At 54.2% G+C, this 84,474-nt stretch carries 79 protein-coding genes, 1 pseudogene and 1 riboswitch; of the genes and pseudogenes, 32 read left to right on the top strand and 48 right to left on the bottom strand.

The genetic code is table 11. The annotated features are described in order from the left end of the window. Positions 1 to 126: 126 nt before the first annotated feature. The 4 genes from B2U47_RS03280 to B2U47_RS03265 all read left to right on the top strand — a co-directional run bounded on the left by B2U47_RS03280 (position 127) and on the right by B2U47_RS03265 (position 3,591). Positions 127 to 885, top strand: coding sequence for a hypothetical protein (locus B2U47_RS03280; protein WP_296683815.1), 759 nt, complete (start codon positions 127 to 129; stop codon positions 883 to 885). Between the two features lie 229 nt (positions 886 to 1,114). Beyond that, entirely contained in the window at positions 1,115 to 2,317 is a 1,203-nt protein-coding gene (locus B2U47_RS03275; protein ID WP_296678564.1) for an RtcB family protein, read from the top strand. Between the two features lie 157 nt (positions 2,318 to 2,474). Then, positions 2,475 to 3,413 carry a hypothetical protein gene (locus tag B2U47_RS03270; protein WP_296678557.1) on the top strand — a complete coding sequence of 313 codons (939 nt, stop codon included), beginning with the start codon at positions 2,475 to 2,477 and terminating at the stop codon, positions 3,411 to 3,413. Then, positions 3,403 to 3,591, top strand: coding sequence for a hypothetical protein (locus B2U47_RS03265; protein ID WP_296678554.1), 189 nt, complete (start codon positions 3,403 to 3,405; stop codon positions 3,589 to 3,591). Before B2U47_RS03270 ends, B2U47_RS03265 begins: the two co-directional genes overlap by 11 nt. Here the strand turns inward: B2U47_RS03265 and B2U47_RS03260 are convergent, their stop codons facing one another. Then, positions 3,592 to 5,499, bottom strand: a complete 1,908-nt coding sequence (locus B2U47_RS03260) for a fibronectin type III domain-containing protein (RefSeq protein WP_296678552.1) — start codon at positions 5,497 to 5,499, stop codon at positions 3,592 to 3,594. 167 nt (positions 5,500 to 5,666) lie between these two features. On the opposite strand from B2U47_RS03260, the gene B2U47_RS03255 reads away from it, so the two are divergent. Both B2U47_RS03255 and B2U47_RS03250 read left to right on the top strand, forming a co-directional pair. Beyond that, complete coding sequence (locus B2U47_RS03255; RefSeq protein ID WP_296678550.1) at positions 5,667 to 7,022, top strand: hypothetical protein; 1,356 nt, start codon at positions 5,667 to 5,669, stop codon at positions 7,020 to 7,022. A gap of 2 nt (positions 7,023 to 7,024) precedes the next feature. Further along, positions 7,025 to 8,287, top strand: coding sequence for an O-antigen ligase family protein (locus B2U47_RS03250; protein WP_296678547.1), 1,263 nt, complete (start codon positions 7,025 to 7,027; stop codon positions 8,285 to 8,287). Positions 8,288 to 8,324: 37 nt separating this feature from the next. On the opposite strand, the gene B2U47_RS03245 is transcribed toward B2U47_RS03250, so the two are convergent. The 13 genes from B2U47_RS03245 to B2U47_RS03185 form a co-directional block, all read right to left on the bottom strand. Then, positions 8,325 to 11,786 (bottom strand): polysaccharide biosynthesis tyrosine autokinase, encoded by a 3,462-nt coding sequence (locus tag B2U47_RS03245; protein ID WP_296678545.1) that lies wholly within the window; start codon positions 11,784 to 11,786, stop codon positions 8,325 to 8,327. A gap of 65 nt (positions 11,787 to 11,851) precedes the next feature. Further along, positions 11,852 to 13,336, bottom strand: a complete 1,485-nt coding sequence (locus B2U47_RS03240; RefSeq protein WP_296678543.1) for a lipopolysaccharide biosynthesis protein — start codon at positions 13,334 to 13,336, stop codon at positions 11,852 to 11,854. 2 nt (positions 13,337 to 13,338) lie between these two features. Next, positions 13,339 to 15,390 (bottom strand): glycosyltransferase, encoded by a 2,052-nt coding sequence (locus tag B2U47_RS03235; RefSeq protein WP_296678541.1) that lies wholly within the window; start codon positions 15,388 to 15,390, stop codon positions 13,339 to 13,341. 103 nt (positions 15,391 to 15,493) lie between these two features. Beyond that, positions 15,494 to 16,927: a hypothetical protein gene (locus tag B2U47_RS03230; protein WP_296678539.1), complete on the bottom strand. Its 1,434-nt coding sequence runs from the start codon at positions 16,925 to 16,927 to the stop codon at positions 15,494 to 15,496. A 93-nt stretch (positions 16,928 to 17,020) separates the two neighbouring features. Next, positions 17,021 to 17,896: a transglycosylase SLT domain-containing protein gene (locus B2U47_RS03225; protein WP_296678537.1), complete on the bottom strand. Its 876-nt coding sequence runs from the start codon at positions 17,894 to 17,896 to the stop codon at positions 17,021 to 17,023. Positions 17,897 to 18,046: 150 nt separating this feature from the next. Further along, entirely contained in the window at positions 18,047 to 19,621 is a 1,575-nt protein-coding gene (locus tag B2U47_RS03220) for a flotillin family protein (RefSeq protein WP_296678535.1), read from the bottom strand. 79 nt (positions 19,622 to 19,700) lie between these two features. After that, positions 19,701 to 20,345 (bottom strand): hypothetical protein, encoded by a 645-nt coding sequence (locus B2U47_RS03215; protein WP_296678534.1) that lies wholly within the window; start codon positions 20,343 to 20,345, stop codon positions 19,701 to 19,703. Then, the gene (locus B2U47_RS03210) at positions 20,342 to 21,163 is read right to left on the bottom strand and encodes a hypothetical protein (RefSeq protein ID WP_296678532.1); all 822 of its coding nucleotides are present in this window, start codon (positions 21,161 to 21,163) and stop codon (positions 20,342 to 20,344) included. Before B2U47_RS03210 ends, B2U47_RS03215 begins: the two co-directional genes overlap by 4 nt. Next, positions 21,160 to 21,651, bottom strand: a complete 492-nt coding sequence (locus B2U47_RS03205) for a hypothetical protein (protein ID WP_296683812.1) — start codon at positions 21,649 to 21,651, stop codon at positions 21,160 to 21,162. The genes B2U47_RS03210 and B2U47_RS03205 overlap by 4 nt, the downstream gene beginning before the upstream one ends. Before the next feature lie 14 nt (positions 21,652 to 21,665). Further along, positions 21,666 to 22,277, bottom strand: a complete 612-nt coding sequence (locus B2U47_RS03200) for a hypothetical protein (RefSeq protein WP_296678527.1) — start codon at positions 22,275 to 22,277, stop codon at positions 21,666 to 21,668. 46 nt (positions 22,278 to 22,323) lie between these two features. Next, positions 22,324 to 22,944: a hypothetical protein gene (locus tag B2U47_RS03195; protein ID WP_296678525.1), complete on the bottom strand. Its 621-nt coding sequence runs from the start codon at positions 22,942 to 22,944 to the stop codon at positions 22,324 to 22,326. Positions 22,945 to 23,038: 94 nt separating this feature from the next. Continuing rightward, complete coding sequence (locus B2U47_RS03190) at positions 23,039 to 25,216, bottom strand: hypothetical protein (RefSeq protein ID WP_296678523.1); 2,178 nt, start codon at positions 25,214 to 25,216, stop codon at positions 23,039 to 23,041. 166 nt (positions 25,217 to 25,382) lie between these two features. Continuing rightward, positions 25,383 to 25,721, bottom strand: coding sequence for a hypothetical protein (locus B2U47_RS03185; RefSeq protein ID WP_296678521.1), 339 nt, complete (start codon positions 25,719 to 25,721; stop codon positions 25,383 to 25,385). 145 nt (positions 25,722 to 25,866) lie between these two features. Here B2U47_RS03185 and lipA point away from each other — a divergent pair, with 145 nt between their 5' ends. After that, positions 25,867 to 26,808, top strand: a complete 942-nt coding sequence (gene lipA / locus B2U47_RS03180; RefSeq protein WP_296678519.1) for a lipoyl synthase — start codon at positions 25,867 to 25,869, stop codon at positions 26,806 to 26,808. Positions 26,809 to 26,830: 22 nt separating this feature from the next. Here lipA and ycaO read toward each other — a convergent pair whose 3' ends face one another. Continuing rightward, positions 26,831 to 28,564, bottom strand: a complete 1,734-nt coding sequence (gene ycaO, locus B2U47_RS03175) for a 30S ribosomal protein S12 methylthiotransferase accessory factor YcaO (protein ID WP_296678517.1) — start codon at positions 28,562 to 28,564, stop codon at positions 26,831 to 26,833. 146 nt (positions 28,565 to 28,710) lie between these two features. Between ycaO and B2U47_RS03170 the strand changes: the two genes are divergently transcribed. The 4 genes from B2U47_RS03170 (at position 28,711) to B2U47_RS03155 (ending at position 32,712) form a co-directional block, all read left to right on the top strand. Continuing rightward, complete coding sequence (locus B2U47_RS03170; RefSeq protein ID WP_296678514.1) at positions 28,711 to 29,217, top strand: anti-sigma factor; 507 nt, start codon at positions 28,711 to 28,713, stop codon at positions 29,215 to 29,217. Positions 29,218 to 29,287: 70 nt separating this feature from the next. Continuing rightward, complete coding sequence (locus B2U47_RS03165; protein WP_296678512.1) at positions 29,288 to 29,983, top strand: hypothetical protein; 696 nt, start codon at positions 29,288 to 29,290, stop codon at positions 29,981 to 29,983. A 159-nt stretch (positions 29,984 to 30,142) separates the two neighbouring features. Then, the gene (locus B2U47_RS03160; RefSeq protein ID WP_296678510.1) at positions 30,143 to 32,176 is read left to right on the top strand and encodes a TonB-dependent copper receptor; all 2,034 of its coding nucleotides are present in this window, start codon (positions 30,143 to 30,145) and stop codon (positions 32,174 to 32,176) included. A 17-nt stretch (positions 32,177 to 32,193) separates the two neighbouring features. Then, positions 32,194 to 32,712, top strand: coding sequence for a copper chaperone PCu(A)C (locus tag B2U47_RS03155; RefSeq protein ID WP_296678509.1), 519 nt, complete (start codon positions 32,194 to 32,196; stop codon positions 32,710 to 32,712). A gap of 53 nt (positions 32,713 to 32,765) precedes the next feature. Here the strand turns inward: B2U47_RS03155 and B2U47_RS03150 are convergent, their stop codons facing one another. Together B2U47_RS03150 and B2U47_RS03145 are read right to left on the bottom strand one after the other, a co-directional pair. Then, positions 32,766 to 33,404, bottom strand: a complete 639-nt coding sequence (locus B2U47_RS03150; protein WP_296678507.1) for a C40 family peptidase — start codon at positions 33,402 to 33,404, stop codon at positions 32,766 to 32,768. Positions 33,405 to 33,499: 95 nt separating this feature from the next. Continuing rightward, a complete protein-coding gene (locus tag B2U47_RS03145) occupies positions 33,500 to 33,778 on the bottom strand; it encodes a HypC/HybG/HupF family hydrogenase formation chaperone (RefSeq protein WP_296678506.1) in 279 nt (92 codons plus the stop codon). A gap of 141 nt (positions 33,779 to 33,919) precedes the next feature. Here B2U47_RS03145 and exbB point away from each other — a divergent pair, with 141 nt between their 5' ends. The 3 genes from exbB to B2U47_RS03130 are packed head-to-tail and all read left to right on the top strand — an operon-like array spanning position 33,920 to position 35,483. Further along, on the top strand, positions 33,920 to 34,354 hold the full coding sequence (gene exbB, locus B2U47_RS03140; RefSeq protein WP_296678504.1) for a TonB-system energizer ExbB: 435 nt from the start codon (positions 33,920 to 33,922) through the stop codon (positions 34,352 to 34,354). Beyond that, on the top strand, positions 34,351 to 34,740 hold the full coding sequence (exbD, locus tag B2U47_RS03135; RefSeq protein WP_296678502.1) for a TonB system transport protein ExbD: 390 nt from the start codon (positions 34,351 to 34,353) through the stop codon (positions 34,738 to 34,740). The genes exbB and exbD overlap by 4 nt, the downstream gene beginning before the upstream one ends. Further along, on the top strand, positions 34,737 to 35,483 hold the full coding sequence (locus B2U47_RS03130) for an energy transducer TonB (protein ID WP_296678499.1): 747 nt from the start codon (positions 34,737 to 34,739) through the stop codon (positions 35,481 to 35,483). The genes exbD and B2U47_RS03130 overlap by 4 nt, the downstream gene beginning before the upstream one ends. A gap of 16 nt (positions 35,484 to 35,499) precedes the next feature. Here the strand turns inward: B2U47_RS03130 and B2U47_RS03125 are convergent, their stop codons facing one another. Then, positions 35,500 to 36,450, bottom strand: a complete 951-nt coding sequence (locus B2U47_RS03125; RefSeq protein WP_296678497.1) for a sigma-54 interaction domain-containing protein — start codon at positions 36,448 to 36,450, stop codon at positions 35,500 to 35,502. 193 nt (positions 36,451 to 36,643) lie between these two features. On the opposite strand from B2U47_RS03125, the gene B2U47_RS03120 reads away from it, so the two are divergent. After that, the gene (locus B2U47_RS03120; RefSeq protein ID WP_296678495.1) at positions 36,644 to 37,588 is read left to right on the top strand and encodes a DNA cytosine methyltransferase; all 945 of its coding nucleotides are present in this window, start codon (positions 36,644 to 36,646) and stop codon (positions 37,586 to 37,588) included. On the opposite strand, the gene B2U47_RS03115 is transcribed toward B2U47_RS03120, so the two are convergent. Continuing rightward, positions 37,541 to 38,461 carry a hypothetical protein gene (locus B2U47_RS03115; protein ID WP_296678493.1) on the bottom strand — a complete coding sequence of 307 codons (921 nt, stop codon included), beginning with the start codon at positions 38,459 to 38,461 and terminating at the stop codon, positions 37,541 to 37,543. The two genes, B2U47_RS03120 and B2U47_RS03115, sit on opposite strands and share 48 nt — an antisense overlap. A gap of 95 nt (positions 38,462 to 38,556) precedes the next feature. Between B2U47_RS03115 and B2U47_RS03110 the strand changes: the two genes are divergently transcribed. Further along, positions 38,557 to 39,477, top strand: a complete 921-nt coding sequence (locus B2U47_RS03110) for an ROK family protein (protein ID WP_296678491.1) — start codon at positions 38,557 to 38,559, stop codon at positions 39,475 to 39,477. Here the strand turns inward: B2U47_RS03110 and B2U47_RS03105 are convergent. From B2U47_RS03105 to B2U47_RS03090, 4 genes are all read right to left on the bottom strand, one after another. After that, positions 39,446 to 39,955: a hypothetical protein gene (locus tag B2U47_RS03105; protein WP_296678489.1), complete on the bottom strand. Its 510-nt coding sequence runs from the start codon at positions 39,953 to 39,955 to the stop codon at positions 39,446 to 39,448. The two genes, B2U47_RS03110 and B2U47_RS03105, sit on opposite strands and share 32 nt — an antisense overlap. Next, entirely contained in the window at positions 39,903 to 40,706 is an 804-nt protein-coding gene (truC, locus tag B2U47_RS03100; protein ID WP_296678487.1) for a tRNA pseudouridine(65) synthase TruC, read from the bottom strand. The genes B2U47_RS03105 and truC overlap by 53 nt, the downstream gene beginning before the upstream one ends. Before the next feature lie 13 nt (positions 40,707 to 40,719). Next, the gene (locus B2U47_RS03095) at positions 40,720 to 41,274 is read right to left on the bottom strand and encodes a hypothetical protein (protein WP_296678485.1); all 555 of its coding nucleotides are present in this window, start codon (positions 41,272 to 41,274) and stop codon (positions 40,720 to 40,722) included. Between the two features lie 148 nt (positions 41,275 to 41,422). Beyond that, entirely contained in the window at positions 41,423 to 41,980 is a 558-nt protein-coding gene (locus tag B2U47_RS03090) for a hemerythrin domain-containing protein (protein ID WP_296678483.1), read from the bottom strand. 201 nt (positions 41,981 to 42,181) lie between these two features. Here B2U47_RS03090 and B2U47_RS03085 point away from each other — a divergent pair, with 201 nt between their 5' ends. The 7 genes from B2U47_RS03085 to B2U47_RS03055 all read left to right on the top strand — a co-directional run bounded on the left by B2U47_RS03085 (position 42,182) and on the right by B2U47_RS03055 (position 51,680). After that, a complete protein-coding gene (locus B2U47_RS03085; protein WP_296678481.1) occupies positions 42,182 to 43,945 on the top strand; it encodes an assimilatory sulfite reductase (NADPH) flavoprotein subunit in 1,764 nt (587 codons plus the stop codon). A gap of 79 nt (positions 43,946 to 44,024) precedes the next feature. Further along, on the top strand, positions 44,025 to 45,086 hold the full coding sequence (locus tag B2U47_RS03080) for an alkene reductase (protein WP_296678479.1): 1,062 nt from the start codon (positions 44,025 to 44,027) through the stop codon (positions 45,084 to 45,086). A 157-nt stretch (positions 45,087 to 45,243) separates the two neighbouring features. Then, on the top strand, positions 45,244 to 45,978 hold the full coding sequence (locus tag B2U47_RS03075; RefSeq protein WP_296678477.1) for a phosphoadenylyl-sulfate reductase: 735 nt from the start codon (positions 45,244 to 45,246) through the stop codon (positions 45,976 to 45,978). Beyond that, the gene (locus B2U47_RS03070) at positions 45,978 to 47,705 is read left to right on the top strand and encodes an NADPH-dependent assimilatory sulfite reductase hemoprotein subunit (RefSeq protein WP_296678475.1); all 1,728 of its coding nucleotides are present in this window, start codon (positions 45,978 to 45,980) and stop codon (positions 47,703 to 47,705) included. Before B2U47_RS03075 ends, B2U47_RS03070 begins: the two co-directional genes overlap by 1 nt. Before the next feature lie 2 nt (positions 47,706 to 47,707). Beyond that, the gene (gene cysD, locus B2U47_RS03065; protein ID WP_296678472.1) at positions 47,708 to 48,634 is read left to right on the top strand and encodes a sulfate adenylyltransferase subunit CysD; all 927 of its coding nucleotides are present in this window, start codon (positions 47,708 to 47,710) and stop codon (positions 48,632 to 48,634) included. After that, positions 48,634 to 49,902 (top strand): sulfate adenylyltransferase subunit CysN, encoded by a 1,269-nt coding sequence (cysN, locus tag B2U47_RS03060; protein ID WP_296678470.1) that lies wholly within the window; start codon positions 48,634 to 48,636, stop codon positions 49,900 to 49,902. Before cysD ends, cysN begins: the two co-directional genes overlap by 1 nt. An 11-nt stretch (positions 49,903 to 49,913) precedes the next feature. Beyond that, positions 49,914 to 51,680 carry an SLC13 family permease gene (locus tag B2U47_RS03055; protein WP_296678468.1) on the top strand — a complete coding sequence of 589 codons (1,767 nt, stop codon included), beginning with the start codon at positions 49,914 to 49,916 and terminating at the stop codon, positions 51,678 to 51,680. Here B2U47_RS03055 and B2U47_RS03050 read toward each other — a convergent pair. Genes B2U47_RS03050 through B2U47_RS03030 form a run of 5 tightly spaced genes read right to left on the bottom strand, consistent with a single transcriptional unit; the run spans position 51,660 to position 56,702 of the window. Continuing rightward, positions 51,660 to 52,115 carry a hydrogenase maturation protease gene (locus B2U47_RS03050; protein WP_296678466.1) on the bottom strand — a complete coding sequence of 152 codons (456 nt, stop codon included), beginning with the start codon at positions 52,113 to 52,115 and terminating at the stop codon, positions 51,660 to 51,662. The genes B2U47_RS03055 and B2U47_RS03050 overlap by 21 nt on opposite strands. Beyond that, complete coding sequence (locus B2U47_RS03045) at positions 52,112 to 53,668, bottom strand: Ni/Fe hydrogenase subunit alpha (RefSeq protein WP_296678464.1); 1,557 nt, start codon at positions 53,666 to 53,668, stop codon at positions 52,112 to 52,114. The genes B2U47_RS03050 and B2U47_RS03045 overlap by 4 nt, the downstream gene beginning before the upstream one ends. A 10-nt stretch (positions 53,669 to 53,678) precedes the next feature. After that, positions 53,679 to 54,215 (bottom strand): NADP oxidoreductase, encoded by a 537-nt coding sequence (locus B2U47_RS03040; protein ID WP_296678462.1) that lies wholly within the window; start codon positions 54,213 to 54,215, stop codon positions 53,679 to 53,681. After that, positions 54,208 to 54,948: a 2Fe-2S iron-sulfur cluster-binding protein gene (locus B2U47_RS03035; protein ID WP_296678461.1), complete on the bottom strand. Its 741-nt coding sequence runs from the start codon at positions 54,946 to 54,948 to the stop codon at positions 54,208 to 54,210. Before B2U47_RS03035 ends, B2U47_RS03040 begins: the two co-directional genes overlap by 8 nt. Further along, positions 54,945 to 56,702 carry an NAD(P)H-dependent oxidoreductase subunit E gene (locus tag B2U47_RS03030; protein WP_296678458.1) on the bottom strand — a complete coding sequence of 586 codons (1,758 nt, stop codon included), beginning with the start codon at positions 56,700 to 56,702 and terminating at the stop codon, positions 54,945 to 54,947. Before B2U47_RS03030 ends, B2U47_RS03035 begins: the two co-directional genes overlap by 4 nt. Positions 56,703 to 56,811: 109 nt before the next feature. On the opposite strand from B2U47_RS03030, the gene B2U47_RS03025 reads away from it, so the two are divergent. Then, complete coding sequence (locus B2U47_RS03025) at positions 56,812 to 57,330, top strand: hypothetical protein (protein ID WP_296678457.1); 519 nt, start codon at positions 56,812 to 56,814, stop codon at positions 57,328 to 57,330. 166 nt (positions 57,331 to 57,496) lie between these two features. On the opposite strand, the gene fba is transcribed toward B2U47_RS03025, so the two are convergent. The 5 genes from fba to tkt all read right to left on the bottom strand — a co-directional run bounded on the left by fba (position 57,497) and on the right by tkt (position 64,613). Further along, a complete protein-coding gene (gene fba, locus B2U47_RS03020; protein WP_296678455.1) occupies positions 57,497 to 58,561 on the bottom strand; it encodes a class II fructose-bisphosphate aldolase in 1,065 nt (354 codons plus the stop codon). 46 nt (positions 58,562 to 58,607) lie between these two features. Then, a complete protein-coding gene (pyk, locus tag B2U47_RS03015; protein ID WP_296678453.1) occupies positions 58,608 to 60,050 on the bottom strand; it encodes a pyruvate kinase in 1,443 nt (480 codons plus the stop codon). A 107-nt stretch (positions 60,051 to 60,157) separates the two neighbouring features. Next, entirely contained in the window at positions 60,158 to 61,339 is a 1,182-nt protein-coding gene (locus B2U47_RS03010) for a phosphoglycerate kinase (RefSeq protein ID WP_296678452.1), read from the bottom strand. 188 nt (positions 61,340 to 61,527) lie between these two features. After that, positions 61,528 to 62,532 carry a type I glyceraldehyde-3-phosphate dehydrogenase gene (gene gap, locus B2U47_RS03005; RefSeq protein ID WP_296678451.1) on the bottom strand — a complete coding sequence of 335 codons (1,005 nt, stop codon included), beginning with the start codon at positions 62,530 to 62,532 and terminating at the stop codon, positions 61,528 to 61,530. Positions 62,533 to 62,615: 83 nt separating this feature from the next. Further along, the gene (gene tkt, locus B2U47_RS03000) at positions 62,616 to 64,613 is read right to left on the bottom strand and encodes a transketolase (RefSeq protein WP_296678450.1); all 1,998 of its coding nucleotides are present in this window, start codon (positions 64,611 to 64,613) and stop codon (positions 62,616 to 62,618) included. 360 nt (positions 64,614 to 64,973) lie between these two features. Beyond that, positions 64,974 to 65,060, top strand: a riboswitch (S-adenosyl-L-homocysteine riboswitch). 23 nt (positions 65,061 to 65,083) lie between these two features. On the opposite strand from tkt, the gene metK reads away from it, so the two are divergent. The 3 genes from metK (at position 65,084) to metF (ending at position 68,737) form a co-directional block, all read left to right on the top strand. Then, positions 65,084 to 66,247 (top strand): methionine adenosyltransferase, encoded by a 1,164-nt coding sequence (metK, locus tag B2U47_RS02995; protein WP_296678449.1) that lies wholly within the window; start codon positions 65,084 to 65,086, stop codon positions 66,245 to 66,247. Between the two features lie 138 nt (positions 66,248 to 66,385). After that, the gene (gene ahcY / locus B2U47_RS02990; RefSeq protein WP_296683808.1) at positions 66,386 to 67,792 is read left to right on the top strand and encodes an adenosylhomocysteinase; all 1,407 of its coding nucleotides are present in this window, start codon (positions 66,386 to 66,388) and stop codon (positions 67,790 to 67,792) included. Positions 67,793 to 67,867: 75 nt separating this feature from the next. After that, positions 67,868 to 68,737 carry a methylenetetrahydrofolate reductase [NAD(P)H] gene (metF, locus tag B2U47_RS02985; protein WP_296678444.1) on the top strand — a complete coding sequence of 290 codons (870 nt, stop codon included), beginning with the start codon at positions 67,868 to 67,870 and terminating at the stop codon, positions 68,735 to 68,737. A 39-nt stretch (positions 68,738 to 68,776) separates the two neighbouring features. Here the strand turns inward: metF and B2U47_RS02980 are convergent, their stop codons facing one another. From B2U47_RS02980 to B2U47_RS02955, 6 genes are all read right to left on the bottom strand, one after another. Continuing rightward, complete coding sequence (locus B2U47_RS02980; protein WP_296678442.1) at positions 68,777 to 70,036, bottom strand: ABC transporter permease; 1,260 nt, start codon at positions 70,034 to 70,036, stop codon at positions 68,777 to 68,779. Continuing rightward, positions 70,033 to 70,707 carry an ABC transporter ATP-binding protein gene (locus B2U47_RS02975; protein ID WP_296678441.1) on the bottom strand — a complete coding sequence of 225 codons (675 nt, stop codon included), beginning with the start codon at positions 70,705 to 70,707 and terminating at the stop codon, positions 70,033 to 70,035. The genes B2U47_RS02980 and B2U47_RS02975 overlap by 4 nt, the downstream gene beginning before the upstream one ends. Then, positions 70,707 to 71,327 (bottom strand): DUF2796 domain-containing protein, encoded by a 621-nt coding sequence (locus tag B2U47_RS02970; protein ID WP_296678439.1) that lies wholly within the window; start codon positions 71,325 to 71,327, stop codon positions 70,707 to 70,709. Before B2U47_RS02970 ends, B2U47_RS02975 begins: the two co-directional genes overlap by 1 nt. 83 nt (positions 71,328 to 71,410) lie before the next feature. Continuing rightward, positions 71,411 to 71,992 (bottom strand): DUF3501 family protein, encoded by a 582-nt coding sequence (locus tag B2U47_RS02965; protein ID WP_296678437.1) that lies wholly within the window; start codon positions 71,990 to 71,992, stop codon positions 71,411 to 71,413. Positions 71,993 to 72,055: 63 nt separating this feature from the next. Then, a complete protein-coding gene (locus B2U47_RS02960) occupies positions 72,056 to 73,399 on the bottom strand; it encodes a (Fe-S)-binding protein (protein ID WP_296678435.1) in 1,344 nt (447 codons plus the stop codon). A gap of 132 nt (positions 73,400 to 73,531) precedes the next feature. Then, on the bottom strand, positions 73,532 to 73,951 hold the full coding sequence (locus B2U47_RS02955) for a rubrerythrin family protein (protein ID WP_296678434.1): 420 nt from the start codon (positions 73,949 to 73,951) through the stop codon (positions 73,532 to 73,534). 137 nt (positions 73,952 to 74,088) lie between these two features. Between B2U47_RS02955 and B2U47_RS02950 the strand changes: the two genes are divergently transcribed. Then, complete coding sequence (locus tag B2U47_RS02950; protein WP_296678431.1) at positions 74,089 to 74,475, top strand: hypothetical protein; 387 nt, start codon at positions 74,089 to 74,091, stop codon at positions 74,473 to 74,475. An 11-nt stretch (positions 74,476 to 74,486) separates the two neighbouring features. Then, positions 74,487 to 75,224, top strand: a pseudogene (locus tag B2U47_RS17235) (DUF3530 family protein); the annotation flags it as partial. A 58-nt stretch (positions 75,225 to 75,282) separates the two neighbouring features. On the opposite strand, the gene B2U47_RS02935 reads toward B2U47_RS17235, so the two are convergent. The 3 genes from B2U47_RS02935 to B2U47_RS02925 form a co-directional block, all read right to left on the bottom strand. Continuing rightward, positions 75,283 to 75,873 carry a C40 family peptidase gene (locus B2U47_RS02935; RefSeq protein ID WP_296678429.1) on the bottom strand — a complete coding sequence of 197 codons (591 nt, stop codon included), beginning with the start codon at positions 75,871 to 75,873 and terminating at the stop codon, positions 75,283 to 75,285. 286 nt (positions 75,874 to 76,159) lie between these two features. Continuing rightward, on the bottom strand, positions 76,160 to 76,972 hold the full coding sequence (gene speD / locus B2U47_RS02930; protein WP_296678427.1) for an adenosylmethionine decarboxylase: 813 nt from the start codon (positions 76,970 to 76,972) through the stop codon (positions 76,160 to 76,162). Between the two features lie 111 nt (positions 76,973 to 77,083). Next, positions 77,084 to 77,503 carry an OsmC family protein gene (locus B2U47_RS02925; RefSeq protein WP_296678425.1) on the bottom strand — a complete coding sequence of 140 codons (420 nt, stop codon included), beginning with the start codon at positions 77,501 to 77,503 and terminating at the stop codon, positions 77,084 to 77,086. Positions 77,504 to 77,625: 122 nt separating this feature from the next. On the opposite strand from B2U47_RS02925, the gene B2U47_RS02920 reads away from it, so the two are divergent. Further along, positions 77,626 to 77,871, top strand: a complete 246-nt coding sequence (locus B2U47_RS02920; protein ID WP_296678423.1) for a YdcH family protein — start codon at positions 77,626 to 77,628, stop codon at positions 77,869 to 77,871. A 2-nt stretch (positions 77,872 to 77,873) separates the two neighbouring features. Here the strand turns inward: B2U47_RS02920 and gshB are convergent, their stop codons facing one another. From gshB to B2U47_RS02890, 6 genes are all read right to left on the bottom strand, one after another. Continuing rightward, positions 77,874 to 78,845: a glutathione synthase gene (gene gshB / locus B2U47_RS02915; RefSeq protein WP_296678422.1), complete on the bottom strand. Its 972-nt coding sequence runs from the start codon at positions 78,843 to 78,845 to the stop codon at positions 77,874 to 77,876. Positions 78,846 to 78,869: 24 nt separating this feature from the next. Next, positions 78,870 to 79,880, bottom strand: a complete 1,011-nt coding sequence (locus B2U47_RS02910; RefSeq protein ID WP_296678420.1) for an NAD(P)H-dependent glycerol-3-phosphate dehydrogenase — start codon at positions 79,878 to 79,880, stop codon at positions 78,870 to 78,872. Then, complete coding sequence (secB, locus tag B2U47_RS02905; RefSeq protein ID WP_296678418.1) at positions 79,877 to 80,329, bottom strand: protein-export chaperone SecB; 453 nt, start codon at positions 80,327 to 80,329, stop codon at positions 79,877 to 79,879. Before secB ends, B2U47_RS02910 begins: the two co-directional genes overlap by 4 nt. A 4-nt stretch (positions 80,330 to 80,333) precedes the next feature. Continuing rightward, positions 80,334 to 80,648 (bottom strand): glutaredoxin 3, encoded by a 315-nt coding sequence (grxC, locus tag B2U47_RS02900; RefSeq protein ID WP_296678416.1) that lies wholly within the window; start codon positions 80,646 to 80,648, stop codon positions 80,334 to 80,336. Continuing rightward, entirely contained in the window at positions 80,612 to 81,037 is a 426-nt protein-coding gene (locus tag B2U47_RS02895; RefSeq protein WP_296678415.1) for a rhodanese-like domain-containing protein, read from the bottom strand. Before B2U47_RS02895 ends, grxC begins: the two co-directional genes overlap by 37 nt. 99 nt (positions 81,038 to 81,136) lie before the next feature. Next, positions 81,137 to 81,481 carry an ArsR/SmtB family transcription factor gene (locus B2U47_RS02890; protein WP_296678560.1) on the bottom strand — a complete coding sequence of 115 codons (345 nt, stop codon included), beginning with the start codon at positions 81,479 to 81,481 and terminating at the stop codon, positions 81,137 to 81,139. Positions 81,482 to 81,744: 263 nt separating this feature from the next. Here B2U47_RS02890 and B2U47_RS02885 point away from each other — a divergent pair, with 263 nt between their 5' ends. After that, complete coding sequence (locus B2U47_RS02885; RefSeq protein WP_296678414.1) at positions 81,745 to 82,971, top strand: murein hydrolase activator EnvC family protein; 1,227 nt, start codon at positions 81,745 to 81,747, stop codon at positions 82,969 to 82,971. 182 nt (positions 82,972 to 83,153) lie between these two features. Beyond that, on the top strand, positions 83,154 to 84,474 hold a 1,321-nt coding region (locus B2U47_RS02880; protein ID WP_296688231.1), incomplete at its 3' end, for a S41 family peptidase.

Here is an 84,474-nt window from a genome sequence, read left to right as displayed (position 1 = left end):
CTCTTCCTCCCTGCCCCCCTTGCGGGGGAAGGGTTGGGGAAGGGGGGAAAGCGGCGACAGCCGCCCAACCCTTGACCACCACACATCCCTCCCCTAATATCCAATCAGCCCATTTTATTTCCCACTTTGACGAGGCACTCCATGACTTCCAAACCCCTGCTCGCATTATGCATCGCCACCGCCTGCACCCCCGCCTTCGCAGGCGACGCCGTATCCTCCCTCAACGGCAAGCTGGAAGCCATGGGCGGCAAGGTCAACAGCAACGACGCATCCGCCATCATGGGCAGCCTCACCGCCCCACTCGGCAGCCGCTACGGCGTACAGCTCGACGCGCTCAGCGCCGACATCAATTCCACCAACGCCAGCGGCTATGGCCTGCACGCCTTCTGGCGCGACTCCGACCGGGGGATGGCGGGCTTAACCGGCTCACAGGTCAAAACCGGCGGCAACCAGATGAACCGGGTCGGGGTGGAAGGCGAAGTCTACCTGCCCAACCTCACCGTGGCGGGCGAGATCGGCCAGCAGCGCGGCGACGTGCCGAAGGCGGAATACGGCAGCCTCGACCTCACCTGGTACGCCAACGACAACCTCGCCCTGAATGTCGGCGCAAGCAAGGCCGACAGCTTCAACAAACAGCACCTCGGCGTGGAATACCAGACCCCGCTCAAGGGGCTGGCGCTGTTTGCGGATGCCGCCAGCGGCGACAATGGCTACGATCATGTCATGGGCGGGCTGACGTACTACTTCGGCGGCAACAAATCGCTCAAGCAGCGCCACCGGCAGGATGACCCGCAGAATCCGTTGTTTGATGCAGTGATGGGGTTGGAAGCGAATGTTCCTGCGCCTGTTACAACGGATAATGGCGGTAGTAATGGCATACGCTAAAATCCACTATTGACATCTGTTGTATTTTCACTACACTTTTACCCCATTATCAACCTCATTCCACGGAGACACACAACATGCCAAACATAAATTGGAGAAAACAAACCAACTAGTGTCTCCCGCACAACGCCGGGAGACTGCAAACCCAGTCATCCGGTGCAAAAACCAATCAGCAGCGCCCATGCGCCGCCTGAAAACCCCGGATGGCTCAAACCTTCGGGTTTTTTTTATGCCTATCAGTTTTATGCTCAACAAGGGCAAGGTTCCGGTGAAAATTTTTACCGCCGACGTCGACAGCGCCTCCCTCACGCAACTGGGGAACCTGTCGCAACTGCCCTTTATTCACAGCCACATTGCCGCGATGCCCGACGTGCACGCAGGCATAGGCGCAACCGTGGGGTCGGTGATCCCCACCCGTGGAGCCATCATCCCGGCTGCGGTCGGGGTGGATATTGGCTGCGGCATGAACGCCGTGCGCCTGTCGCTCACAGCCCGCGATTTGCCGGACAACCTGTACGCCATCCGCAGCGCGATCGAGCAGCGCGTGCCGGTGGGTTTCGACGAACACCAGAAGCCATCCACGCAGGGCGCGACCCTGAAAAACATGGAAAAGCATCTGGACGCGATCACCGACAAGCACCCCGGCCTGATCAAGATGGTGAAAAACTTCCACCGTACCTGGGGCAAGCAGCTCGGTACGCTGGGCAGCGGCAACCACTTCATCGAGCTGTGCATCGACGAAAGCGACGACGTGTGGGTAATGCTGCACTCCGGCAGTCGCGGCATCGGCAATGCCATCGGGCGCTATTTCATCGAAAAGGCCAAAAAGGATGTCGGGCGCGAACTCGGCCAGCTACCGGACAAGGATCTGGCCTGGTTCACCGAAGGCACGCAGCATTTCGATGACTACGTGCAAGCGGTCGGCTGGGCGCAGGATTACGCCATGACCAACCGCCGCGAAATGATGCGGCTGGTGCTGGCTGCGCTGCAAACCTGCAAGCACCTGCCGACCTTCACCACCACGCGCGAAGCGATCAACTGCCACCACAACTACGTGCAGCAGGAAACGCATTTCGGCGCGGAGGTGTACGTCACCCGCAAGGGCGCGATCAGTGCGCAGCAAGGTCAGCTCGGCATCATTCCCGGCAGCATGGGCGCGAAATCCTACATCGTGCGCGGGCTGGGGAATGCGCAATCGTTCTGCTCCTGCTCGCACGGCGCAGGCCGCCGCATGAGCCGCAGCGAGGCCAAACGGCGCTTCAACACCCGCGACCTGGAAGCCCAGACCGCAGGCATCGAATGCCGCAAGGACAAGGGTGTGGTGGATGAAATTCCCGGCGCGTACAAGGACATCGACGTGGTGATGCAGAACCAGACCGACCTTGTGGAGGTCGTACATACGTTGAGGCAGGTTGTTTGTGTGAAAGGGTAAACCCTTTCTACCCCCCATCCCCGGCCCTTCCCCCACAAGGGGGGCAGGGAGTAAGGAGATCGGAGGGAAGCACTTCTTGTCCCTTCCCCCCTTGCGGGGGAAGGTTAGGAAGGGGGGTAAAGTACGGAGGGAAGCAGGGAAACCCAAGGAGCCAACCATGGAAAAAACACAAGTTGAACTGATCCGTGCCTGTCTGGAGGGCAAGCGCAAGGTGTTCCGTTACGCCCCCGACAGCTACGCCATCCAGTTGCTCAAGGACTACATCGGCGATGGCATGGGGATCGGTGCGTTACGTCGCTCCCCTTTCGCCAAACTGCTGAACAAGCCGATGGTGATGCAGGCACTGGCGCTGGCAGGCAACGGTCAACTGGAACACTGGCATCTGGAAAGCGTGTTGGCGAAATACCGCGAGCACACCCCGCTCAATTTCATCCTCACACTGGATGAATGGGGCACGGATGACAAAGCGGAACGTCACTGGAAACAGACGGTGCGTACTGGCTACGAGTTGGTGCTGCAACTGAACTTTGCCAGCGACCACCAGAAACATTTCAAGGAATTGATCAGGACGGAACACAACGCGCCGTTTTCCTACCACGGTCATCCGGTGCGGCTGGACGGTGAGCTGGAAACGCTGGCGTGGGCGCGGATCGACCTCGATTTCACCTCCAATCAGGCGTTGATCGAAGAGCTTCAGTCCGACTGGGTGAAAAACGTGGCGGATCGCGAACAGGATTGGCAGTACGGTGCGGACAACATGCGCAAGTACCGCGAGCTGTTTCGCCCCTACGCGCAAGTATGGGATGAGGCTATCCTGACGGCAGCCTTGTGCCTGATCCGCCGCGATCTGGGTATCCGCGAGGTGTTCTATCACAGTTTCGATACCGGCAACCGGCTGAAGGGGATTGAGCGTTACTACCACTATGGCAAGCCGCCACGCTACCTGTACACCGAGCTGCCGAAACGCTTTTGCTTCGCCAAAACCAGCGAAGCACCGGACTTCCTCAAGCAAGTCCGCTACGTGCATTACCTGCAACAGCACGGTAAGGCACAATGGTTCAAACTGCCAACACAGGAGACACCTCATGGCAAATAAAAAGCAGCGGCCTGGCCGCAAACGCAATCCGGTCGCCCATCACCTGTTCATTCACCGGGGTGGGGTGCACGAGAAAAGCAACTCGGCCAAACGGCAGGAAGACAAGCGCCAGTTACGCAAGCTGGTCAACAAGACAGGAGCCTCCGGCTCCTGCCTTGAGCAGCGAGCCGCAGCCTGATCAGGCCAATGTTTTCACTGTCACGATGCTGGTATACGCTGAAACAACACCACCCGACCCATAAGCACGTATCCGGTAGCGATAGGTGGTATTCCTCGTCAAACTACCATTGGTAAAACTGACAACATTTGCCCCCGCCGTCTTGACCACCTGAAAATTCTCACACGTTGCGCCCTGGCAACGTTCAATCCTGAAACCTGACTCATTGTTGCTGTTGTCTGCCCAGTTCAAGCGTACCTGGGTGCGGGACAAAGCTGTTGCCACAAGGTTGCTGGGTGCTGCCAGTGATGTTGTTACGGTAAAGGTAAACGGTGCAGACGTGGACACCACATTACCATTCAAATAAAAATGCGCTACGTATTGCTGGTTTGCCACTGGCGCTGAAACTGTCACCCCGATCTTGCCAGATACCGCCCCGTTGGTATCACCCCCGTATAACCAGTTGGTTTGTCCTACCAGTGCTACCCCTACAAAGTTATGTGCAGGCATGTTGCTCCAGGTCAGGTGTACCCTGTTACCTTCCACCGCTGTAATAATTTGGCCTGAACCGCCACCACCGCCGCCACTGCCGGAAACTACCACGCTGGCAATCCCGGAGTACCCTGAAGCTGCACTGGTATTGTAAGCCTGCACCCGGTAGCGGTAAGTACCGGCACTGAGACCGCTATCCGCAAAGGACGTTGCATTGGTTGTGGCTGTACCAATCTGGGAAAAATTATCGCAAGTCTCACCCAGACAACGCTCAACCCGGAAGCCGGTTTCATTATTGCTGGCATCAACCCAGCCCAGATTGACCGTACCACTGGCGGAGCTGGTAGCCAGCAGATTGGTGGGTGTTGCCACCGTGGCAACACCCGTAAACACAAAAGGTGGAGAAGTTGCCACCACACTACCGCTAAGATAAAAATGTGCCACGTATTGTTGGTCGGCAACCGGTGCTGCAACCGTCACCCCGATCTTGCCCGACGCTGCCCCATTGGTATCCCCGCCGTATAACCAGTCGGTTTGCCCTGCGAACCCTACCCCCACAAAGTTGTGGGCGGGCATGTTGCTCCAGTTGAGATGCACCCGGTTGCCTTCTACCGATGGCGTAATTTGTGCGTTATTGCCGCCACCTCCACCGCCGCCTTGGTTGCCAACCTGATAGGCTTCAGCAAAGGTGTAAAATTTCAGCCCCAGTTGCTGCGCTTTAGCAATAACCGCATTCAGCTTGGCGGCGTACATGCCGTAATTATGGCCTTCCCCTCCATCCGGCAAGATGCGGTGGGCATACAGGGTAATGATTTCATTGTTATTCTTTGCCCGAGTCAATGCTGCTTCAATTTCAGGCAATTCGTTGTTATACAGGGTATCCATGCCATCACCTGACAGGAAACCATAGTTCTTGTCACTGTTGTGGTAGATGTCATCCATTTGCGCCAGTTGCTTGCTGCTATCCGCAAACGTGCTGCGCAAGTAAGGCAGGTAAGGTCTGATGGCGGCATCATAATTGGCATCGCGTTCACCGGATGGGTAGGAAAAACTCACCGGCGAAAAGCCGGATACATTCATGTTGGCAATGGCAGGAATCACCTGTTCCGTCACATACAGATTGGCCTTGTTCGGGTCAAAGTTGTAGCGCGTATCCCCGACTCCGGCATGATCATAACTATGGCAACCGATTTCATGCCCGGCTGTTTGCAAATCCCGCAGTTTCTGGATTTGTGCCGCCGACAAGGTATGCCAGTGACTGACGAAGAATGTGGCGCGGACATCAGTACGCCCTGCAAAAAACGTGTGCCACTGGTCGACAAAAGCATCATCGAAACTCAGCACCACACCCGGTTGATTGGTAGCCGCCTGCACATTGCCGGACCATAGAAATAGTAGCCCCAGAATGCACAGCCATCGGTAAACAAATTTTTTCATGAACAAGATTCCTTCCATTGTCGTTATAAAAGCGTCACCTAAAGCCAGGAGTAAATCCGCATAACGCAACAATCGAGGATAGCTGCCGTCTTGTCGTAAAAGCGTAGCGATAACCAGCAAAGCCACCGATACTTGCACAAAGTAAATTACTCCATACTCTGATACTAATGACTACCCAAGCAAACGTTGTTACTTTCCTCATGATCGGCCTGTTAATACTGACTGGTGGCATGGAACCTGCCTGTAGCGCCGAACACACTGTCACACCGATGACTGCCCCTGCTTTCGCTGCGTCCCGGCTCGACCCGGATACAGGTTTCAAGGTGTGGCGTTTGGGAGGCGATGCCGGGGAAATGGGACAGCAACTGCCCCACCCGGATGGCAATGAATCCATCACCTTGTTACATGCCCAGCATTTTTACAGCCGCACCCCACCTTCCAACCGCAGCGAAACCCATGCGCTAAGTGCCGGTGGGCAAGGCAAGCCTTATGCGGCCTTGTGGCGACTGGCAGACAAACGGCTGGTGGCATGGGTTCCCAGCGCCACGCCGGAAGCCCACATCCAGCAGCGCCAGTTGTTATGGGACAAACAAGCCGACAATGTTTATTGGTTTGCTCAGGGCAACAGCCTGATCCGTGCCAGCATCGACTTCAACACCTACCAGACCCACACGGAAGTCTGGGATACCTTTCCTGATTTCAGCTATGTGACCTTTGGCTTTGGCGAAGGCAATTTTGCCGATGACGGGCAACGGCTGGTACTGACAGGTGCAGCACGCGACAACAGCGGCATTTACCTCCAGCCCTATGAAACAATAGGCAAACGTGCCCTGCCACGCCGCAAGGTCGCCGAGCAGGAAGAGGATTTCGACTGGGCAAGTACAGACCCCAGTGGCAAGTACATTGTGCTGGCGCAATACCAACCAGCGGAACAAACCCTTGTCTTGCCCTTTGAGCAAGACGCCACTGCCAACCCACGCCTGTTGCTGGATGATGTGAAACACAGCGATTTTGTACTCGATCCGACAGGCGCAAGCTGGCTGGTTTATGGCAACTGGCGTGGCTTGTCCGCCATCCGGCTGGCAGATGCCGAGTCACGCCACATTTTCCCCCGCAACGCTACCCCGGATCGGGAACCACGGGCCGAAGACAATGCCTCCGGGCATGTTGCCCGCATCCCTGCCATGCCGGGTTGGGTACTGCTGTCACGCTCACGGGATGGCAGCCTCTTGCAGGTTGACATCAGCGGACAGGAAAAGCCGCGCTACATCGGCAATTCCCGGCATGGGCGCGGCCCCAAACAGGCTAGCAGCAAACAGGCAGCGCAACGCTGGGGCGTGACCCATGAGGGCGAAGTCACCATGTACAAACGGGAGGCACGCGCTGCCAGTTCCGCGTCCGGGCGCTATGCCTTTTTCGTGTCGGATTACCACGTATATGCCACACCACAGGGCGGTTATGACCCCGAGCCGGAACCTTCTCGCGCCTACCTCAACATGATTGAAACAACACCAAGGAACTAATCATGCGCATCCTTATTCTGGGGCTGTTTGCCCTGCATTTCATTTTTCTGGCCTATCTGAACAACGTCTATCTGGCAGGTTTGCCAATGCGTTCGTTCCTGATTTTGCTGCTGGGTGGGCTGATTTTCCTGCAAGACCATACCATTCTGGCACGCCTGCATCCGGTCAATCTGGTGTACGCGCTACTGGCGATTGTCGGGCTGGTGGTTTCGATCCTGCATGATGTTACGCTGGTGAACATTTTCAACGGTGAACTGAAACTGCTGCAATCCTACCTGCTGGTGCTGGCAGCCTATTTCATTCTGGAACAATACGGCATCCGTACCCTCATACTGGTAATCGTCGGTATTGCCTTGCCTTCCGCCATCATCGGCATCCTGCAAGCCCTTGATGTGGCGGCTGCCTGGCAATGGCACACCAACCTGCAAGCTATCCAGAACAAGGAACTGAGTGACGAAAGCCGTATCCAGATTGCGGAAGTGCTGCTGCGTGCGCCGGGGCTGGCACTGTATGCCATCCCGCAAACCTACATGCTGCTGAGCGCCATGATTCTCACCCTGTATGCCGTATTGCGCCGCCCGCAAGACCAGCCCACCCAGTTGCTAGGCGCAGGCATCCTGCTGATACTGGCTGCTGGCATTTTCGCATCGGAAACCCGTTCCGCGATGGGCGCTGCGCTGGTCATGCCCGCCATCATTTACCTGCGGCAATACCCGACCAAAGTCATCCCCGCCGGTATCCTGTTGCTGCTGGCTGGCATGATTGTCATGCTGTTTTCTGGTGATAATGGGGCAGATGTGGATTCGCGTCTGGTCAGTCTGGATGATGCCTCTGCCGTTGGTCGTTCCACCCTGTACAAATACGGTACAGAGCTGTTTCTGCAACAACCGTTTGGTTACGGCTTCAATTTCGATACGGTGGAATATGCTACAGAATATTTTGTCAACGACCGCAACCTGTTCGCTTACGAGCCGTATGAAAAGGCACAATACATTGTACCGGTACACAACTCCATCCTGAATCTGGTGCATACCTACGGCTTTATCGGCTTGATTCTGCTGGGCTACTACGTGTTCCGACTGGTGAATGGCAACTGGTATCGGGCAACCTTCATGCTGGGTTCGTTCATGAACTCCCTGTTCCACAATGCCGGAATCCTCAGTAACGACCTGTTTATGGATATTGTACTGGCTGTCATGGTGTACGAAGTCAACCAGCAAAACGCAACAACCCCCGTCGTTCAGGGGGCTGCGCAAACGGCATGAAACCGAAAAGAGGTAACGGAACGGCAGCTCCCGCCAATCAGGCTGGGCTGCTGATCATGGCACGCCCATCGGAGTAACTGGAGCTGTACTTGTCAGCCTTGGGAGCCATGCTCTGTACAATACCCAGAAGCTTGCCCTGACTTTTTTCCAGACATTCGATGGCCGCCCGCACATCCTGTCTGGAAGAACGGGAGCTGGCAACCATCAGCAAGGTGCCATCCGCGCGGTTAGACAAGACCAGTGAATCCGCCATCCCCAGTACGGGTGGTGCATCAATGATGATATGGTCAAAGGTACGGCGAGAACGAACCAGTAACTCCTGCATCCTCTGCCCAGATAACAGCTCCACCGGATCAGGCACGGCAGGCCCTGCGCAGATGACAAACATCCACCGATAGTTTCTGATCTTGTTCAACAAGTTGCCATCTTCCGAAGTAGCAAGGTAATGGGTCAACCCATATTGGTTATCCAGTTTGAGACGCTTGTGCACTGTCGGTTTGCGTAAATCGGCATCAATCAGCAACACCCGTTTACCCGAGTTTGCCAGCATCGCCGCCAAACTGACCGCCGTCGTACTCTTGCCTTCACCCGACAGGGGGCTGGTCACATGCAGCACTTGTGGCAATTTGCCACTGTTGCCCAAGGTCAGTGAAACCTTCATGTAGCGCAAGGCATCCAGCCAGCCAGAAACTGAACGCAACCCCAGTGCCTTGGTCATGTCGTTACCATCTGCCAGGGTTTTACTGTAGGGCAAAGCTGCCAGCACCGGATACTTGCCACTGATGCCCTGCAAATCTTCCAGCGAACGCACGGTGGGTATCATGATTTCTCGTGCCAGCACCGCCAAACCACCGAGGAACAGGCCAGACAACGCCCCTAGCAACAAATACTTCAGGTAGCTGGGACCATCCTTGCGGTGGGGAACAACCGCCTTATCCACCACGGTAACGTTGTCAATCTCGGCGGTTTCCACCACGTTGATTTCTTTCATGCGTTGCAACAAGCCGTCATACAGGCTGCGGGAAGTGTCCACATCACGCTTGAGGTTGGTATAGCCAACACTATTGTCACGAAACGTCAGCAGTTCCTTTTCCAGCGCCTTGATTTCGCCCGCCAGCTTGCGCTCTTCGGCAATCGCTGCTTCGTAGGAAGCCCGCATGTTCTCGGTGGTATTGGAACGGATACGTCGACCTTCCCGCTCAATCAGCGACTGGCGGCTGCTGATTTGCTCTTGCAGCGCCAGCATGGAAGGGTAATTGGGCTTGAACAACTCCAGATTAGCGAGGTAGGTACTTTGCAGTTTGCCCAGCTCTTTCTTGTGTTCCTGGATGATGGGGTCTTCATCCACGTTCAGTTCCCCCGCCAATGAACCCTTGCTGTTGAACTGTGCCTGGGTGCGGATACGGGCTTCCTTGGCTGCGTAATAGCCTTTGCTAAGCTCGGCCAGGTTTTTGGCAATAACCGGCTCATCCTGGTTGGTATCAAGGATATTTTTCTCACGGGCGTATTCGATCAGCTTGCCCTCACTGGCCTGAAGTTTGGCACGGGCATCATCCAGTTGCACATTCAGGAACTGCTTGGCCTTTTCGGCAGCTTCACGCCGCCCTTGGTACTGCTCGTCCACAAAGGCATCCGTGACGCTTTTCACCACATCCCGTGCCAGTACCGGGTCATTGGCAGTGAAATGGATGTCGATGATCCGCGAGTTCTTGACCGGGCGAATGGTGAGTTTTTCCAGAAAAATTTCCTCGGCAGTCACCGGAGGTGTGGAACCAGATGCCTCGTCACGCGGCAACAGGTTACGCAGGAAAGCCACTGCATCCTTGAACGGGTCAACCAACCAGTAAACCGGTGGTTTGAACTTCCTGTCTGCCAGCAAATCAGCGCGGATACCCAAGCCATCAATAACCTTTTCCGCCAGATCACGGCTGCGCAGCATCTTGTACTGCGTGTTATAGAAAACCGTTTCATCAATGTAAGACGGCGGGCGAGATGCATCCACATCATATTCCAGCGGTTTCGGTGCAGTCGTATCAATCTTGATGCTGCTTTTGGCGGTATAGGTAGGGTTGGTCAGCAAGGCCAACCCCACCATCAGCATGGACAACAAACCCATCAGCAGCAGGATGGAACCCACATGATGTCGCAAAGCCAGCCAGTATTGCTGGAAAGGAATTTGCCGGGCAGGCGGCGACGCATAGTACCCGCCTGCGGGGGGAGCCGCCGTAACCGGCACAAGTGGTCTGTCGGAAAGCACCGGAACGTTACTTGCCGGATAACTGGCAGCAGCGTCATTCTGGTTATGCATGGTCACGATTACACCTTCTTGTTCATCAGGTAATACGCCTTCCTGCGGGAAGGTCGCCAGTGGTACGGTGTCAGGTTGACTGACGGGTTTGCGGATAGCCTTGCGGTAAAAATCAATAAACTTTTCTGTCACCAGTGACCAGGTATAGTGCCCCATCACATGCTGGCAAAGGACACTGCCTATCTGCCGGGTCTTGTCAGGGGCGGCAATCACTTCCTGCAAACACAGGCTCAGCGCATCCGGGTTGCCGACCGGATACAGGATACCCTTGCCAGCCAGCGCTTCGGCATTGGCATCAATATCACTGGCAATGCAACAACAGCCAAGGCTCATGGCTTCCAGCAAGGTGATCGGCAAGCCTTCCATTTGTGAAGGCAGCACGTAAACGAACGCATTGCTGTACCACTCCACCAGTTCCTCGCCATACACAGCGCCGGTAAATACAATGCGCTCATCATCACCAGCCAGAGTACGCAACTCATCAGCATAAGGGTCTGCATTGCGTTCACTGCCGACAATGACCAGCGCGAGTTCTGCCCCGCGCAACTTCTGGTAAGCACGAATAAGGTCATGCACCCGTTTTTCACGCGATAAACGCCCGACATACAGGATATAGCTGCGAGCCTGTACCCCATAACGGGCAATCCCACCAAACGGAAGTGGCAAACGCGGAGTAATCCCGGTAGGAATATACGTAACCGCACGCTGATATTTCTGCTGGTAATAAGTTTGCAGTGCACGTGAAACTGCCGTCGAGTCATTCACGAACCAGAAGGTCAGTTTTTCTGACAAGTGAAAAAACCAGCGAGCCAGCACATTCCACGAATTGCGTTCCCACTCATGCCCGTGACTCTGAAAAACGGTATAACGGCCTGCCAGACGCGGAATAAAGGCGCAGATACTCGGGCCAACTGCGTGGTAATGGACTATATCCAATGACTTGATAGAAAACTGGTGAAGACTGGCGGACAAAACCAGCAGCATTTTCTCAAAATATTTATGCCCGATCGTCGGCAGCGGAATAACCTGCATTCCCTGATGATAAAACGGGCGTGGGTAATCACGGCTTTTCGCCATGTATACAATGACTTCATGCCCTTCCGCCACCAGCCGCTTGCCAAGTTCCAGCGTATAGGTCTCGATTCCACCGATCCGGTCAAACCCCTTGATGGCAATAAATGCTATTTTCACGTTACTGTTACTCACCTGATCCTACCCTTTCTGACAATAGGCAACTTGTAGAGGTGAGATAAACGCTACTTGGATAAATGGACGGAATGGAAAGATAATCCGCGAAGACCAGGATTTTTGATCCAGAAAAACAAACCCAATGCCTGCACTGCCAATACCAATGCCATGCTGGCAAATACGGGCAGGCCAGTTTCCCCCAGCGCCAGTGACACGCCCCCTGCACACAACAGTAACAGCAACACGGGGACAATCTTGCGGAAGACGATCGTCAACATGTTCCACAGGCTGCTTCCCACCAGCACAGCTACCAGCCGCAAGCGCAACAGCAGGAATAGCAGGGTTGCCAGCACCCCTGCATACACCACACCTTTAAAGCCGTAAACATGTGCCAGCGGCACGACCAGCAACAATTTCAGCAGGATTTCACCGCTTGCCAGCCAGGCATTGGCACGTTGCTGGTGCAAGGCATTGAAATAAGGGGTAGTGGCTGCCTGACAGGCATAACCAACCATTACCAGACTAAAGATGACCAACGCAGGTGTCAGGTAAGCGTATTGTTCACCCACCCACAAGGTCAGAAACCAGTCACCCAGCAGGCTGAGGTTGAAAGCTGCCAGCAGTGCCAGTGCCATACCGATTTGCAGTGAAGTCAGCATGGTATCCAGAGCCGCAGCCGGACGACCCTGCCCTGCATGGCGGATGATGATGGTATCCCAGTAGCCCTGAAACCGGGTCAGGATTTGCGCCACCATATCCACCACCACAATCATGATGGCATAAGGTGCTACCGCCCCCACCCCCAGCAACAACCCCACCAGCAGGTTATCGGTCCGGTACTTGAAAAACTCGGCAACCTGGGTCACAGCCATGTACTTGCTGAAACTGAACAGCTCTTGCAGGTGTTGCAGGTCGATACTGATCCGCTGGAAATGGCTGGTCTGGTCACGCCAGTACACACTGAGAAACATCATCAGGAAAAACAGCAAGTTAACCAGAGAACCATACAACACGATTGCCATCAGCCCCCCGCCCAACCACAGAATCAGTGGAATACCCAGCAGCCGCAGGACAATGCGGATGATTTCAAACCAACCCATTTGCAGATAGCGGACTTCCGCACGCAAAATGCTTTGGTACAAACGCAAGGGAATCGACAGCCCCACCTCGACCAGCAACAAAGTGATGACATCCGTCAAGGGCTGATGGTCATTGCCAAGCCAGCCGGTGTTGGCTGCCACCTGCGCCAGTACAGCGACCAACAGCAGCAAACCAGCCAGCACCCATGACAGTAACATGGAACTGCTCAAGGTACGCCGCCAGCCTGCCTCATCACCACTTTGGCTGGACAGGTAACGGGTACAAGCCGCCGCGATACCGAAATCCAGCAGCAGCAAATACCCGGTCAGCGTGGTTGCCAGCGCCCAGATGCCAAAGTTGTATTCCCCCAGCGTCTTGAGTACCAGCGGCAACAACAGCAGTGAACCGACGGCATTCAGGGCAATCGCCACCAGCCTGAGCAGGGTAGCACTGGCATAACCTTTGGTTTCCATGCTCAGTTGGCGGATGACACAGGTTTTTTTCTGGCACAAATCATGATGGAAAGGTATTCCATCTGGTTTTTGCCATCCCTGAATGCCTGATCCAGCCCGGCATAGTTATTCTCATCATCCGGCAGTTTTTTCAGCGGGGTAATGACCACATCTGTCCAGCCGTGGCGTTCCAGCGCAACCTTATACTGATAAGGGCGCATCCGGTTAGGCGCACCACTGACCCGCAGCAGATCGTAAACACGTTCGGAATAGCGGTAAATGCTGTTGGGATCGTTGTCGCGCACCCAGCGGGAATGCGCTTTCAAATCAACTTCGATCACCAGGGTGGCATCCGGCTTGCAGACCACGCCAAGCTGCTGGATCGTCGCATCAATATCGTCAAAATGTTCAAACGCTGCCTGACTGAACACCAAATCCATGCTGGCAACGCCAAACGCCGCCACAATGTCAAAATCGTTGCGTACCACATAATTCAGGTGTGAAATGAAACCCTGCTGCATAGCTTTCAATTGCAGACGCAACCAGTCATTACTGAGCAGGCCATCCATTGTTTCCAGCCGGGCAAACAGTGTTTCATAAAAGCTGTCCGGCGTTGACTTCATCAAGGCATTCACATCACAAGCGTTGTATTGCGCACAGCCTTTCGCCAGCAAATACAGACCTATCCCCAGATCGGAACCTGGCCCCAATTCCAGCACATTCTTGCCAAACAGGCTGTTGTCATTCCCGGTATATTGCTGAAGGTGAGTTAACCACAAATCCACTACTTGCAGATCATAATCAATACAGCGTTCTGCCTCGGCAACTTTGAACGGCTTGGGGGATGAATAACCCTGCAAGCTGTTTTTCACCTTGGATAACGTCAAAAAACCTGCGCCCACGGTATACAGAAAAGCATTTTTCACCAACATTCCGGCTTTCCTCCCTTTCCCCGCTTGCCGGGTGGCCTGATTCGCTACCAGTTCCACCACCTTCTGTTCCCAGTCGAACCTGTAACCTGACGTACAACGCCCGGTCTTTTCCTTGATGACACGCGCATACCCCGGCAGACTCAGGAAACGCTCCAGTTTTACCACCAGTTCCCCCGGCTGCTGCGGTGAAAACAACAATTCCGGGTCAGGCAGAATTTCCCGGATTTCGGGAATATTGCTGGCGAGGCAAGGCATCCCGTAGCCCATCGCTTCCAGCAAGGCATTGGGCGAACCTTCGTGCAGGGTTGGCAGTACAAACAGGTGGCAGGTTTGCAGAATATCAGCCACATCATCCTGCCAGCCAAGGAAATGAACATTGTCCGCAATACCGGCCTGCTGCGCAAACTGTTGCAGCTCTGCCAGATAATCCGCCCCGCTGGTATCACCACCAATCAGCAGGTACTCCCAGTTGCGGGTGCGCAAACGGCTGAGCACCTGTAACATGAACAACAGGTTTTTGCGTGGGTTCAGCACGGAAACGGTAGCAATCCGCACGGTTTGCTGCCGGATATTGGGCACAACAATATCCAGAGGCTGCGTGACAATATCATTCGGCAAACTGACTGTTTTGCCCTCACCACCGGATCGCTGGTTGATCAGGAATTGCATCGACCTGCTGGTGGTGATGACCTGCCCGGAATAACGCACCCCCAGCCATTCCAGCACCCGATGTACCGCCCCTCGCAACCAGGCAAAACGCTTTTGCTGTGCATCAAACGCATCGTCCCCGCGTACAAAAGTCAGGGTACGCACCCCTAATCCCCAGCCCGCCAAAAATGAAATGCTGGCGTAAAAAAATGAAAACATGAAATGCCTGCTGGCACGTTCCGTTTTGGTCAGCTTGCGCATTGCCCACAGCGCACGCCAATAAAACTCCGGCCAGTAGAAAACTGAACCAGGCCGAGAACGCATCGGCACAATAGCGGGCTGGATATTGTCACCCTCGACCGGCAGTTTTTCTGCGGCAACATAAATGACCCGATAACCGGCGGCATCCAATGCCTGAAAAGCCCGGTAGAGGCGCTTGGTAAAACCACCCGGCTTGTGTTTGTAATAAGCGGATAAAACAGTGACAGGACTCATGCAAAGACTTCCAGCGATAACACAGCCCTAAAACTAGCATGTGAATATACGCCGGGTGAGCATGGCTGGAACAAAGGTAGCAGAACCGGGAAGACCGGTTTTGTCAGGGGGTTTTCTCAAACAGATCAGAGTAATAGTCAAAACAGTGCGCGAAATCGAACTCCTGTTCCTGATTGATGCACGCTTGCCCAACCAGTTTTTTCAGCGCAGCAGTATCACTTCTGCCGGTTGCCAACAAACGTTTGACACTGCTTTCCAGCGCTACCGAGGCAATATAACCACCCACTCTGAAGTTGAAAATGTCGCTGTGATCCTTGATGAAGTTTTCATCTGTATACAGGAAATGCAATGGCTCGGAAGACCCGGTTGGAATATGCTTGCCACGCAGTGCCGCATTCTTGAAACAGGCACTATCACCATCCTTGCAGGAAATGTAGCACTCTTCGCGCTCTTCCCCTTTCGCCGCACAAACATCCTGGTTTTGCCCGTTACGCTTGACGCTGATGCCGGTACGGAATGGCAGGTAATTGCCAATGGTGGTGGTATTCAACTCACGCTCAAACAAAGTGACGGGTTTTCCTTTGTAGGTGCGCTGTAGTGGCAACTCACTGCTGCCTACACTTACTCCCAGGTATTGCCCAACCCGGAAAGCGATATTGGTGGCGGTATCCGCCTGGGAACTGACCACATGCAACAGCTTCTGCTGGTTGCGGGCATAGCAGCCCTGCTCCGCCACCACTTCCTTGAGTTGCAGCAACTCATTGGCCTCAATCGCCGGGTTTAGCAGGATCACACCATGCCCGAACGGGCGGGTTTGCACACAGGTGGCACACGTTCCCCTGTTGGAATCACTGCAATGCTGCCTGCCCACCTCTTGCGCCGTGATAACCCGTTCCAGCAACACATCGTTCAACGCAGAAATCAGCACTGCCCCGCCAAAACTGTGCCCAATCGCCAGCAACAGGTTATGGTTAGGATCAGTTTTGTTACCCTTGGCAACCTGCTGTTCCAGGCGTACCAGAAACTCGGTCACACCGCCCTTGCCTACGCTGTTCGCCGTATTCTTGCGCACCCAGTAGGTCAGGTGTTCCGCGAGGGGCACATCCAGCGACTGCCCGCGCCAGCCGATATAAATCCCGATCAGGCGGCGTTTTTGGGTAATCCCGACTTTGCTGGCTTGCTGCAACAGATGACGGAAACTTCGCAGGTTTTCGTCTTCGGCCGAAGCATTGTGTTTCCAGCCGTGGACAAATACCGCCACCACCGCACCCTGCGGTGAATCTGCGTGTTGTTTCACATGCTCAAGAACAGCGTTCAGGTGCTCGCGGTTGAATACATTGCCATGGTCGGTGAATTCAACAAAACCGAGGTCATATTCGGCGTGTTGTTCCAGCACACGATCTGTACAACCCTGCGCAGGGCAAGCGGAAGTATTGTCCGTCTGGCTGCGGTAAGCGGCATTGGGGGTACAACCCGCGCCAAGCAGCAAGCCCGCCAACAAGGCGATACGCAACAACAAATGCAAGAGATTGCCCATAACTGGATTCTGCCGGTTTTAATTAGCAACCAGTATAGGCAATCAGCCACGTTTCCCCTAGTGCCAAGCGATAAAACGCCCGCTAGTTGCCTGTTATTGCAAACGCAAACGCTGACCGGACTGGATACCATAAGGCGCGGTCAAACGATTCAAACGGATGATGTCTTTTACTGGAACACCTGTCTGGCGCATGACTTCATAAACGGTATCACCCGCCTGCACCTGATAACTGCCTGTCCGCTGGGCAACCTTGCCCATATCAGCCCAAGGCAGCGCCTGGGCAGAGGCTCGCCACGTCCTTACCGCTGGTTTAGCCACCGGCAGGGGTTTCTGAGTTGCACGAGCTACCGGCTGGGTGAAAACGGCTTTCATCGGCTGTGACCCGCGCCCCTGGGAAAACTTGTGATAAGCCTGCATGACCTTGCTGACATAACCATGATTGGGAATAGCCCCGTTCTTGCGCACGTTGCCTTCCCCGGCATTGTAGGCAGCAACCGCCCGCTGGGTATTGCCGCCATAATAATCCAGCAGGTAACTCAGGTAACGGGTTCCACCATGCACGTTCTGCCAAGCATTGTAGCCGTTGCGGATGTCGAAACGGCGAGCCGTACCGGGCATCAACTGCATCAACCCTTTTTCACCGGAGGAACCGCGTGCCCCGGACTTGAAACAGCTTTCCACCGTAATGACTGCCTTGACCAGATCCTTGCTGACACCGTGGGAAGAAGACGCACTGGTAATGGCATCGCGATACTGACTGGCTTTTTGTTCCAGCGTATCCGGGCTTAGGGTCTGGCAACCGCCACCCCGCCCTGCTCTCCGCCCTGCACGCAGCAAACGTTTGTTTTTGCCAGCCTTGGTGTAATTGACCGACTTGACGGCGGCTTCAGCAGGGTTGCTGTAGGGAATGGTCGCAGACAAACCAAACACAAGCGCTACACTGAGCGCAAAATACATGAGCTTTTCCATAAGCGTTATTCTTGATCCATTAATCAAACAAAATAAATTCTCGCAAGCAGCGTTTATTTAGTAATCAAATCGTTATTGTTCCAATAGATATTTCAGACCAATTTGATATTTTCATTTGATCAATCAGATTATTTGCCCAAAACAAGCCTGTTAATCATCATCGTCAGCAGCAGCATCCCGCGGGTAAGGCTGCTCACGTTCCCGTGCCGGATTGGGTTGTGGACGACTGTCAGGCTTGTTGTCACTGCGCATGTTCTCACGCAAATCACGGGTCATGTCATTGATGGAACCACCCTTGAGGCCGACTTCACCCAGCAGGGTTTCGATCAGGGGAACCTGGGCACGGTAACGCAAGGCGCTATCCACCACCTGATCAGCCAGACTGTTACCGCCGCTGTTACCGCCTGCTGAACCGTCACCACCACTATTGCGCCCACCGCCCATAGCATTATTGAGACCATCAATGTGCATGATCTTGATGCCCTCGATGTTTTCGATCGGGCGCACACTTTCGCGGATGATATTCGGCAACTGGCGCACGATTTCCATTTTCACCTGCATGGCGATCTGGTCGTTGGACAACAGGTTGGAGGCTTCATTAAGCGCCCGTTTGCCTGCGGCTTCCACCTCGTAGCGAATTTGTGCGGCACTGGCTGCCATGCGCTCCACGTCGGCATTGGCTTCGGCAATGATACGCTGGCGTTGTGCTTCTTTTTCGGCACTGATCACTTCGACAACACGGGCGCGTTCGGCTTCGGCACGTTCACGGGCAGTACGGATTTCTTCGGAAATTTTCTCGAATTCGGCCTTGACCTTGTTGGTTTCAATCCACGCCTGTGACACTTCACGTTCCAACTGGGCCTGACGGATGTTGGATTCCTGCTGCGCCTGTTCAATCATCAGGTCTTTCTGGATGTTGATTTCTTCAATACGACGCTGGGTTTCGGCTTCGTTTTCTTCACGCTGGCGGCGGCGTTCGTTCTGGGTCATTTTTTCCTTGAGATCCAACTCTTCTTTTTTGATAGTGGCTTCAAGGTTTTTCTGCTTGATCGCAACGGCAGTTTCCTGCGCGGTATTGTTGCGGCGCTTTTCGTTTTCGGAAACGATTTGCTCGAGGATGGTCAAACCCCGCGAGTCGAACGAGTTGTTGGCATCGAAATAGCTTTTGTCGGTCTGGTCAAGGCGGGTCAGGGAAACCGACACCAGTTCCAGCCCATTCTTGCGGAATTCGGCATTGACCGCTTCTTCCACATTATGCTCGAAATCGGCGCGTTTCTGGTGCAACTCATCCAGTTCCATCCCTGCTGCCACCGAACGCAAGGCAGCAACACAAGGCGCTTCAAACACTATTTTCACCTGGTTTTCATCCAAGGTGCGGCGTCCCAGAGCACGAGCAGCCGTACTGATGGCGTTTTCGTCGGGGGCTACCCGCAGAAAAAACTCGGCAGTCACATCCACCCGCAACGGGTCTTTTGTCACCAGTGCCTGATCCATTTCGCGGGTAATTTCAATCCGCATGGTCTGCATATTGATGGGCAAGACATCATGCAACACCGGCAACACAAACGCCCCGCCGCCCATGATAATTTTCTCCCCACCAAAGCCGGTACGCACATAGGAGGTGTCTTTTTGCGCCCGCTTGTAAAAGGCTGAAAATAGCGCAAAACCCAGCAACATCAGCACCAGAATGCCGACAGAAAGGGATATATACAGGTTCAAATCCATGTGCTCACCCAGCTACAGGTTGGTATGCAGATGATTATACGCAAAATAGTCTGCTACCGCCCAAATCCCGCACGTAAAGCTACAAGGCGCTGGCAGTAAACGTAATCGTACCGCTGTAGGAACCGGCTGTCGAAGCCCCACTGCCACTGTAGGAAAATGTCCAGTTGGCGCTGCGCTCGGTGATCAGATTGGCAAATGCCGTTCCCGCCACGTTCACTGCCATACCCGTGCCACTGTTGGGTATCACCGGCGCTGGCAGGTTATTGTCACTGGAAACAATATGCACATCAGCAAACGGAATGGTATCTGTCCCGTTACTGAGCGGCCCACTGACCGTGGCACGGATGCTGACTTGCCCAGCATTACTGCGCACTTCCACCGGCAAAACCCTGGTTGACGTTGAAGTAAAAACCGGCACGCTGCCATTCCAGGACGTCGGTTGCGCATTACCATTGGCAGGTGAAACGGGTATGGACGCCAGCGTATCAAACGCCACCGTATCCACGCTGGCATTGGCAAGCGGAAACACACCCGCCCCCACCCGGAAATAGATGAACTTGCCAATATTGATGTTGAAATCAAGGTTGGCACTGGCGGCAACTGCCTGCGCGGGATTGGATACGGGTGCGATAGTGACATGACTATCTGCATCCGCGCCATAGCTGGCAAAAAACAGGCACACAGGCAACCCCAGCCCTGTCAACAGGCTGGTGACAGGTTTCATCGGAACTCCGCATTCACCTTGAAGCTGCCCTTTTCCCAGTCAACCGTGCCATTGCCCTTGACCGGGAATGTAACAGCCAGAGCTTGCTGACCACCCCCGACCGGACGCGCCACCAGTGGCAAGGTACGGGTTTGCCCCGGCAGGATGGGCGTACTTTCCGGTACCAGTTCAAATGCCTGCCCCTTGGCATCCACCGCATCCAGACTGCCATCCAGCCGCCCGTGGGCATCACCTGCATTACTGACCACCACCACCGGGGTACGCTTGCCACCAACACTCTGCATGGCTACCTGCTTCATACTCAATTGGGGTTCCGCCCCATTGACCGCCAGATACACTGCCACTGCAATCCGCCCGCTGACAGGCAAACTCAAACTCGCCCCCCCTGATTCCATGATGGTACGGTGTGCCGGTCCAACACCTTCTATTGCCAGCATGAAACGGCATTCGGTGCGGGGTGCATCCGCCGGAATCTCAACCTGAAAACGGAAAGATTTCTTGCCTTTTGCCCCTACACTGATGGTATTGCGTTCCAGTGTCACCCAAGGGCGGCAACTGTCGGGGCGCAATTCGTCGTAGTAGGTCACATTGCCGCTTTCCGAATAGCTCCAGTCCAGCGTGCGCAAGGCTACCTCGGTTGCTTCTGACCCAACATTCTGGATTTCAATGGACTGCCCAATCCGCTTGCCACTGTCACCGGCAATTTCAAAGCGGGAAGGGCTGACAGCAATTTCAAACGGTGCAGCCATAACAGGCGCAGATACCAGCAACGCCAGCAGCGCCAAACTTGCCAGCAACCCCTTGTTTTTATGATTCATGGTAATACCTCAATTTCAAACCAGGCTTCAAAGCCGAAGTTTTCCCCTTGTGACAAACGCAATGCCGCCAAATCAACATACAGTGTCAAATCCAGCCCTTCATTCAGCCATACATCATTCACTCGCCCAGACCAGACCAGCACCCGCTCCCCGGCATTGGCAACACCATCTGCAAACACACCGTTACCACGCCATTCCAGTCTCATGCCCGCAGGCGACAACAGACCGGGCACACTGGCTGGCAACACGTAATAGATACGGGCTTCCTTACCAACAAACGCGGCTGTCGCCAGGCGGTAATCAACCCTGCCAAACTGGAGGATGGCTTGTGTCGCATCCTCGCTTTCTGCCAGCAATCCTCCCGTATTTGCCAACACCAACGGTGCTGCCACCCGGTTGCGCGGGGATGCGGAATCATCCAGACGCTCGGCAGCCATACCAGTATTGGGTGCTGACACCACCAGCATCAGCCAGCAGAGCGTCAGCATTTGCCATACCCACCTCATGGGATACTCGCCGTGAATGTTACCCGCCCGTTATACTGCCCGGCGGGGTACAAAGTGGCATTGTCGTAACTAAAAACCAGCACATTGGACATTTTCGCACTGCCTTTGTTGTCGTTACCCACACCCGGCGTTCCGGTCAGAAACTGTGCCAGCAACTGGGAACCCGTACCGGAAAAAGCGCCATCCTGAATATCCTGCCCAACAAAGTTTCCCACATCCTTGTTATAGGAAATCCAGCTAACCGTGGAAGCCGGAATGATGGCTGCCCCACAACCACTGCCTGCCACACAGGGGAACCCGGCAGAAGAATCCACACTCAGGCTGACGGTTACGCCACTACCTCCCCCCCCCGTCACTTTGGGGACTCTGGTATCAACCTCCACCAGCACCCCATTTGCCTGATTAGTCGCAGGCGCGTCAGTAATTCCTGTGACCGGAATCCTGCTGGAACTAACATTACTGCCAGTGACATCAAACGTTACCCGGTTCACTACCCCTACAAGTGGCGAACCTACCGTCATGGTAAGCTGGCGAGGCTGGTTGTTGCCGAGATTGGGGCTATACAGCAAGACAGCGCTAGCACTGCCAGTCGACAGTACCAGCATCATCCCGATTACCAGAGGCCATCTGCGGCAACACACAGCTCACCCCCCACTACAACGTGGTTGCTGTATAAGTGGTTGTCTGTGTATGCGTTCCTGCGGCTGCATTCGCCAAAGCGCTACCGGCAATGGAATACGTCCAGGTTCCTGCCAGCAAGGTATTTTTGGCCACAGACACCGTAGAGCCACACGCAGTACTTGTGCCTGGATGCCCCAATGTTCCAGAGCTGCTGACTGCCACGTTGGCAGAAGTCAGGCCAAAAGCACTGGTAAACTGGGTGTTGGCGGTCGTGGAACAAGTCAGTTCCCCGCCACCGGCTGAATTAGTCCAGACCAGTGCATTCAAATCCTGCCCGGCTGCATCTGCAAACAGGGGAACAGCACCATCCCAGGTAGCTGCCTTGCCGCTGCCGTCCGCTCCGAGCGTTGCACCAGGCAAAGTGTTGATGGTGGGGGATGCACTGAAAGTTAGCGTGTCAATGGTCGCACCTGCTGTACCAACCCGTAACAGGATCAACTTGGGGACATTGACGGTGACTTTGGCCTGCGCCGTGGCAGACACCTGACCAGTACCAGCACTACCATAACCAAAAGTACTGTCAGCCAAGGCTTTGCCAGCCAATAATACGCTCGCCACTACAACAATGGCTGATATTTTTTTAATCATATCCACAAATAACCTCTTATTTTTTATGATTAATAAAGGTGAATAATTAATGCTAATTATATAGGGTTAGTCTATGAGATAAAGTTTTTGGTTCAACCACTTATCCATTTATTTTTATTAGAGGAATATTTGTACGCACCTGTCCACGCAATGGAACATTAATTTCCGAACCGGCGGTTTCACCTTCACCCCACGGCAAAGGAACCGTATCCAGATTCAAACCCAGCGAATGCTTGCCCACCGTAACCGCATTGAAACGGAACCCTCCCGTGGCATCTGTTGTAACCCGGTAAGTTCCGTCCAGTACCACCTCCACATTCGGTACACTGGCTTCATCCACCTGATACTCACCATCCTGATTGGCATCAACAAACACGACACCACTGACCTCACCACTGCCAGCCGACTTCCCCCCCAACTTCTGGTAAGGTTTGCCACTGGTTTGTTGCCAGCGCAAATAGGCATACGCCTGTTTGTCATTGGTACGCATGATGGAGGGTTCCAGCAGGGAATTACCGCTGAAATCAACCCGCGCCTGATTAAGGCTGAGTGCTCCCCCTAGTTGCCACTCATTCCCCAAAGCATATTCGGTTGCCAACGTACCAGCTACACCCTGACTAGTCGACAGGTTGCTAGTACGCGAGGTGTAACGCAGATTACCACTGACATTCCAGTCTGCATCCAGCCAGTAGCGGGCACTGACTGCTGCTGTCGGGTAAATCTGTGTCTCCCCGGCACTACGGTCATGGGCAATACCCAAGGTGGTAGTCAGTTCAGGACGCATGGTTTCATATTTGCCGCTAATCCAGTTCTGTTCCCACTGGATTTCATCGCCAGTAGCGGTAGCACCGTTACTGACCAGGGTTTCATTACGGTGCAAGGTGGCACTGAAACGACTGCGCCCAAATTGCCTGAAACGGGTCTGGTAATGGACATTCAGGTTGGCACTGCGCGAGCCACCACGGCTGCCACTCACAGTATTACCATCCGCTTGCAGGTTGTGCGCCTGCAAACTGCCGCCCAGCATGTCGTCACGGTTGAAACGGTATTGGGCATGTGCATTCAGGCCAACCCGCTGGGAATTGGCGACACTGAGATTACCTGTTGGGGTATATTGCTCGACTTCCAGCCCCCCCCCCAGATTCAGGCGTGAACCACTATGGTCAACCCGCCAGAAAGCCCCACGACTGCCAGACAGCAGCCGGTTATCCCCAAAGTGCAAATTGCTGTCACCGGAATAAGCACCCAGTTCATGCCGGTAACGCCCTTGTTCGAAACCGGCTTCCACAAAGATGCCTTTAGCCCCCTGATTTCTGCCCGTCACCACAGCGGAAGCCTTGCTACTGACCACAGTTGCCCGCACATTCAACCTTCCGCCATTGGCCTGCTGTTTGCGATAGCCCAGTGAAGCCGCCACGCTGGAGACATCTTCCGTACCATTCGAAGTAGTAATGCCATTGGCATCCGTAACCGGAATATCTTTTGCCTGATTGACCTGCACTCCTGCCAGCAAGTTTTCCCCTACACGCTGGCTATACCCCAACCATGACAATTTGCCTTGCGTAGCCTCGAAAGCGGGGTAAGGGCTGCCAAGTAGTTCACCACGTACCCCCGTACCTGCCCGCAGGTCAAATTTCTCACTGTATACATGAGTGCCCACTCCACGTACCGGACTGGTTCCCAGTGCAACCCGGTAATTGCGCCCCAATGCCTGGGTAACTTCACTACCAATATCACCAACCGCAGTGTCTGCCAACACATTAGTCATCACCGGCAAGCCAAGATTACGCACGGTTGCCCGCACATTTTTCGGTTTGCCATCCACGCTCCCGATATTGATGGCTGTTTGGTCATCAGCACGCCCACGCGCATCCACTTGCCAGACAAATTCGCCTAGATCCATGGTTTCATGCCGGTATTCGAGCCGAACTCCAGCACTTCCGGCACGCTGAACCTGATTTTCTGAAACGGCACTACTAGCAAGATCCACTCGGCTTTCCAGCACCACAGAACGCAAGCCTTCCGCTTCATCACCGCCATCCCCGCTGCTATCAGCCTCTTCCTCTGCCAGTTCGGCAAGGTCACGGGAATCCATCACATTGTCCTGATAAGCCCTGGGTTTGTCGGCAAGCAGCTTCTTCAGGTGCTCCTGCTCTGCCTCAAAACTGTCGAGGGATTCAATCGTGGCTGACACGCTGTCGGTATCAATGACCATGCCTGAACTAGCATCGCTGGCTAATGCCTGTTGCCCACCCAATAAAACGGGCACAACCACCACGTACACAAACCTGTGCTGTCTGGAAAAAATAAACGACTCCCCCATAACCCTGTTCTATTTTTATACTTATAAAACATGCGCATAAGAGCGCCCCATGCTTTCCAGCATTACACCCGTTTTTTCTGCCGTCAAAATTAGGCCGATGAACGGCATAGTCTTTTTTTTATTACAGCGATGTTACCGTATGCATGGTATTGCCGTTGTTATTTGCGCTACAGCGCCCGATATTACTGACATCACCTGCATCTGCTTCACAAGAAACAACTTTGCTGACACTCGTATCCCAAGCAATATTGGATTTGGCGACAACCTCATCACCATCCACACTCAGGAACACCCGCACAGGCACAACCACAGAAATCCTGACTTGTGCAGAAGCACTGGCACTCCCCTCCAACGCATGGGCAACCGCACTGTCAGCCAGTGAAAATGAACCATTCCCCACCATCATGGCGACGAAAGCAAAAGGGATAACATGTTTGTAAGCGCCTTGCATGATGCTCACCCCCTATATCCTTGGATTGAAACATTCAATTTCAGTATAGATTCAATTTGTACATTTTCTATTACGGGATCTTGATAAAAAGCACATTTCAAGCGAAGAAAGTTTATAATTCGACGACCAGCCACCAAAGAGACACAAAACAATCATGGAACGCAAAGAACCCGGTCATAAAGAGCGCGGCGCTGACAAGGTTGCCCGTATTCCCATCAAGGTTGAACCAACCACCGAATTCCGCCGAAAACCTGCCTGGATCAAGGCCAAAGCCCCGACCACGCCGGAAGTCAAACGCCTGAAAGCCATCCTGCGTGAACAGAAACTGCATACGGTTTGTGAAGAAGCCTCCTGCCCCAATCTGGGCGAATGCTTTACCCACGGCACGGCTACTTTCATGATCATGGGTGACATTTGTACCCGCCGCTGCCCGTTCTGTGACGTATCCCACGGCAAACCGTTGCCACTGGATGAAAACGAGCCGCAAAACATGGCAGAAACCATCAAGGCGATGGGCTTGCGTTATGTGGTGATTACCTCGGTTGACCGCGATGATCTGCGAGATGGAGGGGCGGAACACTTCGTCAAATGCATCCAGACTGCCCGCGAGTTGAACCCCAATCTCAAAATTGAAATCCTGACGCCTGATTTCCGGGGTCGCATGGAAATTGCCCTGCAAATCCTCGAAACCGCCCCACCGGACGTATTCAACCACAATATGGAAACCGTGCCGCGTCTGTACAAGCAATCGCGCCCTGGTGCCGATTACCAGTATTCACTGACACTGATCAAAGAATTCAAGAAACTGTTCCCGCACATTCCCAGCAAATCCGGTCTGATGCTGGGGCTGGGTGAAACCAAGCAAGAAGTGATCGCCACCATGCAAGACTTGCGTGACCACGATTGCGACATGCTGACCCTTGGGCAATACCTGCAACCGACCCGCCACCACTTGCCGGTTGACCGTTTTGTCAGCCCGGAAGAATTTGCGGAACTGGCGGAAATCGGCAAGGCAATGGGCTTTACCCAAGTTGCCAGCGGGCCGATGGTGCGTTCATCCTATCACGCCGACCAACAAGCGGCGGGCGTGTTGTAAACAACTAACCCGGATCAGCCAGTTACGCCCATTGGCGGGTTAGATCCGGGTGTACCTTGCGGTAGGCTTCCAGCAGACGCTGGTGCATGTCACAGCCGTACAATTCCAGCGTAGGTGCTGTAATTCCCCAGAAACGCAATTCGCCGGACAGCAGCGCCTGTGCCTGTTGCAGGGTTTGTTTGCCATACAACAGACCAATGTTGGGGGTGTAACCTTGTGGGTCATCCATGTCCAGCAAGGCTTCAATGCAGCGGTAGACGCGGCGGCGGTTCTCATCCAGTTGCTCGAAATGACGCACCCACTGGCAACCCTCACGAATCGCTTCCTCATCACCCATCACCAGTGCCAGCAGGGTTTTGAGTTCAGCCACCCGCAGGTCAGCCCACAGTGAACCGGCATCCGGGGCAAGCCCGATCAGGGCAGCCACCGGTTGGTGATCATCCAACCCCAGTTCCTCAATGGTGTCAAACAGCTCAACGCATTGTTCCTCATCCAGTTCCGGCAGGTTCAGAATGGCTTCACGCACCGCATTGCCGGTACTGTTGTTATCCCATTCCAGATCCTCCGCCTGATAGATTTCGGACATTTCCGGCACGACAATGCGACAGGCATACACCCCTAGGTGTTCGTAATCCATGATGTAGATGTCGTAATCGTCGGCATGGATGCGATCCAGCAGATACTGGCATTCTTCTTCAGTGGAGCCTGCGAAATTCCAGTCGACGAATTCATGATCCGGCTCACTCCACAGGAAATCCCAGTGTACCGGGCCACTGGAGTCGATGAAGTGGGTTTCCAGATTTTGTGGTGAAGCAACATCTTCCAGCTCGAAACTGGGTTCGGAAAAACCGGCGAGGCGATCCAGCGCCCGACCTTGCAACAGTTCGGTCAGGGAACGTTCCAGTGCCACTTCAAAACGCGGGTGAGCGCCGAAGCTGGCATACAGCCCCTGGTCTTCCGGGTTGAGCAGGGTCACGCACATGACCGGGTACTCCCCGCCCAGCGACGCATCTTTCACCAGAATGCCGAAACCGGCAGAACGCAATTCCTCAATCCCGGCCTGAATGTGCGGATACCGGGCAATAACCTCTTCCGGTACATCCGGCAGACAGATACCCTCGGCAATAATGCGGAACTTGATGTGGCGCTCGAAAATTTCCGACAACGCTTGGGTGCGGGCTTCGGTTTTGGTGTTACCTGCTGACATGCCGTTGCTAACGTACAGGTTGCCAATCACATTGACCGGGAACCACACAGTTTCACCATCACGCTGGCGCACGTAAGGCACTGCGCAAATGCCGCGTTCCTCATTGCCGGAATTCAGGTCAACCAGCTTACTGGCTTCCAGGGACGACTCCGGGTCGTAAAAAGCCAGGCTGTCTTCGTCCAGCAAGCCTTCCGGCAGGCTGCCATCATCCGTGAGCGGAAACCATTGCTCCTGTGGGTAATGCACGAAATTGCTGCTGGCGATGGTTTTGCCCAGATAGAAATCTGCCCAGAAATAGTTGGTACTGAGGCGCTCGAAATATTCCCCCAGCGCACTGGCCAGGGCGGCTTTTTCCGAAGCGCCTTTGCCATTGGTAAACAGCATGGGGCAGTCACGGTCACGGATATGCACCGACCAGACGTTGGCGACCGGGTTGAGCCAGGATGCCTCCTCAATGTTGAAGCCAATGTTTTGCAGTTTTGCCAGCATGGAAGCGATGGATGTTTCCAGAGCGGCATCTTTGCCGGGAATAAAGGTTTGTGTTTGCATGTGAACTCTTTAACTGACCAGTCGTCGAATAGTTGAAGCATTCTAGCGCAGCGCACAATTCATCGTCGGAAATTTCAGTGAAATCGGATATATTTATGGGAATTCAAACCCTTTATACCACCGCAAATTCATGCGAGGACTTTTTGGTGTCACGGACAGACCGCCGCTGGCAAACCGGCTTATTCACCCTACTGTCGATTCTGGCCTTAGCGCTGCTGATCTGGTTTGGTCTCAACTATGCCAGCCGGGTACAAGCCGAAGTAACAGCAGGTGATTTGCCACAACTGCGCGAAACCTTGCTAGCAGATACTACCAGCCTGCGGGGCAATTGGTTGCGCACGCTTAACCCGGCAGTGCAGGATGTACAGGGTGATCTGGTCTGGAACGCCAGCACCCAGCAAGGCGTGATGCGGTTCGTGGATTTGCCGCCCCCTGAATCAGGCACGTTCTACCAATTGTGGCTGTATGACTCGCGTGGTGAACATGCCGAGCCGGTATCCGGTGCGGTTTTCCGGCAAAGTTCTAGTAGCGGTGAATGGTTTGTACCGATCAAGACAGCAGTGGAAGTGCTGGAACCTTACAAGTTTGAATTGAAGCAGGAATCAGACACTGCGGGTGTTCCCGCCCAAATCCTGCTGATGGTACAGCCATGAGGGTTATTTAACCCCCTGTTTCGGCTTTGTTATGCTTGCGGCTTTCTGGATTTGCAGGCAACACCACACCATGAGCGACAATACCCCGGTTGAATTTACTGCTGGCACGGATTCCCGCCAGTTGCTGAAACACGAACTCGCCCAGCGTCAGGCACAACTGATGCGGCTGACTCCCGCCAGTGATCCGCTAGAACGTGCCGGTGTGCAATACGAAATCGCTGAAATAATGCTGGAACTGGAAGAGCCGGGAATGCGTGAAGCGGCCTGGGGCATGACTCGTGAAGCGTTCGAGATTTACCGTGACCATGAAATGTGGGAAGACGCAGTACGCTGCTGTGACGTGCTGTTCCGCTGCGACCTGCCTGCCTCCATACCCGCGCTGGGCAATGGTTTGTGGCTGGCGGTGGCCTACCCGATTGATCCGCAGCTTTCGGTTGCCATGCTCAACCACCTGATTGATTCCACCCCGGCAACCGCAGATGGTGCCGCAGTCGCTGCTGCCGTAGCGCATTACATTGCCGACCTGCGCCTGCAAGGGGAAAAGCGTGACAGCCTGATGTTCCTGACCGCTGCCATGTTGGGCAAGGTGGCAGAACGTCACAGCAATGTCAGTTCGCAGGAAGCCATGAATGTGTGGTTGAACCGGCTGGGTTTGCTTGACCCGGCGGTATTCCTGCCACGCCTAGGGCAAGTGATTGATGCCATTGTGGAAAACCAGTGGTGGTATGACCGGGATGAGTTGCGTTCGCGCCTGCCTGTGCATTGATTGCTACCTGCAACTGTGTGAAATGACACAGCAAGATGGGTTATTTCACACAGTTTCATTAGTTAATGATAATTTTAATTATTTTAAAAACAACGACTTGTCACTTGGCACACGAGTTGCTAACAGGCACGGGACATCGACAGCTTTAAAGGTTTCCCCATGCAACGTTCCCTGACCCGTGTGACATTACTGAGTTCCTTGCTAATCCTGAGTGCCTCTGCTTTGGCAGAAGACACGCTGGTGGTTGACATCAAAGCCAGCAAGAAAGTTACCCCTAACGAAACCCAGCCAAAAGCAGCAGAACGTCGCCCCGTCTTGCCTGCGGATGGTGGCGATTTCCTCAAGCAATTGAATGGTGTCTCCGGCAGCCGTTTTGGCGGGCGCGGAATTGAGCCAATCATTCGCGGTCAATCCCAAACCCAGTTGAATGTGTTACTGGATGGCGCTTATATCCACGGCGGCTGCCCCAACCGGATGGATCCGCCTGCCAGCTATGCAGCACTCGAAACCTATGAGAGCGTCAAGGTAGAAAAAGGCGTGCAAAGCCTACAACACGGTTCCGGCGGCAGTGGTGGCACGGTGCTGTTTGAGCGTGATACCCGCAACCAGATTGACCCGGAAGACGGCCTGAGCGGCAAGGTTTCCCTGACTGGCAGCAATAACGGCATCAAGCACGACCTGTCCGCAGATGTCACCAAAGGCGGGGAAAAGGGCTATGTCCGTGTTTTCGCGCAGGATCGCGATGCCGACAATTACGAAGACGGTGATGGCAAGAAAGTCAACAGTGCTTATAAACACAAGCAAGGTGGCATTGTGTTGGGGGCAACGCCGACCCAAGACCGTTTGTTTGAATACAGTTACGAAAATAACGATTTTTCCGATGCCCTCTACCCTGGTGCTGGCATGGATAGCCCCACTGAAAAGGCTGACATCCACCGTCTCAAATATCAGGACAAGTTCGATGGCGCAGTCAAAAGCATTGATGCCGAAGCCTATGCCAGCAACGTTGAGCACGTGATGGACAACTACAGCTTGCGTACCAACATGGGCATGAAAATGTCTGTCCCCACCACTTCTGACACAACCGGCGGCAAACTGGTACTGACTTCCAAGGCAGGCAACCACACCGCCGTGACTTACGGCCTGAACGTACAGAACCGCGAACGCAACGCCACCATGAAGAACATTACCACAGGCATGGATGCTTCACTGATGTGGCCCGGAGCAACCACCGACCAGACCGGCCTATTTGCAGAAGCAGAAACCAAACTGGGGGAGAGCAGCAAGCTCAAATACGGCCTGCGCGTCGATCAAGTCAAGGCATCTGCCAGCAAGGTCAACACGTTGGTAGGTGGACGTACAGCCAATCAGAATTACACCGCAGTTTACGGCTATGGTGCTACCGACAAAAAAGAAACCAACACAGGTGGATTGTTGCGTTACGAAAAAGCCCTGAATGAAAACACCACCGTCTTTACCGGCGTTAGCCGCAGCGTGCGTACTGCGGATGAAACCGAGCGTTACATCAACAAATGGGGGGCGACAGGTGCTGACCGCTGGGTCGGCAACCCGAACATCAAACCGGAAAAACACAACCAGCTTGACCTCGGCGTCAGCCAGCACAAAGGCAATGTCCGCTGGACAGGCACCGTTTTCGCCGATCAGGTAGACGATTTTATCCTGCGCGACAAACTGACCAGTGGTGCGCATTCAGGGGCGCAAATCTACCGTAATGTCGATGCCAAATTGTACGGTGTGGAACTGGGTGCTGAAACCAAACTGAGCCAGAAAGTGAAACTGTCAGGTGATGTCGCTTACGTCAAACGCACCAACACCACTGACAACCGACCGATTGCCCAGACCCCGCCAGTCAATGGCAAGGTTCAACTCGATTACAACGGTGAGAAATGGGGTGGTGGCACACGGGTACGTTTCGCCAACGGACAAAGCAACATCGACACAGCCATGCTCGGCGCAACCGAAGTTGGCGAAAGCTCAGGTTATGGTGTGCTGGATGCTTACGGGCGCTACAACATCAGCAAAAATACCAAAGTCCGCTTTGGTGTCGACAACGTATTCGACAAGACCTATGCTGAACACGTCAGTCGTCGCAATCTGGACTTGAACGGAACCATTGAGCGCGTCAACGAACCAGGCCGTACTGCATGGCTAAAACTGGAAACCGAATTCTAATGATCAGGAGTACAAACATGAAACCATTATTCCGGGCTGCCGTTCTGGGCAGCATTCTGGCACTGACCACGGCCTGTCAGGCAGATAACGAAGCACCCAAAAAGGCTCCAGCCGCTCAAGCCGCAAGCACCGCAGCCAGCAGCATCAAGGTAGAGAATGCTTTCGCACGCGCTGTCCCGGCAGGGCAAGCCAACAGCGCCGCATTCCTGACGCTGGTAAACACTTCTGATACTGCCCGCAGTGTCAAGTCGGCCACCAGCCCGGTAGCGGCAACCGTGGAACTGCATACCCATACCAACAACAACGGGGTTATGGAAATGCGCCAGATCCCACAAATTGACGTGCCAGCCAAAGGCACTACCGAACTGAAACCCGGTGGTTTGCACATCATGCTGATTGGCCTGAAACAGGAACTGAAACCCGGTGAAAATGCTGCACTCACCCTGACTTTTGATGACGGCAGCACTACCACCGTCAACGCATCCATCAAGGACATCACTCCCCCTGCCGGAGCAGGTGGAATGCAACACCATTAAGCTATTCTGATTTAGTGTTGTCCTTCAAGGGGTGCTTGTGCACCCCTTGTTTTCTAAGCAGTAGCACTGGGGACAAGCGGGCGGCACGCCCCCGGAATACGCCCAAAACCTACCAACCGTTTTTTCCAGTAACCTTCCAGCTTGCTGGTGGTAATGCTCTTGCCTGCACGCGGCGCGTGCACAAACTGGTTACGCCCCAGATACAAACCCACATGGCTCACCTTTTTGCCGCGTGTCCTGAAAAAGACCAGATCGCCTTTTTGTGCCTGTTCCTGTGGGACTTTTACCGCAGCCGCATATTGGGCAGCCGCAGTACGCGGGATATTGACCCCCGCACCTTGCTGGAAGGAATACTGGGTCAGGCCACTGCAATCAAAACCTTTCATCGGGGTGTTCCCCCCCCAGCAATACTGCGTGCCACGCTGGCGCAAAGCACAGAAAGCCACTTTATCCAAGGTGGTCGCGGGCTTGCTGGCATCCTGCGTGGTTGGAATAGCTGCAACTTGGGGTTTCTGAAGGGTGGTTTTATGCTGCTGTGAAACCGCTTTCTCGGCTTTTTTCTGTTTGCCGTCCGGGTCTGAGGTCTGCTGGAATGGCAACGCCTGTCGCGGCATGGAACTGCAACCTGCCATCGTCAGCATCGCCGACCCCAGCAGGGAATATTTCAAAGCCAACATCTTGTTACTTAACATGAAAGACACCTCCATCGCCTCTTGTCTGCTTAACAGTGTTGGAGAGGTGGAGTGGTTTCGCCAGTGTTTTCCTGACCTGAGGCGCGGAACAGGCGCTATGAGGGGCGTGTGATTTCAGACACGTTGGGAAAATACCGATCCAGGTCAGTTTCACCATTGACCGCAGCCAGCAAGCCATCCAGTGCACTGTTGATCAAGGCAGCATCCTGTTCACTGATGACCTCCCGCGCCGAACCCAGGAAATTCAGCACCCAGGTTCCGACAGGCTGCGAGCCGGTCAGCATCATGTTGACGATTTCATCGCCGTTGCGCCCCCGGCACAAGGCCACCAGATCACGGTCTTCGATTACCTGCACGGGAATGCCGATACACATGTACGAACCTCACTTTGGATTGAGTCTGCCGCCACAATACTGAACCCGGCTGCCCGATGTGTCAAATCACACAGTTACGCGCTCCACCCACTGGAGTAAAATGACCGGGTTTGCCTGCCACCCTATTGACGAAGGTAACGAATGGAATTTCTGCAAGCCAATCTGGATTATCTGGTACTCGGCACACTCGGCCTGATGAGCTTCATCATGTTGGCATTGGTCATTGAGCGCTATTTCTACCTCAACCGTGTCCAGGTACAACAGTTCGACCACATCGAAACCCTGAAAATTGACCTGACCCGCAACCTCACCACCATTTCCAGCATTGGCTCGAATGCGCCTTATGTAGGGCTGCTCGGCACGGTTCTTGGCATTCTGATCACCTTTTACAGCATGGGGCAAGGCGGCAAAATTGATGTCAACGGCATCATGCTGGGGCTGGCATTGGCACTGAAAGCAACCGCAGCAGGCTTGCTGGTGGCAATTCCGACGATCCTGTTTTACAACGCCCTGCTACGCAAGGTCGAGGTTCAGGTCGCTCGCTGGCAGGCATGGAAGGATGGCTGCAAGGCATGAAACGCTTTGATCAAATCAACATGATCCCTTTCATCGACATCATGCTGGTGCTATTGGCGATTGTCCTGACCACCGCCTCATTCATTTCACAAGGGCTGATCCCGGTGGATTTGCCCAAGGCGGAGCAAAGCGAGCAAGCCAAAGGCAATGAACACAGCCTGGAAATTGCCATCAATGCACACAACCAGATATTCCTTGATGGCAACCCCGTGACGGCGGAAACATTGGCGGAGCAATTGCAACCGCATCAAGCCCATGCCGCCACCATGCCCATTATCCTGCGGGTGGACAAAGCTGCTGCATTCGAGCATTTCATCGCGGTAGTAGATGTGCTGAAAGCCGGGAAGTTTGAGAAGATGTCTATCCAGGCTGAGCAAACACCGTGAAATACCATCTGACGGGTTACGGCGTTTCGGCCTTGGTACACACTGCCGTATTGCTGGCAGCATTGCCCGTGATGTTGTGGCAAGACAAACCGGGGAAAATGGGCGAACCCCAGCCGGTGCAATTGTCACTGGCGCAATTCGTGCCTGCCCCGCCAGCGCCGGTTGAGCCACCCGCCCCTCCGCCAGTCGCAGCACCACCCAAACCAGAACCCAAACCGGTTGAAAAACCCAAACCGGTCGAGAAGCCCAAACCCAAACCGCAACCCAAGCCGGTTGAAAAACCCAAGCCAAAACCGGAACCGCCCCCGATGGATACACCACCGGTTCAACCGCCAACGCCCCAGCCGAAGCCTGTGAAACCTGCCGCTGTACCCTCCCCTGCATCAGTGCCTGCGCCTCCGCCAGTTCCCGAACCGCGCACAGCAGTACCTGCCGAAGTTGCCGACAACAAGGCAGCAGAAGCTGCTTACAAAGCCCGCCTGCAAAACCTGATTGCCACCCGCAAGCAATACCCGCGCATGGCAGCAAAGGAAGAAATAGAAGGATCAGTGGTGGTGTCGTTCACCGTGATGCCGAATGGCAACATTACTGGCGCTCATGTGACGAAAAGTGCGGGCAATGACTGGCTGGACAAGGCGGCACTGCAAGCAGTCAGCGCTGCTTCAGGCGCGTTGCCCTTCCCGCCGGAAATCCACAAGCCACAGTGGACGTTCAGTGTAACCGTGAATTTCCGGCTGGATTGAAACAGCCCACCGCGTACTACGCCATCAGATTCTTTTTCAGGCGGTAATTGAGGGCATCGCGGCTGATACCCAACAGTCTGGCAGCATGGGTCTTGTTGTTGCCGGTACGTTCCAGCGCTTGGTTCAGCAGGTCACGCTCCAGATCCTCCAGATTCACCCCGGTTTCCGGCAGGTTAAAGGTGCTGCTTGCGGCGTGTGTTGGGGTGCGCATATCCGTTGGCAGATTGGTCAGGGCAATCTCGCGTCCTGCCAGCAGGATGCTCAGGCGTTCACACAGGTTGCGCAGTTCCCTTACATTGCCGTGCCACGCATAACGCGCCAAGTGCACACGGGCATCCCGATCCAAGGCAGCAATCGGCAAACGGTGCTGGGTCGCAAACTGGTGCAGGAAATGCTTTGTCAGCAGCTCAATATCTTCGCGGCGCTCACGCAAGGGTGGCAATTCCACGGGAACGATATTGAGACGATAGAACAGGTCGAGCCGGAATTCGCCGGTTTGCGCCATCGCGTACAAGTCACGATGGGTTGCGGCAAAAACACGTACATCCAAGTATTTGGGGCGAGAATCCCCCAGCGGCAGAACCTCGCCGGATTCAAGGAAACGCAACAGCTTGGCTTGCAGGTTGAGAGGCAATTCACCGATTTCATCCAGCAGCAACGTACCACCATCCGCTGCACCAATCAGACCCGCCTGATGGCTGTCTGCCCCGGTAAATGCACCTTTACGATGCCCAAACAGCAACGACTCTGCCAGACTTTCCGGCAAGGCTGCACAGTTCACCGTGATGAAAGGCTTGGCTCTGCGCGGGCTGGCAGCGTGCATGGCATGAGCAACCAGTTCCTTGCCCGTACCGGATTCGCCCGTGATCAGCACGCTGGCATCCGTCTGTGCAATCAGGTGTGCGGAACGCAATACAGCTTCCATTATCGGGGAGCGGGTGAGAATATCGTCAAACTGCATGGTCATGCCCGTGATTCAATGGTTTAAATGCATAAGCAGCATATTGTTAACACAAACCACACGGTATTGTCATGACATAGTTCAGGTTTGTCATGAATAACACATGAGCTGTTACCGGTATCCACGAACCGATGGCTGTTATTGTTTGATATAGGCTGCACGGTCTATCATCTGTCATGGTTGTTATTCAAGAGTTGTTATGTTGAAAGTGGCGTCATTTTTTGCCGGGATCGGCGGGTTTGACTTGGGCATGGAGCGGGCTGGAATGCAAGTCGTTTTCCAGTGCGAAGTCAATGCCTTTTGCCAGCAAGTATTGAAAAAGCACTGGCCAGATGTTCCATTGTATGGTGACATCAATACAGTTCAGCCAAACGATGTTCCCGCTGATACCCACGTGTGGTGCGGCGGGTTTCCTTGCCAAGACTTGTCCCTTGCCAACCAAGGCAAGCGCAAAGGATTAGAAGGTGAACGCAGTGGATTGTTCTTCCAGTATGCAGCACTCATTGCCGCTAGAAAACCCCGTTGGGTCATCATCGAAAACGTCCCCGGTCTGCTTAACAGCCACGAAGGCAAGGATTTCCGGGTTTTGCTCGAAAAGCTGGATGAACTCGGGTACGGCGTTTCGTGGCGAGTATTCGATGCAAAATATTTTGGAACACCCCAACGCCGTCGCCGTGTGTACCTTGTCGCAAGTCTTGGAAACCTCCGCTCCGCTGAAGTACTTTTTGAGCGAGGCCCACTTGCAATCGCTTATCGGGCGGGCATCGGCCAGAAAGAAGCCTTTGCCACAGAATCTGGAGACAGCGATCAGGAATCAGATTGCTATGCTATCCAGCACGCAGGCATTGGCCGCAAGCCAACAGCAGGCCCCCAAGCCAAAGGCTACCGCAACGACGGCGAATCCTACACCCTCGACAGCCGGGGAAGCGCGGATGCTGTATGTCAGGCGCTTGATGCCTTCCGAGTGCGAGAAGCTTCAGGGGTTTCCTCCGGGTTGGACGGAAATCGCTACCGGGCGGTAGGCAATGCCGTTTGTGTACATGTGGTGGAGTGGATTGGTCGTCGCCTGCTGGCTGTTGATGCCGAGTGGCAAGCCTCACTCCAGCGCGATGTAGGGTTCGGCAAACAGGCTGTTGCAGGGTGAACCCTGATTGGTGATAGCCTGTACGAATGAACCGTAGTTGGTAAACAGTGACCTCTCCATGTCGATTTTCAGAGCAATGGAATCAGGGGCGCAAGCAGGCCGTTCCATGACTTCGGTATCTTCCACAAATGTCAGTAGAGCCAGTGTCCAGTTGCTGCCTCGCAAATCCCGGAACTGGATAGTTTCCCGCAAGCGTGGCATCAGGTAACGCTCAATCATGGATCCAATGCAGAACACCATGCGTCCACCCGTCATCATTGCCACATTGCCTTTTACCAGAAACTGTTCCTGTTGCCTGCGCCATGCATTTGTTACAAGTGGCGCGGTTTTTTTCACCGGCTGAGCCAGTATGTCGGTAGTTGGTGTTGGTAATTTTTCCCATTGGTCGATATGGCGGGTCAATTCCCCGGTAGCAGTGGTTTCGCCACCACCCTGCATTTCCAAAATGACAGGACGATCGGGGGCTGCCAATGAAGCTAGATTTGGATGGCTTCGCCACATCACGTAATCGGCTGAGTAATCACTTTCTTCGGTGATTGGAATGGGTGTTTCCCGTTTGACCAATACTTCGTTTCTGCCAATTTCAGGGCTAAAAATGGTTTGGGCAACTTGGTGCAGAATGCCTTTTTGGTGTTCATTCAGTGGGGAGTTTTTGGGCGAGGTTGCACACAGTCGATGGGAACAAACAATCCACAGTTCCTGCGAATCTACATCCCGTACCGAACAAACAGGTTTGTTGCCGCGTGCAGCTTTGTCGCAGTGAGCATTCCGAAAAGGACAAGGAATTTTGGGGCGGGAAGCTACAGTTACAGGCGTGATGGCGATGCCAACGTCTGTTCTGATACCCAGATATTCTGCAACAACAACGGTCATGGCCCTTATCCTAATGTTTTAATTGTGTCCAATTATTGCACCAAATGAACATTCCTACTACAACATGTCTCCGTACTTTTCACAGGTAGTCTCACATGCATATCGGAATCGACCTCGGTGGAACCAAAATCGAAGCCCTGCTGCTGGATCGGCAAGGGCAGGAACTGTTCCGCAAGCGCCTGCCCACACCGCAAGGTCAATATGATGCGACCTTGCACACCATCCGCCAACTGGTGGAGGAAGCAGAGCAATACGCAGGCCAAACCTGTAGCGTGGGGATTGGCACACCCGGTGCGATTTCACCTGCTACTGGCCTGATGAAAAATGCCAATTCGGTGGTACTGAATGGCAAACCGGTACACACTGACCTCGCTGACCTGTTGCAGCGCACCATCCGTATTGAAAACGATGCCAACTGTTTTGCCCTTTCCGAAGCAACTGATGGGGCGGCGGCAGGTGCAAACGTTGTATTCGGCGTGATTGTGGGAACCGGTACTGGTGCGGGTGTGGTTGTGCATGGCAAGGTGTTGACCGGTGCAAATGCCATCGGTGGCGAATGGGGGCATAACCCTCTACCCTGGCCGGTGGCGGATGAATTACCCGGCAAAACCTGCTACTGCGGTAAACACGGCTGTATTGAAACCTGGCTTTCTGGCCCCGGTTTCGAGACAGAATACAGGCAGGCAACGTCTCTCACCCGCAAGGCTGCCGACATCGTGCAACTGGCTGACCACGGCGATACAGTGGCGGAACAGGTGATGCAGGCTTACGAAGAACGCATGGCGAAAAGCCTTGCTCACATCATCAATATCCTTGACCCTGACGTGATTGTGCTGGGGGGCGGCATGTCGAATATTGCCCGACTTTATCTCAACATACCGCAACGTTGGGGGCGTTATGTGTTTTCCGATCATGTCAGCACCCGCTTGCTGCCGCCCCGTTTTGGGGATTCCAGCGGCGTGCGGGGTGCAGCCTGGCTGGGTGCTAGCTACCTCCTCGGTAAAAGCGGTTGTTGACGTGTGGCTGGGCATTTTGTGTCACTTCCTGACGGGCAACCGTCAATTCCACCGAAGCTGTTTCTTGCGGTTCAAATCCGCCACCCCGGTAAAAACGGTTTTGGCGGGGTGGTACTGCCGTTTTTTCCGGTACAGGCAAGGCTTCCGGGATTGACGCCGGTTTGGGAGGAATAACCAGTTGAATTCCAAGCGCTTGCAAACCAAGCTGGTGGTCGATGGCGGCCTCTGGGCGGAAGGGAATACGCTGGTTTTCGGAAAAAGAACAGGAGCCGCCGCTGGCTTCCAACAGGCTGACAATAGCACTGGGGCCGTGATCGCGGCGGTGGGTGCAGTGGGTCAGCTTACCGCTTTCAATGAAAAATCGGCAGGAACTGTTCATGTCGGTGGCAATGAAAAATGTCCCTGTTTGCTTGTGTACCAGGATTTCAGCCAGACGATCCAGCATCTGGTGCAAGGTGAGCGATGAATTCCTTTCCATTTGAACCTCGTGGTGTTGTTGTGTTTATCGCTTCGCACTGAAAAGGAAGCAATAAACGTACCACTTGAGCAAAATCAGCAGGCAAAGGGGCATCCAGTATCAGGGGCATTCCGCTATGCGGGTGGATGCATTGCAGGCGGGCAGCGTGCAGCAACAGCCGCTGACTGGCAAATTGCTGGCGGAAAAACTGGTTGTGCTTGCCATTACCGTGGGTCGTATCACCCAGCAGGTGATGGGAAACATGCTTCATGTGGCGGCGAAGCTGGTGCTTGCGCCCTGTTTTGGGTTGCAATTCCACCAGTGAATAACGGCTGGACGGGTAACGGTCAACCGCAAACGGCAGTTCAAATGCCAGCAGACGCTGGTAATGGGTCACGGCAGGCTGCGCTGGTTTATCCTGCGTGGCGTTGGCATCAGCCAGTGCGTCCAACTCTTCCCTGAGTGGATGGTCGATACAGCCGGACTCTACGGTATGCCCACGCACGATGGCAAGGTAGGTTTTCCGTACCTGCCCGGCGGTGAACTGTTCCGTCAGCAGGCGGGCAGTTTCGCTATCGAGTGCAAACAACAACACCCCGGAGGTAGGTTTGTCGAGCCGGTGTACCGGGTAGACTTTCTGCCCAATCTGGTCGCGGGTCATCTGGATGGCAAACCGTGTTTCATGCCGGTCGATCAGGCTGCGGTGAACCAGCAAGCCCGAAGGTTTGTTGATGGCTACGAGGTGGGTATCGTGGTGGATAACGTCAAGCATGACCACACCGGGATCAGAGTACTGCCAACAGTTTTTCCCGCAACGTCCGTTCCTGCTTCAGCCCTTGGCGTGTGCCAATGATTGCACTGTACCACTCATCATACAGGCCGCGTAGCTCTTCATGGGTTTGGCAGTGGTCAAGTTTGCGCACTAGTGCTGTTACCCCGTAAAACCCTTGGAAGGTGTTCAGAGTATTGATCATGAAATTCTTTGCCATGCCGAACTTGGCGGAATCAAAGGTTGCAGGCAACTCACGGAAAATGGATGCGGAAGTGGTAGACGCAGGCTGGCTGACAGCAGGAGTTGCGACCGGGGTTACAACAGGGCTGGCGGGTACAGGTGTTGACGAAGCGGAAGCTCCGTTCAGCGGGGTAATGTAACCTGCGCCCTCCAGCATGGTAATAATGCCATGCAGGTCATTGACACGCGGCAAGGTTTTCAGGTCTTCAAGTGTACGCTTGCCATCAATGTAAATGAGCACCCAGCGCTCAATGGTGGAAAGACCATTGGCTTTGGTTTCAATCTCTTGCACACCCTTCGGAGTCTTGATAAAGACTGCGCTATTCATTAGGTTTGCTCCTCTCTCACGGGGTTTTATGGTTTGTTTCTGGCTTATTATAGTGCAGGCACGAATTATGTTGGCTTTTCATGCCGAACGGAACAAACCCCGGCGGGAAACAGACCGGCGGCTCGTTTCCCCGCGTTTGGGCAACACATCATGCCCGCTGGCGTTCTTTCATCAACTGGTGCAGGTTACGGTAACGATCCATGATGTGCACACCAAACAGCGGGTCAGCCGCGTGTTCCTGTATCCCCTGTTCGACCACAGCCCAGTCAGCAGCCTGAAAGGTAGTGTTGATCAGCGGGAACAAACCACCTTCCTCCGCATCCAGATGGGCTTGCTGGGTGGAAATGAAAGCTACAATCTGGTCGTGTAATTCCTGCCGAGTCAGGATCGCAGTGTCATTGATGACGCTTTCCAATGCTTTCTGGAAATCCAGCGTCACGTCCGGCAACTGCTGGTGTTCGAGCAGCAGAGCTTCTACCAGCTCACCAGCCTCGTTGGAACAGGCGCGGAACACACGGTAAATTTCATCTTCCTTGGGGTGGTGAATCTGATCGGAATAACGGCGAATGTAATCGGCAATATCGGACATCAACAGCAGATCGACCTCATCGCCAGCAGCCAGCTTTTCTACCTGTTGTGCCAGCAACGTCAGCAGCTTAGCCAGATTGACGTGATCCTGATGCAAGTCAGACATGATCTTGTGCATGGAAATACTCCTCGACAAGTGGAAGGGAGGCGGGAAATGATGCATTGCACATCAAGCATAAGTGAATTGCGTAACCACGGGAACAGGTAATGCCAAAACCAGTTATGCTTTATAGGAATAATATTATCGAATAATATCGCTTTTTTCGCTTTCAATGATTGCCGATACTACAGCGCACATCATTATTCAAGGAGCAGTAACATGCTGCTAAGTCCTCAGCAATTTCAACAGGTATCCGGTGCAGTGCGTGGCCTGTCTCCAGCACAACTCGCGTGGGTCAGCGGCTATCTGTCCGGGTTAACCCATCAGTTCGATACGCCTGACCTTCTGCCTGTTACTGCCAGTGGTACACTGAAAACCACCATCCTCTACGGCAGCCAGACCGGCAATGGCAAAAAAATCGCCGAACAACTGCTGGCACGTTTGCAGGCGCAAGGTGCGGGCGCGGTACTGGTCAACCTCAAGGATTACCGCCCACAACAATTGAAACAGGAACAGCGCGTGGTGCTGGTTATCAGTACCCACGGCAATGGCGAACCACCGGATGATGCCCGTGCCTTCTGCAACTTCCTGCAAGCAGAACGTGCGCCGCGTCTGGATACGCTGGAATACGCCGTCTTGGCGCTAGGTGATTCCAGCTACGAAGAATTCTGCCAAACCGGCTTGCTATTGGATCAGCGTTTGGCGGAACTGGGGGCAACCCGTCTGTTGGAGCGGGTCGACTGCGATGTCGATTTTGCCAGTACCGCCACGCAATGGCAGCAGCAAGTCGCCGCCAAAACACCCGCAACCCACACCGGCAACAGTATCCATTTCAACCTTAATCCCTTGGTCAAACAGGTGATACAAGCCAGCGAATACACCGCTGAAAACCCGTTTCGGGCGGAATTGCTCAACAGCATCGTGCTGACGGATACCGGTTCGGACAAAGAAGTATTGCATCTGGAACTGTCATTGGAAGGCTCAGGGATCGCCTACCAACCCGGTGATATTCTAGCGGTAGCATTCGACAATGACCCGGCATTGGTGGATGAAATCCTGCAACTGACTGGCTTATCCGGCAACACGCCAGTGCAATCAAATGGTACAACGACTGACCTTTACAGCGCCTTGCGTCATCAGCGCGAATTGACTGGCGTCACCCGTCGCCAACTCACCAGCTATGCTCACCTGATCAATCACCCGGAATTGCAGACGGCGGCGGCAGACAAAAATGCCATGCAGGACTGGTTGTACGCGGCGGACTGGCTGGATGTGTTACGCGAATTTTCCGGGAAACTGTCCGCCCAGCAACTGGTGGATCTGCTGCGCCCCTTGCAGCCGCGCCAGTATTCGATTGCCTCCAGCCCGACAGCACACCCGGATGAAGTCCACTTGCTGGTCAAACGGGTGGAATACACGTTCCAGACCCGCCAGCATTGTGGTGCTGCCTCCAACTGGCTGGCGCGTTTGCAGGCGGGGGAAACAGCGAGTGTGCACCTTAAACCCAACCCACATTTCAAACTGCCTACCGACCCGCAGAGCAAAATCATCATGATTGGCGCAGGCACGGGCGTTGCCCCGTTCCGCAGTTTCCTGTTCGAGCGCGAGGCACAAGGTATTCGGGGCAATAGCTGGCTGTTCTTTGGTGAACAGCATTTCCGCACCGACTTCCTGTATCAGGCCGAATGGCAGCAACTGCTGGGCAATGGCACGCTGGAGCGCATGAGCGTGGCGTTTTCACGCGACCAAGCCGAGAAAATCTATGTGCAACAGCGTTTGCGGGAAGAGGGAGCAAGCGTGTGGCAATGGTTGCAGGAGGGGGCGCATGTCTACGTGTGCGGCGACATGAACCGCATGGCGAAAGATGTACAGCAGGCACTGGTGGACATTGTTGCAACCCACAGCGGCAGAACTGCACAGGAAGCGGTAGAGTGGCTGGAGCAATTGCTGGCTGAACGCCGTTATCAACGTGACGTGTATTAAGTTTTGACCAACGGTAAATAACGGTACTGGCACAGGCGTGCTAAGCTCCCTGCTATCCAGCATAACAGGGAGCACCCGCATGACCACCTTATTCGATTCCGCCCAACTTGGCGACCTGACCTTACGCAACCGCGTGATCCTGGCACCGCTCACCCGTTGCCGCGCCAGCGCAGGGCGTGTACCCAATGCGCTAATGGCGCAGTATTACCAGCAACGCGCCAGCGCAGGCTTGCTATTGACCGAAGCCACCTCCGTCACCCCGATGGGCGTTGGCTACCCTGATACGCCGGGCATCTGGTCACCAGAACAAGTCGAAGGCTGGAAACTAATCACCGATGCAGTACATCAGGCTGGCGGGCTGATTTTCTTGCAGCTTTGGCACGTCGGGCGCATTTCCGATCCGAGCTATTTGCAGGGTGAATTGCCGGTTGCCCCCAGCGCGATTGCGGCGGAAGGGCATGTCAGCCTGATACGCCCGGAGAAACCTTACGCAGTGCCGCGTGCGCTGGCAACCGACGAAATTCCGGGCATTGTCGCCGCTTACCGCAAGGGTGCAGAGAATGCCAAACTGGCAGGCTTTGACGGGGTGGAAATCCACGGTGCAAATGGCTATCTGCTTGACCAGTTCCTGCAAGACAGCACCAACCAGCGCACTGATGCTTACGGCGGCTCACTGGAAAACCGTGCGCGGCTGCTGCTGGAAGTCACCGATGCCGTGATTGAGGTATGGGGCGCGTCACGGGTCGGAATGCACCTTGCGCCGCGTTGCGATGCACACACGATGGGTGATTCCAACCCGCTGGCAACGTTCACCCATGTGGCGCAAGAACTGGGCAAGCGCAAGATTGCCTTCATTTTCACCCGCGAACACCTGGCAGCAGACAGCATTAGCCCGGCACTGAAACAGGCGTTCGGTGGCTTTTTCATCGCCAACGAAGGCTTTGATGCTGCCAGTGCCCAGCAAATGCTGGAGGCGGGCCATGCCGATGCGGTCGCTTTCGGTAAAACCTTTATTGCCAACCCCGATTTGCCGCACCGTTTGCAGGCAAACCTGCCGCTGAACCCGCCCGATTTCCAGACATTCTACGGGGTGGGGCTGGCTGATCCGGCAGTGGGGTATACGGATTATCCGTTTGCGTAGGCGAAAGCGCGTTATTGTTGCAAACATTGATTCATCGCTGCAACAATAACAAATCTATTTTAAAGATATTTATATCGAATTATATCGTTTTTTTCGCTTTAAGATTTCACGGATACTGCCTCGCATTCAAGTTCAAGATTCCAACGAGGTAACGACCATGACCGTGAATACTGCACCGCTGCATACCCTGCACGCCGATTTCGCCGACCTGACGCTGGATGAAGCGCTGATTGCCCTGCGTCAGCGTTTCGACGGGCGCATTGCCTTTTCCACCAGTCTGGGGCTGGAAGATCAGGTGATTACCGATGCCATCTTCCGCAACGGGCTGGACATCGACGTGTTTACCCTCGATACCGGGCGCAATTTCAGCGAAACCTACGACGTGCTGGATGCCACCCGCAAGAAATATGGCAAGCCGATCAAGGCGTTTTACCCGCAAACCGCAGCGATTGAGCATTACGTCACCCTCAAGGGCATCAATGCGATTTACGAGTCGGTCGAAAACCGCAAGGAATGCTGCTACATCCGCAAGATCGAGCCACTCAACCGTGCCCTCAAAGGCGTACAGGTGTGGATTACCGGCCTGCGGGCGGCGCAATCGGCTTACCGTGCTGACATGGGGCTGTTTGAGCGTGATGAACAGCGCGACCTGCTGAAATTCAACCCGCTGCTGCACACCACCTCCGGGCAGTTGTGGGGTTATGTCCGCCAATACGACATCCCCTACAACCGCTTGCACGCTGAATTCTACCCCAGTATTGGCTGCGCCCCCTGCACCCGCGCTGTTGCTGAAGGTGAAGACGAGCGTGCCGGGCGCTGGTGGTGGGAAGCGCACAATCAGGAATGCGGCCTGCACGACGGAACGGGCAACCCACTGAGGAAGGCAGCGTAATGACGGCACGCATCAACCCCAAACCACGCAACGAGTTGGCGGCGAACGGTTCTGCGGTCGAACACATCAAGGATCGTAGCAACTATTTGCGCGGTAATCTGGCGGACGATTTCCGTAACCCGCTTACCGGTGCGATCAGCGAAGACCATGTGCAACTGGTGAAATTCCACGGCTCCTACATGCAGGATGACCGTGACGTGCGTCTGCAACGCCAGGAAAAAAAGCTGGAACCGGCCTATTCCTTCATGATCCGCTTGCGGGTTGCGGGGGGTGATTTGACAGCAGAGCAGTGGGTGAAGCTGGACGACATCAGTAACCAGTTCGGCAATGGCACGTCGCGTATTACCACCCGCCAAGCCTTGCAGTTCCACGGCATCATCAAGTTCGACCTGAAAAACACCATCCAGGCGATGGATGCTGCCCTGCTCGACAGCATTGCCGGGTGTGGTGATGTGAACCGCAATGTGATGTGTACGCCTGACCCTACGCTGTCGAATCTCCACGCGCAAGTGTTCCCGTGGGCGCAAAAGATCAGCGACCACTTGCTGCCGCGTTCCCGCGCCTACCACGAAATCTGGCTGGATGAAGCCGAGGGCAAAATGCTGGTGGCGGGCGGTGAGGCAGAAGAAATCGAGCCGCTGTACGGTAAGCATTATTTGCCGCGCAAATTCAAGATTGCCATTGCCATCCCGCCGTTCAACGACATGGATGTGTACGCCAATGACATTGGCCTAATTGCGGTTGAGGAAGACGGCAAGCTGGCTGGTTTCAATGTCGCGGTGGGTGGCGGTTTAGGCTTTACGTTTGGGCGTGACGACACTTACCCACGGCTGGCATCTGAGATTGGTTTTTGCACACCAGAAGAGTTGCTGGGCGTGTGTTTCCACATCGTTGCCATCCAGCGCGATTACGGCAACCGTCAGGATCGCAAGCTATCGCGCTTCAAGTACACCATCGACCGTTGCGGGCTGGAGTGGTTCAAGCAGGAACTGAATACGCGCTTGGGATTTGTGCTGGGCGAGGTACGTCCGTTTAAATTTATAACCACGGGCGACCGCTTCGGCTGGCGTTCCACCACAGATGGCTTGTGGCACTTGGGTTTGCGGCTTGAATACGGGCGGGTGCTGGACAATGAAACGCACCGCCTGAAATCAGCCCTGCGCCGCATTGCCGAGCAAAACCTGAGCGGTTTCCGCATGACCGGCAACCAGAACCTAATCCTGACCGGGGTGCGCGAAGAGCATATCGACACGCTGGAAAGCATCTTGCAAGCCCACGGCTATGCGGCGGATGCCAGCCACTTGTCCGGCTTGCGGCGCAACTCCATTGCCTGCGTGGCGCTCAACACCTGTCCGCAAGCGATGGCAGAAGCGGAACGTTACCTGCCCGACCTGATCAGCAAGCTGGAAGTGTCGCTGGACAAATACGGCTTACGCCACGATGACATCAAAATCCGCATGACCGGCTGCCCGAATGGCTGCGGGCGTTCGGTGCTGGGTGAAATCGGCCTGATCGGCAAGTCGCCGGGGCGTTACCACCTGTACCTGGGCGCGAGTTTCAACGGTAATCGTTTGAATACCTTATACCGCGAAAATCTGGACGAAACCGCGATTCTTAACACGCTGGATGCCTTGTTTGCTGCTTATGCGGCACAACGGCGTGATGCGGAAACCTTCGGTGATTTTGTGATCCGTCAGGGTTATGTCAGCAACCAACAAGCGAGCTAACGATGTTTTTCAGTCAACAACAAACGGCCTACCAACACCTTAGCCATCTCGACTGGCTGGAAGCCGAAGCCATTCACATCCTACGCGAAGTGGCGGGGCAATGCAGCAACCCTGCCCTGCTGTTTTCCGGCGGCAAAGATTCCATCTGCCTGCTGCGGCTGGCGGAAAAAGCCTTTCGCCCCGGACGTTTTCCGTTCCCTTTGCTGCATATCGACACGGGGCATAACTACCCCGAAGTTATCGAATTCCGTGACCGCAAAGCCGCAGAAATCGGTGAACGCCTGATCGTGCGCTCGGTGGAAGACTCGATGCAACGCGGCACGGTTGTGCTCAAGCACACGGATGAACCACGCAACAAACACCAGTCCGTGACCTTGCTGGAAGCGATTGAGGAACACGGTTTTGATGCGTGCATCGGTGGCGCACGCCGCGATGAGGAAAAGGCGCGAGCCAAAGAACGCATCATGAGTTTTCGCGATGAATTCGGGCAATGGGATCCGAAAAACCAGCGCCCGGAACTGTGGAATCTCTACAACGCCCGCAGCCACAAAGGTGAAAACATCCGTGCCTTCCCGATTTCCAACTGGACGGAACTGGACGTGTGGCAATACATCGAGCGCGAAGGGCTGGAATTACCCAGCATCTATTTTGCGCACACCCGCCCGATTGTGTACCGCCAAGGAGCAATCGTGCCAGTGACGGACATTACCCCCGCAAAAGCAGGGGAGGAAATTGTCGACCTGCAAGTACGTTTCCGCACCGTTGGCGATATTACCTGTACAGCGCCGGTGATTTCTGACGCGGATTCGCTTGAAAAGATTATTGCGGAAACGGCGACCACCACCATTACCGAACGCGGCGCAACCCGCTTGGATGACCAAGCCTCCGAAGCAGCCATGGAACAACGCAAGAAAGAGGGGTATTTCTAATGACACATCCGATTGAAGACCACGGCTTGCTGCGTTTGCTGACCTGCGGCAGTGTCGACGATGGCAAAAGCACCCTGATTGGGCGCTTGCTGTTTGATTCCAAATCCATTTTGGCGGACACCTTGCACGCCATTACCAAAACTTCGCAGCGGCGCGGAATGCAAGATGTGGATCTGTCATTGCTCACCGATGGCTTGCAAGCCGAACGTGAACAAGGCATCACCATTGACGTGGCGTACCGCTATTTCACCACGGGGACGCGCAAATTCATCATTGCCGATGCACCGGGGCATGAGCAATACACCCGCAACATGGTGACAGCGGCTTCCACCGCGAACCTTGCGATTATTCTGGTGGATGCGCGAAAAGGCGTATTGACCCAAACGCGCCGCCATTCGTATCTGGCGCATTTGGTGGGGATTCCGCACTTGCTGGTGGCAGTGAATAAAATGGATTTGGTGGATTTTAGCCAAAACCGTTTCGAGGAAATTAATCGCGATTATCTAGCGTTTGCCGAACAGTTGGGGATTCGTGAAGTGCAATTCATTCCGCTGTCCGCCCTCAACGGCGACATGGTGGTGGAGCGCGGCGATAAGCTGAACTGGTATCAGGGGCAAACCCTGATGGAGATTCTGGAAACCACGCCAAGTGCGCAACGCCGCCATGCCGCACCCTTCCGTTTCCCCGTCCAATACGTGTGCCGCCCGCAGGATGCCAGCAACCCACGGTTGCACGATTACCGGGGTTTCATGGGGCGGGTCGAATCCGGCAGCATTGCCGTGGGTGAGCGCGTAACGGTATTGCCTTCTGGTTTAAGCAGCACGGTGAAGGCGATTGAACTCGGCGGTGAAGCCTTAGCAGATGCGGCTACCGAGCAATCGGTCACGCTGTTGCTGGCAGATGAGATCGACATTTCGCGGGGTGACATGATCGTGAAAACCGGCGAGTTACCCACGCAAACCAAACAATTGGATGCCACCGTCTGCTGGTTGGCAGAAAGCCCGCTGGATCAGGCTCGCACTTACCTGATTCGCCATACCACCCGCGATACCAAAGCGAAGCTGGCAGACATTGCCTACCGCGTGGACGTGAACAGTTTGGAAAAACAAACGGTGAACCAGTTGGCGATGAACGATATTGCGAAAGTCACCTTCAAGCTGGCGCAACCGCTGTTGGTGGATGCGTATGCCCAGAATCGTGGCACGGGCGCATTTATTGTGATTGATGCAAGCACCAATAATACCGTCGGTGCGGGAATGATCAGCTAAAGGAGCTACGTATGGGTTGGGAAGGAATGCTTGCCATTGGATTGGTACTGGGTGTCTTGGGTTTTTTGGCACTGTCACGGGTTGCACCCGACCTGATTTTGATGACGGCACTGATCATCCTGATGGTGACAGGTGTCTTGAAACCGGATGAAGCCTTTGCCGGATTTGCTAACACAGGGCTAATGACCATTGCGGCTTTGTACATTGTTGCTGCCGGATTACGGGAAACTGGCGCAATCCAGTGCATTACCCGACGCTTACTGGGACAGCCTGCGAGTGTGCGTGGGGCGCAATTCCGCATGTTAGTGCCAACCGCCGCGCTGAGTGCTTTTCTGAACAATACCACGGTGGTGGCAATGCTGATTCCGGCGATTCAGGACTGGTGCAAACGCTTGAAATTGCCACCTTCCAAACTGTTACTGCCGCTGAGTTACGTTACCATTCTGGGGGGGACGTTCACCCTGATTGGCACGAGTACCAACCTGGTAGTTAACGGTTTGCTGGAAAAAAGCGGGCATGGCAGTCTGGGCGTGTTTGACATCACGGGGGTCGGCTTAATCTTGCTGGCGGTAGGCAGTACCTTTCTGCTGTTATTCGGCAACCGTTTGCTGCCTAGCCGCACCGGGGTCGCGGATGATCTCGACAAGGTGCGCGAATACCATGTGGAAATGCTGGTAGAGACAGGCGTGTTGGTGGGAAAAACCCTATCAGCCGCCGGTTTGACCAATCTTGGCTATGGCTATCTGGCTGAACTGGAACGCAATGGTGAGATTATCCAAAGCCCACCTGCCGATTTCGTGTTGCAAGCGGCTGACCGGCTGGCATTCATTGGTGCGCCACGCTGTGCACATGAGTTGCGCAGTATTCAGGGGTTGAAACCGGCGAATGAGGATATTCACCACTTGGGGATTGTGCATTTCCGGCGGCGCTTGGTTGAGGCGGTAATTGGCCCGGAATTCCCATTTTTGGGCAAGACCTTGCAGGAGTGTGACTTTCTCGGTTCGTATCAGGCAGTGGTGTTATCGGTATCACGGGGAGGCAGCGAGACCTTGCCAGACAAAGGGCTGAATACACACTTGCAGGTAGGTGATACCCTGTTGATGGAGGCAGGCAAGGAATTCACCAAACAGTACGGTTTCCGCAAGGACTTTCTGCTGGTGAGTGCGCTGGAAGACTCCAGCCCCCCCAATTTCCAAAAATCTCCAGTAGCGCTGGGCATTCTGGCGGTGATGGTGGTATTGAGTGCTTTTGAAATCATTCCCATTTTGCACGCTGCTTGGTTAGCAGCGGGTGCGTTGTTACTGACAAAGTGCCTGAATGCGGGATTAGCCCGGCGCTCGCTGGACTTTACTGTATTGACGGTGATTGGCGCATCGTTCGCACTGGGTACAGCTTTGGAAAAAACCGGTGCTGCACGTTTCATTGCCGAGGCAGTCATGAGTGGCGGGCATTTGACACCCGTAATGGCACTGGTCTTGGTGTATGCACTGACATCCCTGTTTACCGAAGTCATTACTAATAATGCGGCAGCAGCGCTCATGTTCCCGATTTGCATGGCGATTGCAGAACAGATGGGGGTAAACTTCATGCCGTTTGCCATTGCCATCATGTTTGCCGCCTCCGCCAGTTTTATGACGCCGATTGGCTACCAGACCAATCTGATGGTCTATGGCCCTGGTGGTTATCGCGTCTCGGATTACCTGAAAATTGGTATTCCCATGAACATCTTGGCGGGTTGTGCCACTATCCCTGCCATATTATGGTTTTGGCCGTTGTAACAGCTCGGCCATTAGCTGTTGCGCTGCCTGCAAGTTTTCTGTTGCCAGTGTGCTGAGGCTAGCCCCCAACCCAAACGCATAACCGCGAATTCGCAACACCTGTGCGGGCGGTGCATCCTTGCCATACACCAGCCGAAAAGTATGCAGCAAAGCCGCAGGTGTGAGCGCGTGGCTGGAATAACTGTCATCCTGTTGCGCGGTAACGGTTTCCAACACGTAGGGCGCGGCGCACGCGACATCCGCATCGACAAACAGGATGCGTTCGCGCCCCCGCAGGTCGGTGATGTGCTCGACCTGCAACTGCATGTCGCTGAGGCATTCCACACCCGGCAATTGCAAGGCGGCAATGGCTTCCACCGCCAATATTCCCAGCGCATCATCGCCGCGCCCCGGATTGCCGTAGCCGAATAGCAGGATAGGGGAGATACCCCTCACCCCCTAGCCCCCTCTCCCTCAAGGGGCGAGGGGGAACAAGAAAGAGGGTTTCTTAGCCCCTCTCCCCTTGAGGGAGAGGGGTTGGGGTGAGGGGAAACGGCGCAGCCGTCACTATCCTTCACCACCCGGCTCAGCAACTGCCCCTCATGACTAATCAGCTCCACCTGCAAAGGCATCTTGCCCAACGCATGGGTAGCACACGACAGGCACGGGTCATACGCCCGCACCGCCACTTCCAGATGGTTGAGCAAGCCTTCGGTGATTTCCTGCCCGTCAAGATAGTGGTTGGCAACCGAACGTACCGATTCGTTCATAGCGTGGTTATTGCTGGTAGTGGAAACAATCAGGTTGGCTTTTTCGATCAAACCTTGCTCGTCCACCTGATAGTGGTGGAACAACGTGCCACGTGGGGCTTCGATCACGCCGATCCCTTGCGCCCGTTTTGCGCCCGTTACCACCAAATCCGTCCCGGTAATAGCGGGGTCGTTGAGCAGTTCCTGAATCGCTTCGGCGCAGTGCAGCATTTCGATCATCCGCGCCCAGTGGAACGCCAGCGTGTCATGCACATACGCCCCCTCCGCAAACGCCCGGAAGCGTACCCGCGCCGCTTCTGCCAACAGGGTGGGAATGCTGTCGCACAGATTGACCCGTGCCAGTGGCCCAACCCGATACCAGCCGTTGTCCTTGCCCATCGCGGTGAGGTAAGGGAATTTCATGTACGACCAGTTGCGCACTTCTTCGCGGATGGCGGAGCCGTACTCGCGGTAATCAAACTGGTCGAAAATGTCACTGCCATCCGCCCGTCTGGCACGCAAGCCACCGTGGTACAACTCCAGTTCGCCCTGCGCCCCGACCATGCCCAGATAGTTAGTGGACAGGGTGGCGAAAGCATGGTTTTCCGGGTGTTGCCGATGGATGGTTTCATTCAGCGTCACCGCATCCTGTGACCAGCGGATAATGTCGGCAATATCCACCAGCAAGGCTTTGCGTTCGTCATCGCTCAAGGCTTTGTTCATGCCGCCGGGAATCGCTGCTGCACCGTGGATGCGCTTACCTGCAATCGCGGCAATGACTTGCTGCCCGTATTTGCGCAGTTTCACCCCTTTCAGGCCAATATCGGGGTAATCTTCCAGCACGCCGACGATATTGCGGTGCGCCAGATTGGAGCCGAAACCGAACAGGAAATCGGGCGATGACAGGTGGAAAAAATGCAGTGCGTGCGATTGCAATACCTGCCCGAAATGGATAAGGCGGCGCAGCTTGGTGGCGGTCGGGGTCAGTTCATCCACCCCGACAATCTGGTCTACGGCTTTCGCCGCTGCCAGATGGTGCGACACCGGGCAGATACCGCACAGCCGTTGCACGAAATACGGCACTTCGGTGTACGGGCGACCCTGGATGAATTTTTCAAAGCCGCGAAATTCGACAATGTGCAAACGCGCTTCCTGCACATGGTTGTCGGCATCCAGCAGCAGGGTAATCTTGCCGTGCCCTTCCACCCGCGATACCGGGTCAATGGCGATGCGGCGCGTGTTGCTTGCAGTGTGTTCCATGTCCAGACCCTCAATCGTAATGCAGCATGGCTTTCGGCAGGGAAGGTTCTTTTCCCGCCAACAAGTCGCTCAAAATGGCAAAGAAAGCATCGCCCGACGGTGGGCAACCCGGCAGGTAATAATCCACCCGCACCACCTCGTGCAGCGGGTGAACCTTGGACAGCAGCAGCGGCAATTCAGGGTCAGACGGGATCAGCGGGTTATCCACCCCGACACCGTGCAAATAAGCCTCTTCCAGACATTCCTGCACCGTGTAATGGTTGCGCATCGCCGGAACGCCGCCATTGATGGCACACGCCCCGACCGCAATCAGGATTTTGCATTGCTGGCGGAATTCGCGCAGCACATGCACGTTTTCGGCATTACACAAGCCGCCTTCCACCAGACCGATGTCGCAGGGCTGGCAATGCTTGATGTCGGTGAGGGGGGAACGGTCAAATTCGACGTATTCCAGCAAGCCGACCAGCCGCTCATCCATGTCCAGAAACGACATGTGGCAACCGAAACAGCCCGCCAGTGAGGTGGTGGCAATACGGATCTTACTCATCGTGATGCTCCGTTTTTTGTAGGCCAACGTGGGCAACATCGGCAACATCAGACTCAGCAACCGAATGCAGGTCGAAGGTGCGCCGCCCGAACGGGATTTCACAGCCATGGTTTTTCGGCAGGATTGCCCCGACCGGGCAGATATGCGCGGCGGCATCGTCCAGCGTCAGATCGCTGTCGCCCAGTTTGCCACTGGTGGTGTTGACGATAATGTGCGCACTTGCACCACGTCCGCTGATGGCGAACACGTTTTTGCTGTCTTGTTCGCGGCTGGCACGCACGCACAATTCGCACAACACGCAACGGTCACGATCCAGCACCAGGTCGGGGTGGGAAGCATCCACCTCACGGCGCGGGTAAAACGGCGGGAAATGCCCGTCCAACATGCCGAAATGGTAGCCGAGGGCTTGCAGGGTGCAGTCGCCGGTTTTACTACAGGTTGGGCATAAATGGTTGCCTTCCACGAACAGCATTTGCACCAGCGTCTTGCGCACTTCCTGCAAGGCGGGGGTGTTGTTGTCGACTTTCATGCCAGCCGCAGCGGGCAAGGTACAGGCGGAAACACTGCGCCCGTCCACTTCCACGGTACACAGTTTGCAACTGCCGTGCGGGGTCAGCCCCGGTTTGTGGCACAGGTGCGGAATGTAGATGCCTGCTTCCAATGAGGCGTCCATGATGGTTTGTCCGGGCGCGAAAGGGATCTCTTGCCCATCAATAAACAAGGTATTACTCATGACAAATGTGCCTCCGCATCGTCGCGGTGAGTCAACTCGCGGGTAGTGGCAAGCGCCGCATCCAGATTGAAGAACGGTTCGTAATCCTGATGCAGCAAACGGTCGGCACAGACTTGCGGGAATTTCGCCAGCAAATCCAGCAGCGAATTAGTGGCGGTTTGCCCCAGCCCACAATGCGAACGGCGTTTCACCAGCTTGCCCAGCCGCGCCATTTCTTCACGGTCGTAAGCCGTGCCATGCCCGGTGGCGATCTTGTCGAGGTAGTTGCGCAACAACGGTGTCCCGACGCGGCACGGGGTGCAGAACCCGCAGCTTTCGTGGGCAAAGAAATGGGTGAAATTGCGCACCACTGCCAGCAAATCGCGCTGTGCGCCGTAGATCATGACCGAGCCGCCGGTGGCGAGGTCTTCAAACGCCAGCTTGCGCCCGAATTCTGCCCGACTGACCAGTGTGCCGGAAGGCCCGCCGACCTGCACGGCTTGCGCATCCTGCCCGCCACAGGCTGCCAGCAGGGTTTGCAAGGTAATGCCGAACGGGAATTCGTAAATGCCGGGCGTGGCACAATCGCCACTCACGCTGAGGATTTTCGTGCCAGCGGATTGTTCTGTGCCGTGGTCGCGGAACCATTGCCCGCCATGCAGCGCAATGTGGGTGGCTGCCAGCAGGGTTTCCACATTGTCCACTACAGTCGGTTGCCCCTGATAGCCGTGGGTAACGGGGAACGGTGGGCGTACCCGTGGCACACCGCGTTTCTGTTCCAGTGATTCCAGCAAGGCGGATTCTTCGCCGCAGATGTACGCGCCCGCGCCCAGCACAAGGCTGATGTCGAAATCGAAACCGGGCTGGTTGAGGATGTTTTCCCCCAGCAGATTGGCGGCTCGCATTGCGTCGAGCGTGGCTTCCAGTGATGGCACGAGGTAGTGGTATTCGCCGCGCAGGTACAGGAAACCGTGCTGCGCCTTGATGACGTAAGCGCATAAGGCCATGCCTTCAAACACTTGTTGCGCGTAACGGGTCAGCAACAGCCGATCCTTGAACGTGCCGGGTTCGCCTTCGTCGGCATTGCACACCACGTAATGTTCCGGGGCGGTGGCATCGCGGCAGAATTGCCATTTCATGGCAGTGGGAAAACCAGCCCCACCGCGCCCGCGCAGGCTGGCTTGCTTGATTTCAGCCAGTAACTGATCTGCACCAGCCTGAACCGCTGCCCGCAATCCGTCGCCACTGGACAAGGTATCGTTGAGCAACAAACCGGCGTGGCGGATATTATCCTGCACTGCAAACCAGTCGGCAGGCCATGCGTCCAGCGGTGTGGCGGTGTTCACCAAGTTCGCCAGATGCGGCAATTGTGCGGCAGTCAGTCTGGCCAAGGTACGCCCATTGACCAAGGCAGCAGCACCCTGATCACACATGCCCACGCACGAAGTCTGGTCAATGCTGACCATGCCATCGGCGCGGGTCACACCGGGTTGCACCTCCAGTAAGTCACACAATTGCTGCATCAGTGCCAGATCGCCGCAACTGGTGCAATTGCTGAACAGGATGTCGAAACGCCCGCGTGGGCTGCGGTGGAAAAAACTGTAGAAATCAATCACGGATTCCACCTGAGTGATGGGTAGACCCAGCTCGGCAGCCAGCGGCGCTATCGTGTCGGGTGGAATGTAATGATGGCGATCCTGCAAATCATGCAGGCGGTGGAGCAAATGGTCAGCGAGCTGCTGCCTTGCCGGGGAGGGTAGTGGTTCTACTTGCATAATACGTTCGCAACCGTGTTTTTTATTTCGGCTCAGTATAACACCTTTGCTGCAAGCGTATCCTTTCATGCTCACCGCATGGTGGGCTTAGCAAGCGCAGCGGCAGGGCTTGTTTTACAAAAAAATCAGCTTACTCAGCTTCTATAAGTTTTTCTCAGCGGGTAGAATCAGTTGGAATTTACACCACGATCTATCGGGACTTGACACCCTACTCATGAACCCTCAAGAATTCGGCTTTTTCAAAAACGGCTGGCATGAACCAGATCCATCAGAATCCTTCGACACATACTGTGCCGTTCTAAACTCACTCTACGAAGCAACTGATTTTATTGATGACGACCATGACAAATGGCGCATTACAAATTTCGTAATAAATGAAACCCAAAAATGTATGGCATGGGTGGAATGGTGCAGCAACGAAGAGCGCAGAATGGAGAAACATGAGTATTACCTGTGCGCAATCACCCCTTCTTTCTCTCGTCTCCGTAAAGAAATACCCACCTATAATGCTTATTTTGGCGTATTTATTGACAGCATTTCCTACACGGACGGCTTCGTCTGCCTGCAATACCGTGACAAGCACGACTCCCGCCAAATGCTCTTGGATGAAATGAATACGCTCCTATGAGCCACGCCATCCGCGCAATCATTGGCAAAGCCGACATGAAAGAGTTTGCCATGCTGGATCTGGATCAGCACCGCAAAATGTAACAGGCGTCACTGCCTTGCCACTTTTCGATGCCAAACAAAAAGGGAGCAACCGCTCCCTTTTCAACGCCAGGCGTCAAGCGCTATCAGGACACTTTCGGATCCAGCTTGCCAGCCTTGTACTGACCGAACATCACTTCCAGTGACACTGGCTTGATCTTGTCAGCCATACCCGCAGCACCAAACGCTTCAAAGCGATCTTTGCAGATGCCTGACATGGCTTTGGTGGCTTCTTTCAGGAACTTGCGTGGATCGAAGTTGGCCTTGTTGTCAAACAGGTGCTTGCGGATTGCACCGGTGGATGCCATGCGCAGGTCGGTGTCGATATTGACCTTGCGTACACCGTGCTTGATGCCTTCGACGATTTCGGAAACCGGCACGCCGTAGGTCTGTCCCATGTCGCCGCCGTAGTTGTTGATGATTTCGAGCCAGTCTTCCGGTACAGAAGAAGAGCCGTGCATAACCAAGTGGACGGTAGGAATGCGAGCGTGGATTTCTTTCACACGGTCGATACGCAGTACGTTGCCGGTAGGCTTCTTGGTGAACTTGTATGCACCGTGAGAAGTGCCGATGGCAATTGCCAGCGCGTCAACGCCGGTCTTACGCACGAAGTCAGCCGCCTCTTCCGGGTCAGTCAGCAGCATGGAATGATCCAGCACGCCATCCGCACCGTGACCGTCTTCCTCGCCCATCATGCCGGTTTCGAGTGAACCCAAGCAGCCCAGCTCGCCTTCCACGGAAACACCGCAAGCGTGTGCCAGTTCAACCACTTTGCGGGTGGTTTCAACGTTGTATTCGTAGGTAGACGGGGTTTTGCCGTCAGCCATCAAGGAACCATCCATCATCACAGAAGAGAAACCGGACTGGATGGAACGGAAGCAAACCGCTGGCTCAGCACCGTGGTCCTGATGCATAACGATGGGGATATGCGGATACATTTCGACCGCAGCCAGTACCAAGTGGCGCAGGAACGGTTCGCCAGCGTAAGAACGCGCACCGGCAGAACCTTGCAGGATGACAGGGGAGTTGCACGCATCTGCTGCCTGCATGATGGCGTGGATTTGCTCCATGTTGTTGACGTTGAATGCTGGCATCCCGTAGCCGTTTTCAGCCGCGTGATCCAGCAATTGGCGTAATGAAATCAAAGCCATGTTGTTCTCCTCGAAATGTTGGTTAAACTGTTAACGTGTTTGTGTTTTAGCCGTTCTGGTGCTCGCCGACACGCAGGATTTTCATCTGGTTAGTGCCGCCCTTCGCGCCCATCAAATCCCCTTTGGTGATGATGACCAGATCGCCGTCTTCGACAATACCTGCTTCCATCATCAGTTCTACTGCCTGGCGGTTGGCTATTTTGGGGTCTTTCAACGGCTCATGCAATTTTACCGGGTAAACGCCCCGATACATGTTGACCCGGCGGGCGGCGACATCATTGGAAGTCAGCGCATAAATCGGGATGCCGGAACGAATCCGCGACATCCACAAAGGTGTTGCCCCGGATTCAGTCAGGGTAGCAATCGCCCGCACCCCCATGTGGTTGGCAGTGTACATGGTTGCCATGGCGATGCCTTCATCAATGCGCTCGAAACGGTCTTCCATGCGATGCCGCGAACGACGGGTTTCCTTGGAATTTTCCGCTTCCTTGCAGATGGCTGCCATGGTTTGAACCACCAGTGCCGGGTGTTTGCCGGTAGCGGTCTCGCCGGACAGCATCACCGCATCCGTGCCGTCAATAACGGCATTCGCCACATCGAAAACCTCTGCCCGTGTGGGAATCGGGTTTTCTGTCATGGTTTCCATCATCTGCGTGGCGGTAATCACCGCACGGTTCAAGGTGCGAGCGCGACTGATCAGGCATTTCTGTGCTTCCGGCAACTTGGCATCACCGATTTCCACACCCAGATCGCCCCGCGCAATCATGATCACATCGGAAGCCAGGATGATGTCATCACGGATCGTTGCCTCCATCGTTTCTGCCCGTTCCATCTTGGCGACAATGGCGGCATTGCAACCGGCTTCGACCGCCAAACGCCGTGCTTCGTTAATGTCGTCTGCCGTGCGCGGAAATGACACTGCCAGAAAATCCACCCCGATACTGGCAGCAGCAGTGATGTCTTCCTTGTCTTTATCCGTCAAGGCAGCAGCACTCAAGCCACCGCCGCGCCGGTTCAAGCCTTTGTTGTTGGACAGGATGCCACCGTTGATGGCTCGGGTATGGATTTCCTGCCCACGAACTTCGCGGATTTCCAGGACGATGCGCCCGTCATCCAGCCAGAGTTCGTCCCCGGCTTTGACATCGTGAACCAGCTCTTTATAACCCAGCCCGACACGTTCTTGTGTCCCGGCATCACTGGCGAGATCCGCATCGAGGATAAAGTCGTCACCCGGCTTGAGGGTAATTTTGCCATCCTTGAAGCGGGCAATGCGTAACTTCGGCCCTTGCAAGTCACCCAAAATACCGATGACCCGCCCGGCTTTTTGCGCCAGTTCGCGTACCAATTCAGCACGGGCAGCATGTTCTGCGTGCGAACCATGCGAAAAATTCAGCCGTACTACGTCAACGCCTGCCTTGATAATGGCTTCTATGGCCTCTGGCGTGCTTGTAGCTGGCCCCAGTGTTGCTACAATTTTTGTCCTTCTCAATGGAATACCTATAACTGTGTGCTGGAAAGTGCTTAGTTTATGCTTGTTTTATGTTATTTGTGTTTATTTGTAGGGGTGAAAAATGTATCACCCCTATGGAGGACTTATCAACCTTGAGCGCGTTTTTCCAGCATATCAACTGCCGGAAGCACTTTACCTTCGAGGTATTCGAGGAAAGCACCACCAGCGGTAGAGATGTAGGAAATTTTGTCATAAATGTCGTACTTCTGGATCGCTGCGATGGTATCGCCGCCGCCTGCCAATGTGAACGCCTTGGTTTCTGCCATTGCCATGGAAATGGCTTTGGTGCCTTCGCCAAACTGGTCGAACTCGAATACACCGACCGGGCCGTTCCAAACGACAGTACCAGCCTGCATGATGATGTCGACCAGTTCCTGTGCGGATTTCGGGCCGATGTCGAAAATCATGTCGTCGTCAGCCACGTCTTTGGCATCTTTCAGCACGGCTGGTTCATCTGCGGCAAAGTTCTTGCCACACACCACGTCAACGGCGATAGGGATGATTGCGCCGCGAGCGCTCATCTTTTCAATCATTTTTTGCGCAGTAGGTACCAGGTCATCTTCGCACAGGGACTTGCCGACGTTATGACCGGTCGCTTTCAGGAAGGTGTTGGCAATACCACCACCGACCACCAACTGCTCACATTTTTCAGACAAGGCTTCCAATACGGTCAGCTTGGTGGAAACTTTGGAACCACCCACAATAGCCACCATCGGGCGGGCTGGGTTTGCCAGGGCCTTTTCCAGTGCGTCGAGTTCTTCGCTCAGCAGGATACCCGCAGCCGCCACCGGGGCGAACATGCCTACACCGTAAGTGGAGGCTTCCGCACGGTGCGCAGTACCAAACGCATCCATCACGAATACGTCACACAGGGCTGCGTATTTCTTGGCGGTTTCTTCGACGTTTTTCTTTTCGCCCTTGTTGACGCGGCAGTTTTCCAGCACCACCAGTTCGCCTTCAGCCACATCAAAACCACCGTCAACCCAATCCTTGATCAGGCGCACTTCTGAACCCAAACGAGCCGCAATATTGTCAGCAACGGGTTTCAGGGAAACCGCTTCAGACCACTCGCCTTCGGTCGGACGACCCAAATGGGAAGTGACCATGACTTTTGCACCTGCATCCATCGCAAACTTGATGGTTGCCATTGATGCAGTGATGCGGGCGTCAGAGGTGACTTTGCCTTCTTTGACAGGTACGTTGAGGTCGGCACGGATCAGGACACGTTTACCCTTCAGATCCAGATCGGTCATTTTGATGAAAGCCATGTGATGCAGCTCCTTTGGAATTTCAAATCAGTCAAATAAAGCGCGGGTGATTTATTTGACAGATCTGGGGAAACCCCTCACCCCTAGCCCCTCTCCCTCAAGGGGAGAGGGGGGGAAAGAAGGATAACCCCTCAACTCTTAGCCCCTCTCCCCTTGAGGGAGAGGGGTTGGGGTGAGGGGTTCTTCTCTTAGTTCGCCGCTACGTACTCAACAAAGCGCAGCATGTTCGCAGTGTAGCCGTACTCGTTGTCGTACCATGCAACCACTTTCACGAAAGTACCATCCAGCGCGATACCAGCTTCGGCATCGAAAATGGAAGAGTAGCCAACGCCACGGAAGTCAGTGGAAACCACTTTCTCATCGGTGTAGCCCAGCGTCTTGCTGATGTCACCGTTGGTGGATGCTTCTTTCATCGCTGCACAAATTTCCGCGTAAGTCGCAGCATTGTTCAGCTCAACGGTCAGGTCAACCACGGAAACATCAGACGTTGGCACGCGGAACGCCATACCGGTCAGCTTGCCTTTCAGCTCTGGCAGTACCACGCCCACTGCTTTGGCAGCGCCAGTGGAAGACGGGATGATATTTTCCAAAATACCACGACCACCACGCCAGTCTTTCATGGAAGGGCCGTCAACAGTTTTCTGGGTAGCGGTTGCCGCGTGTACGGTAGTCATCAGACCACGCTTGATGCCCCACTTGTCATTCAATACTTTTGCTACTGGAGCCAAGCAGTTAGTGGTGCAGGAAGCCGCAGAAATGATTGCCTGACCTGCGTAAGTGGTGTGGTTGACGCCGTAAACGAACATTGGGGTGCTGTCTTTGGAAGGTGCAGACATAACCACTTTCTTCGCGCCCGCTTCGATGTGCTTTTGGCAGCCAGCGTCGTCGAGGAAGAAACCGGTACATTCCAGCACGATGTCTACGCCGATGTCGCTCCACTTCAGGTTGGCAGGGTCACGTTCAGCAGTCAGGCGTACAGTCTTGCCATTGACGACCAAGTTGCTGCCTTCAACAACAACGTCACCGTTGAAACGACCGTGTACGGAGTCGTACTTCAGCATGTATGCCAGATAATCAGGTGCGAGCAGGTCATTAATACCGACGACTTCGATACCAGGGAAATCTTTTGCGATAGCACGGAAAGCCATACGACCGATACGACCAAAACCATTGATGCCAACTTTAATTGTCATGAAGAACTCCTCGAAAATTAACCAGATAAAAAAGTTGGCGGCTCCCCTCCTCAGAAAAGCCGCCGCAGGTGCAATAGTAGTGCTTACGCCACGCTATTAATAGCGCTCAAAACATTGTCGGCGGTGAAGCCAAACTGCTTGAACAACTGGCCTGCCGGAGCAGATTCACCAAAGGTGCTCATGCCAATGACTTTACCATTCAAGCCGACGTATTTGTACCAGCCATCCGCAACGGCAGCTTCAACCGCAACGCGAGCGGTAACAGCAGCAGGCAATACAGACTCTTTATACGCTGCGTCTTGTGCATCAAATACATCGCAAGAAGGCATGGAAACCACGCGCACTTTCTTGTCAGATTTCGCCGCCGCTTCCATCGCCAATTCGACTTCAGAACCGGTGGCAATCACGATCACGTCCGGCGTGCCGTCGGTGTCTTTCAACACATAACCGCCTTTGGCGATGTTGGCAATTTGCTCCTCAGTCCGTACCTGATGTTTCAGGTTTTGGCGCGAGAAGATCAGGCAGCTAGGGCCTTTGTATTCAATCGCATGTTTCCAGGAAACGGCAGTTTCTACTGCGTCACAGGCACGCCAGACTGACATACGCGGGATCATACGCAGCGTTGGAATTTGCTCAACTGGCTGATGGGTAGGGCCATCTTCGCCCAAACCGATGGAGTCATGGGTGTAAACGAAGATGCTCTGAATTTTCATCAGTGCAGCCATACGCAGGGCGTTACGTGCGTATTCGGAGAACATCAGGAAAGTTGCGCCATAAGGCAGTAAGCCACCATGCAGCGCCATGCCGTTCATGATCGCGCTCATGCCGAATTCGCGTACACCGTATGACAGGTAGTTGCCGCTGAAATCTTGCGCTTTACCATGACCCGCACTGATGTGCTTGCTCATCTTGTTGAAGGTATTGTTGGAAGGTGTCAAGTCAGCCGAGCCACCGAGGAACTCAGGCAGCAACGGTGCAAACGCATCCAGTGCATTTTTGGAAGCCACACGGGTAGCCGGAGACTCTGCCTTCGCATCAATCGCCGCGATAGCTGCCGCCGATGCTTCCGCCCAGTTGGCAGGCAATTCGCCAGCCATACGGCGTTTGAATTCAGCCGCTTCTGCGGGGTAAGCTGCTGCGTAAGCTGCGAACTTGCCATTCCATGCCTCTTCAGCCGCTGCACCTTTGGCTTTGGCATCCCAACCCGCATAAATATTGGCAGGAATCTCGAATGGGCCAGCCGTCCAGCCCAGTTGCGCACGGGTCAAGGCAATTTCAGCATCACCCAGTGGTGCGCCGTGGCAATCGTGTGAACCTGCTTTGTTCGGTGAACCGAAACCGATAGTGGTTTTGCAGCAGATCATGGAAGGCTTGCCGGTTTCTGCTTTGGCTGCTTCAACCGCCTTTTTGATCGCGTCTGCATCGTGACCGTCAACGCCCGGTACAACGTGCCAGCCGTAAGACTCGAAACGCTGCGGGGTGTTGTCGGTGAACCAGCCATCGACTTCGCCGTCAATGGAAATGTTGTTGTCGTCGTAGAAGCAAATCAGTTTGCCCAAACCCATCGTACCAGCAAAAGAGCACGCCTCGTGGGAGATACCTTCCATCAGGCAGCCGTCACCCAAGAATACGTAGGTGTAATGGTCAACGATAGCGTGCCCGTCTTTGTTGAATTGCGCAGCAAGAATTTTTTCAGCCAACGCCATACCGACAGCATTGGTAATACCTTGACCGAGTGGGCCAGTAGTGGTTTCAATACCCGGTGCATAACCGTACTCAGGGTGGCCTGGTGTTTTGGAATGCAGTTGACGGAAGGCTTTCAGGTCGTCCATCGACAGGTCATAGCCGGTCAGGTGCAGCACAGAGTACGGCAGCATGGAACCATGCCCGTTGGACATGACGAAACGGTCACGGTTAGCCCACTGTGGATTCTGCGGGTTGTGGCTCATGTAATCGTTGTAGAGGACTTCGGCAATGTCTGCCATGCCCATCGGTGCGCCCGGATGCCCGGAATTTGCTTTCTGTACGGCATCCATCGCCAGTACGCGGATTGCGTTAGCCAACTCGCGGCGTGTAGTCATTGACGGCTCTCCTGTAGTTTTCAAATAGTATGCTCAACCATGCAAGCGGCATGGTATGAAAAGTGGCGAATGCAAGATTCCGATGCTGACTACGCGATGACACGGTGCAGTTTCAGCATGGGATTCCTGCATTGCCTTGTCATTAACTACTGCCCACCAGCGCGACCCAAGCGGAACAGCAGTGCCCGGTGTATAATAATTATTCAGGCAGATTAAAGCTCTTGTATTGTGTCGGACTTCCCAGGCAGGGGCAACTCTCCCTAGTTAGATAGATCAGGCATCAATAATGGGAAATTTGAGGGATTTCCAACGCTTGATGGGGCTGCAAGCACCGAATGTTTAAGCTATTATTGCGCATTCCAGTCCGAGGAGCGTTGCAACAAGGTAAAAAACACACCTTGCCAGGCTCGGTCTGTGCTTTTAAAGAGATAACGGCGCTCAGTCATTGTTAATTTTAAGGAGAAGATGTAATGACTGAGAGAAGTTACCTGTTTACTTCCGAGTCCGTTTCTGAAGGCCACCCAGACAAAATGGCGGATCAAATTTCCGACGCCGTTTTGGATGCGATCATCGCCAAAGACCCTTACGCCCGTGTTGCGTGCGAAACCCTGACCAAGACCGGCATGGTCGTATTGGCAGGCGAAATCACTACCACTGCGGAAATCGACTACGAAGGCATCGTGCGTGGTGTGGTCAATGACATCGGCTACAACAATTCCGAAATCGGTTTCGACGGCCACACTTGCGCCGTGATCAATGCACTCGGCAAGCAATCCCCTGACATCGCGATGGGCGTTGACCGTGCCAAGCCAGAAGACCAAGGCGCGGGCGACCAAGGCTTGATGTTTGGTTACGCCAGCAATGAAACTGACGTGCTGATGCCTGCCGCACTGACCTATGCACACCGACTGGTGAAGCAACAAGCGGATATGCGCAAAAACGGCACACTGCCTTGGCTGCGCCCGGATGCCAAATCCCAAGTCACTGTGCGTTACGAAGGCGGCAAAATCGTTGCCATCGACGCCGTAGTGCTTTCCACCCAACACAGCCCAGACATCAGCCTGGATGACCTGCGCATGGGTGTGATGGAACACGTCATTTTCCCTGTCCTGCCAACCGAATGGCTGCACAAAGACACCAAATTCCATATCAACCCCACCGGCAACTTCGTAATCGGCGGCCCTGTGGGCGACTGCGGCCTGACCGGACGTAAAATCATCGTCGACACTTACGGCGGCATGGCACGTCACGGCGGCGGCGCATTCTCCGGCAAAGACCCGTCCAAAGTTGACCGCTCTGCGGCGTATGCAGGCCGTTACGTGGCGAAAAACATCGTCGCGGCGGGCTTGGCAGAGCGTTGCGAAATTCAGGTCTCCTACGCTATCGGTGTTGCGCAACCCACGTCCATCACGGTTGAAACCTTCGGCACCAACAAGGTCGATGAAACCCTGATCGAAAATCTGGTACGCGAACACTTCGACCTGCGTCCGTATGGCATCACCAAAATGCTGGATCTGCTGCGCCCGATTTACCGTGGTACGGCAGCTTATGGTCACTTCGGTCGTGACGACCTTGACCTGCCTTGGGAACGCACTGACCGCGCTGACGCACTGCGTGCTGCTGCTGGCCTGTAATTTTTAAGAACCCCTCACCCCCTAGCCCCCTCTCCCTCAAGGGGCGAGGGGGAACAAGAGAATATACTACCTCTTTGCCCCTCTCCCCTTGAGGGAGAGGGGTTGGGGTGAGGGGTACAAACAAAGGATGCAATATTTATGACAACGTTTAACGACTATATCGTCGCTGATATGGGTTTGGCTGCCTGGGGCCGCAAGGAAATCAACATCGCTGAAACCGAAATGCCCGGTTTGATGATGATCCGCGAAGAATTTGCTGCCAGCCAACCGCTGAAAGGCGCTCGCATTACCGGCTCTTTGCACATGACCATCCAGACAGCGGTGCTGATGGAAACCTTGCGTGCGCTGGGTGCTGAATTGCGCTGGGCTTCCTGCAACATTTTCTCCACCCAAGACCACGCAGCAGCAGCAATGGCTGCGGCTGGCATTCCGGTTTTCGCCTACAAAGGTGAATCACTGGAAGAATACTGGGATTACACCCACAAAATCTTCGAGTGGCCGAATGGCGAACAAGCCAACATGATCCTCGACGACGGTGGTGATGCTACCCTGTTGTTGCATTTGGGCGCACGCGCTGAGAAAGATGCCAGCCTGGTGGCTAGCCCAACCTCGGAAGAAGAAACCTATTTGTACGCAGCCATCCGCAAGCGTCTGGAAACTTCCCCGAACTGGTACAGCACTCGTCTGGCTGAAATCCGTGGCGTGACCGAAGAAACTACTACAGGGGTTCACCGCCTGTATCAGATGCACGCGCGTGGCGAGCTGAAATTCCCGGCCATCAACGTCAACGATTCCGTCACCAAATCCAAGTTCGACAACCTGTACGGCTGCCGCGAATCATTGGTGGATGGCATCAAACGTGCGACCGACGTGATGGTTGCAGGTAAAGTGGCGGTAGTTGCTGGTTACGGCGACGTAGGCAAAGGTTCTGCCCAAGCCCTGCGTGCCCTGTCTGCGCAAGTCTGGGTCACAGAAATTGACCCGATCTGCGCCCTGCAAGCGGCAATGGAAGGCTACCGCGTGGTCACGATGGAATACGCGGCTGACAAGGCTGACATTTTCGTCACCGCCACCGGCAACTTCCACGTCATCAACCATGACCACATGAAGGCGATGAAAAACGAAGCCATCGTCTGCAATATCGGTCACTTCGACAACGAAATCGACGTTGCCTCGCTGGAACAGTACGAGTGGGATGAAGTCAAGCCACAAGTTGACCACGTGATCTTCCCTGATGGCAAGCGCATCACGCTGTTGGCAAAAGGCCGTTTGGTGAACCTGGGCTGTGCGACTGGGCATCCGTCTTACGTCATGTCTTCCTCATTTGCCAACCAGACCATCGCGCAAATCGAGTTGTGGACTGAGCGCGATTCCGGCAAATACCCGATTGGCGTGTACACCCTACCCAAGCATCTGGACGAAAAAGTTGCCCGCTTGCAGTTGAAGAAACTGAATGCACAACTGACCCAGTTGACCGAGTATCAGGCGAAGTACATCGACGTAGCGGTGGAAGGACCTTACAAGGCTGATCATTATCGCTATTAAGGTGTAAGAACCCCTCACCCCCTCACCCCCTAGCCCCCTAGCCCTCAAGGGGCGAGGGGGAACAAGAGGAAAGTTATGACTGACGAACATCAACACGATCATCAGCACGATGATCTGATTTTCAGCTTCGAGTTTTTCCCACCCAAGACCGACAAGGGTGCGGAAAACCTGCGGGCAGTACGCAGCCAACTGGCAGAACTGAAGCCGCGCTTCTTTTCCGTCACGTATGGTGCTGGCGGCTCGACACAAGCCAACACGCTCAACACGGTATTGGAAATCCAGCGCGATTCCGGCATTGAAGCTGCACCGCATTTGTCGTGCGTAGGCTCATCTGCCGAACAAATCCGCGAAATTCTGGATACTTACCGCAACAACGGCATCAAGCACATTGTGGCGTTACGCGGCGACTTGCCTTCTGGTTCGCGTGATCTCGGCGAATTCCGCTATGCCAATGAATTGGTAGCCTTTATCCGTAAGGAAACTGGCGACCATTTCAACATCGAAGTTGCTGCTTACCCAGAAATGCACCCGCAAGCCCCTAACCTCAAAGTCGACATCGACAACTTTGTGCGTAAGGTGAATGCAGGGGCGAACAGTGCGATTACGCAATACTTCTTCAATGCCGATGCCTATTGGCATTTTGTGGATGAATGCGTGAAAAAAGGTGTGGAAATCCCCATCGTCCCCGGCATTATGCCGATCACCAATTATTCACAACTGGCACGCTTTTCAAATATGTGTGGGGCGGAAATCCCGCGCTGGCTGCGCAAGCAACTGGAAACCTATGCAGATGATATGGATGCCATCACGAAATTCGGTGAGGAATTCATCAGCCTGCTGTGTGAAAACTTGCTGGAAACCGGTGCACCGGGGCTGCATTTCTACACCATGAACCGGGTTGAGCCAACCATGAGTATCTGGCGCAATCTGGGGCTGTCGGACTAGGGTCGACTGCAATGGGCTGACCAGCCAGTCCCTGGTTGGTCACACCCTGACGGTCAAACCATCCTGCAACGAACGCCGGTACGCAATCGCTCCCGGAATCAGACTAAACAGCAACGCCAATCCTGCCACCGCTGCCAGCAACAGCGCATCACCACTATCCGGCAGCCACGTACTTAGATACAACCCGTATTCCGCCATGACCCACGGGCGGGCAGCCACTAACCCGACCATGACCAACATTGCCCCGAGCAAGCAACCCAGCACTGCCAGCACGCCTGCTTCCAGCACGAACAGCAGAAACACATGGCGCGGATACGCCCCCACCGCCCGCAGGATTGCCATTTCGCGCCGCCGTTCATTCAAGGTCGACAGCAGCGTGGTCAGCATTCCCAATAAACCTGCCACCACCACCAGGCCACTGATGATACGCAACACCGTTTCAAACATTCCCAAGGCTTGCCACAAATCCGCCAATGCCACACCAGGGACAGTCGCCAGCAAAGGTTCGCGCTTGTAATCGTTGATGTCACGCTGTACCCGAAATGCCGCTGCACGGTTTTTCAGCCCCACCATGAAAGCGGTAATCACTTTGGGTTGCAGATTTTTCTGTAATGCCTCGTCGGCGCTGACCTGATAGCCAGAGACTTTTGCCCCGTTCACCCAGTCGATGTGGATGGCTTCAATCCCCTCCAGCGACACATGCACGGTACGGTCAAGCGGTGTACCCGTCGGCGCAAGAATACCTGTCACCGTGAATGGCTTGTCATCATGTAAAGTGAACGAGGTCGCTGCTGCGCCGTGCGCAATCACAATGTTGTCACCCAGCCTGTAACCCAGTTTCCGTGCCACTTCCGCCCCCAGCACGGCATCGAACACACCTGCAAACGGCTTGCCTTCCGCAAACGCTAGCAAGCGCTTGTCAGCGTAGCGGTAATGGCGAAAATAATCCTGATTCGTACCCAGCACCCGATAACCCTGATGTGAATCACCCAGACTGATGGGAATTGTCCACTCCACCAATGGATTAGCGGCAATATCCTGATACGACTGCCAACTGATGTTGTTAGTGGCATTACCGATGCGGAACACGCTGTACAACAGCAACTGCACCGGGCCGCTACGTGCGCCCACAACCAGATCCGTACCGGAAATCGTGTTGAGGAAACTGCTTTTCGCTTCCTTGCGAATGTATTCAACCCCCAGCAGCAGCGCCACACTGATGGCGATGGAAAACAGAGTAAGCAGCAGGCTGGCGCGGCGGTTCCACAAGCTGTGCAGGGTGAGTTTAAACAGGATCATGCTTGATTTAACTCGCCCAAATCCACCACACGCGGAAAATGACCGGCAATATGCGGGTCATGGCTGACAAACACAATGGTGCTGCCCTGTGCTTCCGCTTCCTGAAACAGCAACTGAAGGAAACCATCACGGGTATCGGTATCCAGCGCGGAAGTCGGCTCATCAGCGATAAGGATTTCCGGGCTGCCAATCAAGGCACGCGCCACAGCTACCCGCTGCTGTTGCCCCACACTCAACCCGGTAACGGCACGTTGTTGCAAGCTGGTAGCCAGCCCCAGATGATCCAGCAAACGCCGTGCGCTAGCCTGCACTTTACCCGCCCGTTGCTTGCGTCGTGCTGAAAATTCGCAAGGTAATTGTACGTTTTCCAACACCGACAAATACGGCAACAGATTAAACTGCTGAAAAATCACTCCCATGTGATCCGCACGGAAACGGTCGCGGGCAGCACTGCCCATTGCCTGCAACCCCTGCCCCAGAATGGTCAGACTGCCACTGGCTGGAGTGAGAATACCTGCCAACAGGTTCAGCAGGGTGGTCTTTCCACTACCGCTGGCTCCACGGATAAACAGGTGCTCCCCCTTGCGCACCCGCAATTCCGCAAGCGCAAGGGTATCGCGGCTTTGTCCAGCCCAACGGTAGTGCAAATTACTGAGTGCAATAACATCCATCAATGGAGCTTGAGAGTGTCGTCCTTATCCAGTTCCTGCGCGGATGCACCTTTATCCGTCACCCACTCAGCACTGATTTTCTGGAAACCTTCGGGGAAAGCACTAAACAGCCTGACAGCCACCTCTGTCAATTCGGCAGGTTTGGTGCAGGCATAAGACCAGGTAACATTTATATCACTGTGTTCGCCCGCTTCGGCGGTAGCGGGTGTCTGCATCTCGTCACCATGCAGTGCGGATAGCACTTCGGTGTCTTTCAGTTCGCACCCGGCTTCCGCATTCAGGGTAAACAGCTCATCCCCGGCTTGGAGCTTTTCCACCATATCCTTCACTTTCTGCTTATCAGCGTCAGTGTTGGGAACATGTTCAAAACCTGCCAGATTGGCGGCAGGCGAATCCAGCGAAATTTCCAGACCTTCTGTCCCCACAGCAATACCAAGTCTGGCAACACCATGCTCATGCGCCGCGTGTTGCTCATGGGCTTCAGCCTGCCCCGCTGGTTGTGCCGCTGTATCCCCTGCTTCTTTAGGCTCGTGTTTATGTTCGTGTTTATCATCATGGGCGCTGGCAGCACTCATGGCAAACAACAAGGCGAGGGTAGCGGTAAACATGAAACGCTTCATCATTGCTCTCCGTTCAAATTCAGGCAAAGTCAGGCGCTATTGTACCGGAACCACGCCGCAGGAAAATCAGTTCAGCACCAAACTCAAGCCAAATCTGCCACCAACGCCGCACGACTGGCCTCTACCAGCGTTACCTCATACGCATAGTTTGGGTGCGTAATCCCCATCTGGATTGCCGCCCCTTCCGTCACTGCCGCCACCATCACAGGCAGCAACTCAAAGCGCAAGAAATGCACCGCTGACGTTTTCTCCTCGGTCTCCCGCTCCAGATCTTCATTGGCAACCGGGTACACCTTGTCGCAACCCGCCACCTGTACCCAGGTGTTGCGCTCAATGCCGATCAGTTTCGACAACCACTGCTTGCGTTCTTCGACATCCGGGAATTCCACCATGAAAGTCGCCTTCCAGTTGGAACCATCCGGGATCAGCGGGTTATAAGCATTCAGCTCATCCTGAATACCATCCGGCTCGAAAATCTTCTCGATACGCAGCATTTCCTGAATCTGGTACTGCATGGTCAGACGGTCTTCAAAATACAGGGTAGCATTCGGGCCAATATGCACTTTGCGATTGGCCTTGTGCGCCATCACCTGCTCGCGGAACGCCTTGCGGTTGACCGCATACTGTTCCAGCCCCATCAAATCCGCACGTGTCAATTTATCCATGATAATCCTCCAAATTTCTTCCTCCCTTCACCCCTTGCGGGGGAAGGGTCGGGGATGGGGGGGTTACAACCCGTAAGCAATCCGCAACATCGTCAACGGATGGGTTGGCTCCTTGGTCTCATCACCCAACCCGTTCTCAATCTGATGCCCCGCCATCGGGCAATCGCTGCCGTAATAATCCGGCTTGCCCTGTTTGACCTTGCTGACAATCGGGCGGCAGATTTTCATCGACACCTCGTGGAATTCGCTTTTCACCGCATACGTTCCGTCATGCCCGGAACAGCGTTCCAGCAACTCCAGTTTGGTATCAGGAATCAGTTCCAGCAGTTCGCGGGTCTTGTAGCCGATGTTCTGTACCCGCAGGTGGCAGGAGGTGTGGTAAGCCACCTTGCCCAAAGATTGCTTGAAGCTGGTATTGAGCTTGCCTTCCTTGTGGCGCAGCATCAGGTACTCGAACGGGTCGAAAATACGCCCACGTACTGTCTGCACCTCGGCATCGTCCGGGAACATCAGCGGCAATTCCTGCTTGAACATCAGCACGCAGGAAGGCACTGGCCCGACAATATCCCAGCCGTCGTTGATCAGTGTCATCATCGCCGGGATATTGACTGCCTTGGCTGCCGCCACCGCTTCCAGATCGCCCAGTTCCAGCTTGGGCATCCCGCAGCACTGCTCCTTGTCCAGCAGCGTGACCGGAATACCGTTGTGCTCGAACACCTTGCGCAGGTCTTCGACAATGTGCGGCTCGTTGTAATTGCCGTAACAGGTGGCAAAAATCGCCACCTTGCCGGTGGTACGCCCCGCTGCCACCGCTTTGGACGCATCCAGCACCTTGTGACGGGCAACCCGATCACGCCCCTTGTCGCTGTGGTAAGACGGGATTTTGGCATTCGGATGCACACCCAACACCTTGTCCAGTTGCGCCCGAAACGCCGGATGCTGGTTGACCTTGTTGACCAAATCCACCACCACCGGGATGCCAGCCAGCTTGCCGACCATATCGGTGGAACTCAGCACCTTGTCACGGAACTTGGTCTTGCCCTGCTTGAACTTGGCGGCTTTGGCACGCAGCATCAGGTGTGGGAAGTCGATATTCCACTCATGTGGCGGGGTATACGGGCATTTGGTCATGTAGCACAGGTCGCACAGGTAACAATGATCGACGACCTGCCAGTAATCATCTTTCTTGACCCCATCCACTTCCATGCTTTCGGAATTATCAACCAGATCGAACAGGGTGGGGAAGGAATTGCACAGGCTGACGCAACGGCGGCAACCGTGGCACAGATCGAAGACGCGCTCCATTTCTTTCAGGACAGCTTCTTCGTTGTAGAATTCGGGGTTTTTCCAGTCCAGCGCGTGACGGGTAGGGGCTTCAAGGCTGCCTTCGCGTTTCGGGGTTGCCATGTTGTTGTTCTCCGTAAGAAACCCCTCACCCCCTAACCCCCTCTCCCTCAAGGGGCGAGGGGGAACAAGAAAAGAGCTTCTCTTAGCCCCTCTCCCCTTGAGGGAGAGGGGTTGGGGTGAGGGGTATTTTGGTTATGCGTCCAGATTATCCAGTGCCTTCTGGAAACGGTTGGCGTGGGAACGCTCAGCCTTGGCCAGGGTTTCAAACCAGTCGGCAATTTCGTCGAAGCCTTCGTCACGCGCTTCTTTGGCCATGCCAGGGTACATGTCGGTGTATTCGTGGGTTTCGCCCGCGATGGCCGCTTTCAGGTTATCGGCAGTCGCACCGATAGGCAGACCAGTTGCGGGGTCGCCGGACGCTTCCAGATACTCCAGATGACCGTGTGCGTGCCCGGTTTCACCTTCGGCGGTGGAGCGAAAAACAGTGGCAACATCGTTGTAACCTTCCACGTCAGCTTTAGCTGCGAAGTACAGGTAGCGGCGGTTGGCTTGGGATTCGCCTGCGAATGCGGCTTTCAGGTTGCCTTCGGTTTTACTTCCCTTCAGTTCCATGATGGACTCCTCGGTTTGTGTGGTTGATTAAACTATTTGGTGCATTGTACTCTAAGCAAAGGACTTGCCCAGTTCCAATTGTATATTTTGAATGTTTCATTCGATTTAAACGAACACCGAAATTCAGGAGAGAAATAATGAAACTTGCCGCGCCTGCCTACACACTCGCCTCAGTTGCCGTGTTGGCGCTGATGATCATGCGCCCACCTGTTGACGTTACCACTCCGGCAGTAGCAGCCCCCGTACCCACAGCTCCTGTCGCGCAAGAAACAGTACCAACAGCACCTGCCACAGCGGAAGTCGCTCCTGCGCTAGCCCCCAGTGCACCACAGGCAAGTGCCCTAACCCCGGCTCCAGCAGCCCCCCAAGAAGCAGCTCCTGTACCGGCAGCACCAACAGCCGTAACACCACCTGATACCAGCAACCTCGCACCAGCAGCCCAACCGCCCACTCCCCCTGCCACAGATGCAGTACCCGCCCCCGGTGGACAAGTGACACCGGAGGAAAAAAAAAATTTGATGTAACACCCACCTCAAACAAGCCAGCCCCGGACGCCAACGCTATTCCCGACTACGCCCGCGAACAGCGTATGGCGAGTGAAATCCGCGACAGTATTCTGGATGGAGAAGTCGTTACACTAAATGACGGCAAACAGGATTTCATGGGCATTCTCACTCCAGCAGAGCAGGCACGTGGCGCGGTCATCATCCTGCACGGGCGCGGCTACCACCCGGACTGGGAAGACGTTGCCCATCCACTCCGGGTAGGGTTGGCAGCCAAGGGCTGGACTACCTTATCCCTACAAATGCCGGTACTGGAAAAAGAAGCCACGTATTATGCTTACGTCCCGCTATTTGCCAATGCCGACCGGAGGATTGACGCAGGCATCGCCTTCCTCAAACAAAAAGGCATCAACACCATCGTACTGGCTGCACATAGCTGCGGTGCTCACATGGCGATGAACTGGGTTGTCAGCAAGGGTGACGGTGCGATTGCCGCTTACATAGGCATGGGAATGGGAGCAACAGACTACAACCAGGATATGGTGCAAACATTTCCGCTGGACAAGATGAAAGTACCTGTACTGGATTTGTATGGGGAAAAGGAATATCCGCAAGTCATCAAAACCGCAGGAGAACGCCAAAGCCTCATGCAAAAGGCTGGCAACCCACACTCCAAGCAAATGGTATTACCGGAGGCCGACCATTACTTCAAGGAAAAGGGGGAAGAGCTAACGGCTGTAGTCGCCACTTGGCTCAACAGCTTACCCTGATACTACACTCACCTAAAACACAAAAAGCCGCAAATGCGGCTTTTTTGAGGTCTACACATCAGGATAATGCAGGTTTACATGCACCTGGAATACGCCCGAACCCCACCAGACGCTCACCCCAATAGCCTTCCAGCTTATCAGTAGTAATTGCCTTACCAGTGCGCGGGGCATGGACAAACTTGTTGTCGCCCAAATAAATGCCTACATGCCCGATACGGCGACCACGGGTATTAAAAAATACCAAATCACCTTTGTCGGCAGATGCCTTGGGAATTTTGACTGAAGCATCATATTGGGCTGCCGCCGTGCGTGGTAAAGAAACACCTGCGCCCTTACCAAAGGCATACTGGGTTAAACCACTGCAATCGAAGCCGGTTGCTGGGCTTTCGCCGCCCCATTGATACATTTTGCCCTGCTGTTTCTGCGCATTCCACACCACACGATCCAGCAATGTTACGTCACCTTTAGTCGGCAACTTGGTAACAGCACCAACACCAGCACGGCTTTTGGCATGTGCCAGTTGGACAGCATACTTGCCACTATTGGAAGCATCAGAGGTTTTGGTGTTTTCCGCAGAACAACCTGACAAAACCAGAGCTACTACCCCTACTGAACAAAGGGCAAAAGTTTTCACACTACCACTACTCATAATAAACAAAGACCTTCCTACGATACGAAACTCAAGGAGTCCATTTTGAGGAAAAATGCATCTTCCCGACGCAGGAGTAACATTACAAGCCATTCATCCAAAAAACAACGCCCCTAATCAATATTTAAACAACATCTTATATTGAATGTTTCAATTGTTTCAAAAAAGCTAAACTGTCTCCAAAACACCACAAAAACAGGGGATTGCTTAAAAAACGTTTAAATTAGAATATTTGAATATTTATAAAATTCAAATAAACAAACAAAGCCTCAAGGCGCACAACAGCTCACAGGCTGCCAGTGTTCCGCCCATAGAAAATCTCTTTCATTTCCTTGCGCAACTGGGTTTCAATCTGTGTCAGGTCTTTTTCAAAATAATCATTTTTTCCCAGACCAAACAAATAGTTATCCAGATCAAACTCTTTCAGCATCATCTTGGTATGGAAGCTGTTTTCCTGATAGACATTCACGTCAATCATGGAATACACACGCTTTGTTTCTGCTGACAGGAAGTTCTGAATGGAGTTGATCTTGTGATCAATAAAGTGCTTTTTACCCTTAACATCACGGGTGAAGCCGCGTACACGGTAGTCCATGATGACAATATCCGACTCGAAACTATGTATTAAATAATTCAATGCTTTCAGGGGCGAAATGCGCCCACAGGTGGAAACGTCAATATCTGCACGGAACGTACTGATACCGTTGTCAGGGTGACTTTCCGGGTAGGTGTGAACAGTCAGGTGACTTTTGTCCAGATGGGCAACCACATCTTCCGGGTAAGGGCCAGGACGCGCCGAGTTGGAGAGCTTTTCCTCCGGGATAACCGGCTCCTCAGACACCAGGATGGTAACGCTGGCTCCCTGTGGGTCATAGTCCTGCCGTGCTACATTGAGTATGTTTGCACCAATAATATCTGCCACATTGGTGAGGATATTGGTCAAACGATCAGCATTATACTCTTCGTCAATGTAAGCCAGGTATTCTTCACGGTGAGCCGGACTTCGTGCGTAGCAGATGTCATAAATATTGAAGCTCAGGGTTTTTGTCAGGTTGTTAAACCCGTGCAGACGAATCTGTTTCTGATGACGCTCAACCAACTCTCGTGGCCCTCTTGCAAAAATACCAAAAAAGTGAAGACCTGCCCGCCAAGGCAGCATGGATGCGAACTATGCAAGACTATACCCTTGCTTGCAAGTGAAATTCGTCCCTCAGACCGCCTCACGTATTTCAAAATCATGCGTCACTTCAGCCGTTTTCGCCAGCATGATGGAAGCGGAACAATACTTCTCGGCTGACAACTTGATGGCACGCTCCACCTTGTCGGTAGCTAGATTGCGTCCACTCACGACGAAGTGCATATGGATGCGGGTAAACACCTTGGGTTCCTTGTCGGCACGCTCGGCTTCAATCTGCACTTCACAGTCGGTGACCTGCTGTTTTGACTTTTGCAGGATCAGCACCACATCAAACGAGGAACACCCACCCAGCCCCAGCAGCAACATTTCCATCGGGCGCACACCAAGGTTGCGCCCTCCCAGCTCTGGTGGGCCATCCATCACCACGGAATGACCACTGCCGGATTCACCGACGAAACTCATACTATCCAACCACTTGACCCTAGCTTTCACTGTGTACTCCTGACAGATTGCAAAAGGGTGATGCTAACACAGACCGGAACTTGACTTAACTCACCCCACCCCCTTAATCAGTGTGGTAAGCTGATTGAAATTAATCAAACGGAGAGTAACGAATGTTTGGAGAATCCCACGATTTGGCAATCGAGTTCCCTGAGTACAAAGAGCGGATCCATGACCTGAAAATGCATGACCGGCATTTTGCCAAACTGTATGACGAGCACAGCGAAGTAGATGCACAACTGCACCGGATTGAACAGGGTATTGAAGTTCATGCGGACGAGTTTGTTGAAACCCTCAAGCTACGCCGCCTGCACCTGAAAGACGAGATGTACGGACTGATCAAGCAAGCAGCCGCGTAATCTTACGCAGCCTGTGCCAGCCTGTTTTCAATTGCGTCCAGCAGCAGGCTGGCAATATTAGCTGAATAGATGTAATCCAGTTCCCGGATACAGGTGGGGCTTGTGACGTTGATTTCCGTCACATAATCACCGATCACATCCAGCCCGACAAACATCAACCCCATATCCCGCAGTACGGGGCCGATTGCCGCACAAATGGCAAATTCACGCGCAGTCAAATCCACGCCTACCCCAGTGCCGCCTGCCGCCAGATTGGCACGCCCTTCGCCTTCTGCTGGAATCCTTGCCAGCGCGTGCGGGAATGGCTCTCCGTCAATCAGCAAAATCCGTTTATCACCCTGCTTGTATTCCGGCAGGAAACGCTGCGCCATCACGGTGCGTTGCCCCTGCGCCGTAATGGTTTCCAGAATAACATTGCGGTTGGGATCGTCTTGCCTGACCTGAAAGATCATGGAACCACCCATGCCATCCAGCGGCTTGACCACGATACACTGGTGCATGGACAGGAATTCACGGATACGCCCCATGTCGCGGGTGACGCGGGTTGGCGGGCAAAATTCGGGAAACCAGGCAGTGAACAGCTTTTCATTGGCAGCACGAATGCTTTCCGGGCGGTTGACCACCAGCGTGCCACGTTTTTGTACCAACTCTAGCAGGTAGGTGCTGTAGATATATTCCATGTCGAAAGGCGGATCCTTGCGCATCAGGATCACTGGCAATTCATGCAAAGGCTTGATAACCGCATCACCCATAGCATACCAGCCGGAAGGATCATCCCTGACTGTCACTGGGTTCATTTTCGCATACACCACCCCGTCATCGGCAAACAGGTCGCCTTGCAGGATGTGGAATAACGGGCAACCGCGCCGTTGCGCTTCCAGCATCATCGCAAAGGTACTGTCTTTCTTGATATTGATGCTGGCAATCGGATCCATAACGATGCCGACGGTATAAGGATGGGAATGCTGTTGCATGGCTCACAACCCGCTGATGGATGATCAGAATTCTGCTTTCAAATCGCGCGAAATCAGTTCCTGTACCGCTTGACGGGGAGGAAGCTGTTCATACAGGATGCGGTAAACAGCCTCACAGATGGGCATTTCCACGCCAGCGGCGGCAGCCAGTTTGCCAATGGACTGGGCAGATTTGACACCTTCCACTGCCTGACCAATTTCGGCGATAGCCGTTTGCATGTCCTTGCCCTGTCCCAACGCCAAGCCCAACCGACGGTTACGGGACTGATTGTCGGTACAGGTCAATACCAGATCGCCCACACCTGCCAATCCCATTAGGGTTTCCGGCTGCGCACCAAAACGGGTTCCCAGCCGCATGATTTCTGCCAAACCGCGCGTCACGATGGCAACACGGGCATTTGCGCCGAAACCCAGACCATCCGAAATACCGGCGGCGATAGCCAGCACATTCTTGACGGCCCCTCCCAGTTCAACGCCTAACACATCATTGCTGAGGTATACCCGGTAGTTGGTGGCATGGAAGGCTTGTGCTACAGCTTGTGCCAGCGCGAGGCAGGTTGCCGCCACTGTCATGGCAGTTGGCAGGCTACGCGCCACTTCGGAAGCAAAAGTCGGCCCGGAAACCACCGCATACGCCTGACACTGGGGCAATTCCTCTTCCAGCACCTGATGCAGCAGCTTACCACTATCCAGTTCCAGCCCCTTGGTTGCCCAGATAACCGCATCCTTGTCCGTCAGCAAAGGTGCTAGCTGTTGCAGCAAACCACGGAATCCGTGACTGGGAACAACAACCAGGTGGTAATCGGCAAAGGCAGCCACGGCCTGCAAATCACTGGAACAATGTAGTGAGTCAGGAAAGGAAATCCCCGGCAGGTAATGCTTGTTTTCACGCTGTTGAAGCAAGTTTTCAACGTGCGCTGGACTAATGTCCCACAACAATACCTCCAGCCCGTTACGTGCCAATTGCAATGCCAGCGCGGTTCCCCACGAACCGGCACCGTAGACCGCAATGGACTGGATGGCATTATCACTCACGCAGGTTGACCAGCCTGTTGCTCTTCCTGCAAACGGCGGGCGTAGAGCGCATCAAAATTGATGGGGGAAAGATGCAGTTCAGGAAAACTGCCCTTTGAAACGAGACTGGCAATGACTTCACGGGCATACGGAAACAGGATGTTGGGGCAGTACGCTGCCAGCAACTGGTTCAGTTGCTCCTGGGCATAGCCGGTAATGAAAAATACGCCGCCTTGCTTGACCTCAACCAGAAAAGCTGTTTTGTCATTGCTTTTCACGGTAATGGTAATCGCCAGTTCCACTTCATAGTTGTCGTTAGTCAGTGGATTAACCAAGGTATTCAAGTCAAGGTTCGTATCGGGGTTCCATTCCTGGGTGAATACACCCGGCGAGTTGGGCGCTTCAAACGAGACATCCTTGATGTAGATGCGCTGAATGATGAATTGCTGTTCTTGTTGTTCTGCACTCATTAAATTATGCCCCTTCGGCTGTATGGTGATTAAAAAGCAGGGTATCCAGCTTGCCTGCACGCTCCAGTGCAGCCATGTCATCATACCCGCCGACATGCAAGTCGCCAATAAATATCTGGGGAACCGTATCACGCCCGCTCAGGCTTTCCATTTCCTGCCACAGGTCAGCATCCATACCAACATTGATTTCTTCCCACACGATGTCCTTGCTGGTCAGCAAGGCGCGGGCACGCAGGCAGTAAGGGCAGAAACGGGTCGCGTACATCCGTACAGGTGAATGCTTCATCGCTTGCTGACTGGCAGGTTCGCTGATTCCCATGCCATCATTCCTCCAGCCAGATTACTGACATCCTGGAAACCGGTTTTGGTCAGGACATTGCAAGCATGGGCAGAACGGTTGCCACTGCGGCAGTAAACCAGCAAAGGTTTTTCTTTGGCAGAATCCAGCTCGACCATGCGGGTTTTCAACTGAGCCAAGGGGATATGCTTTGCGCCCTTGATTTTCCCGCCGCGCACTTCGCTCTCTTCACGCACATCCAGCACCACAGCATTGTCATTGTTCAGGATCTGAACAGCTTGCGTAGCATTAACCTGTTTGTATTTACGGGTCAGACGGCTGAACTCCGTCCAGATGATCATGCCGACAATACCGACCAAACCTGCGATCAGCAATGGATGGTTGCGGGCAAAAACGAGATACTCTTCCACATTAAACCCTTTAGCCAAAAGACAGGAGCCAAAGATATACAGTGAAACAGGGTACGTAAACCCCTGTTCCATGAATTTTTACACTAGGGAAACAATCTCTCAGTGGGGTGTGCTGCAAAAAACTTCCTGCATCATGCTGATCAACCGCAAGGTACGGTAATCGCCGACACGATAATAAACACGGTTGGCATCCTTGCGTGATGCCAAAATGCCCTTGTCGCGCAAGATGGCCAAATGCTGGGAGATATTGCTTTGGGACGTGCCCACGTTATCCACAATGTCCTGCACACTGACTTCCTTGTCACCCAAAACACAGAGAATTTTCAGGCGTAACGGGTGGGAAATGGCTTTCAGTGAGCGTGAAGCGCGGTCGATGTCTTCCTCTTTGACCAGTACATCATCAAGTGTAAAGTCACAATTGACGCCAACAGCGATGCTACCCATATATTCCTCATCCAACATGGTAAATTTCCAACATAAACACCTGCAAACGCATGGACGATAACAGTATATTAGTATAGATGGATACAATGATATATTGTGTGCCCCCCAGTGTCATCCCCAACACGGGTAATTTCCTGCATTTTTACAGGTTTTCGCAGGGAAATTAAGCGCATAAATGCTGCCCTTATCTGTAATCAATACACCACCTCCCAACTCTTATGGTAGACTCTGCTCCACGTAAATGCTCAGAATACTGATAAGCGGTGAAATTCTACACAAATCTATACTTTTGCTTGCTGCTGTTGCCTTGGGGAATGCTTCATGCGGCTGATACCACCAAGCAAAAACAGCTACAACGCGAAATACGCCAGCTTTCAAGCAGTCTGGATTCCCAAAAAGATGAATCCGACGAATTGCAGGCCGAAGTAGCACGTCTGGAAAAAAAGCTGGGCGAAGCCTCTGGTCGGCATTATCAGACGGAAAAAAAAATCGAGGAAACCATCAACAAGCTGCATGACACCAACCAGCAGAAACTAAAACTGGAAACCGAGCTGGAATCACAAAAAGCCGGGCTGGCACAACAGCTACAGGCGCTCTATTCCACCGGAGGCCAGTCGCACTTGCGCCTGCTATTGCGCCAGGATGACCCTTCCGACATCAGCCGGACTGTACGTTACTTTGGCTACCTGAATGAGAACCGGGTGGCGCGTATCCAGAAAGTGCAGAAAACCCTCAAATCCATCGACACCCTGCGAGCCTCCATCGACAAGGATCGCGTCTACCTGCAAGACCTGAACAAGTCGTTGGAACAGCAAAAACAGGAAATGGAAAGCACTCTTTCCACCCGCTCCGTCACACTTGCCAAAATCAAGACAGACATCCGCAGTACGGAAAAAAAATTAAACAAGCTAAAGGACGAAGAAAACAGCCTGCAAACCATCGTGGATGACATTGCTCGCAAAACGGAAACAGCCGCGTCACCAGACACAGAAACCCCAGCGCCCACCTCTCAGAGAAACGAACCAACCAAAACCGCCAACACACCACGTGCTGAAGAAACCACCGATACAACCGTCAAGAGCAGTTTCACCCCGGACAAACCTTTTTCTACCCTGCGCGGCAAACTGTCCTGGCCTATCCAGGGAAAAATCATTCACGGTTACGGCTCTTCCCGTAATGAAAAGCAAACCTGGCGGGGTGTGGTCATCTCGGCTCCCGGCGGCAGCAGTGTCAAGGCAGTTGCCAAAGGCAAGGTTGCCTTTTCCGGCTGGCTGGATGGCTACGGACACTTGATCATTCTGGAACATGACAACCGCTATGTCAGCCTGTATGGCTATAACCGGGCGGTCTACAAAAAGGTGGGGGCGATTGTGGGAGCCAATGAAACCATTGCCGCAGTAGGCAATTCCGGTGGGCGCAGCCAAGACGGTTTATACTTCGAGATCAGGCAAGGTTCAACCCCGCAAAATCCGGCTCGCTGGTGTCGTTAACCCCAAGCAAGGTCATTGCATCAGGCTGGACTTGAAAATAAGTGACAAACAAATCATTGTTGCAACAACAAAGTGCATTTTCGCCACACAGTGATACACTTGGGCTGCTTATGCGCACGGAAACAAGCACACTCTGTCGACAAGGATGCAGGCAGACGAAAAATACCGGAGAGATAGATTATATGCATACACGTTACCGCGTTCTGGTTGGCACTATGGCTGGCGTCCTGATTGGCGTTACCACCAGCATCAGCCTGAATGTCTTCGCTTTCAAGCAAACCGTCGAAAGCTCTCCGCCGCTGGATGAGTTGCAGCAATTTTCCGAGGTCTATTCCCGCATCAAGGAAAGTTACGTGGAAGAAGCCAAGGACAAGGATCTGATGACCAACGCCATCCGTGGGATGCTCAACGGCCTTGATCCGCACTCTGCCTATCTGGATGAAGACGAATTCAAGGAACTGCAAGTTGGTACCAGTGGCGAATTTGGCGGTTTGGGCATTGAAGTCGGCATGGAAGACGGCTTCGTCAAGGTCATTTCCCCGATTGACGACACCCCCGCACAGCAAGCCGGTTTGCAGGCTGGCGACCTCATCATCCGTCTGGATACTACCCCTGTCAAAGGCATGAGCCTGAATGATGCCGTCAAACTCATGCGCGGCAAACCGGGAACCAACATCGACCTGATGATCGTGCGCGAAGGCAAGGACAAACCTTTCAAGGTCAGCATCAAACGCGCCATCATCCAAGTGAAAAGCGTCAAGAGCAAGATGCTGGATCCGGGCTACGGTTATATCCGCATCACCAGCTTCCAGGCCAAGACCACTGAAGCCATGCTGGAAGCACTGGAAAGCCTGAAAAAGGAAAACAACGGCAAACTGCGTGGGCTGGTACTGGATTTGCGCAACAACCCTGGTGGTGTATTGAATGCAGCAGTGGGTGTTTCCGACGCTTTCCTTGAGTCGGGCAAAATTGTCTACACCGAAGGTCGGGTTGCCGATGCCAAGATGGAATATACCGCCAACAAAGGTGATTCGCTAGAAAATGCCCCGATCGTGGTACTGGTCAACCGGGGTTCTGCCTCCGCTTCCGAAATCGTCGCTGGTGCACTCAAAGACCACAAACGCGCCCTGATCATCGGACAAAAAACTTTCGGCAAAGGCTCAGTACAAACCGTTCTGCCTCTGGATGAAAAAACAGCCGTCAAACTGACTACTGCCCGCTATTTCACACCATCCGGGCGCTCCATCCAGGCAGAAGGCATTGTCCCTGACATTGAAATCAAACCAATGAAACTCAAGGATGACAAAAATGCCGAAGACGATGCTTTTGACCCACTGACCGAAGCCGATCTGAACAAGCATCTTGATAACCCGAATGGTGAAAAGAAGTCTGAACAGACTGCCACTCCAGCAGCACCTGAAGAACAGACACCGGAAGGCAAAGCTTCCCCGACAGAAGGTGCAACAGACAAGGACAGCAAGGAAGCCAAAGACAACACAACTG

Origin of the sequence: Thiothrix sp. UBA5583, assembly GCA_002425225.1 — a bacterium.
GTDB classification, from domain to species: domain Bacteria; phylum Pseudomonadota; class Gammaproteobacteria; order Thiotrichales; family Thiotrichaceae; genus Thiothrix; species Thiothrix moscowensis.
The sequence above is the reverse complement of the archived record's forward strand: the minus strand, read 5'-3'. Positions and strand labels throughout refer to the sequence as shown.

Bases quoted from the DNA above. Each gene is read 5' to 3' on its own strand.
- B2U47_RS03275 (WP_296678564.1), top strand. From the start codon at position 1,115: ATGCCTATCAGTTTTATGCTCAACAAGGGCAAGGTTCCGGTGAAAATT.
- B2U47_RS03270 (WP_296678557.1), top strand. From the start codon at position 2,475: ATGGAAAAAACACAAGTTGAACTGATCCGTGCCTGTCTGGAGGGCAAG.
- B2U47_RS03265 (WP_296678554.1), top strand. From the start codon at position 3,403: ATGGCAAATAAAAAGCAGCGGCCTGGCCGCAAACGCAATCCGGTCGCC.
- B2U47_RS03260 (WP_296678552.1), bottom strand. From the start codon at position 5,499: ATGAAAAAATTTGTTTACCGATGGCTGTGCATTCTGGGGCTACTATTT.
- B2U47_RS03255 (WP_296678550.1), top strand. From the start codon at position 5,667: ATGACTACCCAAGCAAACGTTGTTACTTTCCTCATGATCGGCCTGTTA.
- B2U47_RS03250 (WP_296678547.1), top strand. From the start codon at position 7,025: ATGCGCATCCTTATTCTGGGGCTGTTTGCCCTGCATTTCATTTTTCTG.
- B2U47_RS03240 (WP_296678543.1), bottom strand. From the start codon at position 13,336: ATGGAAACCAAAGGTTATGCCAGTGCTACCCTGCTCAGGCTGGTGGCG.
- B2U47_RS03235 (WP_296678541.1), bottom strand. From the start codon at position 15,390: ATGAGTCCTGTCACTGTTTTATCCGCTTATTACAAACACAAGCCGGGT.
- B2U47_RS03230 (WP_296678539.1), bottom strand. From the start codon at position 16,927: ATGGGCAATCTCTTGCATTTGTTGTTGCGTATCGCCTTGTTGGCGGGC.
- B2U47_RS03225 (WP_296678537.1), bottom strand. From the start codon at position 17,896: ATGGAAAAGCTCATGTATTTTGCGCTCAGTGTAGCGCTTGTGTTTGGT.
- B2U47_RS03220 (WP_296678535.1), bottom strand. From the start codon at position 19,621: ATGGATTTGAACCTGTATATATCCCTTTCTGTCGGCATTCTGGTGCTG.
- B2U47_RS03215 (WP_296678534.1), bottom strand. From the start codon at position 20,345: ATGAAACCTGTCACCAGCCTGTTGACAGGGCTGGGGTTGCCTGTGTGC.
- B2U47_RS03210 (WP_296678532.1), bottom strand. From the start codon at position 21,163: ATGAATCATAAAAACAAGGGGTTGCTGGCAAGTTTGGCGCTGCTGGCG.
- B2U47_RS03205 (WP_296683812.1), bottom strand. From the start codon at position 21,651: ATGCTGACGCTCTGCTGGCTGATGCTGGTGGTGTCAGCACCCAATACT.
- B2U47_RS03200 (WP_296678527.1), bottom strand. From the start codon at position 22,277: ATGATGCTGGTACTGTCGACTGGCAGTGCTAGCGCTGTCTTGCTGTAT.
- lipA (WP_296678519.1), top strand. From the start codon at position 25,867: ATGGAACGCAAAGAACCCGGTCATAAAGAGCGCGGCGCTGACAAGGTT.
- ycaO (WP_296678517.1), bottom strand. From the start codon at position 28,564: ATGCAAACACAAACCTTTATTCCCGGCAAAGATGCCGCTCTGGAAACA.
- B2U47_RS03165 (WP_296678512.1), top strand. From the start codon at position 29,288: ATGAGCGACAATACCCCGGTTGAATTTACTGCTGGCACGGATTCCCGC.
- B2U47_RS03160 (WP_296678510.1), top strand. From the start codon at position 30,143: ATGCAACGTTCCCTGACCCGTGTGACATTACTGAGTTCCTTGCTAATC.
- B2U47_RS03155 (WP_296678509.1), top strand. From the start codon at position 32,194: ATGAAACCATTATTCCGGGCTGCCGTTCTGGGCAGCATTCTGGCACTG.
- B2U47_RS03150 (WP_296678507.1), bottom strand. From the start codon at position 33,404: ATGTTAAGTAACAAGATGTTGGCTTTGAAATATTCCCTGCTGGGGTCG.
- B2U47_RS03145 (WP_296678506.1), bottom strand. From the start codon at position 33,778: ATGTGTATCGGCATTCCCGTGCAGGTAATCGAAGACCGTGATCTGGTG.
- exbB (WP_296678504.1), top strand. From the start codon at position 33,920: ATGGAATTTCTGCAAGCCAATCTGGATTATCTGGTACTCGGCACACTC.
- exbD (WP_296678502.1), top strand. From the start codon at position 34,351: ATGAAACGCTTTGATCAAATCAACATGATCCCTTTCATCGACATCATG.
- B2U47_RS03125 (WP_296678497.1), bottom strand. From the start codon at position 36,450: ATGACCATGCAGTTTGACGATATTCTCACCCGCTCCCCGATAATGGAA.
- B2U47_RS03120 (WP_296678495.1), top strand. From the start codon at position 36,644: ATGTTGAAAGTGGCGTCATTTTTTGCCGGGATCGGCGGGTTTGACTTG.
- B2U47_RS03115 (WP_296678493.1), bottom strand. From the start codon at position 38,461: ATGACCGTTGTTGTTGCAGAATATCTGGGTATCAGAACAGACGTTGGC.
- B2U47_RS03110 (WP_296678491.1), top strand. From the start codon at position 38,557: ATGCATATCGGAATCGACCTCGGTGGAACCAAAATCGAAGCCCTGCTG.
- B2U47_RS03105 (WP_296678489.1), bottom strand. From the start codon at position 39,955: ATGGAAAGGAATTCATCGCTCACCTTGCACCAGATGCTGGATCGTCTG.
- truC (WP_296678487.1), bottom strand. From the start codon at position 40,706: ATGCTTGACGTTATCCACCACGATACCCACCTCGTAGCCATCAACAAA.
- B2U47_RS03095 (WP_296678485.1), bottom strand. From the start codon at position 41,274: ATGAATAGCGCAGTCTTTATCAAGACTCCGAAGGGTGTGCAAGAGATT.
- B2U47_RS03090 (WP_296678483.1), bottom strand. From the start codon at position 41,980: ATGCACAAGATCATGTCTGACTTGCATCAGGATCACGTCAATCTGGCT.
- B2U47_RS03085 (WP_296678481.1), top strand. From the start codon at position 42,182: ATGCTGCTAAGTCCTCAGCAATTTCAACAGGTATCCGGTGCAGTGCGT.
- B2U47_RS03080 (WP_296678479.1), top strand. From the start codon at position 44,025: ATGACCACCTTATTCGATTCCGCCCAACTTGGCGACCTGACCTTACGC.
- B2U47_RS03075 (WP_296678477.1), top strand. From the start codon at position 45,244: ATGACCGTGAATACTGCACCGCTGCATACCCTGCACGCCGATTTCGCC.
- B2U47_RS03070 (WP_296678475.1), top strand. From the start codon at position 45,978: ATGACGGCACGCATCAACCCCAAACCACGCAACGAGTTGGCGGCGAAC.
- cysD (WP_296678472.1), top strand. From the start codon at position 47,708: ATGTTTTTCAGTCAACAACAAACGGCCTACCAACACCTTAGCCATCTC.
- cysN (WP_296678470.1), top strand. From the start codon at position 48,634: ATGACACATCCGATTGAAGACCACGGCTTGCTGCGTTTGCTGACCTGC.
- B2U47_RS03055 (WP_296678468.1), top strand. From the start codon at position 49,914: ATGGGTTGGGAAGGAATGCTTGCCATTGGATTGGTACTGGGTGTCTTG.
- B2U47_RS03045 (WP_296678464.1), bottom strand. From the start codon at position 53,668: ATGGAACACACTGCAAGCAACACGCGCCGCATCGCCATTGACCCGGTA.
- B2U47_RS03040 (WP_296678462.1), bottom strand. From the start codon at position 54,215: ATGAGTAAGATCCGTATTGCCACCACCTCACTGGCGGGCTGTTTCGGT.
- B2U47_RS03035 (WP_296678461.1), bottom strand. From the start codon at position 54,948: ATGAGTAATACCTTGTTTATTGATGGGCAAGAGATCCCTTTCGCGCCC.
- B2U47_RS03030 (WP_296678458.1), bottom strand. From the start codon at position 56,702: ATGCAAGTAGAACCACTACCCTCCCCGGCAAGGCAGCAGCTCGCTGAC.
- fba (WP_296678455.1), bottom strand. From the start codon at position 58,561: ATGGCTTTGATTTCATTACGCCAATTGCTGGATCACGCGGCTGAAAAC.
- B2U47_RS03010 (WP_296678452.1), bottom strand. From the start codon at position 61,339: ATGGCTTTCATCAAAATGACCGATCTGGATCTGAAGGGTAAACGTGTC.
- gap (WP_296678451.1), bottom strand. From the start codon at position 62,532: ATGACAATTAAAGTTGGCATCAATGGTTTTGGTCGTATCGGTCGTATG.
- tkt (WP_296678450.1), bottom strand. From the start codon at position 64,613: ATGACTACACGCCGCGAGTTGGCTAACGCAATCCGCGTACTGGCGATG.
- metK (WP_296678449.1), top strand. From the start codon at position 65,084: ATGACTGAGAGAAGTTACCTGTTTACTTCCGAGTCCGTTTCTGAAGGC.
- ahcY (WP_296683808.1), top strand. From the start codon at position 66,386: ATGACAACGTTTAACGACTATATCGTCGCTGATATGGGTTTGGCTGCC.
- metF (WP_296678444.1), top strand. From the start codon at position 67,868: ATGACTGACGAACATCAACACGATCATCAGCACGATGATCTGATTTTC.
- B2U47_RS02980 (WP_296678442.1), bottom strand. From the start codon at position 70,036: ATGATCCTGTTTAAACTCACCCTGCACAGCTTGTGGAACCGCCGCGCC.
- B2U47_RS02975 (WP_296678441.1), bottom strand. From the start codon at position 70,707: ATGGATGTTATTGCACTCAGTAATTTGCACTACCGTTGGGCTGGACAA.
- B2U47_RS02970 (WP_296678439.1), bottom strand. From the start codon at position 71,327: ATGAAGCGTTTCATGTTTACCGCTACCCTCGCCTTGTTGTTTGCCATG.
- B2U47_RS02965 (WP_296678437.1), bottom strand. From the start codon at position 71,992: ATGGATAAATTGACACGTGCGGATTTGATGGGGCTGGAACAGTATGCG.
- B2U47_RS02960 (WP_296678435.1), bottom strand. From the start codon at position 73,399: ATGGCAACCCCGAAACGCGAAGGCAGCCTTGAAGCCCCTACCCGTCAC.
- B2U47_RS02955 (WP_296678434.1), bottom strand. From the start codon at position 73,951: ATGGAACTGAAGGGAAGTAAAACCGAAGGCAACCTGAAAGCCGCATTC.
- B2U47_RS02950 (WP_296678431.1), top strand. From the start codon at position 74,089: ATGAAACTTGCCGCGCCTGCCTACACACTCGCCTCAGTTGCCGTGTTG.
- B2U47_RS02935 (WP_296678429.1), bottom strand. From the start codon at position 75,873: ATGAGTAGTGGTAGTGTGAAAACTTTTGCCCTTTGTTCAGTAGGGGTA.
- B2U47_RS02920 (WP_296678423.1), top strand. From the start codon at position 77,626: ATGTTTGGAGAATCCCACGATTTGGCAATCGAGTTCCCTGAGTACAAA.
- gshB (WP_296678422.1), bottom strand. From the start codon at position 78,845: ATGCAACAGCATTCCCATCCTTATACCGTCGGCATCGTTATGGATCCG.
- secB (WP_296678418.1), bottom strand. From the start codon at position 80,329: ATGAGTGCAGAACAACAAGAACAGCAATTCATCATTCAGCGCATCTAC.
- grxC (WP_296678416.1), bottom strand. From the start codon at position 80,648: ATGGGAATCAGCGAACCTGCCAGTCAGCAAGCGATGAAGCATTCACCT.
- B2U47_RS02890 (WP_296678560.1), bottom strand. From the start codon at position 81,481: ATGGGTAGCATCGCTGTTGGCGTCAATTGTGACTTTACACTTGATGAT.